Source organism: Myxococcus sp. AB036A (genome assembly GCF_006547355.1).
GTDB classification, from domain to species: Bacteria; Myxococcota; Myxococcia; order Myxococcales; family Myxococcaceae; genus Myxococcus; species Myxococcus virescens.
In genome coordinates this window covers 1-87,293 of sequence record NZ_VHLC01000029.1, presented here as the reverse complement: position 1 = coordinate 87,293, position 87,293 = coordinate 1, and the positions used below count along the sequence as shown (strand labels likewise).

Here is an 87,293-nt window from a genome sequence, read left to right as displayed (position 1 = left end):
GCCCGCCCTTGTCCCCAGCGCCCGGGCCCATGTCGATGACCCAGTCGCTCGCGGCCACCACGCGCATGTCGTGCTCGACCAGGATGACGGTGTTGCCGGAGGCCACCAGCCCCTCCAGTTGCGTCATCAGCTTGTCCACGTCGGAGGGGTGCAGGCCCGTGGTGGGTTCGTCCAGCACGTACAGCGAGCTGCCGCGCTGGGCCCGCTGAAGCTCCGTGGCCAGCTTGATGCGTTGGGCCTCGCCGCCGGACAACTCCGTCGCGGGCTGCCCCAGCCGCAGGTATCCCAACCCCACCTCCCGCAGGACGGCGAGCGGCCGTTGCACCAGCGGGTCCTCGCTGAAGAAGTCGTGGGCCGCGTCCACCGTCATGCCCAGCACCTCGGCGATGTTCTTGCCCCGGTACTGAATCTCCAGCGTCTTGGCGTTGTAGCGGGCCCCCTGACACGTGGGGCACGGCGCGTAGACGCTGGGCAGGAAGAGCAGCTCCACGCTGACGAAGCCCTCGCCTTCGCACGTCTCGCAGCGGCCCTTGGCCACGTTGAAGGAGAAGCGTCCCACGTCGTAACGCCGGGAGCGTGCGGCGGGCGTCGCGGCGAAGAGCTTGCGGACGTTGTCGAACAGCCCCGTGTACGTCGCCAGGTTGGAGCGCGGCGTGCGGCCAATGGGCTTCTGGTCCACCTGCACCAGGCGCTTGATGCCCTCCATGCCAGAGGCAATCCTGCCGCCGGTGGTGTGGATGACCGTGCGCTCCAGCGCCTCTCCCTCGTCCTCGTTCTCCGGCACCGCGAGGCCCAGGTGTCCGGCCACCAGCTCCACCAGGACCTGGCTCACGAGGCTCGACTTCCCGGAGCCGGAGACGCCCGTCACCGTGGTGAGGACGCCCAGCGGGAAGTCGACGTCCAGGTCCTTCAGGTTGTTGCGCGACACGCCCTGCAGGCGCAGCCAGCCCTTGGGCGAACGCCGCGTGCCGCGGTGCTTCTCCGCGTCGCCGAAGAGATAGCGCCGCGTCCGGGACGCCTTCACCGCCTGCAGGCCTTCGAGCGGACCGCTGTAGAGAATCTGCCCGCCCTGCTCACCCGCGTCGGGCCCGACATCGACAATCCAGTCCGCGTGGCGGATGACATCCACCTCGTGCTCCACCACGAACAGCGAGTTGCCTGAGCCCTTGAGCTGGTCCAGGGCCTTCAGCAGCGCCGCGGTGTCCGCGGGGTGCAGCCCAGCGGACGGCTCATCGAGCACGTACACCACGCCGAACAGGTTGGAGCGCACCTGCGTGGCCAGCCGCAAGCGCTGGAGCTCGCCAGGAGACAGCGTCGGCGTGCCGCGCTCGAGCGACAGGTAGCCCAGGCCCAGCTCCGTCAGGACGTTGACGCGCGCCAACACGTCGTGGGCGATGCGCTGGGCCACCAGCGCCTTCTCCGGATGGGCACGGGCAAGCGCCGCCACGTCCTTGGCCGTCCCATCCGCCACGGGCGCGAGCAGGGCCGTGAGCTCACTGAGCGGCAGACGCGACAGCTCGCCGATGTCGAGCCCCGCGAAGGTGACGGACAGGGACTCGCGGCGCAGGCGCTTGCCGTGACATTCGGGGCAGTCCCCGCTCACCATGTACTGCGAGACGCGCCGCTTCATCAGCGCGCTCTGCGTGGTGGCGAAGGTCTGGAGCACGTAGCGCCGGGCGCCCGTGAAGGTGCCCATGTAGCTGGGCGGCTCCTTGCGCTTGAGGGCCCGCTGCGTCTCGGCCGGAGTGAAGCCCGCGTAGACGGGCACCGTGGGCTGCTCGTCCGTGAAGAGAATCCAGTCCCGGTCCTTCTTCGGCAGCTCGCGCCACGGCCGGTCGACGTCGTAGCCGAGCGTCACCAGGATGTCGCGCAGGTTCTGGCCGTGCCACGCGGGCGGCCACGCGGCAATCGCCCGCTCCCGGATGGTGAGCGAGTCATCCGGCACCATCGACTTCTCGGTGGCGTCGTAGATGCGGCCCAGCCCGTGGCACTTGGGGCACGCGCCCGCGGGCGTGTTGGGGGAAAAGGCATCCGAGTCCAGGTGCGGCTGGCCGCGTGGATACGTGCCCGCGCGCGAGTACAGCAGCCGCAACGAGTTCGCCAACGTCGTGACGCTCCCCACGGACGAACGCGTGGTGGGCGCGCCCCGGTGCTGCTGGAGCGCCACGGCAGGGGGCAGCCCGTCGATGGCGTCGACCTCCGGCACACCCGCCTGGTCGATGAGACGGCGCGCATAGGGGGCCACGGATTCGAAGTACCGCCGCTGCGCTTCCGCGTAGAGCGTGCCGAAGGCCAGCGACGACTTGCCCGAGCCCGACACGCCGGTGAACACGACGAACGCGTCGCGCGGAATTCGGACGTCGACGTTCTTCAGGTTGTGCTGGCGGGCGCCGCGCACCTCCACGAAGCCCTGCTCGGCGGAACCTGATGCATCTGGGTGCTGCTTCGAACGACGAGCCCTGGCCATACGCCCCACGCTGAGTTGTCGGAAGGGATGAATTCCGGCGGCGTTGTACCGGAGGCAGATGTGGGAGACACGCGCGAACACGGGCCACGGCCCCGGGCTCGACGAACGCTCCCCGGCTCACCGGCCAGGCAGTGTCAGCAGCACCCGCGCGCCCGGGCCCGGGCTCTCCACCACACGCGCGTCGCCACCATGCCCCCGCGCCACCTCGCGCACGAGGCTGAGTCCCAACCCCACGCCCCCCGCGTCCCGCTCCAGCCGGTGGAAAGGCGTGAAGACGTCCTCACGGTGCGTCTCCGGGATGCCGCGCCCCTCGTCCTGGACAGCGACTTCCCACTGCGCGTCCCGGTGCGCCAGCTCCAGCCGCACCTCGGACCCCCGAGGCGCGTAGCGGAGGGCGTTGGCCAGCAGGTTGTCCACCGCTCGACGAACGGCCATCGCATCCATCCGGCAGTCGGCCTCGTCGGGGCCCACCACGCGCAGCGACACACCGCGACGGTCCGCCTCCGCCCAGGCTCCCGCGGCGGCTTCGTCGAGCAGCCCGCGCAAATCCCCCTGCTGCAAATCGAGGGCGCCGCCCGCCGCCGACAGCTCCAGCAGCGCACCGGCGACGCTGGCCAGCCGGTCCACCTCGCGCCGGTTCTCCTCCAGCACGGTGCGCAACTCCTCCGCGCCACGCTCGCGCCGCAGCGCCAGGTCCAAGCCGGTGCGCATGAGGGCCAGCGGCGTGCGCAGCTCGTGCGCGGCGCGCGCGATGAGGCGTTCTTGCGCTTCACGCGCCGCGCGCACGCGCACCGCGGCCTCGGTCAGCGCCAGGCGAACCTCCATGATTTCGTCCCGGGGCTCATCCACGGGCACGGGGGCCACCATGCCTCCGTCGCGCGAGCGAGCCACCTGATCCGCGATGCCGTGAAGCCGTCGCGCGAGCCCCCTCGCCTGCCAGCCCTGGATGCCAATCAGCACTCCGCCCAGGAGCAGCGCCAGCACGGTGGCGACGGAGGTGAAGGTGCCCACCGCCTGGTCCACCGTCCCCAGGGACGCCACCAACTGCAGGACATGAGGCACGCCCTTCGGCGAGCGCACCTGCACCGTCAGCACGCGAAGCCGCATTCCCGTGCCCAGGCGCTGCGTCTCCAGCCGCGACGTGGGCCCGTCCTCGGGCAGCACCCGTTCGTAGACGGTGGGTGATTCGGGCGGGAAGACGGAGAGCAGCGTCCCATCCGGTCCGTAGAGCCGGGTCGCGGGGACGAAGGTACGCACCTCTCCCGCCAACGGAGAGGGCTCCACGTGCAGATGCGGGCGCCCATCCGGGGCGTCGAAGAGGCTCACGCTCTCCGCCGCGGCTTGCGACAGCAAGGCTTCGTCCAGGGTCCGCTCGAGCACCACGCGGAACACCTGGACGGCCACGCCCAGCGCGGCGACCACCGCCACCACGGGCACCACCGCGCCCCACAGCCACATCCGCCGGACCAACCTCACCGAGCGCCCTCAATCACCAACCGGAAGCCCACCCCACGCACCGCCTGGATGGTCACCCCTTCCGCGCCCACCTCGGTCAGCTTCGTGCGCACGTAGCCCACGTAGACGTCCACGATGTTGGGAGGCCCATCGAAGCTGGGGCCCCACACCTTCGCCAGCAGGCTGGAGCGGGTGTGGACCTCGCCCGCGCGCGAAGCCAGCTCCCCCAGCAGGGCGAACTCGCGGCCCGTCAAGGCCACCTCACGGTCGCCACACGTCAACATCCGCCGCCGGGCATCGATGTGAATGGCCCCTCCGCCCCAGGACTGCGTCTGGCCCTCGGAGCGGCGGTGCAGCGCCTCCAGGCGCGCGAGCAGTTCCTCGAAGGCAAAGGGCTTCACCAGGTAGTCATCCGCGCCAGCGCGCAGGCCCGTCACCCGCTCCCCCACCGTGCCGCGGGCGGTGAGCATCAGCACCGGCGTCATCAAGCCGCGTTCGCGCCAGCGCCGCAGCAGCGCCACGCCATCCATGCCGGGCAGGGCCCAGTCGAGGATGATGGCGTCGTAGGCCACCTCGCCTGCCTGGTCGAGCGCGTCCTCCGCCGTGCGGCAGGTGTCCACGAGGTGGCCCTCTTCCCCGAGCCCCCGCCGGAGCAGGTTCGCCATCCGCTCCTCGTCTTCCACCAGCAGCAGCCTCACGGCACCGACCTCCTTCACCCCATCATGCACGCGCCTGCGTGCGCGTCCTACCCGCGAACCATGGGTAGAGCGTGGGGAGGATGACCAGGGTCAGCAGCGTGGAGGTGACGAGCCCGCCCACCACCACCGTGGCCAGGGGCCGCTGCACCTCGGCGCCTACCCCGCGAGCGAGCATCATCGGGATGAAGCCCAGCGCCGCCACCAGCGCCGTCATCAGCACGGGCCGGGCCCGCTCGCGTGCCGCCATCACCACCGCCTCACCGGGAGCATGGCCGTCCGCTTCGAGCCGCTGTTCGCGCGACATCAGCACGACGCCGTTGAGCACCGCGATGCCGGACAGCGCGATGAAGCCCACCGCCGCGGAGATGGACACGGGCAAGTCCCTGGCCGCCAGCGCCATCATCCCGCCCACGCACGCGAAGGGGACGTTGGCGAAGATGGCCAAAGCGGGACGCATGCGGCGGAAGGCGAACAGCAGCACGGCGAAGATGAGGAGGGCCACGGCGGGAAGCACCAGCGAAAGCCTTTGCCGTGCCTCCGTCAAGGTCTCGTACTGACCGCCCCACTCGAGCCGGTAACCATCAGGCGGAGCGAGCGACTGCTCCACGCGGCTCCGTGCCCGCTCCACCACCGTCCCCAGGTCCGCGCCTCGCACGTTGAAGCCCACCACCAGCCGGCGCTGGCCCCCTTCCCGGCTCACCAGCCCGGGCGAAGAGGTCAACCGCACGTCCGCCACGCGGGAGAGCGGCACCAGGCCCCCCGTCTCCGTGGGGAGGGGCAGCTCGGCCAGGGAGAAGGCATCGGACGCGCCCGTCAACCGCAGGACGATGGGCACGCGCGCCGCCCCATCCCAGGTGGCGCCTACCTCCACGCCACTGCGCACCGCGCTCACCGCCTCCAGCACATCGACCGCGCCCAGGCCCGCGCGGGCCGAATCGAGCGGGCGAGGCGTCACCTCGAGGAGCGGCACCTCCGGCGGAGCGAGCACGCGCACGTCCACCGCACCCGGTTCCTGGCTCAACAGCGCCGCGGCCCGGCGAGCCAGGAGCCCGAGTTCGGCCAGGTCCTCGCCGTAGATGCTGAGCGCCACGTCCGTCACCGCGCCCCCGAGCAGCTCGTTGAAGCGCATCTGGATGGGCTGCGTGAAGGCCGGGTCTCCACCTGGGACCCGGGCCTCCAGCACCTGCCCCATCTCCTCGATGAGCGACTCACGGGTGAGCCCGGGCCGCCACGCGTCCCTCGGCGCCAACGACACGAAGACGTCCGCCATCTCCAAGCCCATGATGTCCGTGGCCACCGCGGGGCTGCCCACACGGGAGACGACCTGGCGGACCTCCGGAATCGCTTCGAGCAGGACTCGCTCCATCCGGCCCGCTTCGGTCACCGCCGCGTCCAGGCTGATGTCGGGGACACGCGTGGTCTGAATCACCATGTCGCCTTCGTCCAACTGCGGCGTGAACTCCGTGCCCGCGCGAGCGAAGATCCACCCACCCACGGCCAACAGGAACACGGCCACGGCGGCCACGGGCACGCGCCGGCGCACGCTCTGACGCAACGCCGGGGCGTAGAGACGCTCGAACCAGCGGACCAGCAGTGGCTCACGCGCGGGGACGTGCTCGGGGCGGATGAGCCAACTCGCGGCGGCGGGGATGAAGGTCAACGACAGCAGCAGCGCGGTGGCCAGCGCGAAGACGACGGTCATCGCCATGGGCCGGAACATCTTCCCGTCCACGCCTCGCAGGGACAGGATGGGCAGGTACACGAGCAGGATGATGAGCACGGAGAAGAAGACGGGGCGGGCCAGGGATACGGCCGTCTCCTCGACGTGCTCACGGGGCGGTCGTTTTTTCTCCTCCGGCGACAGATGCGCCAGCCGGTGGAACAGGCCCTCCACCATCACCACCGCGCCATCCACCAGCAGGCCGAAGTCGATGGCTCCCAGGCTCATCAGGTTGCCGGGGATGTCCAGCGCCACCATGGCGGTGGTCGCGCCCAGCATGGACAACGGAATGGCCGAAGCGACCAGCAGGCCCGCGCGCACGCTGCCGAGCAACAGGAAGAGGACGCCCACGACGAGCAGCCCGCCTTCCAGCAGGTTCTTGCCCACGGTGCGCACCGTGCCGCGCACCAACGTGGCGCGGTCATAGACGACGTCCAACCGCACGTCCTCGGGCAGCAGCGCTCGCACATCGGGGAGCGCGTCGGAGATGGCGCCCGTCACGGCGAGCGCATTGGCATCCCGGAGCATCTGCACCATGACGTAGACCGTCTCGCCGCGCCCATTGGCGGTGGCGCTGCCAATGCGAGGCAGCGCGCCTTCGGTGACCTCGGCCACGTCGCCCAGGCGCACGGCCATGGCCCCGGGCCGGGGAATCAACGCCTCCGCCAGGTCGGCCGGCGCCCGAGGCCGCGCCACGGCGCGAATCAGGACGTGGCGCTCTCCCACCGGAAGGCTCGCGCCCGGGGCGCTGCCGGTGGCACGCTCCAGCGCGTCACGCAACTGCGCGAGCGTCACGCCCCGCTGGGCCAGCCGCACCGCGTCCGCGCGCACCTCCAGCGTGCGCTGGTGGCCTCCCCAGCTGTTGACCTCCACCACGCCCGGCACCGTACGCAGGCGGGGCGCCACGCGAAACTGCGTCAGCTCGAGCAACTGCGCGCCCGTGCGCTCCGGCGAGGACAGCGTGAAGTGGAAGACTTCGCCCAACCCACCGGTGAGCGGCCCCAGCTCCGGTGGGTCCACGCCCGGGGGCAGCGTGGAGCCGAGCACGTTGAGGCGCTCCTGCACCTGCTGCCGGGCCCGGTACGGGTCCACGCCGTCCTCGAACACGGCGGTGACGGAGGAAAGGCCATAGCGGGACAGGCTGCGCTGCTCCTCGAGTCCGGGCATGCCGCCCAGGGCCACCTCCACCGGCCGCGTCACCAGGCGCTCCACCTCCTCGGGCGTCAGGCCGGGCGCACGCGTGAGAACGAGCACCTGGTTGGTGGTGATGTCCGGCATCGCGTCCAGTTCCAGGCGGAGCGACACCGCGACGCCCGCCAGCGCGAGCACGCCCGTGAGGACCAGGACCCAGACCCGGTGACGCACCGACCAGCGCACGAGGGCTTCAATCACGGCGCCACCTCATCGCCGTCACCGGCCTGAGACTCCAACAGCAGCGCCGCGCCGTCAGCGGCGACCGCGTCCCGGGCAGACAGCGGCCCTTTCACCAAGGCCTCCGCGCCGGAGGTGGCCAGCACCTCCACTTCCCGGCGCACGGGCTGCCCCTCGCCGCCGCGCGTGAAGACGACCGTGCGCGCACTGTCGAACGCCAGGGCGCGCGCGGGGACCAGCACCGTGTCCTCGCCCGCCGCGGCCTGGATGCGCAACCGGCCCCCCTGCCCCGCGCGCAGCACGGCGGCGGTGTCCTCCGGCTCGAACCACGCGCGCCACGTTCCATCCGCGGCGTCCACGACCGGGGACTGGCCCACCCACCGCACCGGAACAGCGATGCCCTGGGACGACACGAAGGCGAAGCTGGCGTCCTCGGGAGGACGCATGGACAGCCGGGCCTCCAGGCGCGCGGGACCGTCGGCGGCCACCCGCACCAAGGCGGCACTGGCCTCGGGCTGCATCTCTCCCAGCACCGCGCGCACCTCGGTGACGATTCCTCCAATGGGGCTCTTGAGCCAGACGGTGCCGCGCTCCGCCACGCCCCGGGCTTCCCCGGGAGCGATGCCCGCCACGCGCAACACCGCGTGCGCCGCGACCAGGGCGGCGCGGGCCTCGGCCTGTTGCGTCTGGGCGTCGGCCAGGTCGGGCAGCTTCGCCAGGCCCTGGGCATGAAGCGCCTCCAGGCGCTCCACCTGCCGCGAATAGGCCTCCAGCCGCAGCGAGGCGGCGCTGGCGGCACCCGCCGCCTCCACCACCTCCGGCATCAGCACCTCCACCAGCGGGTCTCCCGCCTTGACCTGCTGACCCAGCCGCGCGCGCACCTGCTGCACTCGGGCGCGGAACGGCGCGGAGAGCGCGGCGACGGCGTCCGGGCTGGACAGCACCAGCGCGGGGGCCTCCGCCAGGGCCACGCGAGACGCCGCGCGCACGGGCACCCACGCCGAAGCCGCGGAGGCGCGCGCGGGGGGCGGCGCGGGAGGAACCTCCGCGGTGGAGGAACCGGACGTGCACGCCCCGGACAGGAGGAGCATCGGCACAGCGACGAAACGACGGACGAAGGGCGTCATGGCAGAGCGGAGAGCAGGAGGTGGAGCCGCGCGGCGGCGAGCGAGGCTTCGCCACGGGCGAGCGCGAGCCGGATGTTGGCGGCGGCCCGGGCGCGGCGGGCGCGAAGGACGTCAGGCAGCGTGCTCTGGCCCGCGCGGAGTAACACGTCGGCCAGCCGCGCGGCCTCTTCGGCCTTGGGCGCCAGGGACTTCTCGACGACGGAGAGCTGCGCCGCGGTCTGCTCGCGCTCACGGAACGCCAGGGCCAGCTCCGCGGCGGCGCGCAGCGCGGCTTCCTGGGCCTCGCCCTCCAGACGTTCAGCGGCGGCGAGGAGCGCGCCACGCTCGCGCTGACCCGCGTCGAACATCGGCGGCGTCACGCCCACCATCAGCAGGCCACTGAGCCCACCGTAGTACTCACGCACGCCCTGCGCGCCCACCGTCACCTGCCAGCCCCGCGCGGCCCGGACCTCCGCCGCGCGGGCCCGCTCCGCCACCCCCAGCAGGCGCCGGGCCTCCGCCTCTGGAAGCTCGGAGGCGCGCGCCAGCCACCGCGCTTCTTCGGAAGGCGGCGGCAATGCCACTTCTGGCAGTGCCTCCGCGACCACCAGGTGCGCATCGGGCTGACGGCCCACCAGTGCCGCCAACGACAGCCGCGCGTGGGTCACCTCCGCCTCGCGCGCCAGGAGCGCCAACTGGGCCTCGGCCTCGAACCCTTCCGCTTCGGCCAGCTCCAACCGGGTGGCGCCGCCCAGCGCCAGCGCATCCGCGACGGAGGTGCGCAGCGCACCCGCCAACGTCGCTTCCTGCTCGGCCGTCGCCGCGGCCTGCTGGGCCGACCAGAGCGTCAGCCAGGCCCGCGCCACCTCCAGCCGGCGGTTCAGCAGCGCGGCCACGGCTTCCCGCTCCAGCGCCCGGGTCTCCGCGCTCGCCGCGTCGCGCTGAGCCCCCGCCAGATTCGACAGGAAGAGCGGTTGCTCCACCGACACCGTCAGCTCGAAGCCTGGACCCTCGGGCTGGGCGCGCCGCCCCGGCACCACGCTGAGCGTGGGGTTGGCGGCGAGCCACGGCAGCCGCGCGTCCCACACACGCCGCGTTTCCACGGCGCGCGCCAGGCTCGCGGGCAGCGCGGCTTTCGCGGCCAGCGACTGGGACTCGGCGAAGGTGAGTGGAGGGGACTCTCGCGCCGGAGCCGCGGCGAGGAGTGTGACGAGAAGGACCCACATGCCGCGCACCCTAGGGAGGGCGCGCGCATGCCGTTTGAGGGCATCCTGAGAGAATTCTCAGAGAAGCCCTATGGGGTCCGACTGCTGCGCAGCGTGGCCGCCTGCCTGCACGCCACCAGCAGCATCACGGTGAACGTGGCCACCAGCACGACGACCTCCTCCCAGTCGGCCAGCGGGTCCTCGTTCTCATTGAGCAGCGCCAGGCTGAGCAGGCACAGCACCAGGTGCACGGAGAACACGGGCAGGGACGCACGGCCCAGCGCCTCCAGCACGCGGGGGCGCAGCCAGCGGAACACCTTGGGACTCAGCCAGCTCGCCAGCAACGCCACGGCCAGGAAGTTCACCAGCCGCACGGGCGCCAGGGTCCACTTGTCGATGAGGGCGCCATACAGGTCCAGGTCGATGCTGAAGATGCCCACCTGGTAGCGCATCAGCAGCAATGCCACGCTCACCACCAGCGCCCCGCTGAGCAGCACGGGCGAAACGACCTCGCGCTTCTCCGGCGCCGTGGCACGGCCCACACCCAGCCACACGCCCAGCACCCACAGGAACTGCCAGGCGAATACGTCGAAGGCGCCCGACAGCTCGATGCGCAGCGGTGGCCACGGCAGCACCGGGATGAACACCAGCACATCGTAGAGGGCGCGCTTCAAGCCCAGCTGCGCCGACAACCACACCAACCCGCTCAGACACAGGATGCGCGTCCACCCCGCCTTGCGCGCGCCCAGCAGGATGAAGGGCGTCAGCAACAGCAGCACGACGTAGAGCGGGAGGATGTCGAGCAGCGGTGGACAGTAGAGCAGGAACAAGCTGCTCCACAGCGCGGTGACGGGGTCCTCGTGGAAGAAGCCCAGCAGGTTGTGGATGGCGGGACGGTGCGTCGCCATGCCCAACGTCCCGATGACCGCGAACGCGAACGCCAGCAGCGCCACGTGGTAGCCGTAGACCTTGAGCGCCCGCTGCCAGAGGCTGCGCCACAGCACGTTCGGATCCGCCGCTTCAATCTTGTTGGCGTACACGACGCCCACCAGAAACGCGGACAGGAAGACGAAGCCCTCGGCCGCGGAGACGAATCCGAATGGCTGGTTGCTGATCGTGTTCAGTCGCGTCGGCAGGTGCGTCAGCGTCATCAACACGAGCAGGATTCCGCGCAGGCTGTCGAGCTCGGGTCTGCGATTCATGTGGACGAAGGTCGGCTTGAAGGGTTCTCGGGTCAGGTGGGCCGTTGAGGATGCCCTCAATGGAGGATTCCACACTGTCCATAACCCATTCCGACAGATCGGTCCCATTGCCCACACGTAGGGTTCCACCCTCCCAGCAATCCCCACGGCCCCATCGACGTCACCACACACCCAGTCTGTGTCACAGCGAGCACAGCGCACACACACGCTCCGTAACTGACTAGGCTGCGAGCGCCTCGGGCCCACCTGGATGCGCCGCCAGTGGCAGCGCATCCAGATCAGGCCCCGCGGCTGCACGGCGGGCCGGTCATGGCCCTCTCACTGCCCGGTCTCGCCGGGTACAGGAGAACCTGGATGCTCACATCGAAGAATCCCCAGCGCTTTCTGCACGCGGCACTCCTCTGCGCCCTGTCCTGGAGCGGCCAGGCGATGGCCTCCGGCGCGGAGGAGCGTGCCCCCACCGACGCGAAGGCGCGGATCCATCCCCAGAACGCGAAGGCCCTGTTGCGCGCGGAGCGCCTCCTCGCGTCCGAGCCCCACTTCCTCCCTCCGCCCCTGCCTGACTGTCCCGGGATGATCGACCACGGCGTCGTCCGGCTCGGCGTCGCGCCCGCGGGGCACCTGAACCTCCCCTGCCCCACCAACACAGTCTCCAGCGGCACCTTCGGCACCCGCACGATTGGCTTGCGCTACCTGCCCACCAACGGCGAGGCCGCCGCGCCCGGAAGCGCGTGTGAGGGCTGGGGCGTTGCGAGCGCCGACCTGGGCATCTCCGGCTACAGCTCCGCGGACTGCGGCGCGTCCTCCAACCTCACGGTGGAGATCAACGCGCCATCGCCCATCTCCACCATGTCGGTGGTGCGCGTGGGGAACACGTTCCGGGTGACGCACATCTACACGCCGTCGCCGGTGACGAACCATCTGTACCAGGTGGATGTCCTCATCGAGAACATCGGCACGGCCTTCATCTCCGACCTGCGCTACACGCGCGGCATCGACTACGACATCCTGCCCAACACCTTCTCCGAATACGTCACCGTCGCGGGCACCGCGGGCAACCCCTGGGTGGTGAGCGCCGTCGACAACAACTTCGTGTCGCTGGACCCGCTGGCCATCAACTACTCGCTCATGGGCGGAACGGGTGACTTCACCAACGTGGGCCCTGGTGACCTGGGCGCGCAGCTCGACTTCCGGCTGGGCTCGCTCGCCGTCGGACAGGTCCGCTCCTTCCGGACGTTCTACGGCGCCGCGGGCAACCAGGCTGACGCGCTCAATGCCCTGTCGACCGTGGGCGCGAGCACGTACTCGCTGGCCAAGGGAAACTGGAACGGCACCGGAGACCCGCTGAGCCCCACCGGCGCACCTGCGGGGACGTTCGGCGCGACCACCGGCCAGCCGAACACCTTCATGTATGGCTTCCGCCCGCCGGAGTCGCCGACGAGTTGCACGGTGGAGTGCCCCGGCTTCCTGTCCCACGGCGTCTACACCGTGGACCACTCGGGCGACCTGGACCGCTGCGTCGTCAACGGCCAATACGCGAACAACACCGTGGCCGTCACCTACCTGTTCGGCGAACGCGTCGAGTTCACCTGCAGCGACTACGGCAGCCCGCACGGCAATCCGTGCAACGTCGGTCCCGGCGCCGACACCTGCAACCTGGCGGCCTTCCAGAGCCTGTGCAGCAGCCCGACGTTCGCGCAGTACTGCCTGTAAGCGGCCCCGCGCTCAGACCTTCAAGCCCGACTGCGGCGGCGCGTCCGGTACGCGCCGCCGCAGGAGCGAAGCCCCCACCAACAGCGCGACGCCCGCCGCCACCGCCCCACTGGTGAAGGGCGCACCAGGCCCCAGCCGTGAGTAGAGGAAGCCGCTCCACACCGGCCCCACCACGCGCGCGAGCCCGCCCGCCGACTGCACCACGCCCAGCACCCCGCCGCGCAGCTCGCGCCCCGCGAACCCGGAGGCCAGGCTGGCCATCAGCGGCTGCAACAGGCCCGTCCCCGAGCCCACCAGCACCATGGCCAGCACCAGCATGGCACCGTGGCCCGCGGCGGCGATGCACGTGAGCCCGGCCCCCATGCACGCGGCGCCCACCAGCACCAATGTCGTGTCCCGGACCCGGCGCGTCAGCCAGCCGATGACGAAGGCCTGAAGCACGAAGGTGACCAGGCCCATCAACGCGAAGAGGCGCCCGATCTCCTGTTCGCCCCAGCCGAAGCGCGCCTGGGCCAGCAGCCCCAGTGACACCTGGAGGTTCGTCACCCCGATGAACACCAGGAACGTCAACGCCAGCACCGCGCCCAGCCCAGGCCGGGCCAGGACGTCGGACAGCCGCACCCGGGGACGGTCTGGCGCCTCGTGCCGCTCCGCCTGCGGGCGGTGTGTCTCCGGAAAGAAGAAGAGCACGCCGAGCATCGCCGCCGCCGCCATCACCGCGCCCGCCAGCGGTGGCGCCCAGGCGCCATGCACATGGAGGAGGCTGCCAATGACGGGCCCCAGCACCATTCCCAGGCCAATACCCGCGCCGACGAGCCCCATGCCCGCGGCCCGCCCGCTCTCGTCCGTGACGTCCGCCACCGCCGCCTGACACGCCGCCAGGTTGCCCGCGGTGGCTCCCGCGAGCAGCCGCGACGCGAACAACCACGGCAGCCATTGGACATGGGTGGAGTACGCGAACAGGGCCATGGAGATCGCGTTGCCCAGCAGGCTCAGCAGGATGACGGGGCGGCGCCCCACCCGGTCCGACAGCCGCCCCAGCACCGGCGAGGCGACGAGCTGCGCGAAGGAGAACAACGCCAGCAGCACACCCGCCGTCGTGGCCGTCCCGCCCATGGACTCCACGTAGAACGGCAGCAACGGGATGATGAGGCCGAAGCCCACCAAGTCCAGGAACACCGTGACGAAGACGAGCGCCCGTACCCGTCGCTGCACGTTCCGGGGCACGGGAGAAGTCCATGATGGCGGGGGCATGCGCCAGATGATTGACGGCCCCGCCCGCCAGGGGAACAGGTTTCGCATCCGGCGAATGGCCAGACTCAGCCGTTGCAGCCCCTACATCCCAGGCCCCCCTGTACGCCGGGGGTCCTGCGCGAACCGGGCCTGCGCCTGCTTCCGCCTCAGCGCCGCTTCGCGGGAGGCGGGCCCACGGGCCTGGGGACCAGCAGGTCCTCGAAGAGGGAGAACACCTGCTCCGCCCCGCGTTGGAGCGCCGGCACTCCGCTGTGCGCCCACTGTTCGAGCAGCCACCCATCCGTGGCCTGTCCGATGCCCATGAGGGACGTCAGCAGCAGGGACTCCGGCACATCGCCACGCACCGCGCCCAGCGCGCGCCCGTCCGCCAGGACGCGCTGGAACCACGCCACCAGCGGCCCTTCGAAGCGCAGCCACGCCTCCTGGAGCTTCGGATGGGTGCGCGCCTGCGACATGCTCCGGAGAAGCCGGGCCGAGCGCTCGTCGTTCACGATGTGCGTCGTCAGCGCGAAGTACCGCTCACGCAGGGTGCGCCAGAAGTCGTCCGCGTCCGCGGGCCGCTGCCAGGCCCCGAATCGCTGCGCCAGCGTGTCCAACGTGAGGGCCAGCACGGCGGCATAAAGGTCGTCCTTGCCCTCGAAGTAGTAGTACGCGACCCCCTTCGAGAAGCCCGCGCGCTCCAGGATGCGGTTGTAGGAGGCCCCATCGAAGCCGTGCTCCGCGAACTCCTCCGCGGCCACGGCGAGGAGTGTCTGTCTGCGCTCGGGGTCGAGCCTGCTGGCGCGGGGACGGGGCATTGGACGCAGCGCTTTTATCAGGACGCGCCAGGAGTGTCGCCGAGCGCCGCGCGATGCAGTTGATGCCACGCGACGATGGCGCGGTCCGCCCGGATGAGCGTGCCGTGGGTCAGCGCACCGGAGCGAGGCAGGCTGGAACGGACCATCCGGTAGTCGTCCGGCTGGATGAAGCGGAACTCGAACGCAATCGCCAGCCGGGCAGCGAGCCACCGGAGCCCTGGCAGCCGGACGTATTGCTGGTGGAAGCGCGCCGCGATCCACGTGTGCTCGGTATCCACGGGCGTGCAGACGACGGCGGCGACCAGCCGGGGCGTGAAGCGCAGGTGGAGGGCGCCCGGGTAGCCCACGTCGACGGCGAAACGGAACCCCGTCCCAGGCGGACGTGTCTCCTTGCGCAGCCAGCCGACGGTGCGAATGGCCCCCGCGTCCACGTGGACTTCATAGGGGTCCAGCCGCGTGTAGCCCGGCGGGACATAGCGCCGGTGCGCGAAGGGAAAGTGATGGAGGTCCATCATCCCCTCCATGACCCGGGTGAAGCGTGCGTTCCAGACCTCCTCCACCGCGGCGCTGCTCGAATCAGGCTCCGGCGCGTCCGCGAGCCAGGGCAGCGCGGGAAGGGACGCGGGCGCCCTGCCCCCCAGCCATGCCCAGATGAACCCATGCGCCTCTCGCACCGGATGCATGCGCAGCGCGAGGCCTCGCGCGGGCTTCGCGTCACGGCCCTCACAGGGCATGGCCAGACAGGCGCCGCCACCGCCGTAACGGAAGCCGTGGTAGGGGCATTCGAGCGCCCCCTGCTGCACGCGTCCGAGCCCGAGGTCCGCGCCCCGGTGGGGACAGGCCGCATCCGCGCAGTGGGCCTCGCCCGCGGCGTCCCGCCAGAGCACGAGCCGCCGCCCCAGGCGCTGGATTCCCAAGGGCCGCCCCGTCCCAAGCGCCGGTGACCGCGCCACCGCGTACCAATGCGCCGCCCACTGCTCGGCGTGCTTCGAGCCTGTCGCCTCGTTCATCGAACACCCCGCCTGGACCGATGGTTGGACCACTGGTCTAATACTGGCGACCGACATGGGGGCTCGCAACCGAAAACGCGTGGGCGTGGCTACCCGGCCGGCTCAGGACGCTTCCGGGCGGGGCGGGAAGCGCGACAGCAGCTTGTGCACGGCGTCGTTGATCTTCTTCTGGAGTGCATCGGGCGACAGGTTGCGGTGGAGCTCCGCCTGGGCCGTGCCGCGCCAGACCAGCCGCTGCTCCCGGGCATCCACGCCATCGAGGATGAGCGTGCCCACGTCGTATTCACGGACATAGGTGCGCGGGCCCCCCATGCCGTACGGATAGCCGTAAGGTCCGTAGAAGGAACTCCAAGGGCTCCAATATGGGCCCCAGGGGTAGCCATAGAAGGAGTCCACCGTGTCGACAGACACCTTGGTGTCGATGGCGCCCTGCCACCCCACGAGAAAGTCCGGGTCCTCGCTCATGTCCACCCTCTGGTAGCCACGAGCCTTCAGCTCCTGGTCCACCGCCATGCGCACGCGCACGTCGATGATGTCGTTGTAGACGCGGGCGTCCTTGCCCTGGGGCTGCGGCAGCCAGGCGTACCGGCGGAAGTCTTCGATGCGCTCGACGGCCGTGGGGTCATAGTTGGTGTTGACGCGGATGCCCGAGCAGGCCGCCAGCGCCAGCCCCAACAGCACGGGGGTGATTCGGAACAACAGCCGCATGGGAGCCTCCTGGATGTCGGGGCGCGGACACATCGCGGCCCCGGCTCCCTGCAAACCTAGGCGTCCGTCACACGCCCCTCGGGTACGGCCCGGCCGTTCGGCGGCTGTGGCGGAGCCGGTCCGGGCGAAAGGTCCGCCCGCTCGGGATGAAACCGCCGAATCCGTTGTTCGGTCCGCGCCTTCGCACGCCAGACCGTCTATATCCCCGGTCTTCGGCTCGCAGCCCCCTGTTTCAGGAGCAATCCTTGACACATCCCCATCGACGTTTCCCCGGCGCCAGGCATGTGCTGGTCTCCGCGTGCACCACTGCGCTGCTCACCTCCTGCGCGTCTTCCACCTCCGCGGAGAAAGCAGAACCGCCCGCGCCTGTCGCCACGGCGCCCGCCGAGGCGCCCGCGTCCAAGCCGAAGCCCACGTATGGGACCTTCGGCTTCGACACCCCGGGCATGGACCGCGACATCGTGCCGGGCAACGACTTCTACGGCTTCGCCAACGGCACCTGGGTGAAGCGGACAGAGATTCCGCCGGACCGCTCCAGCTACAACATGTTCACCACGCTGGCGGAGCAGGCGGACCAGCGCAACCGCGAGCTCATCGAGGCGCAGCGCCAGGCCCCCGAGGGCAGCGAAGCCCGGAAGGTGGGCGACATCTTCGCCAGCTTCATGGATGAGGCGGCCATCGAGGCCAAGGGCGTGGCGCCGCTCAAGCCGGAGCTGGAGCGCATCGCCGCCATTGGACAGCGCAAGCAACTGGCCACGGTGCTGGGCGCCACCCTCCGCGCGGACGTGGACGCGCTCAACATGGGCGACGTCACCACGGACCGTCTCTTCGGCCTCTGGGTGGCCGAGGACCTGAACGAGCCGTCGCGTTACGCCCCCTACCTGCTGCAAGGCGGCCTGTGGCTGCCCGACCGGGACTACTACCTGGTCGACAACCCGCGCTTCACGGAGCTGCGCAAGAGCTACCAGGCGCACATCGCGGCCATGCTGAAGCTGGCTGGCTTCGATGACGTGGAGACCCGCGCGGGCCGCGTCTTCGCCCTGGAGCGGAAGATGGCCCAGGCGCACGTGTCGCAGGTCGACACGCGGGACATCTCCAAGGCGAACAACCCCTGGCCGCGCGCGGAGTTCGGGAAGCGCGCGCCCGGCCTCGCCTGGAAGGAGTTCTTCGACGCCGCGGGCCTGGGCACGCAGGAGCAGGTCATCGTCTGGCAGCCGAGCGCGCTGACGGCCCTGTCGAAGCTCGCCCAGAGCGAGCCCCTGCAGGCGTGGAAGGACTACCTGGCCTTCCACGCGGTGGCCCGCGCGGCCCCGTACCTGCCCAAGGCCTTCGTTGACGAGAGCTTCGCTTTCAACGGCAAGACGCTGAGCGGAACGCCCGCCCAGAAGGAGCGCTGGAAGCGTGGCGTGGACGCCACCAACCTCTCCATGGGCGAGGCGGTGGGCAAGCTCTACGTCGAGAAGTACTTCCCGCCGGAGGTGAAGGCGGAAGCGGAGGCCATGGTCCGCAACATCATCACCGCGTTCGAGAAACGCATCGACGCGCTGACGTGGATGTCGCCCGAGACGCGGACCCGCGCCAAGGAGAAGGTGGGCACGCTCCAGGCAAGCATCGGTCACCCGGAGAAGTGGCGTGACTACTCGGGGCTCGACATCGTGGCCGGTGACGCCTACGGCAACGCCGAGCGCGCCGTCCGCTTCGAGTACCAGCGCAACGTCGCCAAGCTGGGCCAGCCCGTGGACCGGAAGGAGTGGTACATGGTCCCGCAGCTGGTGAACGCGCTGAACTCACCGCAGCAGAACTCCATCATCTTCCCGGCCGCCATCCTGCAGCCGCCCTTCTTCGACGCGAACGCGGACCCGGCCGTCAACTACGGCGGCATCGGTGCGGTCATCGGTCACGAAATCGTCCACAGCTTCGACGACGTGGGCGCCAAGTTCGACGCGCGCGGCAAGCTGGAGAACTGGTGGACGAAGGAGGACGAAGCGAAGTTCCAGGCCGCGGGGAAGGCCCTGGCGGCCCAGTACAACGAATACCGCCCGCTGCCGGACCTGTCTGTGAATGGCGAGCTGACGCTGGGTGAGAACATCGCGGACATGGCGGGGGTGGCGGTGTCCTATGACGCCTACCAGCTCTCCCTGGGCGGCAAGCCCGCGCCTGTCATCGACGGCTACACCGGTGACCAGCGCTTCTTCCTCGGCTTCGGTCAGGTGTGGCGCGCCAAGTACCGCGAGCCGTACCTGCGCCGCATCATCATGACGGACGGCCACGCGCCGGGCCCGTACCGCACCGCCACCGTGCGCAACCTCGATGCCTGGTATGGCGCGTTCGATGTCCAGCCCGGGCAGACGCTGTTCCTGACTCCCGAGCAGCGCGTCCGCATCTGGTAGACGTCAGCGGAGCCGCATGACGCGGTCGTTCCCGCCAGTCGGATTCATTCGCGGCCGGCTGGCGGTTCGAATTCAATGCCAAACACAAAGGCGTCTGAAATGTCTCACCTGGCAAGCAATGGCCCCGTGATTGAAACACAGCGTCTCATCCTCCGGCCTCCCCGGACCGAGGACCTGGATGGCTTCGCGGCGCTGTCAGCCGACCCGGAGTCGGCGCGTTTCATCGGAGGGGTCCAGCCGCGCACGATGGCGTGGCGCAACCTGTGTGTGCTGGCGGGCTCGTGGTCGCTCCAGGGCTTCGCGATGTTCTCCGTGCTGGAGAAGTCCACGGGCGCGTGGGTGGGTCGAGCGGGCCCGTGGCAGCCGGAGGGCTGGCCGGGAACGGAGATTGGCTGGGGCCTGCTCCGCGAGTACTGGGGCCGGGGCTACGCCACGGAGGCGACGGCGGCGACCATGGACTGGGCCTTCGACAACCTCGGCTGGACCGACGTCATCCACTGCATCGCGCCGGAGAACACCCCGTCCCAGCAGGTCGCGCTCAGGCTGGGGTCGCGCGTGCTGGGAGAGGCACACCTGCCACCGCCGCTCGACACGATCCGCGTCGACCGCTGGGGGCAGAGCCGCGACGAGTGGCGCGCTCGGCGGAGGTAGGCGCCGCATTGCTTCAAAGCAGGGTTTGCCTGTCTGTCCCCTGGGGTGGCTGGCACCCAAATCGTCAGGAAAGACGGGAAGTTGAGGGACCGCCCAAGCGCATGTTACGACCGGCGATGGCCAGTCTCTCCTCCCCCGTATTGGCCATTCGGAGCCGGCTTTCCATGAGCGAGCGCAACGACGTCCCGAGGACCACTGTTCCTGTGGCCCCCCTGCCTGTGTCTGGCGCGCCCGCGAGCCCGAATGCTCCGGTCACGGAGACGCAGGCCCAGGCCGCGACCACCGCTCCCTCGACTGCCGCCAACACCCGCGCCGAAGATGAAGCGCGCGAGCGCATCGCATCCCTGGAGCGCGAGGCCAAGGCCCTCAGCACCGCGGAGCCCCACACGGCGGCGCTGCTCTTCCACGAGGTGGGGCTGCTCTGGGAGGAGCCGCTCAAGAATCCACGCAACGCCGCGGTGGCGTTCCAGAACGCGTACAAGCTGGCGCCGCGCTACCTCGTCAACATCCGCGCCGCCCGCCGGCTCTTCGCGGACGTGGGCAACTGGCAGATGGTGCTCCAGTTGATGGACGCGGAGCTGGCGGCCACCGACGACGCGCGCCATCAGGCCGCGCTGCTCTTCGAGAAGGGCATCATCCTCCAGGAGCGCCTGTCGCGGGACGAGGAGTCCGCTGCGTGCCTGAAGCAGTGCCTGGAGCGCCGGCCCACGGACGTCGTCGTCCTCACCCAACTCGAGTCCGTCTACGCCGCGCGCAACGACGCACTTGCGCTGGTGGAGGTGTACCGGCTGATCGCCGCCACCGTGCAGCAGCCTTCGCTGCGCGCGCACTACCTCACCGCCGCGGGCCTGCTGCTGGAAGAGCGGCTGAAGCAGAAGGAAGGCGCCGCGGCCCTGTTCCGCGAGGCCTTCGCGCTGGACCGGTCGGACCTCCAGCTCCTGGCGGCCATGAAGCGGCTGGCCGAGCGCGAGGGCCGCGTGGATGAGCTGCTCGCCGCGCTGGGTGCGGAGGCGGCCGCGCTGGGTGCGCAGGCGGCGCCCGCGTACCTGCAGATTGCCAAGGTGTACGAGCGCAACGACCGCAAGGACGACGCGCTGGCCGCGCTGCTCGCCGCGCGGCAGGTGTCCCCCAACGAGCCGCTGGTGCTGAGCGAGCTGGCCGGCATCTACGAGACGCAAGGCCGCTTCGAGGAGCTGTCGGACGTGCTGCTGGCGCGCGTGGGCTCGCTCAACGACGAGAGCGAGCTGGTGGCCACCAACCTCCGGCTGGCGGCGCTGTACGAGGAGGTCCTCAAGCGCGAGTCGGACGCGGCGGCGCGGTATCAGGCCATTGTCGCCCGCATTCCCGGCCACGCGGCCGCGCTGGCGGGCCTGGGCAAGCTGTACTACCGCATGCAGGACTGGGAGCGGCTGGTCGCCGTCTTCGACGCGGAGGTCGCCGCCGCCGAGGATGCGAAGCAGAAGGCCGCGCGCATGTACAAGGCGGCCGAAATCCTGGAGGAGCGGCTGGGACGGCAGGAGGACGCCATCTCCCGCTACAACGCCTGCCTCCAGTTGCAGCCGGGCTACCTCCCCGCGCAGAAGGCCCTCACGCGCCTCTACGAGCGCCAGGGCCGCTTCGCCGAGCTGGTGGCGATGTACGAGCAGGACCTGCTCCAGACGAGCGACCGGGATCAGCTCATCACCACGTTGAACAAGATGGCGGTGGTGTACGAGGACCGCCTGGGTGACCTGGACCACGCCATCGAGTGCATGAAGCGCATCCTCGACCTTGCGTCGGACCACCTGCCCACCATCCGCAACCTCGCGCGGCTCTACGAGCGGGCCAGCCGCTTCCGCGAGCTGTTGGAGACGCACGACCTGGAGGCGTCGCTCGCGGGTGACACCAAGCAGGTGCTGTCGCTGCTGCACCGCAACGCGGAGATTCTCGACGAGAACCTCAAGGACCGCGCGGGCGCCATCTCCGCGTATGAGCGCGTGCTGGCGCTGTCCCCGTCCTACCTCCCCGCGCTCAAGGCGCTGGGCCGGCTGTACGCGCAGGATGGCCGGTGGGAGAAGCTGGTGGACATGTACCGGGCGGAGTCGGAGAGCTCCGCCTCCACCGAGCAGGCCGCCGCGCTCATCTACAAGATTGGCGAGCTGTACGAGCAGCGGCTGAACCAGGACAACGAGGCCATCGCTTCGTACAACGAGGCGCTGATGCTGGCGCCCAGCTACTTCCCGGCGCTGCGCGCGCTGGCCCGCATCTACCGCGCGCAGGCCGCGTGGGAGAGTCTGGTGGAGGTGCTGCGCGCCGAAGCCGCCAACCGCACCGACCCGCTGGAGCGCGCCAACGCCCTCTACCAGGCGGCGGCCATCTGGGAGGAGCAGCTGCTTCGGCCCGAGCTGGCCATCGACACGTATCAAGAGGTGCTGCGCCTGACGCCGGCCCATGCAGCCACGCTTCGCGCGCTGGAGCGGCTGTACCTGGCGCAGGACAACGTGAAGGAGCTGGTCGGCATCCTGGACCGCGAGACGCAGGTGGGCAGCACGCCCGCGGCGAAGGTGACGGCGTACCTGAAGCTGGCGCGGCTGTACCTGGACCGCTTCCAGGAGCCCTCCCGCGCGGCGCAGTGCTGCGAGGCCGTGCTGGCGCTGGACGCCGGCAACCTCACCGCCCTCACGCTGCTGGAGCGCATCCGCGCCTCGGACCGGCCGCGCCGCGCCGAGCTGCGCCAGCGCATCGCCGACCGGGTGAATGACCCGCGGCTGGCCATGGCCCTGCGGCTGTCCGCCGCGGTGGACCTGGACAAGAGCCCCGCCGAGGGCACGCTGGAGGCCTACAAGCGCGCATTCGAGGCCGACCCCGGCGATGCGCGGCTGGCCTTCGTGCTGGAGCGCGGCCTGCGGCAGGCGGGTGACGCCGCGGGGCTGGCGCGCCTGTACACCATGCGGCTGGCATCCGCGCAGGACGCCGACGAGGCCCTGGAGATGCTGCTGCGCACCGCCGAGCTGGCGGACACGCGCTTCAACGACTTGGAGCGGGCTGCGGCGCTGTACCGGCAGGCCCTGGAGCTCCAGCCGCAGTGCCTGCCCGCGATGCAGGGAGCTCGCCGCGTGGCCTTGAAGCGGGGCGACTTCGCGGGAGCCCGCGCCGCCCTGGAGGCCGAGGCCCGGGTGTCGCGCGATCCGCGCGGCGCCATCGAGGCGCTCATCGGCGCGGCGAAGCTGGCCGTGGGCCGGCTGAATGACGCGGACGGCGCCACGGCGCTGTACCGGCAGGCGCTGGAGATGGATCCGCTGCACGCGGGCGCTCAGGCGGGCTTGGAGGAACTGCTGGCGCAGCGCGGTGGCTCTGCGGACCTGGCGGCCCTGCAGGAGCGGCGCGCCGAAGCGAAGCTCGCGCAACGGGACGGACTGGCGGCGGCCACGGCGTTCGTCAGCGCGGCGCGGCTGCACCACACCGCGCTGAATGACCGCGCGCGGGCGCTGGCCCTGCTGGAGAAGGCCCTGTCCGCGCAGCCGGGGCACCCGGAGGCGCTGGAGCTGCGTGGCGCGCTCTTGCTGGAGGCGCAGCAGTACCCCGAGGCCGCGGCCATGCTGAGCCAGCGCGTGCAGCTCGGCGGCGACCCGCGCGTCCTGGCGCAGTTCCACATGACGCTGGGAAACCTGTACGCGTCGCACCTCAATGACCCGAGCCGGGCCGCGGCGCACTACCAGACGGTGCTGGCCACCCTGCCCCGTCACCTGGAGGCGCTGGAGCGCCTGGCCGGACTCCACACGCAGGCGCGCAACTGGGCGGGCGCGGTGGACTGCCTGCACAAGCTGCTCCAGCAGGAGCTGCCGCCGGAGCCGCGGGCCCGCTTCACGCTGGAGCTGGCGCGCACGTATGACGAAGGGCTGGGCGACGCGGGCGCGGCCACCCCGCTCTACCGCCGCGCGCTGGAGCTGTCCCCGGGCAACCCCGCCCTGGTGGACCGGTTGGTGGTCCTCTACGAGCGCGCTCGGAACCTGCCGGAGCTGGCGCAGTTGCTGGAGGCCCAGGCCGCGGGCCAGCTGGCCGTGGAGCCCAAGCGCGCCGCGACGCTGCGGATGCGGGCCGCGGACCTGTACGCGGGCCCGCTGTCCGAGCCTGCTCGCGCCACCGCGCTGTACCGGCAGGTGGTGGACGGTGATGGCACGAACCTCCAGGCCCGCGCGGTGCTCGCGGAGCTGTACGCGCGGGACTCGTCATCGGTGCCGATGGCCATCGAGGAGCACCGGCAGATTCTCCGGCAGGACCCGACGCGGGTGGACAGCCTGCACGCGCTGTTCAAGCTCTGGGAGGGCCTGAAGCAGCTCGACAAGGCGTTCTGCGCGGCGGCGGCGCTGCACTTCCTGCGCTCCGCCAACGAGGTGGAGCTGGCCTTCTACATGGAGGCCCGCACGCGGCTGGCGCAGGAGGCACGCGAGGCGCTGACGCAGACGGATGTGGACTCGGTGCTGATGCACCCGGGGGCCCGGGGCCCGCTGCTCGAGGTGCTGCGCGCGATGGGCGAGCACCTGGAGAAGGTGTACCCGCCCAACTTCGAAATCGTGGGCGTCAATCCGAAGGCGGACCGGCTCAAGCCGGACTCGGCCGTGTACAAGGCCATCCGCGCCGTGGCGCAGGTGTTCGGCGTGGAGACCTTCGAGGCCTACCAGGCGCGGCGCGGGCTGACGGTGCTGGAGACCACGGAGCCCATGTCGGTGTGCATTGGCCAGGACGTGGTGCGGCGCTTCAACGCGCGCGAGCAGAAGTTCCTCCTGGGCCGCGCGGCGCTGGGGCTGCTCAACAAGACCGCGGTGCTGGAGAAGCTGTCCCAGGGCGAGACGGCGGACCTCTTCGGCAGCGCCGTCCGCCTGCACGCGCCGCAGTTCAGCGCGCTGGGCCGGCGCAACGACGAGTCGGTGAAGCAGCTCAAGCGGGCCTTCCCGCGCAAGGCGCTCAAGGCGCTGGAGCTGCCGGCGATGTCGCTGGGCGACGCACAGAAGGTGGACCTGGCGCCCTGGCTGGAGGCCCTCGACTACTCGGCGGACCGCGCGGGCCTGCTGATGTGCGGCGATGTGGCGGTGGGCCTGGGCATGGTGCTGCGCGAGGATCCGAACTTCGCGGGTGCCCGGCTGGATACGCCCGAGCCCATGATCCAGGCCGTGCGCGAAGGTGAGCGCCTGCGCACGATTCTGGCGTGGACCTTCACGGACGACTTCTTCCGGCTGCGCCAGCGGCTGGGACTGGGGCTGTAGGCGCTTTCGGAACGCGGCGGGAGCCCTACTCCCGCCGCACCACCGCGCCTTCCGGCAGGCCGGTGAGGATGCGCGTCAGGGCGTCATCCACGGGCCCGCGCTGGGCGGACTCCACCGTCACCTTCACCCGGTAGTCCTTGTCCGTGTCGAACTCCGGGTAGGAGCCGATGGCCACGTGCGGCATGTCGAGCGCCACCCGGTCCAGCACGGCGGCGATGTCGCTTTCCCCCAGCCGGAGGTAGAGGCAGCTCACGGCCACGGGCGACCCGCTCAGCCGCGCGAGCACCGTCTCCAACTGCATCCGGAACAACTGCGGCACACCGGGCAGCAGGAAGATGTCATCCACCGTGAGCACGGGGAACCACATGTCTGCCTGGGGCAGCAGCACGGCGCCCTCTGGGGCATCGGCGAGCCGCAGTCCTTCCGCCGTCACCGGCCGCTCCTCGGTGGCACGGGACATGATGAGGTCCAGCATCTCCGGCAGCCGAACCACGTTCCGTCCCATGGCCAGGGCCACCGCGCGCACGGTGACGTCGTCATGGGTGGGGCCGATGCCGCCGCTGGTGAAGACGTACCGCGCCTTGCGCCGGGCCCGGGCCACTGCGTCCACGATGGCGTCCACGTCGTCGAGGACCGTCTCCACCGAGTGCAGCGGGATGCCCACCTCACGCAGGCGCTTGATGAGGTGCGGCCCGTTCAGGTCATGGACCTTCGCCGTCAAGACCTCGTTGCCGATGATGACTGCCGCTGCGCCGGTCCGCTCCATAAGGGGCGGGATTCTAGTCGAATCCGACCGGGGATGGTGATGCGTCTATACGCGCGCCATGCCATAAGCTTGCGGAGCCGAGAATCTACGCAACTCGGCGCTCGTACTGAGGTAGGCAGGTAAACAGGCATCACTCGAACTGCGATGGGAGTAGGTGCCGCCGCTCGCCCCATCGCAGTACATCCAAGGCAGGGGGACAGCCCCCCAGTTCGCTTCGTTTCGGCTTCGAGCGGCTGCCGTGCGGGCTCTTCGCAAAAGCGACGACGACGTAAGAGGCATCACGTTCTTTGAACACAAAGACTCAGCTCGTCATCTTTTCTCCAGAAGCGAGATTCACGCATACTTCGCCGTCGCGAAGGACTCGGCCCCTTCCCTTCGCATGCGCATCCAATACAAATCAGACGACTGGCTCTTCATTGCGTCGAAAACACCCCCGAGGTGAAAGTCGGACTCCCGCCGAACACGGCCCCGGTCAATCCACCCCGATAGCAGCCCCTCCACCGCGTGCGACGGCACTCACTGGACGCGCTTGAGGTACGCGTCCGGTGCGCACGGCCGCAGCCGCCTGAGCGCAGCCTCGGCGCCCTGGCGTGTCGGCAGGAAGCTGGCCACCACCCACTTGTCCCGGGTGAGCCGCGCGAAGTCGTTGGTGTCCACCATGAGCAGCGTCGAGCCCTTGCAGTCCGCTTCCAGTTGCGCCTCGGCCGCGCGGGCCGCTGGCGCCGAGTCCTCCGTACGGAGGATGACGCCCCAGGCTTCGGCAGGCCGCTCCACCACCTTCTTCCGTCCCACGTCCCAGCGCAGCTCGGAGAGGGCCCAGTTGTCCGCCACGTCTCCCACGCCGATGTCGAGTGTGCGTGAGAAGAGGAGCCGGCCGTCCTGGACCTCCACGCTGGAGGAGGTGGGGCCCTGCCCCTCGGCCCCCTCCCAGGCCCGGGTCACGCCCTTCGCGTCCGCGAGGAACAGGGCATGCTGGCGGTGCACATGTTCGTAGCCGGCAGCGTGGGTGATGAGAAGCGCCGTCGGCCCTCCCTGGAGGTCCACGGCCCGGAGACGCAGGGCCCAGGAGGTCGACTCATCGCCGCCGGTCCAACTCCATCCAGGCGCCGTGGCTTTCGCCACGTCGCACGTGAGCGCATCATACGGCTCGGACAGTGTCGCCGTGCGCTTCGCGTCGCCGCGACGAACGCGCAGCGCGCGCTGGCCCTTCTTGCAAGGCATCGCCACGGCCTCGATGCGCGGGTCGCTTCCCGCTGAACCCAGCACCTGCTCCTGGGCGCTCTCCGACGCGGCTCCGGTGAATAGCACGGCGGTGGCGAGGACGAAGACGGAGCCCGAGCGTCTGCGCATGAGATTGGGAACAGGGGGCATCGACGTCCGAGCCTCGGCGAAAAGCACGTCACAGAGTCTGCACGGACTCCTCTCTTTGCAGAAGGGGGGCCGACCAGGGAGTGGTCGTCGCACCATCAGTGCTCCTCCGCACGGTCATGGCACCCGTTGACGAGCCTCCTCCACCGGCGTTGAAGCGAACCTCCGGAAGAAGCTGTTGTCGTTCCAACGCGGGCGCTCGGGGGTGTTGGCCACGGTGAGGGTGAGGTCCGAAAGCAACCGAACGAACTTCGCCGCTGCCTCCCGGTCCATCGGCTGGCGCAGGCCATCGGAGGGTGCGTGGTAGTGCCGGGTGTGCCAGGCCTTCATCGTGCGCTCTTCGGGAGAGCCCGGCGCATGGCCGAACTTGAAGAACAGGGCGGGCACGCCCTTCCGGATGAAGGCGTACTGGTCGCTGCGGATGAACAGCATGTGGTTGGGCTCGGGGTCCGGGACCAGCGTCACCCCATGGGCCGTGGCCACCTGCTGGAGCGGCGCCTTCAGGGAGGACTCCTCCTGCCCCAGGGCCAAGAGGTGGCGGAGTGGGAACAACGGAAGGAACATGTCCATGTTGAAGTTGGCGACGATGGAGGACAGGGGCACCGTCGGCCTCGCCGCGAAGTATCGGGCCCCCAAGAGCCCCTTCTCCTCTCCCGTCACCAGCAGGAAGAGCACGGAGCGCTTCGGCTTCAGTGCCTGGAGGGTCCGTGCCATCTCCAGCACCGCGGCCACTCCCGTCGCATTGTCCATGGCGCCGTTGTAGATGGCGTCGCCCTTCACCGGCACCCCGACGCCGATGTGGTCCAGGTGGGCGGTGAGCACGACGTATTCCTTCGCCAACGTGGCATCACTGCCGGGCAGCACGCCCACGACGTTGGCGGACTTCACCGGAGATTCCTTCCACTCGGCCCGCGCCTCGAGCCGGGTGGGCAGCTCGAAGCGTGGCAGCGGCCGGTTCGCATCCGCCATCGCCAGCACCTCCTTGAAGGAGTGCCGCGCGCCAGCGAAGAGCTTCTCAGCGTGGCGGGAGTTGAAGATGACACCCACCTTCAGGCCCTGATTCTCGACCAGTGACGGGTCGGCGAAGGACATGGCCGGCTCGAACCGCGACGTGGCGATGCGCGCCCAGGGCAGCTCCTCGCTCTTCGGATTCCACAACACCACGACCCCCACCACGCCTGCCTTCCGGAGCACCTTGATCCGCTCTTCGATCGAGCTGTGGTGGGCCCGGAGCGCACCGGGGATGTGGTCGGGCCCGCCGTAGAGGATGACGACCACCTTCCCTTGGAGGTCCAGCCCCGCGAAGTCGTCATGTCCCGCCTCGGGAATCGAAAGGCCGTGCCCCACGAACACCAACGGTGCATCCACCTGCCCCGATTCCCCCAGGTAGGAGGCAATGATCGCATCGCGGCCGATGACCAGCGGCATGCGCCGGCCCCCCCGCACGAGGGCCAGCCGCGAGCTCGCATCCACCAGTCGCCGCGAGACCAGCTCCACCGCCTGAGCGTAGTCATCCCCCGCGCCCGGCTTGATTCCCATCGCGGAGAGCTGCTCCGCCACGTAGGTCGCGGCCTTCCTATAGCCCTCGCTGCCCGTCTCCCGCCCCTCCAGCGCGTCGTCCGCGAGCACGCGAACGTGCCCCCACCAGCGCTCGGCTTCTGGAGACGCGGTGGCGGAAGCCATCGCGGGAAGGAGGACGAGCAGCACCAATGGCAACGGGTGGCGGAACATAGGAGCACTCCATGGCAATGGCCTGCATCGACTACGCCTGGCGGGCGTCGCGATTGCCTCGGCCCGGGAGATTCATCGGCAGGCGCACTCCCAGACGACGCATCATCGGCCAACTCCTCACGGGCGATCCCACTCGCCGCTGAAGCAATAGGAGTCGCGGAGAGAACAGACACATCAAAGCAGAGGGCTGACACGTCATTTCTCAGGCGAAGCCGGCTTCCTGGACAGGGGCGAGTGAGAAATTCCCTCAGGTTGTGGTGCTGGCACCTCCCCTGCACTTCCGGCGAGCGGGCACGCGGGCCGAAGCCCGGGAGGCCCATATCCCACTCAGTATCCCTGAGTAGGTCCCACAACGCCGCAGAGGCCCCCTATGTCATCCACCACCCTTCCCCTCAATCTCTGTCAGAAGGCCTTGCTTCCACGGCTCCAATCCCATCACGACCGAAGCCCAATGCTGGGACGAAGTCGGGTACCAGCACCTGGGGGCCTATCAAATCCTCTTCGGTGTCCAATCGCTGGTTTCCGAAGGCTCCCGGTCCGCACTCCAGAAGATGTTCAAGCGGTGGCTGGGCTCCCTCTCGCGAATGCCCACCCAGAGCGTGAGTCGCGCCGCGGCTGCGCGCTGACGAGCCCCACAGCGAAACTGCGCCGGGGAGGAGCCGTCCCATCGGTGGCTTCCTCCCCGGCAGTGGAGCGCACCTGCCGAAGCAAGCGGGCTGATTGCGACCGACCTGGTGTCTCGACAATCCGGTGCGGTACATACCCGCCAATTCGAAGGAGACCATGACCGTTCATCTTCATGTCATCACAGGCGGCCCCGGTTCCGGAAAAAGCAGTCTCATCGAGGCGCTGGCGGCGGAAGGACTCGCGCACATGCCCGAAGCGGGCCGTGCCATCATTCAGCATCAGGTCGCAATCGGCGGCCATGCCCTCCCTTGGGCTGATCGGGCGGCCTTCGCCGAGCTGATGCTTGGATGGGAGATGCGAACCCACAAGGAGGCCTGCGAGCGACGCCGTCCTGTCATCCTGGATCGCGGCGTTCCCGACGTCATCGGATACCTTCGGGTATGTGGTCTTCCAGTGCCGCCACATCTCTGGAAGGCTGCGGAGCTGTTTCGCTACAATCGACGTGTCTTCATCGCGCCGCATTGGCCCGAAATCTTCGCGCAGGATGCCGAGCGCAAACAGACCTCCGACGAAGCGAAGGCGACCTATCGTTCGATGGTGGAGGTCTACACGAGCCTTGGCTACGAGCTGCTCCCCCTTCCCCAGGCATCGATCCTGGAGCGGGTGCGATTCGTGCGCTCGAATATCGAGTAGGCCACGCGTGCTGTCTCAACCTGGGGGCGGCAAGAAACAGGTTGACGCACAATATCCCCCCGAGAATACTCGGAGTAACAATCAGGCATTTCTACGATAAGGACGACACCATGGGACTCGCCGAGCGTCGGCGCATCGCCGCCATCAAAGACTCACACTCCGCTCGATTTCAGTCGGAACTCAACGCGGCGATTGGATTCGAACTGCCGTTTGAGATCGACACGGCGAGCTTCCCTGAGGACAAGACGATCCTCGACTGCTACGACAGCTACTACGAGTCATATGGCCCGGGCCTCGTCGTCAATGTGATGAAGGAAATCTGCAAGGATGACATGGGCCGTGAGGCTGTCAAAGCCAAGTTCAACAGGATTGTCTTCCTGAATGTCGCCAAGAGTGCCGACGACCCGGGCACGAAGAGCATTGAAATCAAAGACCAAACCCTCTTCGTGCGCGAGAGCTTCTACGGCTACTCAGACCAGCTTTATGGCGACTCTGAACTTCAGTCGGACCTCGAGGCGATGCTCTAGCCGCACCCGGGCGCACGGGAGGTCTCGAGCGTTGGGCTCGGGTCAGGCCGGTGCGCCAGGATCGACCAGGGCCGGGGCATTCACGTCGATACCGTCCCGGCGCAGCTCGTCCGAGGTGGCCGCCACCGCCAGCGTGCCGGGCGGGTTGTCGTACCAGCCAGGGTCCGCGTAGCTCTCCAACCGTTCGCGAACCTTGAGCACGGTGAACATGCCTCCCGCCGTGATGTAATCGTGCTTGCCCTGGGCCCCCAGCATGGGAATGGAGTTGGGCGGAACGGGCATCCCCATCTCGCCCATCTCCGCCATCCCCGTCTGGCCCATCGTCATGTAGCCCGGTAGCAGCGTGCGGACCCTCGCGTCCAGGCTCCCCGGCTTCACGCCAATCATGTTGGGGAACTCATGGCCCATCTGATTCATCATGTGGTGCGTCATGTGACAGTGCATGGCCCAGTCCCCGGGCACGTCCGCCACGAACTCGATGACGCGTGTGCTGCCCACGGGGACGAGCACCGTTCCCTCCGGCTGCTGCGCTGACTCGGGGACGCGCCCGCCATCCGTCTCGGTGATACGGAAGTGGAAGCCGTGCAGGTGGATGGGGTGATGGTTCTGCGGGCTCAGGTTGCCCAGCCGGATGCGCACCCGCTCGCCCTGGCGCACCACCAGCGGTTCCGTGCCCGGGAACGCCTTCGCGTTCATGGTGAGCACGTTGAAGTCCGTCATCTCATTCGGATTGGGCCGCTCCGTGCCGGCATCGATGCGCCATTCATGCAGGAGGATGACGAAGTCCCTGTCGACGCGGGGCCCCACGGGTCGGCGCGGGTGGATGATAAACATGCCCGTCATCCCGAGACCAATCTGCGTCATCTCGTCATGGTGCGAGTGGTACATGTTCGTACTCGCCTGGCGCAGGGTGAACTCGTACCGAAACGTCTCGCCCGGCGCGATGGACTTCTGGCTGAGGCCGCCCACGCCATCCATACCGCTGGGGAGCAGGAGTCCGTGCCAGTGGACAGTGGTGGCCGCGGGGAGCCGGTTCGTGACGTAGATGCGCACCCGATCCCCCTCCACCGCTTCGATGGTGGGCCCGTGGACTCGACCGTTGTAGCCCCAGCAGAAGGCCTTCAGTCCCGGGGCAAACTCATGCTCCACCTCCTCGGCCACCAGGTGGAAGACCTTCACGGTGTCCACGACCTTCCACGGCAGCTTGGAGCCATTGGGTACCACCACGGGCCGGTAGTCCCGGTCGGGCATTCCGGGGCGCAGCCAGTCCTGCCGCGCATACCGCTGGCCGGGGGCAGCCGCGGAGCCCTCGCGAGGCCCGCAAGCTCCTGGGACGCATGACTGGGCGCGGGCCGCGGAGCCACTCAGCAGCAGCGAGCCTCCCGTGAGCGTGGCTCCCGCCGTGACAAGCATGCTCCGCCGCGTCAGCGTTCCCTCGGCTTCAATCGCCGGAGCGTTTCCAGGGGCGTCATCCTCACGGCCCGGTGCGCGCTCGGCTTCAGTCGTGCGGGTGCTCATGGGGGCTCTCCGTGCCATGGGTGACGTCCTGTCCGTGCCCGGAGGGCGTCCCGGGTTGTGCTGGCTGCGCGGGTGGGCCGGGCGGCCCGGGTGGTACGTGTTGGGAGGGCTGCGAGGGCGATGGCGTGGGCTCCACGCTGCCCTCCCGCAGCCGGCCACCCACGAGTTGCTCGAGGTCAGCCCGCGCCATCCAGTAGTCGCGGACGGCCTCGATGTAGCCCTGATACGCCTCCACCTGCTCGCGCTTGGCGGAGAGCAGTTGAAAGAGACCTATCTGCATGGCGTTGTACTGGAGCTGCGACTGCTCGACGACCTTCTCGCGCAGGGGTAACACCACTCGCCGGTAACGGTCGGCCACCAGGCGAAGCGCCAGCAGCCGGGCGCGGGCCGCGCGCACTTCCGAGCGGGTGTTGACGGACAGCTCCATCAGCCGCCGCTCACCCTGGCAGTGCTGCGCTTCCAGCCGGGCGATGAGGGCCTGGCGCTGGTCGAAAATGGGCAACTCCAGAGACAGGGTCGGGCCAAAGAGCCTGGGGCCGTCCGCGTCCCGGTGCTCGTGAACGCCCACGTCCACGCGCCCGAAGAAGCGAGTACTCCGCGCGAGCTCCAGCGCATTCCAGAGCAGCATGACCTGCTTTCGGGCCGCGTCGATGTCCAGCCGTTGACGGATGGCGAGCGACTCCAGGTGCGCCAGCGAGACCTCCTGGTCAGGCAACGGCGGGAGCTTCTCGGAGAGAGTCCATTGCGTACGTGGCCCCCACAGCCCCATGAGGCGGTTGAGGTGCTCTCGGGCCTCCACCAAGGCGAGCTCACTCTCCGCCAGCTCGAGCCGGGCTCCCTCGGCGGCGGCCTGTTCACTCGCAAGCTCCAGCTCGGTGATGTTGCCCGCTGCGCGCAGCCCGGCGGAGAGGTCCGCCGCCGCCACAGCCGCCTGAAGCGCCATGCGGCGCAGCTCCATGAGCTGTTGGAGGGCCTGCACCTCGCTGAAGGCCTTGCGCACCTTGGCCGCTGTGGCCAGCGCTTCGTGCGCCACCCGTAGCGTGTCCGCCATGAACTGCTCCCGGGCGACGCGCTTGCGCAGGGGCAGCGTGAAGAGATCCACGAAGTTCTGCACCAGCGAGACCTCGTGCTCTGACGCGCCACGCCCGGAAATGGGAAAGCCGATGCTCCCGTCCAAAGTCGGGTTGGAGAGCAGCCCGGCCTGAACCATGTCGGCCTGCGAGACGCCCAGGTCCTCGTAGGTGGCCTGGAGCGCCGGATTGTTGAGCAGGGCCACCTCCACCGAATGGTCCGAGGTGAGGTGCTCCTTCAGGAGCGCGTCGAGATGGCGCGCGACCTCGGCGTCCTCTGGAGTGCCCTGGTTCCAGCGCGTCTTGCGGCCCAGCCGCTCCTCGACGAGCGCCGCCACCTCCGCGTGGCCTCGCTCCTTCTGGATGGACGCGCAACCTCCTGCGAGCAGTGCCGCGCCCACGAGCAAAGACCGCCTCACGGATGCCCTCCGTGCCCGGGGGCGTGGTCATGGTCGGCCGGTGCAGCGCCGGGCGCTCCTGCGTCCCCTGCCTTCGTGTCTCCAGGCTTCTCCGGAACCAGCTCCATACCGCACTTCGGGCACCTTCCTGGCTTGCTGGACTGCACCTCAGGGTGCATTGGGCACGTGTAGACGACAACGCCTCCATCCGAGGATGCACCGCGATGGGAGTGCCCCATCTCTCCTTGCGACATGTCAGGCGCAGGCACTTCCGGAGTGGAGGCCGCGAACGCGGTCAACTGGGGCGCAGGCGGGGCCTCGGGCGCATCTGGATTCGATGGGTCCATGGAGGCGGGCAGCCTCTTCGGCTCGGAGACACAGGCAACGAAGGAAACGATGCTCGCCAGCAGCCATCGGTTTCGGCACATGGGGACCTCGAACGAGGTTCCGTACCACCCGCATCCGATCGGCAAAAGCCACCGATGAAGCACTGACGCTCCGGGACATTGGAACTGTCAGGAATACGCAGCTTGGTCCCAGAACACGAAGCACGATGCTCAAAAACCAAGGTTGCCTCGTCTGGAGTTGCCACCGCCACGGCCTTGAGGCCGGACGTGACACGAGAACGGGGCCGGAAGCCGCTGAGCGTTCAGCGGTCTCCGGCCCCGTTGCATTCAGCAGCCAGCCTGCGCGCGCTCGCGAAGGAGGGAGCGAACCTCCATCAGCAACCGCCCGAGCTGGTTCTTCCCGGTGCCCGTGGAGCCGCAGCCTTCGCGAGGACAGCCCGGCGCATGACGTCGTCCTTCACCGGCTCCCAGTCGCGGCGCAACGGATGCTTGCGGCTACGGCCCAGGCGGGCGGCGATCATCGGGCTGCGGGGAGCCCAGGCTTCACTTGTAGTCGGCCCACTGTCTGTCATTCGGCGACGAGTTGGTCGAGCGCGTGAACGTCGCGGTCTTCCCCACCGCGTCCGCATAGCCGATGGTCCGGTCCAGCGTGCAGAGAAGCGCGTCGTTGCCGTCCACCTTGAGGCCTTCGCAGGTCATCAGGTCGCCGAGCTTCAACGAGCGTCCACTGACACTCCAGGTGCCGGTGCGTTTGAACATGCGGGAGAGAGGAATCTCGGCGGTGTAGCCATTTGAACGCACGGTCCCCGCGCCCTCAGCGTAGTAGAGGATGAAACTCTTGTCTTGCTTCAGAAAGGCGGTCGCGGCGAACAGGTTGATGCCATCTCGCTGGGCGGGGAACGCCACCGCGCCACCCGGGGCGCCAGCGTATTTCTCATAGGCGAACTGTGCGTAGTACTCGCTCGCGGGCCTGCCATTCACCGTCGTTTCCGTGACAGGCACCTCCTTTCCATCTCCATCTCCATTTCCATGTCCGTTCGGATTGGACGGCTCCGAGCCACCTCCACAAGCAACGAGAAGGGCCCCGAGGGAGAGTCCAGCAAGCGCGCACGGCCAACGACTGAACGGCGTATTCACAGGATGAATCCTTTGATTCGTGGATTTGCTTTCGCGAGCTGCGGCCCTGAACTCGCGGCCCCAACAGCGCGAAAATGCCGACGAGCACCCGCGAGCGCCATCAGCCCCCGTGAGACCGTAAACACGGCGAGTTAATTCATGCGAAACTCACCACTCGGAAGATTTCACACTTTGAGAATGTGACAAGGAGAGGCGACTACCGCACGCGCTCGATGCGGTGCTTGCTCCCCTTGCTGCACCCCTCGCTCAATCGCGGAAGTGCCTCGCGGAGAGCACCGACAGGAGCCCCACGGCACCGTCGCCGACGACCGCGACTGTCGAGCCGGGCTGCAGAGAGAACATGCATATCGGCACGAACTCCGTGAAGACGCTGGTTGCGGATGGGCTGTTAAGCTGGAGTTGACAGCCACTGCTCGGCTGGAAACGTAAACTGCGGGCCCAATCGTGACTACGTCCGTGTTCCCCCACCTCCAAGCCTTCCTTGCCGTGGCTCGGGCGCGGAGCTTCAGCGCCGCCGCTCGTGACCTGGGTATCTCACGCTCCGCAGTGAGTCAGAGCGTGCGCTTGCTCGAAGAGAAGCTCCGGGTCCCCCTCGTCGCACGCACGACGCGCAGCGTGTCCCTCACCGAGGCAGGGAGGCGCCTCGTCGAGTCCGCAGGCCCGGCCGTCGCACAGGTTCAAGCGGCGCTCACGGAGGTCACTGCAAAACCAGGTGAGGTGGTAGGCCGCGTACGATTGACGGTGCCCCGCTCCGCGTTCCATTTCGTGATTGAGCCCGTCTTACCGAAATTCCGAGAGCGGCATCCACGTATTGAGGTCGAGGTCGTCTTCGAGGACCGAATGGTCGACCTCATCAGCGAGGGGTTCGACGCGGGCGTTCGTCTGAATGAGAATGTGGAGCGCGACATGGTGAGCGTCCGTCTCACCGACGCCTTTCGGTTCATCGTCGTTGGCTCGCCCGCATATCTAAATAGGCACGGAACTCCAGAACGCCCCGAGGACCTCCTCCGTCACGAATGCCTGACCTTTCGCTCAGCCACGACGGGCTCCCTTTACGCGTGGGAGCTCGAACGCGGTCGCCGGACATGGCGCGTGCCTGTGCGTGGGAGCCTCATCGTCAACGACGGTCTCATTTGTACCTTGTGGGCTGAGCAAGGGATGGGCCTCGCGTATGCCATGGAACCTCTGGTCAGCGAGCAACTCCGCCAAGGAAGTCTGCGGCGCGTGCTCGAACCGTACGCCCCGGTCGTTCCTGGCTTCTTTCTCTACTATCCCAGCCGCACACAGAGCTCCCCTCCACTTCGGCTCTTCGTCGAGACGGTTCGCGAGCTGACACGGAAGCCGCTCGTGGCAACGAGACAGCCCGGCCCCCAGGGGTGAACGGTTGCTCGACACCGAGCGCGTTGGCGACGACTGGGGATTGTTAAGCGCTTCTAACCAGCCCATGCGGTACTCGACGCCTAGTTCGGCGGCGAGCACGAGCGAATATTGGTGCGGTTGCGGCGACAAATGAGCCGTTCACGCGGTGGAACCCCACCCCCATCCTTCTGAACGGAGAACCCGATGAGTGTCTCAAAGCAAACTGGTGAGCCCCACTCCCCTGAGAGGAGGAAGGTGCTCCTTGGCCTGGCGACCGCGCCGCTCGCGGCATGCGCGGCGGTAGGTGCGGGAGCTCGCACGGACGCCAGCCCGGCAGCCGTCGGTCCAACCGGGGCAGCCACGGTGAAGGGGCCATTTCCAGCAGAGGGCATGGCCGCATATTCCCCGAGTGCCCCTCTCAAGCCGATGCAATTCCAACGGCGCTCCCTGGGGCCGAAGGATGTCGCGATTCAGGTGCACTACTGCGGCGTTTGCCATTCTGACATTCACACCGCTCGCGGCGACTGGGGCCAGATCCAGTACCCACAAATCGTCGGCCACGAACTCGCGGGCGAAGTCGTGGCTGTCGGCTCGAGCGTCAGCAGGTTCCGAGTCGGCTCGCGAGTCGGCGTGGGAACCATGGTCAACTCCTGCCGCCATTGCTCGGAGTGCGAGGCAGGTCGCGAGAACTACTGTCTCAACGGCAACACGCAGACGTACGGCTCAAAGGACCGAGACGGGTCCATCACTCAAGGCGGCTATTCGACATTCGTCGTCGTGGACGAAGACTTCGTCATCAACATTCCCGACGTCATCGACCTTGCGGAGGCGGGGCCGCTCCTGTGTGCAGGTATCACCGTGTACTCCCCGCTTCGCCACTGGAGCGTCTCCTCCGGCAAGAAGGTCGCCATCATCGGGCTGGGTGGCCTCGGACACATGGCCGTGAAGTTCGCGAAAGTAATGGGCGCGGAGGTCACCGTCTTCACAACCTCGCCGGAGAAAATCGACGACGCGAAGCGCTTCGGTGCAACCAACGTCGTTGTCAACAAGGACGGCGCCGACTTCTCTGGGTTCAAACACGCGTTCGACTTCGCGCTCGATACCGTTCCATACTGACACGATCTGAATCGCTTCGTTCCGCTACTGAAGCGGGACGCGACCTATTGCAGGGTCGGTGTGGGAAAGACCGTGAACACCGTTGACGTCGGCCAGATGAGCCTCGTCCTGTATCGCAATGCCATCGCCGGTTCAAACACGGTTGGCATCCGTGAAACGCAGGACATGATCGACTTCTGCGCACTCAACAACATCAGGCCCGAGATTGAGAAAATCCCCATGACGGGCATCAACGAAGCGTGGCCCAAGGTCGTCGAGAAGAAGGCTCGCTATCGCTTCGTCATCGAAACCAACAGGTAGAGACAGAGGAACAAACATGAATCCCACATACGACTTCAAAGGCCAGGTAGCACTCGTCACCGGCGCGAGCTCTGGAATGGGCCTCGCCACTGCGAAAGCCTTCGCGGCAGCCGGCGCCTCAGTGGTACTTGCAGATGTCAATACGGCGGCCCTCAAGTCGGCTGTCGACGCGCTGACGTCGGCCGGTCATGCCGCGCTCGGGGTCACCTGCGACGTATCCGACGAGGACCAGGTCGCCGCCATGGTCAAGCGGGCCATTGATGCCTATGGCCGGTTGGACATGGCGTTCAACAATGCTGGCATCCAGGCGCCTCCCACGGATGCCGCGGATGAGCGCGGTGACCTGTTCGACAGAGTCAACGGAGTCAACCTTCGGGGGGTCTGGGCCTGCATGAAGCACGAGCTCAAGCAGATGCGCCAGCAAGGCAGCGGAGTTATCGTGAACTGCTCGTCGCTCGGTGGCCTCGTCGGCCTGCCTGGTCGAGCGGCCTATCACGCGTCGAAGCACGGGGTCATCGGCCTTACGAGAAGCGCTGCGCTCGAATACGCGCCCCGAGGCATCCGGATCAACGCCATCTGTCCGGGAACCATTTCGACCCCCATGGTCACGGACATGCTGGCCAAGGGTGAACTGGAGCTCGAAGGGGCCATCGCGAATCAGCCAATCGGGCGCTTGGGCGAGCCCGAGGAGATTGCAGCCTCAGTGCTCTGGCTTTGCAGCCCCGGCGCAAGCTTCGTCATTGGCGTGGCACTTCCGGTCGACGGCGGATATACGGCGCGCTGAGGCCGCAGGAGACACCGGATTGCATCGGCCAGCAATGAGAATACTCAGACTCGCGCTCTTCTCTCTGCTCGTTGGCTGCGTCTGCGCGAACCAGGCACCGCCGCGGCCTGAAGACTCAGGCTCATCTCCCAACCCGCCGTCTACCCGCATGCACATGACGGTTGGCTCGGCGGTTTTTACCGCCACGCTTTACGACAACGAAACAGTGACGGCCTTCAAATCGATGCTGCCGCTTACATTGAAAATGACCGACTTGAATTCAAACGAGAAATATCACCACCTCCCAAACCATCTACCCATGGACGCATCGAAACCAGGGATGGTCCAGACTGGCGATCTCAAGCTGTACGGATCCAACTCTGTGGTGCTATTTTATAAAACGTTTTCCACGCCCTACAGCTACACGCCAATTGGCAAGGTGGACGACGCATCGGGGCTCGCGGCGGCATTGGGCGCGGGCGACGTGACGGTCACCTTCGAGCTACGAAGGTGAGCGTGCCCCTCACTGCCGGGCCATCGCCTGGGTGACCTGAGCCTCCGTGTGGCGTGCGGGCTCCAACGCCGCCTCCGGATGCAGGTCCATGGTGACTTCGACGACCTTGCCCGTAAAGGCCGCGAGCGGCTCATACTCGTCGGTCACGGGCGCTCCCTTGTCGCAGCCGACGTCGAACGTCTCGTCGAGGCTGTACATGAACGCCATCGTCTGCGGAATCCTGCCCTCGGCGACCCACTTGCCGTCCACCGCGAGGCGGCCCATGCCTCCGGCGCCGTAGATGACGGGCTTGCCCGTGTCGGTTCGATGCTCGGGCTGGATTTCGAACTCGAAGCGGAGCGTGTGGCGGCCCGGACCGAGCTTCTGCGGTGCACGGATGTATGTGTAATCGACGGCGGCGAAGTTGTAGCAGAACGTGGGGACGCCGCCCTTCAGGTAGAGGGACCACCCGGCGGTGTCGCCGCCCATCACGACGATGGGACCCTCGGCGCCCTGCTCGGGGATTTCAATCTCGGCGGTCATGGCCCAGGAGCGGTTCTTCGTGTCGGGCGCCGCGGCCTCGGGAATCCGTACCGCCCCCAGCTTGAATGAGAACCGCGTCCGTTTCTTGGCCAGCTCGGCCCGGCCCAGCAGGCGCTCCTGGAACCGGTCATCGAGCGGGAGCACGTTGTAGCGGCCGGCCTCGGCCCACCACAGGCCGACCAGATGAATCATCCGCTTCACGGCCGGGTCATCTTGCTTCAACAGATCCCGCTGCGCCATGAGGTCGTGGCACTCGGTCGGGTCCTTCTCGAGGTCGTAGACCTCCCAGTGGTCCTCGTCGAAGGACCAAGCCGCATGGTTCTCCCACGGCTTGCGGCCGTGGTAGGTGACGGCCTTCCACTTCCCGTTGACGATGGCGCGGTTGCCCAGCATCTCGAAATATTGCGTCGGGTGATGCGTAGGCGCGTCCGCGTCGTCGAACGAGTAATTCATCGGCACGCCTTCCATCGGCGCCTGGGAGACGGAGTTGACGACGGCGGGCGCCTCAATCCTGGCGGCCTTCAGGATGGTGGGGACGATGTCGATGACGTGGTGGAACTGCGTCCTGATTTCACCTCGGGCCTGGATGCCCTTGGGCCAGTGCACCACGAGGGGATTCCGCGTCCCACCGAAGTGCGTGTACTGCTTGCAGAGCTTGAACGGTGCATTCATCGCCAGTGCCCACCCCACCGGGAAGTGGTTATAGGAGCCCGGCTGCCCGAGCCTGTCGATCCGCTGGAGGTTCCCCTCCAGCGTCTCGACCTTCTCGGGGCGCTCCGTGCCGAACGCGCCCTCGTTGAAGAGGCCCGAGTTCGTGCCCTCGCCGGAGCAGCCGTTGTCGCCGATGAACACGAAGAGCAACGTATTGTCGAGCTGGCCCGATCGCTCCAGGTACTCGACGACGCGCCCAATCTGCGCGTCCGCGTGCGACAGGAAGGCGGCGTAGACCTCGGCCATCCGCGCGAAGAGCCGCTTCTGGTCGTCCGACAAATCATCCCACCTGGGCACGCCTTCGAGCATGGGCGCGAGCGCGGCGTTGGCCGGAATGACGCCCAGTTGCTTCTGCCGCGCCAGCACCTGCTCGCGGTAGCGGTCCCACCCCATGTCGAATTTGCCACGGTACTTCTCAATCCACTCGGGCCAGACGTGGTGGGGGGCGTGGCAGGCGCCGAACGCGAGGTAGGCGAGCCACGGCTTCTCGGGCGTCAACGACGCATGGTTCGAGATGAAATCGACCGTCTTGTCGGCGAGGTCCTCCGACAGGTGGTAGCCCTCCTGCGGCAGGCGCGGTGGGTCGATGGCCTCGCGCCCCGCGTAGAGCTTCGGGTACCACTGGTTGTTGTCACCGCCCATGAAGCCGTAGAAACGGTCGAACCCGAAGAGCGGCCCGTCGGGCCACCGGTCGAACGGACCGGAGGGGCCGGACTCCTCCGACGGCGTGTTGTGCCACTTGCCGAGCGCGAACGACGCGTAGCCGTGCTGGTGGAGCATCGCGCCAATGGCGGCCTTGTCCGGCTTCTGGCGCGCGTCGTAGCCAGGGAAGCCGGTTGCGAGCTCGGTGATGTTGGCCATGCCAACCGAGTGGTGGTTGCGCCCCGTCAAGAGGCACGCGCGCGTCGGCGAGCAGAGGGCCGTCGTGTGGAAGTTGGTGTACCGGAGACCGTTGCCGGCGAGCCGCGTGATGTTCGGCGTCTCGACCAGGCCGCCGAACGTGTCACACGCCCCGTAACCGACGTCGTCGAGGATGATGTACAGGATGTTCGGCGCCCCCTTCGGCGCCTCGGGAGGCACGGGAAAGGCCGGCTCGGACTCCTCCCATGTCCTGCCAATGCGGCCGGGGAAGCGCTCTCCTTCGTGGTACGTCTTCATTCCACCGGAGACCGCCGCCGACTGCCCGTCGCCGCCCTGCTGCCCCTCGGACGTCTTCCCCTTGCCACTCTTCCGCGCCATGCCGGGCCTCCCCCTCTCCCCAGGCAAGGTTGAGAGCACAGGACTCCTCTGCAACCGGACCGTCTGTCGCAGGCAACATGCGCGCGGGGCGCCCAGGCAGGCGCGGGCGCGCTGGCCTGGAGCCCTTGGGGTTTTCACACCGGTTGTCGGCAGTGAGCTCGGCGCCGCGCGGGTGATGCGCCGCGCGACTGTAAGTACCCGCGACGGTCCGCGTCTCCCTCTTCGAGCCGGCGATGAACGCCGCTTGATGATGGAGCCACCCGATGAACCCGAATGATGAGACCCTCCTGAAGGTCGAGGGAATGTCCTGCCGGTCCTGCGTCAGCCACATCAACACCGCGTTGCGGAAAGTCGAAGGCGTGCAGGACGTCAACGTGCGGTTCGAGAACCGCCAGGTCCTCGTGAAACACGACGCCGCGACCGCGAACGTCAACATCCTCATCGAGGCGCTCCGCGACGCCGGGTACGAGTCCGCCCCCACCGCATGAGCTGCCCCCGTGTGCGGACGGGCCCCTTGCCCGTCCGCACCACGAGCCCCTCCCCACACCCAGTCCCTCATGTGAGCCGCCGTCGCGGCAATGACAGCCAGCCTGCGCGTGAAGCCCAGAAGGACTCGGGCTCCGCGCGGCCTGGCTGCGCCCATCGATTGGAACAGCCGGGCATGTCGCTTGGGAGCCGCGGTCAGGTCATGCCTTCGCGCTCCCGCAGCCCCCGGCCTTCTTCTCGGTGCCCTGCGTCGCGCACGTGCAGTCCAGACAGCCGTGCGAGGCGCACGTACCGCACGAAACCTCCAACTGCTTCTTGAGCGCCTTGCGAGCACGGTGCAGTCGCACCGCCGCGTTGTTGGACGTGATGCCCGCCTCCAGGGCGAAAGCCGGGACGCTGACGCCCTCCACCTCTACACGTCGCAGCGCCTCGGCATACTCGGGCTTGAGGGTGCCGGCCAGCCGGCCCACGCACTGGCAAACAGCCTGCGCCAGTTCCGCTTCCGGTGCATGGCCCTCCTCGAGCTCGCTGGCCAGCGAAGCCAGCGCGCGCTCCGTCGTGCCACGACGCCGGTAATGGTCGATGACCGCGTTGCGCAGCACGCTGTAGAACCAAGCCATCAGCGACTCATCTTCGCGGAGCGCCTTCGCCTTGCCCATGCCACGGACGAACGCATCCTGAAGGATGTCTTCCGCCACCGCGCGGCTCCCAACCCGACGCTCGAGGAAGCGCAAGAACTCCCGGTGGTTCTCCACCAGACTGGAAATGACGTCGGCGGACAGGGGCCGCACCACGCCATCGGTCTCCGCACCCGCTCCCTGATTCATGTCACTCATGCCGTTCAGGTACAGGGACGGAGGACCTGGCGCAAGCCGTCCTCCGCCCCCTTCGCCATCAACCAAAGCGCACGTCCGGATTGATGCCGTCCGCGTCCATGCGCACCGGGTCGGCCTTTTCCGCCACCGTCCCCTTCGGATGCACGTACCAGCCGCTCCCATCCTCGGTGTCCGGGTTCTCGCGCACCTTGAGGAGCGTGAACATGCCGCCCATGTCGATGGGGCCGAAGGGCCCCTTGCCGCCCTTCATGGGAATGCTGTTGGCCGGCATTGGCATGCCCATCTCTTCCATGCCGCCCATGCCATCCTGCCCCATCGTCATGTACCCCGGTACCAGCGCCTGCACCCGCCGGTCGATGGCCCGTGCGTCAGCGCCCAGCGTCACCGGGGCCGCGTGTCCCATCTGGTTCATCACATGGTGGGTCATGTGGCAGTGCATGGCCCAGTCACCCGGTTCGTCCGCGACGAACTCGATGACCCGGGTGCTCCCCACCGGCACCAGGATTGAGGTTTCCGGGTAGCGGGCGGACTCGGGGACGAAGCCCCCATCCGTCCCCGTCATTTCGAAGGACAGGCCGTGCAGGTGAATGGGGTGGTGGTCCATGGCGGACAGATTCCCCAGGCGGATGCGCACGCGCTCCCCGCGCCCGATGACGAGCGGCTCGGTGGCCGGGAAGGCCTTGGAGTTGAACGTGAGGACATTGAAGTCGCTCATCGCGTTGGGGTCCGGCCGGCGCATGCCTGGAAGCACCTTCCACTCGTGCGTCATCAGCGCGAAGTCGCGGACCACTCGCGGGCCGCGCGGACGCTTCGGATGGACGATGAACATGCCCATCATCCCCAGCGCCATCTGGGTCATCTCGTCGTAGTGCGGGTGATACATGTACGTGCCCGGCTGGTTCAGCGTGAACTCGTAGGCGAAGGTTTCTCCGGGGGCGATGGGGCGCTGGTTCAGCCCGGACACGCCATCCATGCCATTGGGAATGATGAGCCCGTGCCAGTGCACGGTGGTCGGCTCGGGCAGCCGGTTGGTGACGTAGATGCGAAGGCGGTCTCCCTCCACCGCCTCGATGGTGGGCCCTGGCGTCGAGCCGTTGTAGCCCCACGCTTCCACCTCCAGCCCAGGGGCGAAGGTGTGCTTCACGGGCATGGCCACCAGGTGGCCCACCTTCACGCCCCCCACCTTCCTCCAGGGCAGCGTGGAGCCGTTGGGCGTCGTGACGGCCACCTGCCCGCCCGGAGCGACGATGCTCGGCGTCCTGGCGCGTGCGCTGACGGGCGCGGAAGGCACGGTGTGGGACTGTCCTTGCGCGAAGGCCTGGCTTGCGACCAGCGTGCCCCCAGCGAGTGCGCCGAGCTGAATGAACTGCCTGCGGTCCATGGTGGTGTGTCCTCTCAATGTCGAAGTGCGGTGAATGCGAAGGTCAGTGCGCGTCCGCCGCGGCGGCCGGACCGGAGCTCGCGCTCATCGACGAAACGCGGATGGAGCCCAGCTCCAAGCCTTGGTGACGGCCCGCCAGGAGTTGCTCCAGCGCCGAGCGGGCGCGGTGGTAGTCGAGCAGCGTCTCCACGTAGGTGCTGGCCGTGTCCGTCACGGCGGCCTGGGCACGCAGCACCTCGAAGACGCCCACCTGCATGGCGTTGTACTGAAGCAACGTCTCGTCGAGCACCTGGCGCCGGGCCGGCAGGAGCACGTCACGGACGTGCCGCGCCCGTCGCTCCGTGGACTCCACTCGGCCGCGGGCCTGGCGCAGCGAGGCGCGGATGGCGGTGGCCGTGGCCTCGTAACGGGCCTTCAGGGACTCGCGCGAAGAAAGGGCCGCCATGCGCACGCCCTGCTTGCGGTCGAACAGCGGCAGCCCCACCGTGAGGTGCGCCCCCATCTCCCACCGGTCCTCGTCCTTCTCGCCGTGGAAGCCGCCGGACAGGTGGGGCAGAAACCCCTCCGTCCGCGCGAGCCTGTGGCGCCGGTCGGCGGCCTCCATCCGGCCGCGCAGCTCGGCCAGGTCGAGGCTCGCCTCGATAGCGCGCGCCTCCAGCCCCTCCCCCGAATCCAGGTCGTTGACTGGGTCGGCCAGCGGCGACTCCACCGTCCACTGCGTGCGGGGACCGAAGAGGCCCAGCAACACGTTGAGGGCCTCGCGCGAGTCCAGCAGGGCGTTCTCGGCTTCGGCCACGGCCAGGCGCGCGGACTCCACGGCGGAGCGCTCGGTGGCCACCTCCAGCGCGCGGACGTTGCCCGCCTTCTCCAGCTCCACCGCCGTGCCGTAGCCCGCCTGTGCGACCTGCAGCGCCCGGTTGCGCAACTCCAGTTGCTGGTGCCGGGCCTGGACCTCGTAGAAGCCCAGGCGCGTACGGTAGGCCAGGTGCAGCACCTCGCCCGCCGTGAGTGCGCGCTCGGCCGCGCGCTCGGCCTGGGCCACCCCGCGACGCTGCGGCAGGAGGATGAGCTCGGACAGGTCGTACTCGAGCCCGATGTCCCCCTGCAGAGGCTCCGCGCCACGGGTGGGCTTTCGAATTTCCAGCTCCACCTCTGGATTGGGAGGAAGGCTCATCTGCACCAGGTTGCCAGTGGCGACGCCCAGCGCGTGCATCGCGGCGCGCAGGTCGCGGTTGTTCAGCAGGGCGATGCGGACGGCCGTGTCGGCGGTGAGCGGCTGGGCCAGCAGCGCCCGCACGGCCGCGTCCGCGTCCTCTCCCCGGAGGGCCTCGCTGGTGAGCCCGGCCATCGGGTCCCCAGGCGTCCAACGAGCGCTGAGCGTCGTGTGCACGTCACGCGCATCATTCGCCAGGGGAACGGTGACGCATCCCCCCAATGTGAGCATGGATGCCACGAGGGTACCTGCGGCGGGCCGCTTCCAGCGTGACGATGACCAGGTCTTCATGGTGCCTCTCTCTCCGTCGCGGGCGGCTAGTGCTGGTGATGGTCGTGGCTGGGGGCGGGACTGCCGGCATCCGGGGCACTATCGGAGTGCCCCCCGTGTCCATCGTGAGCGCTCCCCTGCTTCGCGCCATGCCCCGTGTGTCCACCATGGCCCGAGTGCCCACCATGGCCAGAGTGCCCAGAGCCATGCCCCGTCGCGTTGCCTTGCCGAGCGGTGCCACCATGACCGCCTGGGTGCCCTTGATGGCCCGCGTGGTCGTTCCCCTGGACTCCGTCGTCGGAGGCAATCCCAGACGGCGCGCGCAGCGGATCCGCATCTGTCAGCACAGCGACCAGATTCGGACGGGGGGCCTCCGGCGCACGCAGGGAAGTGGGCGACGCGGAATCCTCGTCGAGCGCGCTCCAGGGAGCGGCGGCGCAGGCGGTGAGCGGAGACAACAAGGAGAGGACGAGGAGCTTCTTCATGATGGGATTCCTTTCGGAGCAGGTGACCGGCTTCGGCCCCTTGGACGCGGCAGGGGCCGGCGACTTACAGGTCCGGGCTCAGACCTCTGCGATGAGGCGGCCGCGCAGCATGCTCATGCCGCAGGTGAAGTCGTACGCGCCGGGCGTAAGCGCGGGCAGGTCGATGGTCACCACGCGCCCGGTGGGCAGCGTGCGCGAGACGCCGAGGTCGCCGAGCACGATCTGCTCCGAGCACGCGGAGCGGTCCGTGCGCAGGACGTTGAGCTTCACCGGTACGCCCGCGCGCACCACGATGCGGTCGGGGCGGTAGCCGCCGTCCACCATCAGGTCCACTTCCTGCGCGCCGCCGACCTCGCTCCGGGCCCGGGTGCGCTGGCGCGGGCCGAAGAAGAACAGGACGGTGGCCGCCGCGGCCAGCACGCTGCCAGAGACGACTCCCACTTCGATTGAATCCAACATGACGCTCTCTCCCTGGACGCAGGTTCCGCGCGGCGGGCCAGGGAGCAGGTCGCGCCCTCATGTCCACCGCGTTCACCCCTGTTGACGGGTCAGGCGCCGGGCTCTTACAGGTGCCGTGAATGCACGAACGCCACGGTCCCGAATGGAGGACCGTGGCGCCGTGGGGACTTCGTGAGGAAGGTCTGGCTCAGGCCGCCTGGGGCGCAGGCAGGCGCAGGCGCCGCAGACGCAGGCTGTTGAGCAGCACCGACACACTCGACAGGGACATGGCCACGCTCGCCAGCATCGGTGACAACAGCCAGCCTGTCAGGCCGTAGAGCAGCCCCGCCGCTACCGGGATGCCAAGCACGTTGTAGAGGAAGGCCCAGAACAGGTTCTGTCGGATGACCCGCATCGTGGTGCGAGCCAGGCCGAGTGCCGCCGGCAGTCCTCGCAAATCGGAGCGCAGCAGCGCGACGCCCGCGGCATCACGGGCCACGTCCGTCCCCGTCCCCATGGCAACGCCGAGGTCCGCCTCCGCCAGGGCCGGCGCGTCGTTGATGCCATCCCCCACCATGGCCACGCGCCGTCCCTCCGCCTGGAGCGCACGCACCACATGCGCCTTGCCGGACGGCAGTACACCGGCGAAGACCCGGTCGATGCCGAGCGCGCGCGCCACCCGCGCGGCCGGTCCCTCATGGTCACCCGTGAGCATCACCACGTGCAGCCCCATGCTCCGCAGGGATTGGACCACCGTGGCGGCCTCCTCCCGCTCAGGATCCGCGATGCCGATGGCGCCTACCCAGCGCCCGTCCACCGCGATGAGCACGGGCGTCTGCCCGCCCGCCGTGAGCACTCGCTCGGCGTCCTCGCTCCCGGACACGCCCTGCCCGTCCAGCATCCGACGACTGCCCACGAGCACCCTGCGCCCGCCAACCTGGGCCTCCACGCCATGTCCAGGCGTGGCGGTGAACGACTCCGGCGTGCCGACCTTCAGGCCTCGGTTGGAGGCCTCGGACACGACGGCACGGGCCAGCGGATGCTCGCTCGCGGACTCGGCCGCGGCGGCGAGGGTCAGCACTTCCTCCTCCGTCATGCCGCTCGCGGTGAGGACGCGGACCACCGCCGGGCGCCCCTGGGTCAGCGTGCCCGTCTTGTCGAGCACCACGGTGTCGATACGGCTCGCGCCTTCCAACGAAGCGGCGCTCTTCACCAGCACTCCGAGCTGCGCACCCCGCCCCATCCCCACCATGAGCGCCGCGGGCGTGGCCAGGCCCAGGGCGCACGGGCAAGCGATGACCAGCACAGCCACCGCGTTGAGCAGGGCCATCGTCAGGCGCGTCTCCTCGGGGGCCAGGACGAACCAGGCCGCGAACGTGGCGATGGCGATGAGCAGCACCACCGGAGTGAAGACGCCACTCACCACGTCCGCGAGGCGCGCGATGGGCGCCTTGGTGCCCTGGGCCCGCTCCACCACCTGGACAATCTGCTGGAGCGCGGTGTCACTCCCCACCTTGGCCGCGCGGAAGACCAGGCGGCCCGTGCCGTTCATCGTCCCTGCGAAGACCTCCGCACCCGCCGCCTTCTCCACCGGCAGGCTTTCCCCCGTGAGCATGGATTCGTCCACCGAGGAGGCCCCGTCCACGACGGAGCCATCGACGGGGATGGACTGCCCCGGACGCACCACCACATGGTCCCCCACCCGCACCTCGGCGAGTGGAACCTCTCGCTCGACGCCATTCTCCAGCACGGTGGCGATGGAAGGGGCCAACGCCTGAAGCCGCCGGATGGCATCCCCTGCCCGGGTGCGTGCTCGCGATTCCAGGAAGCGCCCGAGCAGCACGAAGGCAATCACCGCGGCCGCCGCCTCGAAGTAGATGGGAGGTGCGGCGCCGTGCCCATCATGACCTCCATGGTCCCCGGTGACGATGAATGTCGGCCACACGGTGGCCACCACCGAGAAGATGAAAGCCGCGCCGGTCCCGAGCGCCACCAGGACGTTCATGTCGGCCGACCTGTGCCGCAACGCGCCCCACGCCGCCCGGAAGATGGGACCACCGCTGTACGCCATGACCGGCAGCGTCAGGCCGAGCTGCACCCAGGTGGAACCGGTGAAGTCGAGCGCTCCGTGGGACATGGCCAGCACGACCACCGGCAAGCCGAAGAGCACGGCCACGGCGAGCCGGCGCCGCAGCCCTCGCTCCTCCGCGGCGTCCGTCTCTTCAGTGGTGGAAGCCTGCGGCACCTCGGCGCGATAGCCGGCGTCGGCCACCGCATCGGCCAGTGCGCTGACGGACGTGGCCCGTGCGTCGAAGAGGACACTGGCCCGGCGGGTGGCGAAGTTGACGCTGCACTCCTGGACCCCCTCCACCTCGCTCAGAGTGCGTTCCACGCGGCGCGCGCACGCGGCGCACGTCATACCCGACACGGCGAGGTCCATCCGCTCCAGGGCGCCCGCGGGAGACCGGGACGAGGCTGCTTCAACGGCATTCATGGGGCTTCCTCCTGCCCGCGAGCTAGCGGGTCACCCCACTGACGCACCTCCCCCGAAAGGCTTACACCCGCGAAGCGGTCCAACCGCGGTGGCCAGCGCCTCGTGCGCCACCCGCAGCGTGCCGGCCATGAACGGCACTTCACAGCTCCGTGGAACGACGCCGCTTCACGCTCCACCTGTGACCGTGACGGTTACAGCGAAACCCATCCGGGTACTCCGAACAGGTGCCGCGCCACGGCAACCCCGCATGAACAGGCGCGTTCAGTCCTCGGCACGCGTTGTGCTCCGGCGGACCGAACTCACAGGATGCCGGACGTCCCCGAGGGCATCCTCACTCTGGGAGCAACCAAGCGATGAAGAAGAGCCTGATGGGACTCCTTGCTGCACTCCCCCTGATCGCCGCGGCCCCCGCGGTCGCGTGTGACGAGCACGCCAAGCACGGCGAGCACGCCAAGCACGGCGAGCATTCCGCGCACGAATGCACGGCCAAGAAGGCCGCTGCGCCCACACAGAAGCCCGCCTCGGCCCCGGCCACCAGGAATGGCGTCCAGACCGTGGACCTCACGGTGACCCCCAAGGGCTTCGAGCCCTCGAACGTGAAGGTGAAGGCGGGGCAGCCCGTCCGCCTCGTGGTCACGCGCAAGACGGCCAAGACGTGCGCCACGGAAATCGTCATGGCCGACCTGGGCATCAACAAGCCGCTCCCCATGGACACGCCGGTGACCGTGGAGTTCACCCCCAGCGAGTCGGGCACGCTGCGCTACGCCTGCGCGATGGACCACATCAGCGGGCTCGTCACCATCCAGTAGACCGCCGTTCCGGGCAGGCTGCGCGCCGAGGCCGCGCGCCTGGGGGGCCGGGCCACGCCACCACGGCGGCCTGGTCCCCTCTTCGCTCGCAGCATCCATCCATTCGTGAAGAGGCTTCATGCATCGCAATCGCTGGTTCCTCGCGGCAGTTGTCGTTGCCGTCCTCGCAACGCTCGCGGCACTCGGCCTCGGCCAGGAGGATGACGCCGCCATGGCGACGCTCCGACAGCCGCGCGCGGCACCGCCCTACCCTGAAGACATCCCGTCCACGGGCCGCGTGCGCGAGTTCGAGCTCGTCGCGGCCCCGACAGCCCTCCCGCTCCTGGATGGCCGGAGTCTGGAGGTCTGGGCCTACAACGGCCAGGTCCCCGGCCCCACCCTTCGCGCCACCCATGGCGACACGGTCCGCGTGCGATTCACCAACAAGCTGCCGCAGCCGACGACCATTCACTGGCACGGCATCCGGCTTCCGAACGGAATGGACGGCGTGCCCGGGGTGACCCAGCCTCCCATCCCACCTGGGGGAACCTTCGTCTATGAGTTCAAGGTGAAGGACGCAGGAACCTACTGGTTTCACCCGCACCTGCGCGGGAGCGAGCAGGTCGAGCGAGGGCTGTTCGGCGTGCTCATCGTGGAGGAACAGAAGCCCGGCCCTTTCTCACGCGAGCTCGTCTGGGTGCTCGACGACTGGCGACTCGACGCGGGTGGCCAGATTGATGGCCGATTCAACACGCGCCACGACCTCGCGCACGACGGCCGCTGGGGGCAGGTCTCCACGGTGAACGGGACTGTCCAGCCAGAAGTCCCGCTGCAGCCCGGCGAGCGGGTGCGGCTGCGGATGGTCAACGTTGCAAACGGGCGCGTGTTCGCGCCTTCCTTCGAAGGGCTGGGCGCATCGGTCATCGCGATCGACGGGTTGGCCACGGACCGGCCGCTGCCGGCCTCCCGCTTGGAGCTCGCTCCAGGAAACCGCGTCGACCTGGACTTCACCGTTCCCGAGGCGCTGAGCAACCCGCGCATGGAGGTGATGGACCACTTCACACGCAGGCCGTTCCCTCTCGCAACGCTGGTGGTCTCTGGAGAGGTCGTGCGGCCGCCCGAAGTGGCAGCAGTTGCCCCGCCCCCGAGCCCTGACCTCTCTCCAGCGCGTGCACTGCAACCCGCGGAGACCTTCCGGCTGAATGCGAGGCGGGGAGGCCCCTTCGGCATCGAGTGGACCATCAATGACGAGGCGTTCCACCACGAAGGGGAGCATGCCTCCGCGCATCACAAGGTCTACCGGCTCCCTGCCCACCAATGGGCCACGCTGCGTTTCGTCAACGAGTCGTCCCGCCTGCACCCCATGCACGTGCATGGCCAGTTCTTCCGCGTGGTGGCGCGCAATGGCGCATCGGTGGACGAGGGACACTGGCGCGACACCGTGCTGATTCGTCCAAGGGAGACGGTGGATGTGGCGATGTTCCCGCAGGACGTGGGGGCCTGGATGCTCCACTGCCACATCCAAGAGCACGCCGAGGCCGGGATGATGACGCTCGTGGACGTCCATGCGGAGGGTTCCCACTAAGCGAGCCACGCCATTCCAAAAGGGCCGCGCTCGCCAGACCTGAAGTCGAGCCCCCGGCCCATTACAGTGTGACCAGCCAGGTCACACCCGGCCCTTTTCTCGCAACGATGAGGGAACGCCGCCCAGGAATGAGTTCAGCCACTTGCAGCGCGCACCACATTGGCCTGCCTGTTGCTAAACCCCTACCTTCGTTCGCCAGGGGATGTCGTGTCCGGAACCGCTCGCAGGCTCTTATCCGCCTTCTCGCTCCTCGTCCTGGCCTTCGGCGCGGCAGCCTATGCCGCGCTCGAGGGCATGGCGGAGATCCACGAGGCCCTGCACAGCGTGCGGCGGCAGGAAACGGCCGTGCGCACCACGCTGTCGCTCGCGACCTCGGTAAGGGACCTCTACGCACACCAGGCTCACACCGTCATCCTCGGCAACGCCAGCCACCTGCCGCTCTACGACAGCGCCTATCACCGTGCCATGGAGCGGCTCGAAGCGGTCCAAGCCCAGGCCACCACCTCCGAGGAACGCGCCCAGGTGGAGACCATGCGCCGCACCACGACGGAGCTGGACCGGCTTTTCCGCGAGGCGCTCGTGCCAGCCGTGCTGCGCGAGGACCATGCCACCGCGGCCCGTGAACACGCCAGGGCCCTGGAACTGGTCGACGTCATCCAGGAGAGCGCGGACACCCTGGCCTCGCACTACGAGCGCGCCATTGGCAACTTCGAGGAGCACGCGAGCACTGTCCAGCACGCCAGCTTCCAGTGGACGGTCGCCATCCTGGCCGCTGCCGCCCTGCTCGCGGCGGGCGTAGGTCTCTACATCGGCCGCTCGGTGGCCCGCCCGGTCTCGCTGCTGGAGGCCGGCGCGGCCCGTATCGCCGCGGGCGACCTCATGACTCGTATCGCGCTGGACCGCCCGGATGAGTTCGGAAGGCTGGCGCAGCAGTTCAACCGGATGACCGCCGCGCTACGTGAGCACCAGGAGCGCCTGGTTCAAAGCGAGCGGCTGGCGGGCATCGGCCGCCTGGCGGCGGGCGTGGCGCATGAAATCAACAATCCCTTGGGGGTCATCCTCGGCTACGTGCGCCTGCTTCAGCGCAAGGCGGAGGGGGCGCTCGCGGACGACCTGCGCATCATCGAAGAGGAGACGCTGCGCTGCCGTGACATCGTGGAGGGGATGCTCGACCTGTCGCGGCCACTCCAGGTCCCGGGCGAGACGCTGGAGCTGCGAGAGCTGGTGGAGGAAGTCGTCTCCCGGCAGCGGGAGTCCGCCCAGCTCTCCGCGGCATCCTTGACGGTGGAAGGCGAAGCCCGGGTGGCAGGCCATCCGCAGCGGCTGCGGCAGGTGGTCACGAACCTGGTCAAGAACGCCATGGAGGCCGCCGGTCCCTCGGGACAGGTGACCGTGGCCATCCACGCCCACGATGACGAGGTGGCGCTTTCTTTCCGCGACAGCGGGCCCGGCCTCTCTCCCGAGGCACAGAAGCGGATGTTCGAGCCCTTCTTCACCACCAAACCCCATGGCACCGGGCTGGGGTTGGCGGTGTCGCAGGCCATCGCCCAGGCCCATGGTGGCCGCATCCAGCCGCGCAACCTGCCTGGACGTGGTGCGGAATTCACCTTGCATCTCCCCCGGAGTACGCCGTGACGGACAGACCGAGTGTTCTCGTTGTCGACGACAAGGAGAACATGCGCCACCTCATCACCCGCATTCTCGGTGACGCGTATCACGTGAGGACGGCTGAAGACGGAGGCCGTGCACTCTCCCTCATCCAGACGCAGCCGTTCGACGTGGTGGTGACGGACATCCGAATGCCGGGAGCGGACGGCTTCGAGGTGCTCAAGGCAGTCAAGCAGCACGCGCCCACCACCGAGGTCATCCTGATGACGGCGTACGCCTCCGTCCCCAAGGCGGTAGAGGCCATCAAGGAGGGCGCCTATGACTACCTGCCCAAGCCCTTCGACCCGGACGAGGCATCCCTGGTGGTCGCCCGCGCCATCGAGCGCAAGCGGCTCAAGGAGCAGGCCGCCTCACTGCGGCGCGAGCTGGAGGGCATCTACAGCTTCCAGAACATCATTGGCAGGAGCGCGCCCATGCGTGCGCTCTACAGCCTGCTGGAGCGCGCCTCCGAGCTGGACATCACGGTTCTCATCACCGGGGAGACGGGGACGGGCAAGGAGCTGGTGGCGCGGGCCATCCACCACCACGGCCCACGCAAGGACCGGCCCTTCATCGCGGTCAACTGCGGCGCGCTGCCCTCCGAACTCATCGAGAGCGAGCTGTTCGGTCACGCCCGGGGCGCCTTCACCGGCGCGGTAGAGACCAAGGCCGGTCTCTTCGAGGCAGCCTCCGGGGGGACCATCTTCCTGGACGAGATTGGGGAGTTGCCCCTGTCCGTCCAGGTGAAGCTCAACCGCACGCTCCAGGACAAGGAGGTGCGCCGTGTCGGAGACGCGGTTGCGCGCCGCATCGACGCACGCGTCATCACCGCCACCCACCGCGACCTCAAGGCCGAAGTGACTGCGGGCCGCTTCCGCGAAGACCTCTACTACCGGCTCAATGTCTTCCCGGTGCATCTGCCGTCCCTGCGGGAGCGGCGCGAGGACATCCCCCTGCTGGCCATGCACTTCGTACAGAAGGCGGCGAAGACCTACCGGCAGCCGGTGGATGGCCTGGAGCCGGACGCGTTGCGTGCGCTCACTGGGTACAACTGGCCGGGCAACGTGCGCCAGCTAGAGAATGCCATCGAACGCGCGGTGGCCATCACCACTGGCTCCCGGGTGGGCCCTGACGCACTCCCCCCTGAAGTCACGGGCGGACAACAGGGAGCACTGCCCGCAGACCATCTGGTGAAGATGCCCTTCCGGGAGGCGGTGGACCTGGCGCGGGACCGTGCCTCGCGCGATTACCTCATCGCCCTGCTGCGGGAATTCGGGGGCAATGTGACGCGGGCTGCTGAACGCGCGGGCATGGAGCGCGAGAGCCTCCACCGGCTCCTCAAGCGCTTTGGCCTGCGTTCCGATGACTTCAAGGAGTCACCCTAAGCAATACATGCAATCAAGCTGCATTCACCACCAAACACAGCTTCTGTAGATGCCGCCGACACGATTCCGCCGAGAGGACCGTCGATATGGAACGCATGAAGCCGACACTGTGGATGATGCCCTTCCTGACTGCGCTGGCGATGAGTGGCTGCGCCGCCAAGGACTCGAACTCGTTCCCCGTCCTCGAAAAGGACGCCGTGTTCGTCGTGAATGGTGGCAGCAACTCCCTCAGCGTCATTGACGTGGAGCGGCAGGAGGTCACCAGCACCCTTCGATTGAAGGACATGACCTATCCCCACCACATCAGCCTCAGCCCGGACCGGAGCCTGCTCGTGGTGGCGGTCCCCGGCATGGACCTGAGCGGCGGGCACGGCGGCGGGCACGGCGGTCACACCATGCCTGGCAAGCTCCTCCTGCTCGACGCGAAGACAGGTAAGACGCGGGCCACGCGGCAGTTCGACGTGATGACCCACAACGGCGCCTTCTCGCCGGACGGCACCGAGGTGTGGACGGCCCTGATGGCAAAGCCGGGCGCGGTGGTCGTGCTCGACAGCCAGACGCTCGAGCCCAAGCAAACAATCGACGTGGGCGATATGCCCGCGGAGGTGACGTTCTCTCAGGACGGGCGCTACGCCTTCGTCGCCAATGGCGACTCCAACAACGTCTCCGTCATCAACGCGGCCACCAAGGCGGTGGTGAAGACGGTGACCGTCGGGGCCAACCCGGTCGGCGCCTGGCCGGGAAACGACGGCCTCATGTACGTGGACAACGAGGACGGCAAGAGCCTCACCGGCATTGATGCCAACACCCTCGATGTGGCGCGCACCTATCCGCTGGGCTTCACGCCGGCCATGGCCGCCACGGCCCCCAATGGGGACCTCTGGGTGACGGACACCGACAACGGCAAGGTCATCTTCTTCGCCGCTGGTACGACGACACGTCAGGGGGAACTGGCCACTGGCGCCGGAGCCCATGGCATCGCGTTCTCCGCCGATGGCGCCACCGCATTCATCACCAACCAGACCGCGGGGACGCTCAGCATCGTCGACGTCGCCTCGCGCACCGTTCGGAAGACGCTCACCGTGGGCACTCAGCCCAACGGACTTGTCTTCCGCGAGAACTGACCCATCTCGAGGCACGAGGTGATTGCCGTGGCTCCCCGCTGAGGTGGCCTGTAACTCCGCCGCTCACAGGTGCCACGGACCACCTCCATGCACAGCATCCAGCGCGGCGGACGCCTCTGGCAATCCGGCACACCGCGGATGCCAGGCGTCCGACCTGGAGGCTGTGAACGTATGAAATCCTCAATGCTATGCAGCGCCCTGGCGGTCGTCTTCCTCGCAGCGGTAGCGGGGTGTGGAGATGACGAGTCGCACGAGGGCATGTCCATGGACGGTGACGTTGCCCCCGAGCGGCTCGTCGTGGACGGCAACTATTCCGACGAGCGGTTTATCGACATGATGGCCGCGCACCACCAGATGGCCACCGAGATGGCCATGGTCGAGGAGCAACGCGGCACGCGTCAGGAGCTCCGGGCGCTGGCCACGAAGATGATTCAGGACCAACGTCGAGAAATCGAGGAACTGAAGGCCCTCAAGCAGGCCCACTTCGGCTCCTCGGATGTGCCGACGATGATGAGCGAGTCCGAGATGCAAAACAGCGGCATGCTGATGACCGCCGAGCTCGCGCGACAGCCGGACGTCGACAAGGCGTTCATCGATTCGATGATGCCGCACCACTCGGGTGCCGTTCAGATGGCGAGCGTCGCGCTTCGGCGGACCAGCAACGCGGAGATTCGTGCACTTGCCCGCGGAATCATCGACGCACAGACGAAGGAGATCGGTCAGCTGATTGAGTGGCGCAAGTCTTGGTACGGCGGTCAACCGTAGCGGGCATCGGCGCACTCACGACTGGAGGCGGCGAGCCACCGCCACGAGCCCGCCGCCGTCATCGCACCAATTGGGTGTGACCTACCTCACCCGAGTGTAACAGCGCGGGTTACACCGGACGGAGGCACACCCGAGTCAATCTCGGAACTTGCCCGTTGGCACGGCTGGCCTCGGGGTTGCTTGGTACCCGAGCTGACAAGCCGCACGGGTTCGCCCTGAGAGCATTCCTGGCAGGCAGCCATGGGCCCGCTTCGGGCGACAGGCCGCTTCGCTTGGAACTGTAAGAAGGAACGGGGTGCTTCGTGATCCCGGCAAAAGGAATCGCGACGATGACGACTCATCTCCCCCCAGAAGCTCACACCGGGCACCACCCTCCGCACCTGCCGGAGGGCAAGGCGAAGGACCCCGTCTGCGGCATGTTCGTGGATCCCCAGGCACCGAAGGGCGGCAGCCACGTGCACGAGGGGCACACGTACTTCTTCTGCAACCCGAAGTGCCGCGAGAAGTTCACGGCGGAGCCGCGGAAGTACCTCGCGCCCGAGCCCCAGCCGCAGGAGCCTGCCCCCGCGGGCACCCAGTACATCTGCCCGATGGACCCGGAGGTGCGGCAGGACCATCCCGGCACCTGCCCCAAGTGCGGCATGGCCCTCGAGCCGGAACAGCCAGTCCTCCAGACGCGCACCGAGTACGTCTGCCCGATGCACCCGGAGATCGTGCGGCCCGAGCCGGGGGCGTGCCCCATCTGCGGCATGGCCCTGGAGCCACGGACCGTCACCCTTGAGGACGCGCCCGACCCGGAGTACCTCGACATGCGGCGGCGCTTCTGGGTGAGCGTCGTCCTCTCACTTCCTGTGTTCGTACTGGGCATGTCCGAGATGATTCCGGGCCAGCCCATCCAGCGACTCATCCCAGGGCCGCTCATGGCCTGGGTGCAGTTCGCCCTGGCGACGCCCGTGGTGCTGTGGGGGGGCTGGCCCTTCTTCCAGCGGGGCTGGGCGTCGGTGCGCAACCGGCACCTCAACATGTTCACGCTGATTGCCCTTGGGACGGGCGCTGCCTACGGCTTCAGCGTCTTCGCCACCTTCTTCCCCGGCCTCCTGCCCCACGCCTTCACCGGCCACGGTGGCCACGTGCCCTTGTACTTCGAGGCCGCGGCGGTCATCACCACCCTGGTGCTGCTGGGGCAGGTGCTGGAGCTCCGGGCCCGCCATGCCACCTCGGGAGCCTTGAAGGCGCTGCTCGGGCTGGCGCCGAAGACGGCGCGGCTGCTGCGCGAGGACGGGCGCGAAGAGGACGTGGCGCTGGACGGGGTCCACGTGGGTGACCGCCTCCGCGTCCGACCGGGCGAGAAGGTGCCCGTGGATGGCGTGGTCCTGGAGGGCGAGAGCGCCGTGGACGAGTCCATGGTGACGGGTGAGCCGATTCCCTCCGAGAAGACACCTGGCAGCCGGGTGACAGGAGGGACGGTCAACGGCACCGGCGGCTTCGTGATGCGGGCCGAGCGCGTCGGCCGCGACACGCTCCTCTCTCAAATCGTACAGCGGGTGGCCGAGGCCCAGCGCAGCCGGGCCCCCATCCAGCGTCTGGCCGACACCGTCTCCGGGTGGTTTGTGCCCGCGGTGGTGGTCATCGCCGTCCTCACGGCGTTCATCTGGAGCATGTGGGGACCAGAGCCCCGGCTCGCCCACGCGCTGGTCAACGCCGTGGCCGTCCTCATCATCGCGTGCCCGTGTGCCCTGGGCCTGGCCACTCCCATCTCCATCGTGGTGGGCATGGGGCGTGGCGCGCAGGCCGGCGTCCTCATCCGGGACGCGGCGGCGCTCGAGGAACTGGCGAAGGTGGACACCCTCGTCGTCGACAAGACGGGCACCCTCACCGAGGGCAGGCCAAGCCTCACCACGGTGGTGACCGCCCCCGGTTTCGACGAGGCGCGGCTGCTCCACCTGGCCGGCAGCATCGAGCGCGGGAGCGAGCACCCGCTCGCGTCCGCAATCGTGAAGGGCGCAGAGGCACGGGGTGCCGTCCTCACTGAGACGCACGGTTTCAAGTCCGTGACGGGCCAGGGCGTGACGGGGCGTGTGGATGGTGCGCAGGTGGCGCTCGGGAATGCCCGGCTGCTCGAGGGACTCGGCATCGAGGCAGGGGCGTTCCTGGAGAGGGCGGAGGCCCTGAGGCGAGAAGGGCAGACGGTGATGTTCGTCGCCGTGGACGGCAAGCCGGCCGGGCTGCTGGGCGTGGCCGACCCGGTGAAGGCCAGCACCCCCGAAGCCGTTCAGCAGCTCCGTGCCGATGGGCTGCGCCTCGTGATGCTCACGGGTGACAGCCGGACGACGGCGGAGGCGGTGGCCCGGCGCCTGGGCATCGACGAAGTCCACGCGGAGGTGCGCCCCGAGGAGAAGAACGCGATGGTGAAGCGCCTCCAGGCCGAAGGGCACGTGGTTGCCATGGCCGGAGACGGGGTGAACGACGCGCCCGCGCTCGCCCAGGCCAACGTGGGCATCGCCATGGGCACGGGCACGGACATCGCCATGGAGAGCGCCGCCGTCACGCTGGTGAAGGGTGACCTCCGCGGCATCGTCCGCGCCCGGCACCTGAGCCGGGGCACCGTGCGAAACATCCGCCAGAACCTCTTCTTCGCGTTCATCTACAACGTGCTCGGCGTCCCCATCGCGGCGGGGGTCCTCTACCCGTTCTTCGGACTGCTGCTGAGCCCCATGATTGCCAGCGCGGCGATGAGCATCTCGTCCGTCTCCGTCATCGCCAATGCCCTGCGGCTGAAGCGGCTGGACCTCTGACCGCCCCCCGCCTGACCGGCATGCCCGCCCGGAGACAACTCCACGAAGGGGCGGGCCTCGATGAAATCAAAGCCGCCCTGCCCGAGTCCCGGCATGAGCTCGAGAAGAGCGACGTGCTCGGGCCGGGCGGGGAATACCGGCCCAGACAGTTCAGCGCTTGCGGGCCAGCAGCTTACGAATCTCAACCAACGACGCGGTCGTCACGGCCTCGATGCCCTGCTCGCCGTCGATGTGGACGATGCGCTCGTGCTTCTCCCGGCGGCGGATGGCGGCCACGTACTGCTTCGCAATCCGCCGCTGAGCCTCGTCCGCCTCGAACAACTCCGCCGCCCCGCCGCGCGCCTTACGGCGCCGTGCCGCCACCTCCGGCGCCACGCCGACGAACAGCGTCAGGTCCGGCGACACCGCGCACGCATTCACCGCCTCCACCCATTCCATGGGCAGCGACGCGCCCTGGTAGGCCAGGGACGACAGGACGTAGCGGTCACACAGGACAATCTGGCCCGCCGCCAGCGCCGGGAGCACCCGGGCCGTGAGGTGGTCCGTCCGGTCCGCGGCGAACAGCAACGCCAGCGTCTCCGGCGCCAGCGGACCCGCCCCACCGGGCAGTCCCAACCGGCCCGTGAGCGCCTGGCGAATCATCATCCCCACGGGGCCGTCAGACGGCTCCCGTGTGGTCAGCACCGAGTGCCCCTCCGCGCGCAGGGCCGCGGCGAGCCGCTCCACCTGCGTCGTGGTACCCGCCCCATCCAGTCCCTCCAGGACGATGAAACGCCCTGGACGGCGCGCGGTGGCCTTCTTCCTGGCGGCGCTCACCGGGGAAGCAGCGCCGAGGGGTCGTCCAGCCGCAGCTCGCTGCGAAGGGCCAGCATCGACTCGTATTGCTTCAGCTCATCCACCAGGACCTTCCGGCCCGAGCGGTAGCTGATGAAGGCGTAGATGAGCAGCGACACGGACACCAGGGCCGCCGCCCACGCCAGCAACGGCGTGCGAAGAGAATCGTAGAAGAGCTTGCCCGACGCCCCACCCACCAGGAGGGCAATGACGGTGGACACCCCCGCTCGGGCGAAGCGTGTCGTGCTCTCACGGGTGGAAAGACTGGCCTGGAGCTGGTCGAGCCGAGCCCGGAGTTCCTGGGTATTGGAGGTCATCACGGCGCCAAGCACCCTACATCACTGCGCCCGTCGCGTCGAGTCGGCGTCTACCCACCAACCGGCCGTAGGCCCTCCAACGGCCCCCTGCCAACCTCATCCGCGCCATCATCCCCACATGCGCCCGGCTACCGGTTGGCTTGCGAGCCACCGTCGCCCACGCTACATGCGCGACTCATGCAGCCCTCCGCCCGAACCGAAACCTCCATGAGTCACGCCAGCGAGATCTCCTCCATCGACGACGCCATCCGTGACATCCAGGAGGGCAAGTTCGTCATCGTCGCCGATGACGAGGACCGCGAGAATGAGGGCGACCTCATCATGGCCGCGGAGAAGGTGACGCCCGAGCACCTGGCCTTCATGGTGCGCCACACCAGCGGCATCGTCTGCATGCCCATGCTGGCGGAGCGGCTGGACGAGCTCCGCCTCCCGCAGATGGTGTCGGACAACACCGAATCCCATCGCACGGCCTTCACCGTCTCCGTGGACTACCGCCACGGCACCCACACGGGCGTATCCGCGGCGGACCGCGCGAAGACCATCCGCGCCCTGGTGGACCCCTCCAGCAAGGCCGATGATTTCCTGCGCCCCGGGCACATCTTCCCGCTCCGCTACCGCGAGGGCGGCGTCCTCCGCCGGGCCGGCCACACCGAGGCCACCGTTGACCTGTCCCGCCTCGCCGGCCTGTCCGCCTCCGGCATCCTCTGCGAGCTGGTGAAGGACGACGGCACCATGATGCGGATGCCGGACCTCAAGGTCTTCGCCCGCGAGCACAAGCTGTCGCTCATCACCATCGCGGACCTCATCGAGTACCGCCGCCGAAAGGACCGGCTGGTGCGCCGCGAGCCCGGCCAGCAGACCGTCACCACCCGCTACGGTGAGTTCACCGCCCTCACCTATTCGTGGCTGCCCGACGGCGTGAAGTCCCTGGTCCTGGTGAAGGGCGACCCGGCGTCGCGGCCCAGCACCCTGGTGCGCCTGCACGCGGCCTGTGCCCTGGGTGACGTGTTCGGCTCCCCGTCGTGCAACTGCAACGTGCTGCTGGATCAGGCGCTGGCGCGCATCGCCCGCGAAGGCTCCGGCGTGCTGGTGTACCTGCCAGGCATGCACGGGGACGACTTCGGCATCCACCACAAGCGCAACAACGACGGCAGCAGCGGCCCCACGCGTGGCCCGCAGGAGTCGCGTGACCTGGGCATGGGCTGCCAGATTCTCACGGACCTGGGCATCCACACGCTCCAGGTGATGACCAACTCGGACGTCACCTACCGCGGGCTCGCGGGCTTCGGTCTCACCATCGAGAAGCGCGTCCCGCTCCAGCCGGACTGACGCGCCCCTCGCCGGGCGGACCGGGCCCGAGGTTCAGCCCAGGTCCGCCAGCGCGCCCTTCACCGCGTCCAGCGTTGCGGGCAGCTCCACGGGCGGGTTGGCGAACTGGCTCGTCACCTCCGCCAGCGCGCCGCGGTGGTAGCCCACCTTGAAGTCGGCGAACTTCAGGCCGTGCGCGGTGGACACCACCGCCACGCGCGAGCCCCGGGCAATCACGCCCTGCGCCACCAGCTTCTCCAGCGCCGCTAGCGCCACGCCCGTGTGCGGACAGGTGAAGGTCCCCTCGCGGTCCGCCCGCGCGGCGGCGTTGGCCAGCTCGGACTCGCTGGCGTCCTCCACCACGCCGTCGAACGCCTTGAGCACCTTCACCGCGCGCTTGAATGACACCGGGTTGCCAATCTGGATGGCCGACGCCAGCGTGGGCTCGGCCTGCAGGGGCACCAGCTCCTGGAAGCCGCCCCGGAACGAGCGCACCAGCGGGTTGGCCTTCTGGGCCTGCGCCACGGCGATGCGCGGCCGGCGGGTGATGAGGCCCAGCGACAGCATCAGCTCGAAGCCCTTGCCCAAGGCGCTGGCATTGCCCAGGTTGCCGCCGGGAATCACCACCCAGTCCGGCGGCTCCCAGCCCAGGTCCTGGCAGAGCTCCACGGCGACCATCTTCTGGCCTTCGATGCGCAGCGAGTTCATCGAGTTGGCCAGGTACAGCCCCGTGTCCGCCGTCACCGCCTGCACCAGCTTCATGCAGCCGTCGAAGTCCGTGTCCAGCGACAGCACCCGCGCCCCATTGGCAATGGGCTGCACGAGCTGCGCGAGCGACACCTTGTCGCGCGGCAGGAACACCACCGCCGGAATCCCCGCCGCCGCGCAGTAGGCGGAGAGCGCCGCGGACGTGTCGCCCGTGGAGGCACACGCCACCGCGCGCAGCGGAACGCCCCGGGCGCGCATGTGCTTCACCGCGGAGACCAGGACCGTCATCCCCCAGTCCTTGAAGCTGCCCGTGGGCGAGACGCCGCACTCTTTCAAGTCCAGCGCGGCCAGCCCCAGCTCCGCCGCCATGCGCGGCAACGGCTTGAGCGGCACGCGGCCCTCGCCGAGCGAGACGATGTCCTCCGCCGGAAGCTGCGGATACGCCCACTCCCGCTTGCCCCACACGCCCGAGCCATCCGGCAGGCGCGCGGAGCCGAAGCGCGTCTCGAAACGGCGCTTCCATTCCGCCGCGGATACCGTGCGCAGGGCCTTCACGTCGTGCGCGACTTCCAGCAGGCCGCCGCAGCGCGGGCACCGGTACACCACGTCCATCAGCGAGGCGCGGAAGTCACAGCCCTCACTGCACGCGTACTCCGCGCGGAAATCCGAAGCCGACTCCTCGCTCATGCCTCCTCCTGTGCCCGCGTGCCACACTCCGGACAGGCCTTACCGGGCCGCACGCGAGTATGACACGATGCGCAAGAGCGCCAGCCATCGTCGTCGCCAGAAGGTCTTCCAGGCGCCGCTGCCACGGTGGGCTTGGCGCGAGGCAGGCGCATGCCGCAATTGTCGCAGAGCAGCCCCTCCGCCTGGGTGATGCGGCAGTAACGGCAGACGACGGCGCCCAGCGGCGCGGCGGTGCGAACGCCATCGTCCGGGGCACGCCCGGTGTCCAGCTCGGGCATGGGCGTCACCGGAACGGCTCCCATGTCCCGGGCGCGTGTCAACTGCAGGTCGGGAACCACCTGCGCCGGCAGATCGGGCCCGGACCGGAGCCGCGTCACGTCCAGGTCGGGCAACACGGCCGCGACCACCGGCGCGCGGCCTCCTGCATGCGGTGTCACCTCCAGCTCCGGCAACGTCGCGATGGGCGCGGTCTCCGCCACGGCCGCGGGGAACCGCTTGCCGCAGACGTCGCACTCCGTCCCTTCGGGCTGAACGTGGTCGCAGAGCGGACAGATAATCATGATGTGCGAACGTTAGCGGGCCGCCGCCGACATGGCGAGCAAGCGGATAGAGAGCCTGCTTCCCGCCTCGCTGGGTCAGGAGCCACCCGAGCCCAGGAGGTCACCCCTGCGAGAGCGGCTGCCCCGTCATGGGAACGAAGCGAACCGGCAGCAGGGACTCCACCTGGGGCACCTCTCCGGGCCGGAGGGCGCGCTGGATGCGCAGCAGTTGCTGGGTGCCCCCCTGGGGCCCCACCGGAATGAGCATGCGTCCGCCCGGCTTGAGCTGTGAAAGGAGCTGAAGCGGAACGTCTGGTGGCGCCGCGGCGACGAGGATGGCGTCGAAGGGCGCCTGCTCCGGCCAGCCCAGTGAGCCGTCTCCTTCCCGAAACGAGACGTTTTCGCAGCCCTGCCGCCGCAACACCTCTCGCGCCGATTGGGCCAGCTCGGGGACGATTTCCACCGAGTAGACCTCTCTGCACAGCAGGGACAGCAGCGCCGTCTGGTAGCCCGATCCGGTGCCGATTTCGAGGACCCGCTCGTCCCCCCGCAGTTGGAGCGCCTCCGTCATCAGCGCCACGACATAGGGCTGGCTGATGGTCTGCCCGTGCCCGATGGGCAGCGGCGAGTCCGCGCTCGCCTCTTCGCGCAGGTCCTCCGGCACGAAGTCCGCGCGGTTCAGCCGAGCGATGGCCTCCAGGACTCGCGCGTCCTTGATGCCGTGCCGCGACAGGTAGTCGGCCCGTCCCCAGTCACCCATGCCCCTAGCCTAGTCATGACAGGCGCCCTAACCCACCCGTGCGAGCGCGAGCCGCCCTTCCCAGCGTTCCTCGAGCGCCTTCACGAGGCCCTGGTTCTCCTTCGCCTTCATGTCCGGGTCCTTCTCCAGGATGCGCCGGGCCTCGGACTGCGCCATGGAGAGCAGGTCGCCATCCCGCGCCAGGTTGGCCACCGCCAGCTCGGGCAGGCCACTCTGCCGCGTGCCCAGGAATTCACCCGGGCCTCGAATCTCCAGGTCCTTCTCCGCGATGACGAAGCCGTCGCTGCTCTGCTCCATCACCGTCAGGCGCTCGGCGGACTCCCAGGAGCGGGCGCTTCCGGCCACCAGGTGGCAGAAGCTCGCCGCCGCGCCGCGCCCCACCCGGCCCCGGAGCTGGTGAAGCTGTGACAGGCCGAAGCGCTCGGCGGATTCCACCACCATCACGGAGGCGTTGGGCACGTCCACGCCCACCTCCACCACCGTGGTGCAGACGAGCAGGTGCAGGCGCTTCTCGCGGAAGTCCTCCATGACGGAGTCCTTCTCCTCCGCCTTCATCCGTCCGTGCAGCAGCCCCACCTTCGCGTCGGGGAACACCTTCCGGAGCTTCTCCACGCCGCGCGTGGCGTCCTCCAGGTCCAGCTTCTCCGACTCCTCCACCAGCGGGTAGACGACGTAGGCCTGGTGCCCCTTGGCCAGCTGCGCGCCCACGGACTCGTAGACGAGCGCGCGCTGCTTGTCGTTGAACACCCGCGTTTGAATGGGCGTGCGGCCCGGCGGAAGCTGGTCGATGACGGACAGGTCCAGGTCGCCGTACAGCGTCATGGCCAGCGTGCGGGGAATGGGCGTGGCCGTCATCACCAGCACGTCCGGCTTGGGCCCCTTGCTCATCAGCGTGTGACGCTGGAGCACGCCGAAGCGGTGCTGTTCGTCGATGACGACCAGGCCCAGGCGTTCGAAGGAGACGTCTGCCTGAAGCAGCGCGTGCGTGCCCACGGCCAGATGAATTTCGCCTCGGGCCACGGCCTCACGCACCTGGCGCTTGGCCTTCGCGGTGCCCGCCGCGCTCACCAGGCCCACGCGGTAGCCCAGCGGCTCCATCACCTTGCGGAAGTTGCGCTCGTGCTGCTCAGCGAGGATTTCCGTGGGCGCCATGACGGCCACCTGGTAGCCGGCCTGCAGCGCGATGAGGGCGGAGACCATGGCCACCGCCGTCTTGCCGCTGCCCACGTCTCCCTGGACCAGCCGGTTCATGGGCTCCGGGCGCGCCATGTCCCAGCAGAGCTCCTCCACCACCCGCGCCTGCGCGCCGGTGAGCTGGAACGGCAGCGCGTTGCGCGCCTTCGCCAGCCGGGGCTCGGACACGTCGAAGGAGATGCCGACCTCCGCCTTCACGCCCTGCCGTTTGAGCGCCATGCCCAGTTGCAGGAAGAACAGCTCGTCGAAGGCGAGCCGCCGGTGCGCGGGGCTCTGGTGCGCGTCGAGCGCCTCCAGGTCCGCGTCCCCTGGCGGGAAGTGGATGAAGCGCAGCGCGTCCGGCAGGCCCATCAGGTCCAAGCGGCGGCGCAGGTCGGCGGGCAGCGGGTCATCCAGTTCGTGCGCGTACTGCTCGCCCACGCGGGAGGTCAGCTCGCGGAACGAGCGCTGCTCGCCGCGCTCGAAGCCCGGATACACGGGGACGATGCGGTTGAAGTGGACCGACGTCGTGGACTCGATGTCCTCCGCCGGTTCGATTTCCGGATGGGGCATCTCCCGGCCCGACATGGTGGCGCGGACCTCGCCGGAGAGGACGATGCGCTTGCCCACGGTGAACCGGCTCTTCAACCAGGGGCCCGCGTTGAAGTACGTGGCGGCGATGCTGCCCGAGCGGTCCCCCACGACGGCGCGGAACATCCGCCGGCCCTGTCGGCCCGCCACGAAGTCGGCCACCTTGACGATGCCCACCGTGACGCCTCGCTCGCCGGGCTCCAGCTCCGCGATGGTGCGCAACTGGCGGCGGTCCTCGTAGCAGCGCGGCAGCATGAAGAGGATGTCGCCCATGCGGCGCAGCCCCTTCTTGTCGAGCGCCGAGACGAGCCTGGGCCCCAGCCGCTTGCCCAGCGTCTTCAGCGGCGACGCCAGCGGCCCGGAGCGCGGAGCAATGGAGAGGAGCTTCGCCTCGGACCGAGAGGCTTCCGCCGCGACCGCCCGCTTCTTCTTTCGCTGCGCCTTCTCCTTGCGCGTCTTCGCTCCGGGAACCGCCTCTGGCCCGGTGTCGAGCGCGGCCTGACGGAGACCCGGCTTCGCCCGAGACGACGGCGCGGCCTGCCGCCCGGTGGCGAGCTGCGGCGCGGCGACGTTCGACTGCGGGGGCCGCGTCGTCGGCGCCATCCGCGGTGGACGGGCAGGCAGGAGGTCCGAGTCCATTCCGGCCTGACGTCCCCGCGGCCCCTCAGGACTCATGCGCGGCATGGGGCCCTCAACGCCGCTTCCGCGAGCGGGGGCCGAGGCTCCACGCGCAGCCGGTCCTCGATGTGCGTCCGGCCGCGGGCCCGACGTGGGCAGCGGCTCCGCCGACTTCCAGGGCGGCACATACCCCGGGGGCGTCGTGCCTCCCGCGCCTACCGGAGCGCCCTGCGTGGGCCTCGGCCGAGCCGGAACCGCGCCCTCCATCGTCACGCCGTGCAGCTCCGCGGGCAGCTCCACCCCGCTGACCTTCAGCCCGGCCACGACTCGCCGCAGCGCGGCCTTGCGGCGCTCGGGCATGGCGTGGTCCACGTCGGGCAGCGCGGCCCTCAAGTGGTCGAGTGCCCGTGCATCCACGCCACTGGCCCCGGCAAGCGCGCGCTCCAACACCGGGCGCAATGACTTCACCGTGGCCAGCATCGCGAAGTCGCGCTGGCACACGTACCGGAGGGGTCCAACAAGGCTGGCGAGCGGGTGGTTCACGCGGGGGTTCCGCCGTACATCCTACGGAACGAGGATGACGTCTCCCACAAAACGAGACCGGGGAAGCGAGCCCTGGCCCGCTCCCCCGGCAACTCACTGCGGCTTCCGAGGCTCAGCTCTGGCTCGCCGAAGCCTCTTCCTCGGGCTCCTCGAAGCGGATCTGCTGGACTTCCAGCTCGCGCACGCCGCCGGGGCTCTGAACCGTGGCGATGTCACCCACCTTCTTGCCGATGAGCGCCCGCGCCACCGGCGAGGTGACGGCAATCCACCGCTTCTTCAGGTCTGCCTCGATCTCCCCCACGAGCCGGTAGCTCACCGGCTTGTCGGTTTCGGTATCGAGCAGGTCCACCGTCGCCCCGAAAATGACCTTGTCGCCGCCCAGCTTCGCCGGGTCGATGACCTCCGCACGCGCAATCCAGTCGTTGAGGGTCAGGATGCGCCCCTCGATGTGCGACTGCTTCTCCTTCGCCGCGTGGTACTCCGCGTTCTCGCGCAGGTCACCGTGTGCGCGAGCGACCTCGATCTCGCGCGAGATCTTCCCCCGCTCGACGGACTGGAGGTGCTTCAGTTCCTCCTTCAGCTTGCGCAGTCCGGACGGGGTCATCGGGATGTTGTCGCTCCCGCTGCTCATCGACACAGCTCCTTCCACCACTCCCAGGTTCAAATAAGATGGAGGGCCGGCGCTCCTCTTCCGGAGCCCGGCCCCCGCGACCAAACAAAAGCCCAATGTAAGGAACCACTGACAAGTTGGTCAATGAAACCCGTACAAGGAACGGGGGGATGGGCTGGGCGCGCGCCCTTTGACCCGCTAGTCTGCCCCCCGTGTTGTCCGTCCAGGAATTGCGCGGGCTCGGTGCCGCCCTGCCCTCCAGTGCCTTCCAGCGTCAACTGGGGCCTTTCGCACTCATCCAGCGCCCGCCTTCCGAGGCCTCGACCGCCGTGCTCGCCCCTACCCGCATGGCGGCGCCCTCGGAAATCGAACAGGGCATGCTGGCCCTGCTGTTCGAGTTCGAACACCTGCGCGTGGCCACCCTGCCGCCGCTCAACGCCACCGACCGGCTGCGCATTGGCCGCCGCATGGACTGCGACCTGGTCGTCGACGACGCGTCCGTGTCCAAGATGCACGCGGAGCTGCGGTGGAACGAAGCCGACCAGCGCTGCACCGTGCAGGACCTGGGCTCCACCAACGGCACCTTCCTCAACGCCCGCTCCCTGGGTGTCCGCGAGGCCGTGCTGCGCGACGGCGACATCCTGAGTGTGGGCAACGTGCAGTTCTGGTACCTGCTCACCCGTACGCTGCATGAGCGCCTGCGCGCGGGCGAAGCCACCGGGCTAGGCTCGCGCAGCGGCTGAGCCTTCCCAAATGTCCACACCGCCACGCGACGAGCGCGACTACTTCGAGCGCATCTACACCGTCACCGCCCAGGTGCCGCATGGGCAGGTGGCCACATATGGGGACATCGCCGCCATCGTCGGTGATGGCTGCGATGCCCGCGTCGTGGGACATGCACTGGGCGCGTTGGGCGCCCGCGCGGACAGCGTGCCCTGGCAGCGCGTCATCAACCGCACGGGTGGCATCAGCACCTCGGGTTACGGACAGCGCGAGGCCCTGGAGGCGGAGGGCGTCACCTTCGACGAGCGCGACCACGTCCGGATGGCATCACACCATTGGACGGGCCCCAGTGAGACGTGGGCCCGCGCACATGGGTTCCAGCCGTTGCCTCCGCGCGAAGTGAAGACTCCGGACGCGCAATTGAAACTGTTCTGAACAGGCGCTCGCCCTCCCGTCTGCTTGCGTCGAGGCACAGACGCGCGAAAGTTCGGATTCCGGCCACGGGGCCGGCGTCCAAACATGTCGCTCGCGCTGCTCCGCTGGGGAGTCTTCATCCTGCTGTGTCTGTTCGCGCCCCAAGCCGTCGCCGGCGACGCAACGCCCCGGCGAAGTGAGGCGAAGGACAGTCGGCTCGTTCGTCTCAAGAACGGGCAGTTGCTTCATGCCGACGCCGCGGACGCGTACCGGCGGATGAAGGCCGAAGCGCGTTCGAAGAACATCTACCTCTGGGTCCACAGCGGCTACCGCTCTCCCGCGAAGCAGCGCCGACTCTATGAGCGCTACCGCAAGGGCAAGGGGCCCCAGGCGGCACGGCCCGGGCGTTCCAACCATCAACGCGGCCTCGCGGTGGACCTGGTCATCGGCGGCGTCAAGACACCGACCTATGACTGGCTCGTGTCGAATGCGTGCCGCTTCGGCTTCAAGCGCACGGTGCGCTCCGAGCCCTGGCATTGGGAGTACCGCCCGCGCAGCACCCGCGAGCCGAAGCCGGGGCGTGACTGCGTGGGCCGCCCCTTGAAGCGTCAGCGGCCCCAGTCTCCGCCCGTGGCGAGCACCGAGAAGAGCTGAGACGCGCTAGCTCCAATGCAGCGTGTCGTCAATCCGGCCCAAGGGCATCCCGACCTCACGGGTTGGTGCCTTTTGTCTGGGGGGACTGATTTTTATCAGACACCTCGATTACGGTGAGCAGCCATGCTCGTCGTCACATCGAACCTCGAAGCCGTCACCGTCCACGCGGAGGGGGCGCTTTGTACGCGGGTCGCCACGATTCCCACGGCGGGAGGGATGTTGCCCACGCAGGTGCGAATCAATGGATTGCCCCTGTCGTTGCAACCCGGCTCGCTTCGGGCATCCGTGGTGCACGGCCCGTCGGGACTCGCCGTGCGCGACCTTCGTCCCACCTACGACGTCCAGCTTCCGCCTGAAGTCGACGTGCCCGCGGAGCACCGCGCCCTGGAGGAAGCCGAGCACCGCCTCTCCGACCTCACCCAACAGCTCGCGCGCGTGGGACAGGAACTGGACGCGCTGTCGAAGCTGTCCCCCGGGTTTCCGCCCCGGCCGAAGGAAGCGCAGGAGCCCCGGGAGGCCCCCGTGTCCGCGATGCTGACGCTCATGTCCTTCGTGGACACCGAGCTCGCCGCGCTGCACTCGCGGAAGCTGGACCTGGAGCGGCAACAGCGTGACGCCGAAGCCGAGCTGCGCTTGCGGCGCAACCGCGTCGCCGAAGCCTCTTCGTCCGTGCGAGGCCAACGCGCCCGCGTGTACCGCGCGGTCGTGCTGACGCTGTCGGGCCCCCTTCCCGCGGACCCGGGGGCGCGGCTCGCGCTCGAATACGCCGTCCAGGGGGCGCGCTGGGTGCCCACCTACGACTTGCGCCTGCCGCGCACGCTGGAAGAGGGAACGCTGCGCATGCGCGCCTCCGTGCTCCAACGCACCGGCGAGGACTGGACGGGGGTGAAGCTCGCCGTCTCCACCGCGGACCTCGCCCGGCATGCGGAAGTCCCCGAGCTGAAGGCGCTGCGCATTGGCCGCCATCAACCGGCTCCCGCGCGTTCGGGCTGGAGGGAGGCGCCACCGGGGCTCGAGGAACTGTTCGCGGGCTACGACGCCACGCGGACGCCCACGCCGGTTCAGCCCGAGCTCCCAGCCGAGCCCGAGCCCATGCCCGCCGGCCTCGAGCAGCCCCGGAAGAACAAGCGCAGTGCCATGCCCATCGCGCCCAAGCCCGACGTCGCCATGCCGGAAGCGGCCGCGCCACCGCCTCCGCCGTCAACGGTCCCTCGAAGCGCTCCGATGCGTCCCAGTGCCGCTGCCCCCGAGGACGAGGAGACGCGATCGCGATCGCGAGGCGGTGGCCTGATGTCGCGCGCGCGCCGACCGCCACCTCCGGCCGAGCTCGAGGAGGCGCCCGAGAGTTCATTCGACGATGACGAAGACGGGCTCAGCATGAATGCCGCCTCGCTGGGCGGCGGTGGTGGCGGTGGCGAGCGAACACCTCCGAGGCAGGAGCCCTCCGACGCACTGCTGGACTACGACCGCCTGACCATGCCGCCCGCGGATGACCTGGGCGCGCGTGGCAGGCTGCAACCACGCCCCGGGCACCTCACCCGGGAGCTGGTGGCCCTGGCGGAGGTCCACGCGCAGATCGACATCACCGTGCGAGTCGCCCTGAGTCTGCAGGAGACCTCTTCCATATGGGCCGCCCCCGCGCCGGCGTGGTCCCAGCCGCCACGCACGTCCTCGCCTCACTTCGATGCGCGCTTCGATGTGGAGACGCGCGCGGACGTGCCTTCGGATGGAGCGTGGCACACGGTGCCGGTGTTGTCGGTGCCAGTGGGGCTGTCCGCGGAATACGTCTGCGTCCCCTCCGTGGAGCCGCGTGCGTTCCGCACGGTGCGCGTGGAGAACCGGACGCCGTATCCGCTGCTGGCAGGTCCCGTGGACGTCACGCTGGAGAACGAGTTCCTGATGACGTCTCCCCTCCCGACCATGGCCCCGGGCTCGACCCAGCGGCTGGGGCTCGGTGTGGAGGAGTCCATCAAGGTCGCGCGCAACACGCGGTTCGACGAGGCGACGGGCGGCATGTTCGGCGGCTCGACGATGCTGACGCACCACGTGTCGGTGGAGCTGGCCAACCGGCTGAGCAATCGCGTCCTGGTCGAGGTGTGCGAGCGCGTGCCCACCGTTCCGGTCAACACGGAGAAGGACATCAAGGTGGAGGAGTTGGAAGTGGCCCCGCTCTGGCAGAAGCGCCTGCCCTTGCCCGGAGAAGCGAAGGTGGAGGGCGAGCGCGCGTGGCGCGTGGTGCTCCAGCCAGGTGAAGCGCAGACGCTGAAGGCGACATGGACCGTCAAGATTCCGGGCAACAAGATGCTCGGCGGCGGCAACCGGAGGACATGATGGGCACCCCTTTCATCCTGCCCGTGGTCAAGGTCACCGTCCTCGAGGACCGGGCGCTCGTCGAGCGGCGGGGGGAGATTCCCCTGTCCGTGGGAACGCAGCGACTGGTCATCCAGGGACTGTCCCCGCTCGCCGTGGACCGCTCGCTCCAGGCGAAGGTCGCGGGTGGCACCATCTCCCAGGCACGCATCCGCCGGGCGACGAAGCCGCAACCACCCGAGGCCGAGCGAGAACACCGCACGGCGCTCGGAAAGCGCGTCGCGGAGCTGGAGCAGGAGCTCCGGCGCGTGGTCGCGGACGAAACCCGGCTGGCGGCGCGGCTGCGGCTGTTGGACACCGCGCGCGCCGATGTCCACCGCGCCATCTCCGAGCAGGCAGGCGCCGGACAGTCGCGGCCGGAGACGTGGCGGGAGCAGTTGGAGACGGTGCGCCGCGAGCAACTGTCGGCGGACTCGGCGCTCCGAGAGGCTGCGCGCCGGACGCTGCGACTGCGGGAACAGCTCGACGAAGCACGGGCCTCGCAGACGGCTGTCGAGCTCCTGGAGCCAACGGTCGACACCCAGGTCGAGCTGGAGGTGGGCCACCCCACGGGCGGGCCCGCCACGCTGTCCGTCACGTACCTGGTGCCCTGCACGGCCTGGCGGCCTTCCTACCGCGCCACGCTAGCCCGCGAAGCCTCCGGTGAGTCCGTCACACTGGAGTGCGAGGCCGTCGTCTGGCAGCGCACCGGCGAGGAGTGGAAGGACGTGGAGCTGGCGTTCTCCACCGCGCGGCCCACGCTGGGCGCCACGCCGCCGCGGCTCCAGGAGGACCGGCTGTGGCTGCGGGACAAGACAGAGCGCGAGAAGCAGGTGGTGGAGGTGGCCATCCGTGAGGAGGTCATCCAGACCGCGGGCGAGCCCGGCGCAGCCCGGCGGGAGGATGCGCTACCGGGTATGGACGACGGAGGTGAACCGCTGACGGTGACGGCCCCGCATCGGGCCAGTGTGCCACCGGACGGCGAGCCCTACCGAGTGCCCCTGTTCCAGTTCACCGCGCCCGCAACCTCCGAGCTGGTGGCCATGCCGGAGCAGTCCCCCCTGGTGCACCGGGTGGCCCGGTTCGACAACACGGGCCCCACGGTGTTGCTCGCGGGCCCCGTGAAGCTGGTGCGTACCCACGGCTATGTGGGGCGTGCGCAACTGCGTTTCACCGGCAAGGGCGAGCGAGTGAAGCTGGGCTTCGGCAGCGAGGACGCGCTGCGCGTGGCGCGAACGGAGGACGTGGGGCGGGAGACCAGCCGGCTCACCGGCCGCAAGGTGACGACGCACAAGGTGCGGCTGTTCCTCTCCAATATGGGCGCGAAGGCGGTGCCGGTGGCCATCGAGGAACGGATTCCCGTCTCCGAGGTGGAGTCGGTGGAAATCCAGTTGCAGAGGGAGAGCACCAAGCCCGCGCCCGCGCGCGTCAGCGAGGATGGCATCGTCCGCTTCGAGCTGACGGCGTCGCCCCGCTCTCAGCAGGAGCTGGCGATGGACTACGTGGTGACGAGCGCGGCGAAGGTGGCCGGGCTCTGAGCAGGCCCGGGTTCCACCGCGAAACAGCCCCGGGGGGCCGGGACTTCCACCAGGGTTCCGGCGGAAGCATTCATCCCCCCGGGAGGAAGCCCCATGTGCGTCACTCGCACGGTGTCCACCATCGGCTTGCTGATGTCTGCCTGCCTGTCCTCTCCAGCCCTGGGCGCAGAGCCGCCCCCAGAGCAGGAAGCGACGCTCCTGCCGCCACAGCTCGCGGTGGAGGTCGGTGGGACGCTGTCTCCGATGCGGCATCCCGCGACAGAGGTGCCAACGCTGCGTTCACGGGTGAAGACGGTGAACGCCCGAAGCCGAGCCGCGCGCCTTTCCGGCGGACTCCACTTCAACCTCCTCCGTGGCTCCGAACGGAGCGACTGGTGGTGGACGAACGGCATCGACTGGTACCTGGCGGGTGGTGACGTCCAGGTCCTGGCGCTGCGGCCGGGGCTGGAGAAGCGGTTCTCGCTGACACGACACGTGACGCTCGGGTTGAGCGCGTTCGGCAGCGCGGCGGAGGTCTCACTGCCCACGGGCCAGATTGGTCAGGTGCAGCCAGGGGAGCCGGGCTACACACCCATTGGCGGCAACAACTTCTACGAGGGCCGCATGCGCAAGTGGGCCTTCGGCGCGGGCGGACTGGCTGCGATCCAGGTCAAGCTGAGTCGCTACGTGCATGCGCGCGTCCATGGGGGCTATACGCGCTACTTCGAACAGGCGGCCGGGCTTCAGCCGTCTCCTGATGCGGCCGCGTTCACGGTTTCGCTCGACGGCCCGTTCGCGGGGGCGCTGCTTGGACTGGACCTCTAGAAACCGCGCCTCGGGAGCCCTACTCGGCGTCGCGCACCAACGCTCGGACCTGCCGGGCGGCGAGCCCTGGAGGCACGAGTTGGAAGAGCGCATTACGAATGAAGCGCCCCGCTGAACTCTCCCACTGGGCCACGCGCCCCAGGCTCCAGGAACGCGTCACGAAGCTGTTGGCACGCTCGAGCCGGCGTCGCTCGTAGGCCGCCAGCGCCGCGTCCACGGGGCCCTCCGCGGCCAGCAACTCCGCCAGCACCACGGCATCCTCGATGGCCTGACATCCGCCCTGCCCCATGTTGGGCGTCATCGGGTGCGCGGCGTCTCCCAACAGAGTCACCCGGCCCCGGCTCCAGCGGCTGGCGGGCGGCCGGTCGTGGATGTCCGTGCGGATGATGTTCGCTTCATCCGTCGCGGCGATCAGGTCCGCGATGGGCGCGTGCCACCCGCCGAAGAGGGACTGCAACCGGGCCCGTGTCTCCCCGGGTTCATCCTGCCCTCCGGCCGGAGCATTCTGCGTGGCGAACCAGTACGTTTGCCCGAAGCCAATGGGCACCACACCGAAGCGCGCCCCAGGCCCCCACGTCTCTGAAACAAGTCCCGGCGTCGCGCTCGAGACGTCTGAGCAAACACCCCGCCAGCTCGTGTAGCCCGAATAGCGCAACGGCGCGTCGCCCAGCAGCGCTCCACGCACCACCGAGCGCAGCCCGTCCGCGCCCACCAGCGCATCGCCCGTCACCGAGCTGCCGTCCGACAACCGCACCGTCACCGTCTGGCCATCGTCGTGAAACGCCGTCACGGTGAGCCCCATCCGGACGTTCTCCTCCCCGGCATGGGCCAGCAGCACGGACTGGAGCCGCGCCCTGTGGAGACACACCAGAGGCAGCCCCAGCTCCTCCTGGATTCGAGTCACCGGAAGCCGCGTGAGCGCCGAGCCCGACGGCTTCAGAATCGCGCTGTCCGTGGGACACGCACCGGCCTGGGCCACCTCGTCACACAGGCCGATGCGGCGCAGGGCCGCCGAGGCGTTCATCTGGACCGTGAGGCCCGCGCCCACCCATTTCAAGGCGTCGGAGCGCTCGAACACAGTGACGGAGAGGCCCGCGCGCCGAAGCGCGCAAGCCAGCGTGAGTCCACCAATTCCAGCCCCAGCCACGAGAACATGCCTGGGCGATGACGTGCTCATGCGCGGCGCTTTAACAGGTATGCCGTGGCGAGTCGCGATTCATGTGCAACACAGTGACGGGAGGTCAGCGCTGCACCGCCGCCACGTCGTTGCCGTACCGGGGCTGGCGCTCCGACGCGGACTTCACGGGCGCGGCTCACCCGAACCAACGGCCCGCTTCGGGAGCGAAGACACGGACGCGTTCGGCCAGCGACGGCGGCAGTCGCGCGCGCAACGTGGCGTGGACGGCTTCAGGGGGAAGCGCCTGGCTGAAGTGCATGAGGACCAGGGCTTCGTTGCGGAACTGGTCCGCGCGCACGAGGAGTTCGTCCAGGTGGAGATGCGCCTTCGCCTGAGCGTCCTGCACGGAGTGGCGCGCGTCGACGAAGGTGCACTCGAGGATGAGCACGCGCGAGTCGAAGAGGCCCGGCTCCGTGTCCAGGACGCGGGACAGGGTGTCGGTGGCATAGGCCAGCTCCAGCCGCTCCACTTCGTCGAAGAGCGCTTCGCCTGCTTGCCGCCGCCTGGCGATTTCCTGAGGCGGGAGTGACTGGTGCTCGAGGCGGAGCTTCGCGACACGGCGGAAGAACTGGTAGCCGAGCGACGGCACCGGGTGATGCGTCCGGAACGCGCGGACGAACAGACCTTGCCCCAGGGGCCGCACGTCCCCCGGCAACATCGGCACGGTGTGCACCTCCATGGAGGTGTGGTGCAGCCGCGACATCACGGCGAGCGACGCCTGGACGTTCGCCTCGATCTCCGCGGGAAGGAAGACCTGGGGTGCGCCCTTGCCGATGAGCCGACGGATGCCGAGCAACGAGCCGAGCCCGCTGGCATGGTCCGGGTGCGCGTGGCTCAAGAAGATGCGGTCCGAGCCACAGAAGGAGCGAATGGGTAGCCCCACGTCGAGCACGACGTCCAGCTCGGGGACCTGGAGCGACGTGTACACGCCGCCCACGGACACGCCTCGAACGGTGTAGGGACCTGCCTGGACTTCAGTGAGCATCGGCACGGACACTATCCTGGGCATGGACGAGACACGCGACGAAAGGCCCCTGCTGGGCCAGGATGTGCGCATCGTTGCGCCTCCCTTCCCATCAGGGCCCCATATGGAAACCTCATCTCTCCAGGAAATCGTCGCGCCAGAAGGCATCTGTTACGGCTGCGGCGGCAAGAACCCTCACGGCCTGCACATCCAAAGCTACTGGGATGAGGACGGCATCCACGTGGTGGCACGCCACACGCCCGATGCCCGGTACAGCGGCTGGCCGGAGCTCGTCTACGGCGGTCTGATTGCCATGCTGGTCGACTGCCACTCGAACTGGACGGCCATGGCGTACCACTACCGCGCCGAGGGCCGCTCACCTGGAAGCTCGCCGGTCATCGAATGCGTCACCGGTAGCCTGGGCGTGAAGTTCATCAAGCCCACGCCCATGGGCGTCCCGCTCACCCTCCGTGCACGCGTCGAGGGCGAAGTCGGACGCAAGAGCCGAGTCCTCTGCGAAGTCTTCGCGGGCGAGACGCTGACCGCGGTGGGTGATTCCATCTTCGTCCGCGTCGACACAGCCCAGTTGAAGGCCGCGGCGCACGGCCGCGAAGGCTGACGCGAAAGACGGCGTGCCCTACCCCTTGTCGGGCACTGGCAGCCCCAGCTCGGCGCGCAGCTCCGCGGTGCTGCGCCCCGCCTGGTACCGGCGATGGTTCTCCGCGGTGGTGAAGCTCCGGGTCTCCATCCGATCCACGTAGAGCGTGCCGTCCAGGTGGTCCAGCTCGTGTTGGAGAATGCGTGCGTACCAGCCCCGGCCCTGGACCGTCACGGGCTGGCCGTGCTCGTCGAGTGCATCCACGCGCACGGCGCAGGCACGGGGCACCAGGGCCGCGAAGCCCGACACGCTCAGACACCCTTCGTGGAACTCCGCGGGTGCCGCGTCCTCCACCACCAGCCTGGGATTGATGAGCACGTGGAAGGGAACGGGCTTCCGCCCTCGCGCCGCCCGCTCGCTCTCCGAGAGGCCTGCCTGATACTCGGGCCGGTCCTCGATGACGACGACTCGCAGGCTTACGCCCACCTGGGGCGCCGCCAGCCCGACGCCGGGTGCGTCCCGCATCGTGTCGCGCATCTGCTCGATGAGCCGCGCCGTCTCCGGGCTGGCAATCTCCTCCGGCGTCAAATCGCGCGCCTTCCGACGCAGCACCGGGTCCCCTGCCTGCACAATCTTGAGCACCATGCCGCCAGCGTAGCAGGGCCCGCTAGGCTCCCGACTGACGACAATGCTCCACCCACTGCCGTCCGGGAGTGGTGTCCACTCCGCACCGTTCCAGCCCGGGAAAGACGACGTCGTGCAGGGCCTGGATGAACACCTCGAGCTTGCGCGCATGCGGCAACACGCCGTGCGCCAGGAGCATGGAGCCCTCCGCATCGGACAGGCCCTTCGCGAAGAGCCTGGGCGACACGCTTTCCTCCAGCATCTCAGGCAGGTACGGCGACAGGAACGCCACGGAGCCTGATTTGGCTGCATGCGCGAGGTAGGCCCATCCCAGCCGGCTGTGCGCGACCTCGTCCCGAAGGATGCCTCGAAGCACCGCGCGCACCCGGGGTGGTCCGTCCACGGCCAGCACCGAGGTCAATCCGGCCGTGCTCTCCGTCTCCGAGATGCAGCAGGCGGCGACGACTTCGTAGAGCACGCGCTCGCGGAAGCCGAGGGCTTGCGGAGCAGTCTCCCGTGCCACCAGGGGAACGGGGGGCATTACCGCTTGTCCGTAGGTGCGCGCCATCAGCTCGCACATTCCCGCGTGGCGCCGCTCGTCCTCCGCAGCGCGGCGCGCGAGTTCCACCAGCGTTTCGGGCGTGGCCAGTTGCTCGAGCGCTCCCGCTAATCGGGCGAAGCGCAGCCCCGCCTCCAGTTCCTCCTGCCTGCGGAAGACCCAGGTCTCCGCGACGAACCGCCGGAGCGCGTCTGGCATCGTTCTACCCGGTCTCCGCAGCAAGCGCTGGTCGGCCGGACAGCCATCATCAGGAGCGTTGTTCATGGTGGCCTCGAAGCACCGAGCGTAACCGACGCGCGAGACAGACGGCGGTAAAGGAGTCGCTTGTCGCAGTGAGTCATTGCGTTGGGCACCGCACGGTCGCACCCCATGTCCTGATGGGGACTGCACGCAATGGCGCGCACGGCGGGACGTAGGCGTGTCCAGGCCAAGGTCCGTGCTGGGTATGCTGGTAGGACGTGGAGACACCGCCCCAGGGAGCGTGAGCGTCGAGATGCGGAGGATGCGACGACTCGGCGGGGCCGCGCTGGTATCGCTCGTCATCCACGTGGGGCTGCTCTTGCTGCTGGGGTCTGTTGACCCGCCGGAGCGTGCACCCCGCCGGGCCGTCACGTCGAAGCCGCTCGAGGTGGACATCGTCACCACGCCCCCTGTGCGGACGCCTCCACCTCTCCCGCGGCAGCCTGCACCTTCGGCGGCCACGCCTCGTCCCAAGGGAAAGCGGGTGAGAAAGACACCGGCCGGGGATGGCCTCGTCGCAGCGCCATCCCCTGCCCCTCTCGACGCACCCGACACGGGTGCTGCACCGGAGACCACCGCATCGCCGCCGGACGCCCCTCGCAGGCCGCAACAACTCCAGGTTGGCGCCGAGCCCCTGCCCTCGTTCCTGGTGCCAGGAGGAGCGCCGCTCGCCGGTCCAAGGACACCGAGTGGACGCACGTTGCGCCCTGGCGACCCGGCACCTTCCCGTGAGCAGCTCGCCGCGCAGGAGGAGGCCATCGTCGCGGGGCGTGTGGAGGAATTCATCGTCGACGAGCAGGCCCAGCTTCGCGTCGCCAACGGTCTCATCGACCCGTATTTCAGCCGCCTCCGAGAGGCGCTTGAGAAGGGCCTCGAAGATGCGCCGGTATTCCCAGGAACCAGCCTGGTGAATCAGGCAGGGACCGCCTGGGCTTCCCGAGCCAGCAGCTTCGGAGCGGCTGGCAACCCAGGAGACGGCCCACCGCCGAAGGCGCCCACCACGACCGAACGGCTCTACGACCTCCAGCAGCGCTCTGGAGACGAATCCATGGAGCATCCGCGCCTCTTGGCCCAGGCGGGTCAGGAGCTCCAACATCTGGCCACTGGTGGCGGCTCGAAGCTCGTCGTGACGCTGGAGCTGACGCAGGAGGTGGATGGCACCCTGCGCGATGCGAAGCTCATCTCGCTGAGTGGCAACCCGGCCTACGACGCCTACGTCCTGAACGCCATTCCGGCGTCACTGGCGAAGCTGGCTGCGCCACCTGCTGGCGCGCGAGGTGTCCGAGCCGACGGCATCCATACCTTGTGGGCCGTGGAAGGCCGCGTCGTGTACCTGCGCAAGCTCAAGGAGCTGAAGGGACAGGACGCCTGGTACATCGCCGCGACGAGCGCTGCTGGCATCCTGGCCGGACGCTTCGAGGAGACGACGGGCGAAATCGAGGTCATCGACTTCCGCAACCCACGGTTCGTGTGCCGGTCCCACTTGTTGCGCGTCTACTGATGCTAGGCTGACGCGCCATGGCTCGTCGCAAGAAGGCCGATGAAATGGCCTCCCGCGTCCGAAACCTGCTCGCGATGGACGCCGCGGGCATCATGCGCAGGCTCGATGCCCGCCGGGATGAGATGTTCGCCCTCTTCTCCCGCCTGCGCAGCCGCGAACCGCTCCTGGGCACCATCGCGTCACGGTACGCCGACGGCGCGTTCGACCAGCTCATCCACCTGCCCGAACAGGAACAAGCCGTGGTGGACCACTTCTACGGCCGCCTGGACGAGCTGCGCTGGTACTTCACGTACACCGAAGACATGCCCGGCACCGCCCAGCTGATCTTCTCCAAGCTGCACAAGCGGCTGGAGGAGTCCTACCGAGTGCTCGTGGTGACGCTGGGCCCACCGGTTCCGCCAGATGGCTCGCGCGTGGTGGATGTCGAGGCCGTCCGGCACGACGCCGCCGAAGCTCCGCCGCGGAAGACGCTGACACGCACCACGCGGCGCGCGTAAGCCGCGCCGCTCACGAACAGGATGCCCCCGTGACGAACACGACAGGCTCCGGGAAGAGAACCGACACGGCTTCGCGAGTCATCGCGGCCTCGCCAGAAGCCCTCTACCGGGCCTTCGTGGAGCCCGAGGCCGTGGCGACCTGGCTCCCACCGGAAGGCATGAAGGGCCACATCCACGCGTTCGAGCCACGCGCGGGCGGGACGTACCGGATGACACTCTCCTACGACAATGCGGACCACACCGCGCCCGGGAAGACCTCCGCGCACGAGGACGTCGTCGAGGGCCTCTTCGTGGAGCTCGTCCCCAACGAACGCGTCGTGCAGCGATTCGAGTTCGAATCGGATGACCCCGCCTACGCGGGCACGATGACCATGACCTGGACGCTGACGCCCGCCGCCGGGGGAACCCGCGTCACCGTCACCTGTGAAGACGTGCCCGAAGGCATTCGCCAGGAAGACCACATCGAGGGACTGACCTCGACCCTGGCGAACCTCGCGGCCTACACCGAGTAGCCGAACGTCCCTGCCTCACGCCGCGGGAGCATGCGCAGCGGCCACTCCGGCATCACGGTCCTGGCGCTTCGGCGCGAGCTTCCGCATGGACGTCTTGCCCACCACGACGTCCACCATCTTCTTCGCGCGGGTCCAGACGCTCTCCTGCACGTAGGGGATGCCGTACTTCTCGCAAAGCGCCTTCACCTGCGGCTGAACCTCGCGGTACTTCAGCATCGGCAGGTCTGGCCAGATGTGGTGCTCAATCTGGTAGTTCAGCCACAGGTGGGCGAAGTCGTTCAGGTCTCCGCCCGTGCGGTAGTTCGCGCTGCCAATCACCTGCTGCACGTAGCGCTCGCCGCGGCTCTCCGGCTTCGAGTCGAACCGGTACAGGTCCTCGCCCGTGTGGTTCGGCCCCACCACCAGGAACGTGTGCAGGCTGGTGAGGATGTCCGCCATCACGGAGTTGCAGAACGCGCTGAACGACGCCCACGGCCCCAGCACCAGGTAGAGCGCCGGGAAGAGCCCGAACTGCACGGCCGAATACGGCAGATAGCAGCTCAGCAGCAGCTCCTTCAGCTCCTCGCGCGTCAGCTCTCCACCCTTGCGCCGGCCCTTGCGGCGCAGCGAACTGAGCGTCTCCGGCGCGTAGTAGCTGGCCCGCCACGTCAGCGCGAGCAGCGCGAGCTGCGCGTACCGCAGCGCCAGCGGGCGCTCCGGGTTGCGCAGCGTCCCCTCCGCGTTGCGCTCCAGGAGGTCGGGGTCCGCATCCTCGCCAGTGTGCGAGTGGTGGAGCACGTTGTGCTCGAACACCCAGGCCTCCGGCAACATCCAGTCGAGCCAGTCCAGATAGCGGCGGCTCCCCTTCGCGAAGCCCTTCCCCGTGCGAGACGCCGGAAGCCCCGGCACCCGGTCGTAGCCCCGATGCCCCACGTGGTGCATCAGCAGCCAACGCGTGGAGCGCCCGACACTGAGCGCCGCCGCGCTGAGCGGGTTCGGCGCCAGCCAGCAGGTCGCCGCACCCAGCGCGGTCGCCGCCCGACCCCAGCGCTCAATCTTCCGGAGGTGCGCCGCATCCGCCTCGCCCAGCGATGCGTCCAGTTGCTCACGAAGCGCCTTCAACTCACGGTGAAACCCCTCCACGTCCACGGAAGAAATGTCGAAGTCGGGGGCAGCCTGGGACGGCATGAACGGCTCTCCTCGGTCGCGGAGATGGACACGGGCGAAGGGGGGAAACAGCTCGGCGCGAACCGTAGCCGCCAGGGTCCGCGGGCGTCCAGCCACGCTTTGCCCTCGGCCCCTGCTTTCGAACGAGGCCATGCGGAGCCCCGAGCCGCAGGTTATACCCGCGCCCCGTGTCCGGCCCACAGGGCGACATCGACGTCAAGGGGAAGCAGGCCGCCGCGCGGCAAGGCAAGCGGCCTGGCGCCCCCATCAGCCCGAGCGAATGGACCCGCCCACTTCGAAAGCGAGATGCCGTCATGACCGACCTGTTCGCGCCCCTCGAGCTCCGAAAGGGTGTCATCGCGCCCAACCGCATCTGGCTGGCGCCCCTGACGAACACCCAGAGCCATCCCGATGGCACGCTCTCCGATGCGGAGCTTCGCTTCCTCGCGATGCGCGCCGATGGCGGGTTCGGCGTGGTGGAGACGTGCGCCGCCTACGTTTCCCAGGACGGCAAGACGTGGCCGGGCGAGCTGGGCGTTCACGACGACGCGATGCTGCCCGGACTGAAGCGCATGGCCGCGCGCATCCATGAAGGAGGCGCCCTGCTCTCCGCGCAGCTCTTCCACGGAGGACTTCGCGCCAACGCCGAGGTCAGCCAGCGCGAGGTGTGGAGCGCCAGCGCGTATGACGCGGACGGCCTCCACTGCCGCGAAGCCACCGAGGCCGACATCGAGGGCGTCATCGCGGCCTTCGCGAACGCGGCGCGCCGCTGCGCCGAGGCGGGGTTCGACGCCGTGGAACTCCATGGGGCGCACGGCTACCTGTTCTCGCAGTTCCTGAGCACCGTCTTCAACCGCCGGCAGGATCGATGGGGCGGCTCGCTGGAGAACCGCTGGCGCCTGCTGCAGGAGACCGTCCGCGCGGTGCGGCGCGCGGCGCCCACCCTGGTCCTCGCCGTGCGCCTGTCCCCGGAGGACGCGAGGCAGGCCAGGGGCCTGGACCTGGACGAGTCGCTGGAGGTCGCGCGCATGCTCACGCGCGAGGGCGTGGACGTCCTCCACCTGTCCCTGTGGAAGGCGGCCCACAACACCCTCAAGCGGCCGGACCAGCACGCGACGCCGCTCTTCCGGCAGGCCGTGGGCACCGGTGTCCGCATCGTGGTCGCGGGCGAGGTGCGCACGCGCGAGGAGGCAGAAGCCCAGCTCGCGCGCGGCGCGGACGCCGTGGCCGTGGGCCGAGCGGCTATCGCGAATCATGACTGGCCGCGCCGCGTGCAGCGAGGCGACACGCTCCAGGTGCCGCCGCTGTCCCCCTCCACGCTCAACGCCGAGGGCCTGTCCGACGTCTTCGTGAACTACATGCGCAACTGGCGCGGCTTCGTGACGGACCAACCGGCCTGAGGCGGCCCTGAAACGCAGACGGCCCCACTCCCAGGAGGAGCGGGGCCGCATGACTCACGTCCAACGAGCGCTGCGTTTCAGCGCCGGGTGCCCGGGGGCGCCGCGTTGATGCCCAGGTACTCCTGGAGCGGCTTCACTTCCAGTTCCGTGCACTTGAGCGACTCCAGCGCGCCCACCGCCATCCGCGCCGCCTGCACCGTCGTGTAGTACGGCACCGAGTGCATCAGCGACTCGCGGCGGATGGAGAAGCTGTCGGCGATCTCCTGCTTGCCGAATGTGGTGTTGATGACCAGCACGATTTCGCCGTCGACAATCTTGTCGACGATGTTCGGGCGGCCCTCCGTCACCTTCTGCACCACCTGCGCCTCGATGCCCTTCGTCGTCAGGTATTTGTGCGTACCGGAGGTGACGACGAGGGAGAAGCCCATGCTCCGCAGGCGCCGCGCCAGGTCCACCACCGCCGGCTTGTCGTCATCCTTGACGGAGATGAACACCTTGCCGCTCTTGGGCAGCTTCACGCCCGCGGCGAGCTGGCTCTTGGCGAAGGCGGACGCATAGTCGTTCGCCAGGCCCATCACCTCGCCGGTGGACTTCATCTCCGGCCCGAGGATGACGTCCACGCCCGCGAAGCGCGCGAAGGGGAACACGCTCTCCTTCACCGCCACGTGCTTGAACTCCGGCTCTTGCGTGACGCCCTGCTCCTCGAGCGTCTTGCCCACCATGCAGAGCGCGGCGATCTTCGCCATCGCCACGCCGGTGGCCTTGGAGATGAAGGGCACCGTGCGGCTCGCGCGCGGATTCACTTCCAGGATGTAGATGGTCTTCCCCTGGATGGCGAACTGCACGTTCATCAGGCCCACCACGCCCAGCTCGCGTGCCAGGGCGATGGCCTGGTCCTTCATCCGCTCCACCAGGTCCGGCGACAGCGAGTGCGGCGGCAGCGTGGCCGCGGCGTCACCGGAGTGCACGCCCGCCTCCTGGATGTGCTCCAGCACGCCGCCAATCATCACCGCGCCGGTGCGGTCCGCCACCAGGTCCAGGTCCACCTCGATGGCTTCCTTCAGGAAGCGGTCGATGAGCACCGGGTGCTCGGGCGATGCGCTCACCGCCTCGCGCATGTACCGCTCCAGGCTGGCCACGTCGTAGACGGTCTCCATGGCCCGGCCGCCCAGCACGTAGGAGGGCCGCACCATGACGGGGTAGCCGATGCGCTCGGCCACCTTGAAGGCCTCCGCGTGGCTGCGCGCGACGCCGTTCTCCGGCTGCTTCAGGCCCAGCTTCTCGATGAGCGCGGCGAAGCGCTCCCGGTCCTCCGCGCGGTCGATGGCGTCCGGCGACGTGCCCAGGATGGGCAGGCCCGCCTTCTCCAGCGGCACGGAGATGCGCAGCGGCGTCTGGCCGCCGAACTGGACGATGGCGCCCACCGGCTTCTCGCGCTGGGACACCTCGAGCACATCCTCGATGGTCAGCGGCTCGAAGTAGAGGCGGTCCGACGTGTCGTAGTCGGTGGACACCGTCTCCGGGTTGCAGTTGACCATCACCGTCTCGTACCCGGCCTCGCGCAGCGCGAAGGCGGCGTGGACGCACGCGTAGTCGAACTCGATGCCCTGGCCGATGCGGATGGGGCCGCTGCCCAGGATGAGCACCTTCTGCCGGTCCGTGGGCGGCGCCTCGTCCTCCTCCTCGTAGGTGGAGTACAGGTAGGGCGTGTACGCCTCGAACTCCGCGGCGCAGGTGTCCACCCGCTTGTAGACAGGCCGGATGTTGCGCGCGTGCCGGTGCGCCCGCACCTCTTCCGCCGGGTAGCCGAGCAGCCGGCCCAGATACTTGTCGGAGAAGCCGTGCGCCTTGGCCTGCCGGAGCACCTCGTCCGGGAGCTGGTCCAGCCGCCCGTACTCCTGGAGCGACTGCGCCTCGTTCACCAGCATCTGGATGTAGCGAAGGAACCAGGGGTCGATGGCGGAGAGCGCGTGCACGTCCTCCACCGTCATGCCTTCGCGGAAGGCCTGGGCCACGAACCAGGGACGCTCCGGGCGAGGGATGCGCAGCGCCTCGCGCAGCACCTTCTCCCGCTCCTCCTTCTCCGCCGGCAGCTCCGGGGACTCCAGGCCCACGCGGCCCAGTTCCATGGAGCGCAGCGCCTTCATGTACGCCTCCGGGAAGGTGCGGCCAATGGCCATCACCTCGCCCACCGAGCGCATGCTCGTGGTCAGCGTCCGGTCCGCGTGCGGGAACTTCTCGAAGTTGAAGCGCGGCACCTTCACCACCACGTAGTCCAGCGTCGGCTCGAAGGAGGCCGGCGTGTCGCGGGTGATGTCGTTGCGCAGCTCATCCAGCGTGTAGCCCAGCGCCAGCTTCGCGGCGATCTTCGCGATGGGGTAGCCCGTCGCCTTCGACGCCAGCGCGCTGGAGCGCGACACGCGCGGGTTCATCTCGATGACGACCATGCGGCCGTCCTTCGGGTTGATGCCGAACTGGATGTTGGAGCCACCCGTGTCGACGCCAATCTCCCGGATGATGGCCAGCGACGCCTGCCGCATCCGCTGGTACTCGCGGTCCGTCAGCGTCTGCGCGGGCGCCACGGTGATGGAGTCACCGGTGTGCACGCCCATGGGGTCCAGGTTTTCAATGGAGCAGACGATGATGACGTTGTCCGCCGTGTCGCGGACCACCTCGAGCTCGTACTCCTTCCAGCCCAGCACGCTCTCCTCCACCAGGATGGTGGTGGTGGGGCTGGCCTTCAGGCCCGAGCGGCAGATGGTCTCGAACTCCTCGCGGTTGTACGCGATGCCACCGCCGGTGCCACCCAGCGTGAAGGACGGGCGGATGATGGCCGGGAAGCCGATGTCCTCCACCAGGCTCATCGCCTGGTCCAGCGTCGTCGCGTAGCCGCTCTTGGGCAGGGCCACGCCAATCTTCTGCATGGCCGCCTTGAAGAGCTGGCGGTCCTCGGCCTTGTTGATGGCTTCCAGGGACGCGCCGATGAGGCGCACGCCGTACTTCTCCAGGATGCCCTGCTCCGCCAGCGCCTTGGCGAGGTTGAGCGCAGTCTGGCCACCCATGGTGGGAAGGAGTGAGTCCGGCCGCTCCGAGGCGAGGATGCGCTCCGCCGCCTCCACCGTAATCGGTTCGATGTAGGTGCGATGCGCGAACTCAGGGTCCGTCATCACGGTGGCGGGGTTGCTGTTGAGCAGCACCACCTCCACGCCTTCATCCCGGAGTGCCTTGATGGCTTGTGTACCGGAGTAGTCGAACTCGACGGCTTGCCCGATGACAATCGGACCCGAGCCAATCACCAGAACCTTGCGGATATCGGTACGCTTGGGCATCGGGGCGCCCCCATACCAACGTCCGACTCCACATGCGAGGACTGTGTTGAAACCGCCCGCTCGCACGGACGCCGGGCCCCGCCCGCTGTCCTCTGCTAGGCTCCGCCGCCCACGGAGGTTCCATGCGCCACTGGTCCCTGGCACTGCTCGTTTCGCTCGCGTCCCCCGCCCTCGCCCAGGATGCCGCC

General features: G+C 68.8%; 68 protein-coding genes. 31 read left to right on the top strand and 37 right to left on the bottom strand.

The annotated features are described in order from the left end of the window. The 7 genes from FL344_RS14725 to opgC form a co-directional block, all read right to left on the bottom strand. A partial coding sequence (locus tag FL344_RS14725) for an excinuclease ABC subunit UvrA (protein WP_141618978.1) occupies positions 1-2,467 on the bottom strand: 2,467 nt, incomplete at its 3' end. A 117-nt stretch (positions 2,468-2,584) separates the two neighbouring features. Beyond that, positions 2,585-3,943, bottom strand: a complete 1,359-nt coding sequence (locus FL344_RS14720; protein ID WP_141589476.1) for a sensor histidine kinase KdpD — start codon at positions 3,941-3,943, stop codon at positions 2,585-2,587. Continuing rightward, positions 3,940-4,620 carry a response regulator transcription factor gene (locus FL344_RS14715; protein WP_011553483.1) on the bottom strand — a complete coding sequence of 227 codons (681 nt, stop codon included), beginning with the start codon at positions 4,618-4,620 and terminating at the stop codon, positions 3,940-3,942. The genes FL344_RS14720 and FL344_RS14715 overlap by 4 nt, the downstream gene beginning before the upstream one ends. Before the next feature lie 22 nt (positions 4,621-4,642). Further along, positions 4,643-7,732, bottom strand: a complete 3,090-nt coding sequence (locus FL344_RS14710; protein WP_141618976.1) for an efflux RND transporter permease subunit — start codon at positions 7,730-7,732, stop codon at positions 4,643-4,645. Further along, the gene (locus tag FL344_RS14705) at positions 7,729-8,838 is read right to left on the bottom strand and encodes an efflux RND transporter periplasmic adaptor subunit (protein ID WP_141618975.1); all 1,110 of its coding nucleotides are present in this window, start codon (positions 8,836-8,838) and stop codon (positions 7,729-7,731) included. The genes FL344_RS14710 and FL344_RS14705 overlap by 4 nt, the downstream gene beginning before the upstream one ends. After that, positions 8,835-10,043 carry a TolC family protein gene (locus FL344_RS14700; RefSeq protein WP_228565057.1) on the bottom strand — a complete coding sequence of 403 codons (1,209 nt, stop codon included), beginning with the start codon at positions 10,041-10,043 and terminating at the stop codon, positions 8,835-8,837. The genes FL344_RS14705 and FL344_RS14700 overlap by 4 nt, the downstream gene beginning before the upstream one ends. A 68-nt stretch (positions 10,044-10,111) precedes the next feature. Then, complete coding sequence (gene opgC / locus FL344_RS14695; RefSeq protein WP_228565056.1) at positions 10,112-11,224, bottom strand: OpgC domain-containing protein; 1,113 nt, start codon at positions 11,222-11,224, stop codon at positions 10,112-10,114. 354 nt (positions 11,225-11,578) lie between these two features. Here opgC and FL344_RS14690 point away from each other — a divergent pair, with 354 nt between their 5' ends. Next, a complete protein-coding gene (locus tag FL344_RS14690) occupies positions 11,579-12,937 on the top strand; it encodes a hypothetical protein (RefSeq protein ID WP_228565055.1) in 1,359 nt (452 codons plus the stop codon). Between the two features lie 12 nt (positions 12,938-12,949). Here the strand turns inward: FL344_RS14690 and FL344_RS14685 are convergent, their stop codons facing one another. From FL344_RS14685 to FL344_RS14670, 4 genes are all read right to left on the bottom strand, one after another. Then, complete coding sequence (locus FL344_RS14685; protein ID WP_141618971.1) at positions 12,950-14,164, bottom strand: MFS transporter; 1,215 nt, start codon at positions 14,162-14,164, stop codon at positions 12,950-12,952. A 173-nt stretch (positions 14,165-14,337) separates the two neighbouring features. After that, positions 14,338-14,988: a TetR/AcrR family transcriptional regulator gene (locus tag FL344_RS14680; RefSeq protein ID WP_141618970.1), complete on the bottom strand. Its 651-nt coding sequence runs from the start codon at positions 14,986-14,988 to the stop codon at positions 14,338-14,340. 17 nt (positions 14,989-15,005) lie between these two features. Then, positions 15,006-15,998 carry an aromatic ring-hydroxylating dioxygenase subunit alpha gene (locus tag FL344_RS14675; protein WP_141618969.1) on the bottom strand — a complete coding sequence of 331 codons (993 nt, stop codon included), beginning with the start codon at positions 15,996-15,998 and terminating at the stop codon, positions 15,006-15,008. Between the two features lie 102 nt (positions 15,999-16,100). Continuing rightward, on the bottom strand, positions 16,101-16,706 hold the full coding sequence (locus FL344_RS14670; protein ID WP_090491373.1) for a DUF4136 domain-containing protein: 606 nt from the start codon (positions 16,704-16,706) through the stop codon (positions 16,101-16,103). A 245-nt stretch (positions 16,707-16,951) separates the two neighbouring features. On the opposite strand from FL344_RS14670, the gene FL344_RS14665 reads away from it, so the two are divergent. The 3 genes from FL344_RS14665 to FL344_RS14655 all read left to right on the top strand — a co-directional run bounded on the left by FL344_RS14665 (position 16,952) and on the right by FL344_RS14655 (position 24,990). Next, on the top strand, positions 16,952-19,096 hold the full coding sequence (locus tag FL344_RS14665) for a M13 family metallopeptidase (protein WP_141618968.1): 2,145 nt from the start codon (positions 16,952-16,954) through the stop codon (positions 19,094-19,096). 75 nt (positions 19,097-19,171) lie between these two features. Then, positions 19,172-19,747 carry a GNAT family N-acetyltransferase gene (locus FL344_RS14660; RefSeq protein WP_141618967.1) on the top strand — a complete coding sequence of 192 codons (576 nt, stop codon included), beginning with the start codon at positions 19,172-19,174 and terminating at the stop codon, positions 19,745-19,747. Positions 19,748-19,911: 164 nt separating this feature from the next. Beyond that, a complete protein-coding gene (locus FL344_RS14655; RefSeq protein ID WP_141589487.1) occupies positions 19,912-24,990 on the top strand; it encodes a tetratricopeptide repeat protein in 5,079 nt (1,692 codons plus the stop codon). Positions 24,991-25,015: 25 nt separating this feature from the next. Here FL344_RS14655 and FL344_RS14650 read toward each other — a convergent pair whose 3' ends face one another. The 3 genes from FL344_RS14650 to FL344_RS14640 all read right to left on the bottom strand — a co-directional run bounded on the left by FL344_RS14650 (position 25,016) and on the right by FL344_RS14640 (position 28,855). Next, positions 25,016-25,756 (bottom strand): molybdopterin-binding protein, encoded by a 741-nt coding sequence (locus FL344_RS14650; protein WP_141589488.1) that lies wholly within the window; start codon positions 25,754-25,756, stop codon positions 25,016-25,018. Positions 25,757-26,272: 516 nt separating this feature from the next. Continuing rightward, complete coding sequence (locus FL344_RS14645; protein ID WP_228565054.1) at positions 26,273-27,106, bottom strand: hypothetical protein; 834 nt, start codon at positions 27,104-27,106, stop codon at positions 26,273-26,275. Positions 27,107-27,241: 135 nt separating this feature from the next. Next, entirely contained in the window at positions 27,242-28,855 is a 1,614-nt protein-coding gene (locus FL344_RS14640; RefSeq protein WP_194863112.1) for a M28 family metallopeptidase, read from the bottom strand. A 783-nt stretch (positions 28,856-29,638) separates the two neighbouring features. Between FL344_RS14640 and FL344_RS14635 the strand changes: the two genes are divergently transcribed. After that, a complete protein-coding gene (locus tag FL344_RS14635; protein WP_141618965.1) occupies positions 29,639-30,175 on the top strand; it encodes an AAA family ATPase in 537 nt (178 codons plus the stop codon). A 110-nt stretch (positions 30,176-30,285) separates the two neighbouring features. Next, entirely contained in the window at positions 30,286-30,702 is a 417-nt protein-coding gene (locus tag FL344_RS14630; RefSeq protein WP_141618964.1) for a hypothetical protein, read from the top strand. A 42-nt stretch (positions 30,703-30,744) separates the two neighbouring features. On the opposite strand, the gene FL344_RS14625 is transcribed toward FL344_RS14630, so the two are convergent. The 4 genes from FL344_RS14625 to FL344_RS14610 all read right to left on the bottom strand — a co-directional run bounded on the left by FL344_RS14625 (position 30,745) and on the right by FL344_RS14610 (position 35,037). After that, a complete protein-coding gene (locus FL344_RS14625; protein WP_141618963.1) occupies positions 30,745-32,220 on the bottom strand; it encodes a multicopper oxidase family protein in 1,476 nt (491 codons plus the stop codon). Further along, entirely contained in the window at positions 32,201-33,709 is a 1,509-nt protein-coding gene (locus FL344_RS14620; RefSeq protein WP_141618962.1) for a TolC family protein, read from the bottom strand. The genes FL344_RS14625 and FL344_RS14620 overlap by 20 nt, the downstream gene beginning before the upstream one ends. Further along, complete coding sequence (locus tag FL344_RS39075; RefSeq protein WP_141618961.1) at positions 33,706-33,927, bottom strand: heavy metal-binding domain-containing protein; 222 nt, start codon at positions 33,925-33,927, stop codon at positions 33,706-33,708. Before FL344_RS39075 ends, FL344_RS14620 begins: the two co-directional genes overlap by 4 nt. Positions 33,928-34,578: 651 nt before the next feature. After that, positions 34,579-35,037, bottom strand: coding sequence for a hypothetical protein (locus tag FL344_RS14610; protein ID WP_228565052.1), 459 nt, complete (start codon positions 35,035-35,037; stop codon positions 34,579-34,581). 579 nt (positions 35,038-35,616) lie between these two features. On the opposite strand from FL344_RS14610, the gene FL344_RS14605 reads away from it, so the two are divergent. The 5 genes from FL344_RS14605 (at position 35,617) to FL344_RS14590 (ending at position 39,224) form a co-directional block, all read left to right on the top strand. Further along, positions 35,617-36,552 (top strand): LysR family transcriptional regulator, encoded by a 936-nt coding sequence (locus FL344_RS14605; protein WP_141618960.1) that lies wholly within the window; start codon positions 35,617-35,619, stop codon positions 36,550-36,552. A gap of 369 nt (positions 36,553-36,921) precedes the next feature. Continuing rightward, positions 36,922-37,647, top strand: a complete 726-nt coding sequence (locus FL344_RS14600) for an NAD(P)-dependent alcohol dehydrogenase (protein ID WP_228565051.1) — start codon at positions 36,922-36,924, stop codon at positions 37,645-37,647. 72 nt (positions 37,648-37,719) lie between these two features. Beyond that, positions 37,720-37,947 carry a hypothetical protein gene (locus tag FL344_RS39065; protein WP_228565050.1) on the top strand — a complete coding sequence of 76 codons (228 nt, stop codon included), beginning with the start codon at positions 37,720-37,722 and terminating at the stop codon, positions 37,945-37,947. A gap of 16 nt (positions 37,948-37,963) precedes the next feature. Further along, complete coding sequence (locus tag FL344_RS14595) at positions 37,964-38,731, top strand: glucose 1-dehydrogenase (RefSeq protein ID WP_141618959.1); 768 nt, start codon at positions 37,964-37,966, stop codon at positions 38,729-38,731. Between the two features lie 148 nt (positions 38,732-38,879). Beyond that, the gene (locus FL344_RS14590; RefSeq protein ID WP_228565049.1) at positions 38,880-39,224 is read left to right on the top strand and encodes a cyclophilin-like fold protein; all 345 of its coding nucleotides are present in this window, start codon (positions 38,880-38,882) and stop codon (positions 39,222-39,224) included. A 9-nt stretch (positions 39,225-39,233) separates the two neighbouring features. On the opposite strand, the gene FL344_RS14585 is transcribed toward FL344_RS14590, so the two are convergent. Next, complete coding sequence (locus FL344_RS14585) at positions 39,234-41,696, bottom strand: arylsulfatase (RefSeq protein WP_141618958.1); 2,463 nt, start codon at positions 41,694-41,696, stop codon at positions 39,234-39,236. A gap of 263 nt (positions 41,697-41,959) precedes the next feature. Between FL344_RS14585 and FL344_RS14580 the strand changes: the two genes are divergently transcribed. Then, positions 41,960-42,184, top strand: a complete 225-nt coding sequence (locus FL344_RS14580; protein ID WP_141618957.1) for a heavy-metal-associated domain-containing protein — start codon at positions 41,960-41,962, stop codon at positions 42,182-42,184. A 198-nt stretch (positions 42,185-42,382) separates the two neighbouring features. On the opposite strand, the gene FL344_RS14575 is transcribed toward FL344_RS14580, so the two are convergent. From FL344_RS14575 to FL344_RS14555, 5 genes are all read right to left on the bottom strand, one after another. After that, positions 42,383-43,018 (bottom strand): RNA polymerase sigma factor, encoded by a 636-nt coding sequence (locus FL344_RS14575; RefSeq protein ID WP_141589502.1) that lies wholly within the window; start codon positions 43,016-43,018, stop codon positions 42,383-42,385. A 58-nt stretch (positions 43,019-43,076) separates the two neighbouring features. Next, positions 43,077-44,399 (bottom strand): multicopper oxidase family protein, encoded by a 1,323-nt coding sequence (locus FL344_RS14570; RefSeq protein WP_141618956.1) that lies wholly within the window; start codon positions 44,397-44,399, stop codon positions 43,077-43,079. 43 nt (positions 44,400-44,442) lie between these two features. Then, entirely contained in the window at positions 44,443-45,843 is a 1,401-nt protein-coding gene (locus FL344_RS14565) for a TolC family protein (RefSeq protein WP_228565048.1), read from the bottom strand. 602 nt (positions 45,844-46,445) lie between these two features. Continuing rightward, complete coding sequence (locus FL344_RS14560) at positions 46,446-46,826, bottom strand: cupredoxin domain-containing protein (protein ID WP_011553456.1); 381 nt, start codon at positions 46,824-46,826, stop codon at positions 46,446-46,448. 187 nt (positions 46,827-47,013) lie between these two features. Beyond that, positions 47,014-49,299 (bottom strand): cation-translocating P-type ATPase, encoded by a 2,286-nt coding sequence (locus FL344_RS14555; RefSeq protein WP_141618954.1) that lies wholly within the window; start codon positions 49,297-49,299, stop codon positions 47,014-47,016. A gap of 353 nt (positions 49,300-49,652) precedes the next feature. On the opposite strand from FL344_RS14555, the gene FL344_RS14550 reads away from it, so the two are divergent. The 7 genes from FL344_RS14550 (at position 49,653) to FL344_RS14520 (ending at position 59,388) form a co-directional block, all read left to right on the top strand. Then, positions 49,653-50,108, top strand: a complete 456-nt coding sequence (locus FL344_RS14550; protein ID WP_141589506.1) for a cupredoxin domain-containing protein — start codon at positions 49,653-49,655, stop codon at positions 50,106-50,108. Between the two features lie 211 nt (positions 50,109-50,319). Next, positions 50,320-51,672: a multicopper oxidase family protein gene (locus FL344_RS14545; protein WP_228565047.1), complete on the top strand. Its 1,353-nt coding sequence runs from the start codon at positions 50,320-50,322 to the stop codon at positions 51,670-51,672. Positions 51,673-51,879: 207 nt separating this feature from the next. After that, positions 51,880-53,307, top strand: coding sequence for a sensor histidine kinase (locus FL344_RS14540; RefSeq protein WP_141589508.1), 1,428 nt, complete (start codon positions 51,880-51,882; stop codon positions 53,305-53,307). Then, complete coding sequence (locus FL344_RS14535) at positions 53,304-54,704, top strand: sigma-54 dependent transcriptional regulator (protein ID WP_141618952.1); 1,401 nt, start codon at positions 53,304-53,306, stop codon at positions 54,702-54,704. The genes FL344_RS14540 and FL344_RS14535 overlap by 4 nt, the downstream gene beginning before the upstream one ends. Before the next feature lie 95 nt (positions 54,705-54,799). Next, positions 54,800-55,828, top strand: a complete 1,029-nt coding sequence (locus tag FL344_RS14530; RefSeq protein ID WP_228557815.1) for a PQQ-binding-like beta-propeller repeat protein — start codon at positions 54,800-54,802, stop codon at positions 55,826-55,828. A gap of 138 nt (positions 55,829-55,966) precedes the next feature. After that, positions 55,967-56,593 carry a DUF305 domain-containing protein gene (locus FL344_RS14525; RefSeq protein ID WP_368667430.1) on the top strand — a complete coding sequence of 209 codons (627 nt, stop codon included), beginning with the start codon at positions 55,967-55,969 and terminating at the stop codon, positions 56,591-56,593. A 329-nt stretch (positions 56,594-56,922) separates the two neighbouring features. Then, on the top strand, positions 56,923-59,388 hold the full coding sequence (locus tag FL344_RS14520; RefSeq protein WP_141618951.1) for a heavy metal translocating P-type ATPase: 2,466 nt from the start codon (positions 56,923-56,925) through the stop codon (positions 59,386-59,388). Positions 59,389-59,538: 150 nt separating this feature from the next. Here the strand turns inward: FL344_RS14520 and tmk are convergent, their stop codons facing one another. Both tmk and FL344_RS14510 read right to left on the bottom strand, forming a co-directional pair. Then, positions 59,539-60,204, bottom strand: coding sequence for a dTMP kinase (gene tmk, locus FL344_RS14515; protein WP_141589514.1), 666 nt, complete (start codon positions 60,202-60,204; stop codon positions 59,539-59,541). Beyond that, a complete protein-coding gene (locus tag FL344_RS14510) occupies positions 60,201-60,539 on the bottom strand; it encodes a hypothetical protein (RefSeq protein ID WP_228557822.1) in 339 nt (112 codons plus the stop codon). The genes tmk and FL344_RS14510 overlap by 4 nt, the downstream gene beginning before the upstream one ends. Positions 60,540-60,716: 177 nt before the next feature. On the opposite strand from FL344_RS14510, the gene ribB reads away from it, so the two are divergent. Further along, complete coding sequence (gene ribB, locus FL344_RS14505; protein ID WP_141589516.1) at positions 60,717-61,868, top strand: 3,4-dihydroxy-2-butanone-4-phosphate synthase; 1,152 nt, start codon at positions 60,717-60,719, stop codon at positions 61,866-61,868. Between the two features lie 33 nt (positions 61,869-61,901). Here ribB and thrC read toward each other — a convergent pair whose 3' ends face one another. The 5 genes from thrC to greA all read right to left on the bottom strand — a co-directional run bounded on the left by thrC (position 61,902) and on the right by greA (position 68,097). Then, the gene (thrC, locus tag FL344_RS14500; protein ID WP_141618950.1) at positions 61,902-63,242 is read right to left on the bottom strand and encodes a threonine synthase; all 1,341 of its coding nucleotides are present in this window, start codon (positions 63,240-63,242) and stop codon (positions 61,902-61,904) included. Continuing rightward, positions 63,239-63,802 (bottom strand): hypothetical protein, encoded by a 564-nt coding sequence (locus FL344_RS14495; RefSeq protein ID WP_011553441.1) that lies wholly within the window; start codon positions 63,800-63,802, stop codon positions 63,239-63,241. The genes thrC and FL344_RS14495 overlap by 4 nt, the downstream gene beginning before the upstream one ends. A gap of 100 nt (positions 63,803-63,902) precedes the next feature. Next, on the bottom strand, positions 63,903-64,541 hold the full coding sequence (locus FL344_RS14490) for a protein-L-isoaspartate(D-aspartate) O-methyltransferase (protein ID WP_141589518.1): 639 nt from the start codon (positions 64,539-64,541) through the stop codon (positions 63,903-63,905). A 27-nt stretch (positions 64,542-64,568) separates the two neighbouring features. Further along, complete coding sequence (gene recG / locus FL344_RS14485; RefSeq protein ID WP_228565045.1) at positions 64,569-67,466, bottom strand: ATP-dependent DNA helicase RecG; 2,898 nt, start codon at positions 67,464-67,466, stop codon at positions 64,569-64,571. Between the two features lie 112 nt (positions 67,467-67,578). Next, entirely contained in the window at positions 67,579-68,097 is a 519-nt protein-coding gene (gene greA, locus FL344_RS14480) for a transcription elongation factor GreA (RefSeq protein ID WP_090491345.1), read from the bottom strand. Positions 68,098-68,288: 191 nt separating this feature from the next. On the opposite strand from greA, the gene FL344_RS14475 reads away from it, so the two are divergent. From FL344_RS14475 to FL344_RS14450, 6 genes are all read left to right on the top strand, one after another. Further along, the gene (locus FL344_RS14475) at positions 68,289-68,819 is read left to right on the top strand and encodes an FHA domain-containing protein (protein ID WP_141618949.1); all 531 of its coding nucleotides are present in this window, start codon (positions 68,289-68,291) and stop codon (positions 68,817-68,819) included. Between the two features lie 10 nt (positions 68,820-68,829). Beyond that, positions 68,830-69,234: an MGMT family protein gene (locus FL344_RS14470; RefSeq protein WP_141618948.1), complete on the top strand. Its 405-nt coding sequence runs from the start codon at positions 68,830-68,832 to the stop codon at positions 69,232-69,234. Positions 69,235-69,318: 84 nt separating this feature from the next. Beyond that, complete coding sequence (locus tag FL344_RS14465) at positions 69,319-69,867, top strand: D-alanyl-D-alanine carboxypeptidase family protein (RefSeq protein WP_194863111.1); 549 nt, start codon at positions 69,319-69,321, stop codon at positions 69,865-69,867. A 123-nt stretch (positions 69,868-69,990) separates the two neighbouring features. Next, complete coding sequence (locus FL344_RS14460) at positions 69,991-72,198, top strand: mucoidy inhibitor MuiA family protein (RefSeq protein WP_141618946.1); 2,208 nt, start codon at positions 69,991-69,993, stop codon at positions 72,196-72,198. Continuing rightward, the gene (locus FL344_RS14455; RefSeq protein ID WP_141618980.1) at positions 72,198-73,754 is read left to right on the top strand and encodes a DUF4139 domain-containing protein; all 1,557 of its coding nucleotides are present in this window, start codon (positions 72,198-72,200) and stop codon (positions 73,752-73,754) included. Before FL344_RS14460 ends, FL344_RS14455 begins: the two co-directional genes overlap by 1 nt. Positions 73,755-73,847: 93 nt before the next feature. After that, positions 73,848-74,558, top strand: coding sequence for a hypothetical protein (locus tag FL344_RS14450; protein WP_141618945.1), 711 nt, complete (start codon positions 73,848-73,850; stop codon positions 74,556-74,558). Positions 74,559-74,577: 19 nt separating this feature from the next. Here the strand turns inward: FL344_RS14450 and FL344_RS14445 are convergent, their stop codons facing one another. Both FL344_RS14445 and FL344_RS14440 read right to left on the bottom strand, forming a co-directional pair. Then, positions 74,578-75,705 (bottom strand): FAD-dependent monooxygenase, encoded by a 1,128-nt coding sequence (locus FL344_RS14445; protein WP_255508200.1) that lies wholly within the window; start codon positions 75,703-75,705, stop codon positions 74,578-74,580. 166 nt (positions 75,706-75,871) lie between these two features. Beyond that, a complete protein-coding gene (locus FL344_RS14440) occupies positions 75,872-76,720 on the bottom strand; it encodes an MBL fold metallo-hydrolase (protein WP_194863113.1) in 849 nt (282 codons plus the stop codon). 103 nt (positions 76,721-76,823) lie between these two features. On the opposite strand from FL344_RS14440, the gene FL344_RS14435 reads away from it, so the two are divergent. Continuing rightward, positions 76,824-77,318, top strand: coding sequence for a PaaI family thioesterase (locus FL344_RS14435; RefSeq protein ID WP_141618942.1), 495 nt, complete (start codon positions 76,824-76,826; stop codon positions 77,316-77,318). Between the two features lie 18 nt (positions 77,319-77,336). Here FL344_RS14435 and def read toward each other — a convergent pair whose 3' ends face one another. Both def and FL344_RS14425 read right to left on the bottom strand, forming a co-directional pair. Then, complete coding sequence (def, locus tag FL344_RS14430) at positions 77,337-77,942, bottom strand: peptide deformylase (protein ID WP_141618941.1); 606 nt, start codon at positions 77,940-77,942, stop codon at positions 77,337-77,339. 22 nt (positions 77,943-77,964) lie between these two features. Next, positions 77,965-78,678 carry a ferritin-like domain-containing protein gene (locus FL344_RS14425; protein ID WP_228565044.1) on the bottom strand — a complete coding sequence of 238 codons (714 nt, stop codon included), beginning with the start codon at positions 78,676-78,678 and terminating at the stop codon, positions 77,965-77,967. Between the two features lie 304 nt (positions 78,679-78,982). Between FL344_RS14425 and FL344_RS39060 the strand changes: the two genes are divergently transcribed. Genes FL344_RS39060 through FL344_RS14410 form a run of 3 tightly spaced genes read left to right on the top strand, consistent with a single transcriptional unit; the run spans position 78,983 to position 81,230 of the window. Further along, positions 78,983-80,221: a TonB C-terminal domain-containing protein gene (locus tag FL344_RS39060; RefSeq protein WP_228565043.1), complete on the top strand. Its 1,239-nt coding sequence runs from the start codon at positions 78,983-78,985 to the stop codon at positions 80,219-80,221. A gap of 17 nt (positions 80,222-80,238) precedes the next feature. After that, the gene (locus FL344_RS14415) at positions 80,239-80,718 is read left to right on the top strand and encodes a hypothetical protein (RefSeq protein WP_011553425.1); all 480 of its coding nucleotides are present in this window, start codon (positions 80,239-80,241) and stop codon (positions 80,716-80,718) included. A gap of 29 nt (positions 80,719-80,747) precedes the next feature. Further along, entirely contained in the window at positions 80,748-81,230 is a 483-nt protein-coding gene (locus FL344_RS14410; RefSeq protein WP_141618939.1) for an SRPBCC family protein, read from the top strand. A gap of 15 nt (positions 81,231-81,245) precedes the next feature. On the opposite strand, the gene FL344_RS14405 is transcribed toward FL344_RS14410, so the two are convergent. Beyond that, positions 81,246-82,397, bottom strand: a complete 1,152-nt coding sequence (locus tag FL344_RS14405; RefSeq protein WP_141618938.1) for a fatty acid desaturase — start codon at positions 82,395-82,397, stop codon at positions 81,246-81,248. A gap of 293 nt (positions 82,398-82,690) precedes the next feature. Between FL344_RS14405 and FL344_RS14400 the strand changes: the two genes are divergently transcribed. Beyond that, positions 82,691-83,776, top strand: a complete 1,086-nt coding sequence (locus tag FL344_RS14400; protein ID WP_141618937.1) for an NADH:flavin oxidoreductase — start codon at positions 82,691-82,693, stop codon at positions 83,774-83,776. Positions 83,777-83,853: 77 nt separating this feature from the next. Here FL344_RS14400 and carB read toward each other — a convergent pair whose 3' ends face one another. Then, entirely contained in the window at positions 83,854-87,105 is a 3,252-nt protein-coding gene (gene carB / locus FL344_RS14395; RefSeq protein WP_141589534.1) for a carbamoyl-phosphate synthase large subunit, read from the bottom strand. Positions 87,106-87,293: the final 188 nt, after the last annotated feature.

Excerpts from the sequence above, each read along its gene's own strand:
- FL344_RS14675 (WP_141618969.1), bottom strand. The coding sequence starts at position 15,998 with ATGAACGAGGCGACAGGCTCGAAGCACGCCGAGCAGTGGGCGGCGCAT.
- FL344_RS14635 (WP_141618965.1), top strand. The coding sequence starts at position 29,639 with ATGACCGTTCATCTTCATGTCATCACAGGCGGCCCCGGTTCCGGAAAA.
- FL344_RS14670 (WP_090491373.1), bottom strand. The coding sequence starts at position 16,706 with ATGCGGCTGTTGTTCCGAATCACCCCCGTGCTGTTGGGGCTGGCGCTG.
- FL344_RS14550 (WP_141589506.1), top strand. The coding sequence starts at position 49,653 with ATGAAGAAGAGCCTGATGGGACTCCTTGCTGCACTCCCCCTGATCGCC.
- FL344_RS14660 (WP_141618967.1), top strand. The coding sequence starts at position 19,172 with ATGCCAAACACAAAGGCGTCTGAAATGTCTCACCTGGCAAGCAATGGC.
- FL344_RS14520 (WP_141618951.1), top strand. The coding sequence starts at position 56,923 with ATGACGACTCATCTCCCCCCAGAAGCTCACACCGGGCACCACCCTCCG.
- FL344_RS14525 (WP_368667430.1), top strand. The coding sequence starts at position 55,967 with ATGCCAGGCGTCCGACCTGGAGGCTGTGAACGTATGAAATCCTCAATG.
- FL344_RS14495 (WP_011553441.1), bottom strand. The coding sequence starts at position 63,802 with ATGATTATCTGTCCGCTCTGCGACCACGTTCAGCCCGAAGGGACGGAG.
- FL344_RS14600 (WP_228565051.1), top strand. The coding sequence starts at position 36,922 with ATGGCCGCATATTCCCCGAGTGCCCCTCTCAAGCCGATGCAATTCCAA.
- FL344_RS14565 (WP_228565048.1), bottom strand. The coding sequence starts at position 45,843 with ATGCTCACATTGGGGGGATGCGTCACCGTTCCCCTGGCGAATGATGCG.
- FL344_RS14705 (WP_141618975.1), bottom strand. The coding sequence starts at position 8,838 with ATGACGCCCTTCGTCCGTCGTTTCGTCGCTGTGCCGATGCTCCTCCTG.
- FL344_RS14425 (WP_228565044.1), bottom strand. The coding sequence starts at position 78,678 with ATGCCAGACGCGCTCCGGCGGTTCGTCGCGGAGACCTGGGTCTTCCGC.
- FL344_RS14460 (WP_141618946.1), top strand. The coding sequence starts at position 69,991 with ATGCTCGTCGTCACATCGAACCTCGAAGCCGTCACCGTCCACGCGGAG.
- FL344_RS14490 (WP_141589518.1), bottom strand. The coding sequence starts at position 64,541 with ATGGGTGACTGGGGACGGGCCGACTACCTGTCGCGGCACGGCATCAAG.
- def (WP_141618941.1), bottom strand. The coding sequence starts at position 77,942 with ATGGTGCTCAAGATTGTGCAGGCAGGGGACCCGGTGCTGCGTCGGAAG.
- FL344_RS14625 (WP_141618963.1), bottom strand. The coding sequence starts at position 32,220 with ATGAGCACCCGCACGACTGAAGCCGAGCGCGCACCGGGCCGTGAGGAT.
- FL344_RS14440 (WP_194863113.1), bottom strand. The coding sequence starts at position 76,720 with ATGCTCACTGAAGTCCAGGCAGGTCCCTACACCGTTCGAGGCGTGTCC.
- FL344_RS14655 (WP_141589487.1), top strand. The coding sequence starts at position 19,912 with ATGAGCGAGCGCAACGACGTCCCGAGGACCACTGTTCCTGTGGCCCCC.
- FL344_RS14680 (WP_141618970.1), bottom strand. The coding sequence starts at position 14,988 with ATGCCCCGTCCCCGCGCCAGCAGGCTCGACCCCGAGCGCAGACAGACA.
- opgC (WP_228565056.1), bottom strand. The coding sequence starts at position 11,224 with ATGAATCGCAGACCCGAGCTCGACAGCCTGCGCGGAATCCTGCTCGTG.
- FL344_RS14560 (WP_011553456.1), bottom strand. The coding sequence starts at position 46,826 with ATGTTGGATTCAATCGAAGTGGGAGTCGTCTCTGGCAGCGTGCTGGCC.
- FL344_RS14690 (WP_228565055.1), top strand. The coding sequence starts at position 11,579 with ATGCTCACATCGAAGAATCCCCAGCGCTTTCTGCACGCGGCACTCCTC.
- FL344_RS14470 (WP_141618948.1), top strand. The coding sequence starts at position 68,830 with ATGTCCACACCGCCACGCGACGAGCGCGACTACTTCGAGCGCATCTAC.
- FL344_RS14590 (WP_228565049.1), top strand. The coding sequence starts at position 38,880 with ATGCACATGACGGTTGGCTCGGCGGTTTTTACCGCCACGCTTTACGAC.
- FL344_RS14400 (WP_141618937.1), top strand. The coding sequence starts at position 82,691 with ATGACCGACCTGTTCGCGCCCCTCGAGCTCCGAAAGGGTGTCATCGCG.
- FL344_RS14580 (WP_141618957.1), top strand. The coding sequence starts at position 41,960 with ATGAACCCGAATGATGAGACCCTCCTGAAGGTCGAGGGAATGTCCTGC.
- FL344_RS14415 (WP_011553425.1), top strand. The coding sequence starts at position 80,239 with ATGGCTCGTCGCAAGAAGGCCGATGAAATGGCCTCCCGCGTCCGAAAC.
- FL344_RS14650 (WP_141589488.1), bottom strand. The coding sequence starts at position 25,756 with ATGGAGCGGACCGGCGCAGCGGCAGTCATCATCGGCAACGAGGTCTTG.
- FL344_RS14645 (WP_228565054.1), bottom strand. The coding sequence starts at position 27,106 with ATGCGCAGACGCTCGGGCTCCGTCTTCGTCCTCGCCACCGCCGTGCTA.
- FL344_RS39075 (WP_141618961.1), bottom strand. The coding sequence starts at position 33,927 with ATGGGGCACTCCCATCGCGGTGCATCCTCGGATGGAGGCGTTGTCGTC.
- FL344_RS14545 (WP_228565047.1), top strand. The coding sequence starts at position 50,320 with ATGGCGACGCTCCGACAGCCGCGCGCGGCACCGCCCTACCCTGAAGAC.
- FL344_RS39060 (WP_228565043.1), top strand. The coding sequence starts at position 78,983 with ATGCGACGACTCGGCGGGGCCGCGCTGGTATCGCTCGTCATCCACGTG.
- FL344_RS14630 (WP_141618964.1), top strand. The coding sequence starts at position 30,286 with ATGGGACTCGCCGAGCGTCGGCGCATCGCCGCCATCAAAGACTCACAC.
- FL344_RS14595 (WP_141618959.1), top strand. The coding sequence starts at position 37,964 with ATGAATCCCACATACGACTTCAAAGGCCAGGTAGCACTCGTCACCGGC.
- FL344_RS14435 (WP_141618942.1), top strand. The coding sequence starts at position 76,824 with ATGGAAACCTCATCTCTCCAGGAAATCGTCGCGCCAGAAGGCATCTGT.
- thrC (WP_141618950.1), bottom strand. The coding sequence starts at position 63,242 with ATGAGCGAGGAGTCGGCTTCGGATTTCCGCGCGGAGTACGCGTGCAGT.
- FL344_RS14700 (WP_228565057.1), bottom strand. The coding sequence starts at position 10,043 with ATGTGGGTCCTTCTCGTCACACTCCTCGCCGCGGCTCCGGCGCGAGAG.
- FL344_RS14640 (WP_194863112.1), bottom strand. The coding sequence starts at position 28,855 with ATGTTCCGCCACCCGTTGCCATTGGTGCTGCTCGTCCTCCTTCCCGCG.
- FL344_RS14555 (WP_141618954.1), bottom strand. The coding sequence starts at position 49,299 with ATGAATGCCGTTGAAGCAGCCTCGTCCCGGTCTCCCGCGGGCGCCCTG.
- FL344_RS14450 (WP_141618945.1), top strand. The coding sequence starts at position 73,848 with ATGTGCGTCACTCGCACGGTGTCCACCATCGGCTTGCTGATGTCTGCC.
- FL344_RS14570 (WP_141618956.1), bottom strand. The coding sequence starts at position 44,399 with ATGGACCGCAGGCAGTTCATTCAGCTCGGCGCACTCGCTGGGGGCACG.
- FL344_RS14530 (WP_228557815.1), top strand. The coding sequence starts at position 54,800 with ATGAAGCCGACACTGTGGATGATGCCCTTCCTGACTGCGCTGGCGATG.
- greA (WP_090491345.1), bottom strand. The coding sequence starts at position 68,097 with ATGAGCAGCGGGAGCGACAACATCCCGATGACCCCGTCCGGACTGCGC.
- FL344_RS14585 (WP_141618958.1), bottom strand. The coding sequence starts at position 41,696 with ATGGCGCGGAAGAGTGGCAAGGGGAAGACGTCCGAGGGGCAGCAGGGC.
- FL344_RS14465 (WP_194863111.1), top strand. The coding sequence starts at position 69,319 with ATGTCGCTCGCGCTGCTCCGCTGGGGAGTCTTCATCCTGCTGTGTCTG.
- FL344_RS14575 (WP_141589502.1), bottom strand. The coding sequence starts at position 43,018 with ATGAGTGACATGAATCAGGGAGCGGGTGCGGAGACCGATGGCGTGGTG.
- ribB (WP_141589516.1), top strand. The coding sequence starts at position 60,717 with ATGCAGCCCTCCGCCCGAACCGAAACCTCCATGAGTCACGCCAGCGAG.
- FL344_RS14510 (WP_228557822.1), bottom strand. The coding sequence starts at position 60,539 with ATGACCTCCAATACCCAGGAACTCCGGGCTCGGCTCGACCAGCTCCAG.
- FL344_RS14455 (WP_141618980.1), top strand. The coding sequence starts at position 72,198 with ATGGGCACCCCTTTCATCCTGCCCGTGGTCAAGGTCACCGTCCTCGAG.
- FL344_RS14405 (WP_141618938.1), bottom strand. The coding sequence starts at position 82,397 with ATGCCGTCCCAGGCTGCCCCCGACTTCGACATTTCTTCCGTGGACGTG.
- carB (WP_141589534.1), bottom strand. The coding sequence starts at position 87,105 with ATGCCCAAGCGTACCGATATCCGCAAGGTTCTGGTGATTGGCTCGGGT.